General features: G+C 36.7%; 100 protein-coding genes and 1 pseudogene (1 of these 101 only partly in view). 38 read left to right on the plus strand and 63 right to left on the minus strand.

Going from position 1 to position 100,277, the window contains the following annotated elements:
* The 6 genes from AC6F34_RS12395 to AC6F34_RS12420 all read left to right on the plus strand — a co-directional run.
* Positions 1-109, plus strand: partial view of a spore germination protein gene (locus AC6F34_RS12395; RefSeq protein ID WP_500772557.1) — the 3' portion only. 113 nt of this gene lie to the left of the window's left edge; 109 of the gene's 222 nt are visible here — the last part of the coding sequence; the start codon falls outside the window, past its left edge; the stop codon is at positions 107-109.
* A 14-nt stretch (positions 110-123) separates the two neighbouring features.
* Positions 124-354 carry a spore germination protein GerPB gene (locus tag AC6F34_RS12400; RefSeq protein ID WP_500772559.1) on the plus strand — a complete coding sequence of 77 codons (231 nt, stop codon included), beginning with the start codon at positions 124-126 and terminating at the stop codon, positions 352-354.
* 29 nt (positions 355-383) lie between these two features.
* Positions 384-1,001: a spore germination protein GerPC gene (gene gerPC / locus AC6F34_RS12405; protein WP_500772561.1), complete on the plus strand. Its 618-nt coding sequence runs from the start codon at positions 384-386 to the stop codon at positions 999-1,001.
* Positions 998-1,174: a spore germination protein GerPD gene (locus AC6F34_RS12410; RefSeq protein ID WP_500772563.1), complete on the plus strand. Its 177-nt coding sequence runs from the start codon at positions 998-1,000 to the stop codon at positions 1,172-1,174. Before gerPC ends, AC6F34_RS12410 begins: the two co-directional genes overlap by 4 nt.
* Before the next feature lie 4 nt (positions 1,175-1,178).
* On the plus strand, positions 1,179-1,580 hold the full coding sequence (locus tag AC6F34_RS12415) for a spore germination protein GerPE (RefSeq protein WP_500772565.1): 402 nt from the start codon (positions 1,179-1,181) through the stop codon (positions 1,578-1,580).
* Between the two features lie 72 nt (positions 1,581-1,652).
* Positions 1,653-1,871, plus strand: a complete 219-nt coding sequence (locus tag AC6F34_RS12420) for a spore germination protein (RefSeq protein WP_500772567.1) — start codon at positions 1,653-1,655, stop codon at positions 1,869-1,871.
* A gap of 398 nt (positions 1,872-2,269) precedes the next feature.
* Here the strand turns inward: AC6F34_RS12420 and addA are convergent, their stop codons facing one another.
* The 5 genes from addA to AC6F34_RS12445 form a co-directional block, all read right to left on the minus strand.
* On the minus strand, positions 2,270-5,971 hold the full coding sequence (gene addA / locus AC6F34_RS12425; RefSeq protein WP_500772569.1) for a helicase-exonuclease AddAB subunit AddA: 3,702 nt from the start codon (positions 5,969-5,971) through the stop codon (positions 2,270-2,272).
* Positions 5,964-9,452 carry a helicase-exonuclease AddAB subunit AddB gene (gene addB / locus AC6F34_RS12430; protein ID WP_500772571.1) on the minus strand — a complete coding sequence of 1,163 codons (3,489 nt, stop codon included), beginning with the start codon at positions 9,450-9,452 and terminating at the stop codon, positions 5,964-5,966. The genes addA and addB overlap by 8 nt, the downstream gene beginning before the upstream one ends.
* A gap of 591 nt (positions 9,453-10,043) precedes the next feature.
* Positions 10,044-10,661: a TVP38/TMEM64 family protein gene (locus AC6F34_RS12435; protein ID WP_500772573.1), complete on the minus strand. Its 618-nt coding sequence runs from the start codon at positions 10,659-10,661 to the stop codon at positions 10,044-10,046.
* A 94-nt stretch (positions 10,662-10,755) separates the two neighbouring features.
* Positions 10,756-11,685: an LCP family protein gene (locus tag AC6F34_RS12440; protein ID WP_500772575.1), complete on the minus strand. Its 930-nt coding sequence runs from the start codon at positions 11,683-11,685 to the stop codon at positions 10,756-10,758.
* 418 nt (positions 11,686-12,103) lie between these two features.
* Complete coding sequence (locus tag AC6F34_RS12445) at positions 12,104-14,056, minus strand: S9 family peptidase (RefSeq protein ID WP_500772899.1); 1,953 nt, start codon at positions 14,054-14,056, stop codon at positions 12,104-12,106.
* Between the two features lie 173 nt (positions 14,057-14,229).
* Here AC6F34_RS12445 and AC6F34_RS12450 point away from each other — a divergent pair, with 173 nt between their 5' ends.
* Complete coding sequence (locus AC6F34_RS12450) at positions 14,230-14,619, plus strand: YhjD family protein (protein ID WP_500772577.1); 390 nt, start codon at positions 14,230-14,232, stop codon at positions 14,617-14,619.
* A 30-nt stretch (positions 14,620-14,649) separates the two neighbouring features.
* Here AC6F34_RS12450 and AC6F34_RS12455 read toward each other — a convergent pair whose 3' ends face one another.
* Positions 14,650-15,213, minus strand: a complete 564-nt coding sequence (locus AC6F34_RS12455; protein ID WP_500772579.1) for a competence protein ComK — start codon at positions 15,211-15,213, stop codon at positions 14,650-14,652.
* A gap of 253 nt (positions 15,214-15,466) precedes the next feature.
* On the opposite strand from AC6F34_RS12455, the gene AC6F34_RS12460 reads away from it, so the two are divergent.
* Positions 15,467-15,712 (plus strand): IDEAL domain-containing protein, encoded by a 246-nt coding sequence (locus tag AC6F34_RS12460; protein WP_500772581.1) that lies wholly within the window; start codon positions 15,467-15,469, stop codon positions 15,710-15,712.
* 480 nt (positions 15,713-16,192) lie between these two features.
* Here AC6F34_RS12460 and AC6F34_RS12465 read toward each other — a convergent pair whose 3' ends face one another.
* The 4 genes from AC6F34_RS12465 to AC6F34_RS12480 all read right to left on the minus strand — a co-directional run bounded on the left by AC6F34_RS12465 (position 16,193) and on the right by AC6F34_RS12480 (position 18,887).
* On the minus strand, positions 16,193-16,390 hold the full coding sequence (locus tag AC6F34_RS12465) for a hypothetical protein (RefSeq protein WP_500772583.1): 198 nt from the start codon (positions 16,388-16,390) through the stop codon (positions 16,193-16,195).
* Positions 16,391-16,502: 112 nt separating this feature from the next.
* Complete coding sequence (locus AC6F34_RS12470; RefSeq protein WP_500772585.1) at positions 16,503-17,795, minus strand: M48 family metallopeptidase; 1,293 nt, start codon at positions 17,793-17,795, stop codon at positions 16,503-16,505.
* A 71-nt stretch (positions 17,796-17,866) separates the two neighbouring features.
* Positions 17,867-18,166: an AzlD domain-containing protein gene (locus tag AC6F34_RS12475; RefSeq protein WP_500772587.1), complete on the minus strand. Its 300-nt coding sequence runs from the start codon at positions 18,164-18,166 to the stop codon at positions 17,867-17,869.
* Positions 18,159-18,887 carry an AzlC family ABC transporter permease gene (locus AC6F34_RS12480; RefSeq protein ID WP_500772589.1) on the minus strand — a complete coding sequence of 243 codons (729 nt, stop codon included), beginning with the start codon at positions 18,885-18,887 and terminating at the stop codon, positions 18,159-18,161. The genes AC6F34_RS12475 and AC6F34_RS12480 overlap by 8 nt, the downstream gene beginning before the upstream one ends.
* 104 nt (positions 18,888-18,991) lie before the next feature.
* Here AC6F34_RS12480 and AC6F34_RS12485 point away from each other — a divergent pair, with 104 nt between their 5' ends.
* Positions 18,992-19,549, plus strand: a complete 558-nt coding sequence (locus AC6F34_RS12485) for a helix-turn-helix domain-containing protein (protein ID WP_500772591.1) — start codon at positions 18,992-18,994, stop codon at positions 19,547-19,549.
* Between the two features lie 39 nt (positions 19,550-19,588).
* On the opposite strand, the gene AC6F34_RS12490 is transcribed toward AC6F34_RS12485, so the two are convergent.
* The 5 genes from AC6F34_RS12490 to AC6F34_RS12510 all read right to left on the minus strand — a co-directional run bounded on the left by AC6F34_RS12490 (position 19,589) and on the right by AC6F34_RS12510 (position 24,452).
* Positions 19,589-20,383 carry an ABC transporter ATP-binding protein gene (locus AC6F34_RS12490; RefSeq protein WP_500772593.1) on the minus strand — a complete coding sequence of 265 codons (795 nt, stop codon included), beginning with the start codon at positions 20,381-20,383 and terminating at the stop codon, positions 19,589-19,591.
* Positions 20,358-21,368, minus strand: coding sequence for an ABC transporter permease (locus tag AC6F34_RS12495; RefSeq protein ID WP_500772595.1), 1,011 nt, complete (start codon positions 21,366-21,368; stop codon positions 20,358-20,360). The genes AC6F34_RS12490 and AC6F34_RS12495 overlap by 26 nt, the downstream gene beginning before the upstream one ends.
* Before the next feature lie 24 nt (positions 21,369-21,392).
* Positions 21,393-22,391: an ABC transporter substrate-binding protein gene (locus AC6F34_RS12500; protein WP_500772597.1), complete on the minus strand. Its 999-nt coding sequence runs from the start codon at positions 22,389-22,391 to the stop codon at positions 21,393-21,395.
* Between the two features lie 359 nt (positions 22,392-22,750).
* Entirely contained in the window at positions 22,751-23,527 is a 777-nt protein-coding gene (locus AC6F34_RS12505; RefSeq protein ID WP_500772599.1) for an enoyl-CoA hydratase-related protein, read from the minus strand.
* Between the two features lie 112 nt (positions 23,528-23,639).
* On the minus strand, positions 23,640-24,452 hold the full coding sequence (locus tag AC6F34_RS12510; protein WP_500772601.1) for an alpha/beta fold hydrolase: 813 nt from the start codon (positions 24,450-24,452) through the stop codon (positions 23,640-23,642).
* A gap of 176 nt (positions 24,453-24,628) precedes the next feature.
* On the opposite strand from AC6F34_RS12510, the gene AC6F34_RS12515 reads away from it, so the two are divergent.
* Positions 24,629-25,063 carry a hypothetical protein gene (locus AC6F34_RS12515; protein WP_500772603.1) on the plus strand — a complete coding sequence of 145 codons (435 nt, stop codon included), beginning with the start codon at positions 24,629-24,631 and terminating at the stop codon, positions 25,061-25,063.
* Positions 25,064-25,084: 21 nt separating this feature from the next.
* Here AC6F34_RS12515 and AC6F34_RS12520 read toward each other — a convergent pair whose 3' ends face one another.
* Entirely contained in the window at positions 25,085-25,897 is an 813-nt protein-coding gene (locus tag AC6F34_RS12520) for an RDD family protein (RefSeq protein ID WP_500772605.1), read from the minus strand.
* A 134-nt stretch (positions 25,898-26,031) separates the two neighbouring features.
* Between AC6F34_RS12520 and AC6F34_RS12525 the strand changes: the two genes are divergently transcribed.
* Positions 26,032-26,988, plus strand: coding sequence for a stage II sporulation protein M (locus tag AC6F34_RS12525; protein WP_500772607.1), 957 nt, complete (start codon positions 26,032-26,034; stop codon positions 26,986-26,988).
* A 41-nt stretch (positions 26,989-27,029) separates the two neighbouring features.
* Here the strand turns inward: AC6F34_RS12525 and AC6F34_RS12530 are convergent, their stop codons facing one another.
* The 9 genes from AC6F34_RS12530 to sigV all read right to left on the minus strand — a co-directional run bounded on the left by AC6F34_RS12530 (position 27,030) and on the right by sigV (position 36,441).
* Positions 27,030-28,376 (minus strand): DUF58 domain-containing protein, encoded by a 1,347-nt coding sequence (locus AC6F34_RS12530; protein WP_500772609.1) that lies wholly within the window; start codon positions 28,374-28,376, stop codon positions 27,030-27,032.
* Positions 28,342-29,268, minus strand: a complete 927-nt coding sequence (locus AC6F34_RS12535; RefSeq protein ID WP_500772611.1) for an AAA family ATPase — start codon at positions 29,266-29,268, stop codon at positions 28,342-28,344. The genes AC6F34_RS12530 and AC6F34_RS12535 overlap by 35 nt, the downstream gene beginning before the upstream one ends.
* Positions 29,265-30,380, minus strand: a complete 1,116-nt coding sequence (locus tag AC6F34_RS12540) for a DUF4350 domain-containing protein (protein ID WP_500772613.1) — start codon at positions 30,378-30,380, stop codon at positions 29,265-29,267. The genes AC6F34_RS12535 and AC6F34_RS12540 overlap by 4 nt, the downstream gene beginning before the upstream one ends.
* Positions 30,377-31,027: a DUF4129 domain-containing protein gene (locus AC6F34_RS12545; RefSeq protein WP_500772615.1), complete on the minus strand. Its 651-nt coding sequence runs from the start codon at positions 31,025-31,027 to the stop codon at positions 30,377-30,379. The genes AC6F34_RS12540 and AC6F34_RS12545 overlap by 4 nt, the downstream gene beginning before the upstream one ends.
* An 8-nt stretch (positions 31,028-31,035) precedes the next feature.
* Positions 31,036-31,950, minus strand: a complete 915-nt coding sequence (locus AC6F34_RS12550; RefSeq protein WP_500772617.1) for a hypothetical protein — start codon at positions 31,948-31,950, stop codon at positions 31,036-31,038.
* 438 nt (positions 31,951-32,388) lie between these two features.
* On the minus strand, positions 32,389-33,945 hold the full coding sequence (locus AC6F34_RS12555) for a fatty acid--CoA ligase family protein (RefSeq protein ID WP_500772619.1): 1,557 nt from the start codon (positions 33,943-33,945) through the stop codon (positions 32,389-32,391).
* 221 nt (positions 33,946-34,166) lie between these two features.
* A complete protein-coding gene (locus AC6F34_RS12560; RefSeq protein WP_500772621.1) occupies positions 34,167-35,024 on the minus strand; it encodes a polysaccharide deacetylase family protein in 858 nt (285 codons plus the stop codon).
* A 45-nt stretch (positions 35,025-35,069) separates the two neighbouring features.
* Entirely contained in the window at positions 35,070-35,942 is an 873-nt protein-coding gene (gene rsiV / locus AC6F34_RS12565) for an anti-sigma-V factor RsiV (RefSeq protein WP_500772623.1), read from the minus strand.
* A complete protein-coding gene (gene sigV, locus AC6F34_RS12570) occupies positions 35,932-36,441 on the minus strand; it encodes an RNA polymerase sigma factor SigV (protein WP_500772625.1) in 510 nt (169 codons plus the stop codon). The genes rsiV and sigV overlap by 11 nt, the downstream gene beginning before the upstream one ends.
* Before the next feature lie 336 nt (positions 36,442-36,777).
* Between sigV and AC6F34_RS12575 the strand changes: the two are divergent.
* A pseudogene (locus AC6F34_RS12575) lies at positions 36,778-37,102 on the plus strand (transposase); the annotation flags it as partial.
* 148 nt (positions 37,103-37,250) lie between these two features.
* Here AC6F34_RS12575 and AC6F34_RS12580 read toward each other — a convergent pair.
* The 3 genes from AC6F34_RS12580 to AC6F34_RS12590 all read right to left on the minus strand — a co-directional run bounded on the left by AC6F34_RS12580 (position 37,251) and on the right by AC6F34_RS12590 (position 39,959).
* A complete protein-coding gene (locus AC6F34_RS12580; protein ID WP_500772627.1) occupies positions 37,251-37,511 on the minus strand; it encodes a CPCC family cysteine-rich protein in 261 nt (86 codons plus the stop codon).
* Positions 37,512-38,223: 712 nt separating this feature from the next.
* Positions 38,224-39,213, minus strand: a complete 990-nt coding sequence (lplA, locus tag AC6F34_RS12585) for a lipoate--protein ligase (RefSeq protein WP_500772629.1) — start codon at positions 39,211-39,213, stop codon at positions 38,224-38,226.
* Positions 39,214-39,224: 11 nt separating this feature from the next.
* On the minus strand, positions 39,225-39,959 hold the full coding sequence (locus AC6F34_RS12590) for an MBL fold metallo-hydrolase (protein WP_500772631.1): 735 nt from the start codon (positions 39,957-39,959) through the stop codon (positions 39,225-39,227).
* A gap of 186 nt (positions 39,960-40,145) precedes the next feature.
* On the opposite strand from AC6F34_RS12590, the gene yhfH reads away from it, so the two are divergent.
* A complete protein-coding gene (gene yhfH, locus AC6F34_RS12595) occupies positions 40,146-40,280 on the plus strand; it encodes a protein YhfH (protein WP_500772633.1) in 135 nt (44 codons plus the stop codon).
* 60 nt (positions 40,281-40,340) lie between these two features.
* Here the strand turns inward: yhfH and AC6F34_RS12600 are convergent, their stop codons facing one another.
* From AC6F34_RS12600 to hemE, 5 genes are all read right to left on the minus strand, one after another.
* Positions 40,341-42,467 carry a YhgE/Pip family protein gene (locus tag AC6F34_RS12600; RefSeq protein ID WP_500772635.1) on the minus strand — a complete coding sequence of 709 codons (2,127 nt, stop codon included), beginning with the start codon at positions 42,465-42,467 and terminating at the stop codon, positions 40,341-40,343.
* A 67-nt stretch (positions 42,468-42,534) separates the two neighbouring features.
* On the minus strand, positions 42,535-43,107 hold the full coding sequence (locus AC6F34_RS12605) for a TetR/AcrR family transcriptional regulator (protein ID WP_500772637.1): 573 nt from the start codon (positions 43,105-43,107) through the stop codon (positions 42,535-42,537).
* Positions 43,108-43,234: 127 nt separating this feature from the next.
* The gene (gene hemY, locus AC6F34_RS12610) at positions 43,235-44,656 is read right to left on the minus strand and encodes a protoporphyrinogen oxidase (protein ID WP_500772639.1); all 1,422 of its coding nucleotides are present in this window, start codon (positions 44,654-44,656) and stop codon (positions 43,235-43,237) included.
* An 18-nt stretch (positions 44,657-44,674) separates the two neighbouring features.
* Positions 44,675-45,616: a ferrochelatase gene (gene hemH / locus AC6F34_RS12615; protein WP_500772641.1), complete on the minus strand. Its 942-nt coding sequence runs from the start codon at positions 45,614-45,616 to the stop codon at positions 44,675-44,677.
* A gap of 21 nt (positions 45,617-45,637) precedes the next feature.
* A complete protein-coding gene (gene hemE / locus AC6F34_RS12620) occupies positions 45,638-46,690 on the minus strand; it encodes a uroporphyrinogen decarboxylase (RefSeq protein ID WP_500772643.1) in 1,053 nt (350 codons plus the stop codon).
* Positions 46,691-46,952: 262 nt separating this feature from the next.
* Between hemE and AC6F34_RS12625 the strand changes: the two genes are divergently transcribed.
* The gene (locus AC6F34_RS12625; RefSeq protein WP_500772645.1) at positions 46,953-47,480 is read left to right on the plus strand and encodes an antibiotic biosynthesis monooxygenase family protein; all 528 of its coding nucleotides are present in this window, start codon (positions 46,953-46,955) and stop codon (positions 47,478-47,480) included.
* 16 nt (positions 47,481-47,496) lie between these two features.
* Here the strand turns inward: AC6F34_RS12625 and AC6F34_RS12630 are convergent, their stop codons facing one another.
* The 3 genes from AC6F34_RS12630 to liaF are packed head-to-tail and all read right to left on the minus strand — an operon-like array spanning position 47,497 to position 49,934.
* Positions 47,497-48,135, minus strand: a complete 639-nt coding sequence (locus AC6F34_RS12630; protein ID WP_500772647.1) for a response regulator transcription factor — start codon at positions 48,133-48,135, stop codon at positions 47,497-47,499.
* The gene (locus AC6F34_RS12635; protein ID WP_500772649.1) at positions 48,132-49,175 is read right to left on the minus strand and encodes a sensor histidine kinase; all 1,044 of its coding nucleotides are present in this window, start codon (positions 49,173-49,175) and stop codon (positions 48,132-48,134) included. Before AC6F34_RS12635 ends, AC6F34_RS12630 begins: the two co-directional genes overlap by 4 nt.
* Positions 49,176-49,184: 9 nt before the next feature.
* A complete protein-coding gene (liaF, locus tag AC6F34_RS12640) occupies positions 49,185-49,934 on the minus strand; it encodes a cell wall-active antibiotics response protein LiaF (protein WP_500772651.1) in 750 nt (249 codons plus the stop codon).
* A gap of 356 nt (positions 49,935-50,290) precedes the next feature.
* On the opposite strand from liaF, the gene AC6F34_RS12645 reads away from it, so the two are divergent.
* Together AC6F34_RS12645 and AC6F34_RS12650 are read left to right on the plus strand one after the other, a co-directional pair.
* Positions 50,291-51,694 (plus strand): hypothetical protein, encoded by a 1,404-nt coding sequence (locus tag AC6F34_RS12645; protein WP_500772653.1) that lies wholly within the window; start codon positions 50,291-50,293, stop codon positions 51,692-51,694.
* 148 nt (positions 51,695-51,842) lie between these two features.
* A complete protein-coding gene (locus AC6F34_RS12650) occupies positions 51,843-53,045 on the plus strand; it encodes a M20 family metallopeptidase (protein ID WP_500772655.1) in 1,203 nt (400 codons plus the stop codon).
* 22 nt (positions 53,046-53,067) lie between these two features.
* On the opposite strand, the gene AC6F34_RS12655 is transcribed toward AC6F34_RS12650, so the two are convergent.
* The 3 genes from AC6F34_RS12655 to AC6F34_RS12665 form a co-directional block, all read right to left on the minus strand.
* Positions 53,068-53,799, minus strand: a complete 732-nt coding sequence (locus AC6F34_RS12655; RefSeq protein WP_500772657.1) for an EcsC family protein — start codon at positions 53,797-53,799, stop codon at positions 53,068-53,070.
* Between the two features lie 64 nt (positions 53,800-53,863).
* Complete coding sequence (locus AC6F34_RS12660; RefSeq protein ID WP_500772659.1) at positions 53,864-55,078, minus strand: ABC transporter permease; 1,215 nt, start codon at positions 55,076-55,078, stop codon at positions 53,864-53,866.
* On the minus strand, positions 55,071-55,811 hold the full coding sequence (locus tag AC6F34_RS12665; protein WP_500772662.1) for an ABC transporter ATP-binding protein: 741 nt from the start codon (positions 55,809-55,811) through the stop codon (positions 55,071-55,073). The genes AC6F34_RS12660 and AC6F34_RS12665 overlap by 8 nt, the downstream gene beginning before the upstream one ends.
* 612 nt (positions 55,812-56,423) lie before the next feature.
* Between AC6F34_RS12665 and AC6F34_RS12670 the strand changes: the two genes are divergently transcribed.
* The 6 genes from AC6F34_RS12670 to AC6F34_RS12695 all read left to right on the plus strand — a co-directional run bounded on the left by AC6F34_RS12670 (position 56,424) and on the right by AC6F34_RS12695 (position 61,100).
* Entirely contained in the window at positions 56,424-56,846 is a 423-nt protein-coding gene (locus AC6F34_RS12670; RefSeq protein ID WP_500772664.1) for an HIT family protein, read from the plus strand.
* A gap of 339 nt (positions 56,847-57,185) precedes the next feature.
* Positions 57,186-58,265, plus strand: a complete 1,080-nt coding sequence (gene serC, locus AC6F34_RS12675) for a 3-phosphoserine/phosphohydroxythreonine transaminase (RefSeq protein ID WP_500772666.1) — start codon at positions 57,186-57,188, stop codon at positions 58,263-58,265.
* A gap of 125 nt (positions 58,266-58,390) precedes the next feature.
* Entirely contained in the window at positions 58,391-58,921 is a 531-nt protein-coding gene (locus tag AC6F34_RS12680; protein ID WP_500772668.1) for a tryptophan transporter, read from the plus strand.
* 453 nt (positions 58,922-59,374) lie between these two features.
* Positions 59,375-59,755 carry a YtxH domain-containing protein gene (locus tag AC6F34_RS12685; RefSeq protein ID WP_500772670.1) on the plus strand — a complete coding sequence of 127 codons (381 nt, stop codon included), beginning with the start codon at positions 59,375-59,377 and terminating at the stop codon, positions 59,753-59,755.
* 335 nt (positions 59,756-60,090) lie between these two features.
* Positions 60,091-60,663 carry an HTH-type transcriptional regulator Hpr gene (locus AC6F34_RS12690; RefSeq protein ID WP_500772671.1) on the plus strand — a complete coding sequence of 191 codons (573 nt, stop codon included), beginning with the start codon at positions 60,091-60,093 and terminating at the stop codon, positions 60,661-60,663.
* Between the two features lie 251 nt (positions 60,664-60,914).
* Positions 60,915-61,100: a hypothetical protein gene (locus AC6F34_RS12695; RefSeq protein ID WP_500772673.1), complete on the plus strand. Its 186-nt coding sequence runs from the start codon at positions 60,915-60,917 to the stop codon at positions 61,098-61,100.
* A gap of 82 nt (positions 61,101-61,182) precedes the next feature.
* Here the strand turns inward: AC6F34_RS12695 and AC6F34_RS12700 are convergent, their stop codons facing one another.
* Both AC6F34_RS12700 and AC6F34_RS12705 read right to left on the minus strand, forming a co-directional pair.
* Positions 61,183-61,278 (minus strand): YjcZ family sporulation protein, encoded by a 96-nt coding sequence (locus tag AC6F34_RS12700; protein WP_500772675.1) that lies wholly within the window; start codon positions 61,276-61,278, stop codon positions 61,183-61,185.
* A gap of 62 nt (positions 61,279-61,340) precedes the next feature.
* Positions 61,341-61,424 carry a YjcZ family sporulation protein gene (locus AC6F34_RS12705; RefSeq protein WP_500772901.1) on the minus strand — a complete coding sequence of 28 codons (84 nt, stop codon included), beginning with the start codon at positions 61,422-61,424 and terminating at the stop codon, positions 61,341-61,343.
* A 339-nt stretch (positions 61,425-61,763) separates the two neighbouring features.
* Here AC6F34_RS12705 and AC6F34_RS12710 point away from each other — a divergent pair, with 339 nt between their 5' ends.
* Complete coding sequence (locus AC6F34_RS12710; RefSeq protein WP_500772677.1) at positions 61,764-62,618, plus strand: peptidylprolyl isomerase; 855 nt, start codon at positions 61,764-61,766, stop codon at positions 62,616-62,618.
* Between the two features lie 48 nt (positions 62,619-62,666).
* Here the strand turns inward: AC6F34_RS12710 and AC6F34_RS12715 are convergent, their stop codons facing one another.
* From AC6F34_RS12715 to AC6F34_RS12740, 6 genes are all read right to left on the minus strand, one after another.
* A complete protein-coding gene (locus AC6F34_RS12715; protein WP_500772679.1) occupies positions 62,667-62,843 on the minus strand; it encodes a sporulation YhaL family protein in 177 nt (58 codons plus the stop codon).
* Positions 62,844-63,008: 165 nt separating this feature from the next.
* Positions 63,009-63,953 (minus strand): 3'-5' exoribonuclease YhaM, encoded by a 945-nt coding sequence (yhaM, locus tag AC6F34_RS12720; protein ID WP_500772681.1) that lies wholly within the window; start codon positions 63,951-63,953, stop codon positions 63,009-63,011.
* A 70-nt stretch (positions 63,954-64,023) separates the two neighbouring features.
* Positions 64,024-67,020: an ATP-binding protein gene (locus AC6F34_RS12725; RefSeq protein WP_500772683.1), complete on the minus strand. Its 2,997-nt coding sequence runs from the start codon at positions 67,018-67,020 to the stop codon at positions 64,024-64,026.
* 6 nt (positions 67,021-67,026) lie between these two features.
* Positions 67,027-68,244, minus strand: coding sequence for a metallophosphoesterase family protein (locus AC6F34_RS12730; protein ID WP_500772685.1), 1,218 nt, complete (start codon positions 68,242-68,244; stop codon positions 67,027-67,029).
* A gap of 94 nt (positions 68,245-68,338) precedes the next feature.
* Positions 68,339-69,589 (minus strand): ABC transporter permease, encoded by a 1,251-nt coding sequence (locus AC6F34_RS12735; RefSeq protein WP_500772687.1) that lies wholly within the window; start codon positions 69,587-69,589, stop codon positions 68,339-68,341.
* Entirely contained in the window at positions 69,582-70,481 is a 900-nt protein-coding gene (locus tag AC6F34_RS12740; protein ID WP_500772689.1) for an ABC transporter ATP-binding protein, read from the minus strand. The genes AC6F34_RS12735 and AC6F34_RS12740 overlap by 8 nt, the downstream gene beginning before the upstream one ends.
* Positions 70,482-70,621: 140 nt before the next feature.
* Here AC6F34_RS12740 and AC6F34_RS12745 point away from each other — a divergent pair, with 140 nt between their 5' ends.
* On the plus strand, positions 70,622-70,807 hold the full coding sequence (locus AC6F34_RS12745) for a YhzD family protein (protein WP_500772692.1): 186 nt from the start codon (positions 70,622-70,624) through the stop codon (positions 70,805-70,807).
* Between the two features lie 91 nt (positions 70,808-70,898).
* Here AC6F34_RS12745 and AC6F34_RS12750 read toward each other — a convergent pair whose 3' ends face one another.
* From AC6F34_RS12750 to AC6F34_RS12780, 7 genes are all read right to left on the minus strand, one after another.
* Positions 70,899-71,690 (minus strand): enoyl-CoA hydratase, encoded by a 792-nt coding sequence (locus AC6F34_RS12750; protein WP_500772694.1) that lies wholly within the window; start codon positions 71,688-71,690, stop codon positions 70,899-70,901.
* A gap of 200 nt (positions 71,691-71,890) precedes the next feature.
* Complete coding sequence (locus AC6F34_RS12755; RefSeq protein ID WP_500772696.1) at positions 71,891-73,501, minus strand: long-chain fatty acid--CoA ligase; 1,611 nt, start codon at positions 73,499-73,501, stop codon at positions 71,891-71,893.
* A gap of 253 nt (positions 73,502-73,754) precedes the next feature.
* The gene (locus AC6F34_RS12760) at positions 73,755-75,269 is read right to left on the minus strand and encodes a coproporphyrinogen III oxidase (RefSeq protein WP_500772698.1); all 1,515 of its coding nucleotides are present in this window, start codon (positions 75,267-75,269) and stop codon (positions 73,755-73,757) included.
* A 139-nt stretch (positions 75,270-75,408) separates the two neighbouring features.
* A complete protein-coding gene (locus AC6F34_RS12765) occupies positions 75,409-76,275 on the minus strand; it encodes a Cof-type HAD-IIB family hydrolase (protein ID WP_500772700.1) in 867 nt (288 codons plus the stop codon).
* A gap of 86 nt (positions 76,276-76,361) precedes the next feature.
* A complete protein-coding gene (locus tag AC6F34_RS12770) occupies positions 76,362-76,898 on the minus strand; it encodes a D-glycero-alpha-D-manno-heptose-1,7-bisphosphate 7-phosphatase (protein ID WP_500772702.1) in 537 nt (178 codons plus the stop codon).
* 275 nt (positions 76,899-77,173) lie between these two features.
* Positions 77,174-77,527: a YlbF/YmcA family competence regulator gene (locus tag AC6F34_RS12775; RefSeq protein ID WP_500772704.1), complete on the minus strand. Its 354-nt coding sequence runs from the start codon at positions 77,525-77,527 to the stop codon at positions 77,174-77,176.
* Between the two features lie 69 nt (positions 77,528-77,596).
* Positions 77,597-78,736, minus strand: a complete 1,140-nt coding sequence (locus AC6F34_RS12780; RefSeq protein ID WP_500772706.1) for a DUF445 domain-containing protein — start codon at positions 78,734-78,736, stop codon at positions 77,597-77,599.
* A 116-nt stretch (positions 78,737-78,852) separates the two neighbouring features.
* On the opposite strand from AC6F34_RS12780, the gene AC6F34_RS12785 reads away from it, so the two are divergent.
* The 7 genes from AC6F34_RS12785 (at position 78,853) to AC6F34_RS12815 (ending at position 85,854) form a co-directional block, all read left to right on the plus strand.
* On the plus strand, positions 78,853-80,235 hold the full coding sequence (locus AC6F34_RS12785; RefSeq protein ID WP_500772708.1) for a YheC/YheD family endospore coat-associated protein: 1,383 nt from the start codon (positions 78,853-78,855) through the stop codon (positions 80,233-80,235).
* Positions 80,235-81,305, plus strand: coding sequence for a YheC/YheD family endospore coat-associated protein (locus tag AC6F34_RS12790; RefSeq protein ID WP_500772709.1), 1,071 nt, complete (start codon positions 80,235-80,237; stop codon positions 81,303-81,305). Before AC6F34_RS12785 ends, AC6F34_RS12790 begins: the two co-directional genes overlap by 1 nt.
* A gap of 18 nt (positions 81,306-81,323) precedes the next feature.
* Positions 81,324-82,694 (plus strand): YheC/YheD family endospore coat-associated protein, encoded by a 1,371-nt coding sequence (locus AC6F34_RS12795; protein ID WP_500772711.1) that lies wholly within the window; start codon positions 81,324-81,326, stop codon positions 82,692-82,694.
* Entirely contained in the window at positions 82,691-83,875 is a 1,185-nt protein-coding gene (locus tag AC6F34_RS12800) for a YheC/YheD family endospore coat-associated protein (RefSeq protein WP_500772713.1), read from the plus strand. Before AC6F34_RS12795 ends, AC6F34_RS12800 begins: the two co-directional genes overlap by 4 nt.
* A gap of 58 nt (positions 83,876-83,933) precedes the next feature.
* Positions 83,934-84,140: a YheE family protein gene (locus AC6F34_RS12805; protein WP_500772715.1), complete on the plus strand. Its 207-nt coding sequence runs from the start codon at positions 83,934-83,936 to the stop codon at positions 84,138-84,140.
* A gap of 89 nt (positions 84,141-84,229) precedes the next feature.
* Positions 84,230-84,409, plus strand: a complete 180-nt coding sequence (locus AC6F34_RS12810) for a hypothetical protein (RefSeq protein ID WP_500772717.1) — start codon at positions 84,230-84,232, stop codon at positions 84,407-84,409.
* A 368-nt stretch (positions 84,410-84,777) separates the two neighbouring features.
* Entirely contained in the window at positions 84,778-85,854 is a 1,077-nt protein-coding gene (locus AC6F34_RS12815) for an ABC transporter ATP-binding protein (RefSeq protein ID WP_500772719.1), read from the plus strand.
* A 443-nt stretch (positions 85,855-86,297) separates the two neighbouring features.
* Here AC6F34_RS12815 and AC6F34_RS12820 read toward each other — a convergent pair whose 3' ends face one another.
* A complete protein-coding gene (locus tag AC6F34_RS12820; RefSeq protein ID WP_500772721.1) occupies positions 86,298-86,519 on the minus strand; it encodes a hypothetical protein in 222 nt (73 codons plus the stop codon).
* A 216-nt stretch (positions 86,520-86,735) separates the two neighbouring features.
* Here AC6F34_RS12820 and AC6F34_RS12825 point away from each other — a divergent pair, with 216 nt between their 5' ends.
* The gene (locus tag AC6F34_RS12825; RefSeq protein WP_500772723.1) at positions 86,736-86,942 is read left to right on the plus strand and encodes an alpha/beta-type small acid-soluble spore protein; all 207 of its coding nucleotides are present in this window, start codon (positions 86,736-86,738) and stop codon (positions 86,940-86,942) included.
* 64 nt (positions 86,943-87,006) lie between these two features.
* Here the strand turns inward: AC6F34_RS12825 and fumC are convergent, their stop codons facing one another.
* The 5 genes from fumC to AC6F34_RS12850 form a co-directional block, all read right to left on the minus strand.
* Positions 87,007-88,383: a class II fumarate hydratase gene (gene fumC, locus AC6F34_RS12830; protein ID WP_500772725.1), complete on the minus strand. Its 1,377-nt coding sequence runs from the start codon at positions 88,381-88,383 to the stop codon at positions 87,007-87,009.
* 332 nt (positions 88,384-88,715) lie between these two features.
* Positions 88,716-88,907, minus strand: coding sequence for a sigma-Y antisigma factor component (locus tag AC6F34_RS12835; RefSeq protein ID WP_500772727.1), 192 nt, complete (start codon positions 88,905-88,907; stop codon positions 88,716-88,718).
* On the minus strand, positions 88,895-89,224 hold the full coding sequence (locus AC6F34_RS12840) for a YxlC family protein (protein WP_500772729.1): 330 nt from the start codon (positions 89,222-89,224) through the stop codon (positions 88,895-88,897). The genes AC6F34_RS12835 and AC6F34_RS12840 overlap by 13 nt, the downstream gene beginning before the upstream one ends.
* A complete protein-coding gene (gene sigY, locus AC6F34_RS12845) occupies positions 89,214-89,741 on the minus strand; it encodes an RNA polymerase sigma factor SigY (protein ID WP_500772731.1) in 528 nt (175 codons plus the stop codon). The genes AC6F34_RS12840 and sigY overlap by 11 nt, the downstream gene beginning before the upstream one ends.
* Before the next feature lie 87 nt (positions 89,742-89,828).
* Positions 89,829-91,097, minus strand: coding sequence for an MFS transporter (locus tag AC6F34_RS12850; RefSeq protein WP_500772733.1), 1,269 nt, complete (start codon positions 91,095-91,097; stop codon positions 89,829-89,831).
* 215 nt (positions 91,098-91,312) lie between these two features.
* Here AC6F34_RS12850 and AC6F34_RS12855 point away from each other — a divergent pair, with 215 nt between their 5' ends.
* Entirely contained in the window at positions 91,313-91,831 is a 519-nt protein-coding gene (locus AC6F34_RS12855) for a universal stress protein (RefSeq protein ID WP_500772735.1), read from the plus strand.
* Positions 91,832-91,868: 37 nt separating this feature from the next.
* On the opposite strand, the gene AC6F34_RS12860 is transcribed toward AC6F34_RS12855, so the two are convergent.
* A complete protein-coding gene (locus tag AC6F34_RS12860) occupies positions 91,869-92,327 on the minus strand; it encodes a helix-turn-helix transcriptional regulator (RefSeq protein ID WP_500772737.1) in 459 nt (152 codons plus the stop codon).
* A gap of 267 nt (positions 92,328-92,594) precedes the next feature.
* Between AC6F34_RS12860 and AC6F34_RS12865 the strand changes: the two genes are divergently transcribed.
* The 3 genes from AC6F34_RS12865 to AC6F34_RS12875 all read left to right on the plus strand — a co-directional run bounded on the left by AC6F34_RS12865 (position 92,595) and on the right by AC6F34_RS12875 (position 96,142).
* Positions 92,595-93,710 (plus strand): ATP-binding protein, encoded by a 1,116-nt coding sequence (locus tag AC6F34_RS12865; protein WP_500772739.1) that lies wholly within the window; start codon positions 92,595-92,597, stop codon positions 93,708-93,710.
* 37 nt (positions 93,711-93,747) lie between these two features.
* Positions 93,748-94,293 carry a GNAT family N-acetyltransferase gene (locus AC6F34_RS12870; protein WP_500772741.1) on the plus strand — a complete coding sequence of 182 codons (546 nt, stop codon included), beginning with the start codon at positions 93,748-93,750 and terminating at the stop codon, positions 94,291-94,293.
* A 493-nt stretch (positions 94,294-94,786) separates the two neighbouring features.
* Positions 94,787-96,142 carry a hemolysin family protein gene (locus AC6F34_RS12875; protein ID WP_500772743.1) on the plus strand — a complete coding sequence of 452 codons (1,356 nt, stop codon included), beginning with the start codon at positions 94,787-94,789 and terminating at the stop codon, positions 96,140-96,142.
* Positions 96,143-96,205: 63 nt separating this feature from the next.
* Here AC6F34_RS12875 and AC6F34_RS12880 read toward each other — a convergent pair whose 3' ends face one another.
* Together AC6F34_RS12880 and AC6F34_RS12885 are read right to left on the minus strand one after the other, a co-directional pair.
* Positions 96,206-97,618, minus strand: a complete 1,413-nt coding sequence (locus AC6F34_RS12880; protein WP_500772903.1) for an ATP-binding protein — start codon at positions 97,616-97,618, stop codon at positions 96,206-96,208.
* Complete coding sequence (locus AC6F34_RS12885) at positions 97,608-98,309, minus strand: winged helix-turn-helix domain-containing protein (protein WP_500772745.1); 702 nt, start codon at positions 98,307-98,309, stop codon at positions 97,608-97,610. Before AC6F34_RS12885 ends, AC6F34_RS12880 begins: the two co-directional genes overlap by 11 nt.
* 147 nt (positions 98,310-98,456) lie before the next feature.
* Here AC6F34_RS12885 and AC6F34_RS12890 point away from each other — a divergent pair, with 147 nt between their 5' ends.
* Positions 98,457-99,050: a hypothetical protein gene (locus AC6F34_RS12890; protein ID WP_500772747.1), complete on the plus strand. Its 594-nt coding sequence runs from the start codon at positions 98,457-98,459 to the stop codon at positions 99,048-99,050.
* 121 nt (positions 99,051-99,171) lie between these two features.
* Positions 99,172-100,038 carry a YitT family protein gene (locus AC6F34_RS12895; RefSeq protein WP_500772749.1) on the plus strand — a complete coding sequence of 289 codons (867 nt, stop codon included), beginning with the start codon at positions 99,172-99,174 and terminating at the stop codon, positions 100,036-100,038.
* Positions 100,039-100,277 lie beyond the last annotated feature (239 nt).

The following is a 100,277-nucleotide window of genomic DNA, read 5'->3' on the forward strand; positions in this document are numbered from 1 at the left end:
TGCAGGTTCATTTAATACCGGTGATAATTTAAATGTTTACAATCAATATAGCTCAACGAATACGAATGATCCTGATAATATCGACCAAGGCATTATTCTTAACGTATAGAGGATGAGAACATCATGAACTTTTATATTCAACAATCAATTCATATACACTCGATTAAAATTGGAGGAGTATCCAACTCCTCTGTTTTTCAAATCGGAAGTGCTGGAATCATTAAGCCTGCAGCCTTTTTATATAATACAGGTGGATTTACTGAAATTGCACCAGATTATGAGGCAGGAAATATTGTGAGCGACTTTTCTGCTCCAACCCCTTTTGTTCCATTAATTGCACCATCAAAAGCATAATCATATAACTTGGATGTGAGGTGATTCCTTTGAATCAAGAAATCTATCAATATTTGTATCAAATGCAATCGTATATTCAAGCTCAGGACGCACGCATTACTAGGTTAGAGCGAAAATTAATGAAGATGGAAGAAGAAATGAAAAATGTTCAAGGAAGAACACCAATCCATGTTGAACGAATTGAATACAAGTTTGATCAATTAAAGGTAGAAACATTAGAAGGTACACTGAATATCGGCCTAAATCCGTCAGACTTACAAAATGATATTGAGGAGTTTTCTGTCGATCAAAAGAATGTGAATGTCCCTCCGAACCCCAAAGCTTATATGCAGCAAACAATGGGAATCGAAGACTCTATGTATAAATACTTAGAATCTGATCTGCCTAAGTTAATCAATGAAGCCCAATTAAAAACTGGAAATGAACTTGATGAATCCTATTACACCTTTATAAAAGACGATATTACAAAACAAATGCCACAACGAATTGAGTTTTACATTAAACAGCAACAACAAGCAAATAAAGATCTTTCAAGCGAAGAAGTTCAACAAGAAATTGTTACACAGCTTCAAAGAGAAATTACTAACGGAGTGGATGCTTTCATTCGAAATATTCCAGATAATATGAAAGGAACGAAAAACACATGATTTATCAAGTCTATAATCGAGAGCTTTGTGTTGGTGAGATTCGCGTAGTAGGTGTATCGAGCTCATCAGTATTACTTGTCGGAGACACACAAACAATCCAGCTCGCTTCAACCTTTGATACTCCTCCCGATTCATTAATTATCGGTCCAGTCGTTCCGCTAACACCGGAGTGAGTTTATGTTCCGTCGAACATCCGTCGTTGACTATTTAACCGTTGATACCCTTTCTTTCTCAACAATTTTAGAAATTGGCGATTCCAGTCATATACATGGCTATTCTTATGCACTCGCTGTTCAAAGGAGATATGCTAACTTCTTAGCAAAAGAAGGAAACTTCATGGTTTATCCAACTTTTAGAGAAAGCATCCCCATTCCTATGATTGAAGAAAAACTCGATACAATTACAACGAACTTAAAGCCGATAATTAAAGTTAATAAGATTGATATAATTGGAGGCTCATCCTCCTCCGTTATCCAAGTAGGCAATAACCAAGACATTCTGTTGGAAACAAAGATTAAGCATATTCGTCAAATACACTCTGAAAAAGAAGATAATGGGCCGATAATTCCTTTAGGATAAAAGATTTTGTCACAATAAGCCTAAGAGTTACATTGAATAGAAGAAGACTGCCTAATCTTGAGGAGGGTTTACATGCCTGCAATAGTTGGTCCGGTTCAGATCTTTACTGTTACAGATGGCATTGTTCAATTCGGAGATTCTCTATTTATTTCTCCAAAGTCAAACGCAAAAAGCAATACAGGTTCTGGAGCAGCAAATACCGCTGGAATCGTCATCACAAACAATGCAATTAATGCAAGCAACGTACTGGATACAAGCTTAATTGACCAACCGACCGTTGGGAATAATTAAGAAAGCTAGAAGTCGTCAGCATATCAACGGGGGATATTAACGCCAAATCGCGTGGCATATTAGCCTGATCCACGTTTCTGCTGGCCCAATGTATATAACGAAATTTTATGCTTTTCTTCTTTTCAAAAAAGACCTCTAAAAGGTTTTTCCTTTAGAGGTCTGAGATTGTAGACAAAGTCGATTTCTGACATTGTCTACATTTTTTTAGGACTTATTAATAATAGATAAAACTCACAGACTGTCTTGAAAACGCTTGTCAGACTAGGCGTGCAGTCAAGTGAAGACCCGAATAGAACAGTTGGTTCATGAGGGGGCTTTGATGCCAAACAACGACGTATGCATGCGTTTGTCAACAGTCTGAGACCTCTAAAAGGTTTTTCCTTTAGAGGTCTTTTTGCTTAAAGTGGCACGATGATGCCACCGTCGAACAAATATAAGTACCGTTCCGTGATCTTTTTATTTAGGATGCCTTCAATTGCTTCTTGATATAAGTCCATTTGAACTTCATACCTCTTCGTGATCACAGTTTCCATTTGGTCTTTACTAGTAAAGCGACCGGTCACTTGATCTGTTTTGTAATCAAGTAGGACGAGGCCATCCTTGTCCTCAAACAAACAATCGACAATCCCTTGAATCAGTATGCTCTCTCCTTCTTGTGATTGAAGAGTATATGTGAACGGAACTTCTTTCTTAATCCAATCTGCACGCTTCATTCTTTCTGCCAAATCGCTCCCATAAAAATCAACAATCTGCTCTGCTGAAAGACTTGCTCTTAGCTCAGCTTCTATTAATTCTTTCTGTACAAGATCATCAAAAAATAGTTCCATCTCATTAATGGTTGGCACTGTAGAAAAGTCGAGATGCTGCATGACCATATGCATTGCTGTACCGCGCTCAGCAGGTGTAACTTGCTTCTCCTGCATGAATTTCGGACGATCAAACAATGGCTTTCTAATCGAAGTCACAAGCTCTTGTGCACTTGCTTCATCTGAATAAATTTCCCGTTGCCTTTTGATCTCTGAAACAGATTGCTTCGAGCGAATTTGCGTCGATGCTTTATTAGGATAGCTCCAAGAAAGTCTTTTTTTTATTTCATCCACATAATTTGAAAGAACTGGCACCTTCTTCTGTTCTTCTATATGTGAGAGGAGATTTATTTGATCATACAGCTTTTCTTCAATGAATTCATTCAGTTCAGTCCTATAAATTTTTTTTATTGCCCATGACGAACGATGATTAACAATTTCCGCTGAGAGCATCGAACTTCTATATACATCAAAAAATTCATTCTGATGATGACGAACTAAAGCTGGTCCAAGCCAGTCGATATACGCCTTTGCTGCTGAACGGTCATAATCATCAAGCAACCACTCTGAACGACTTCCAACATGAACCCATTCATCTAATTTCTTTTCAACATTTTTTAAAGATGCAAGTAAATACACCTTCTCTTTTGCCCTTGTTAAGGCAACATACAGTACACGCATTTCTTCAGCAAGTAATTCCATCTTCTTTTTTCGTTTAAATGCAAGCTGTGGCAACGTTTGATACGTTAATCTTTTTTCAATGTTTACGTATTTTGAGGCGAACCCAAATTCCTTATCAAGCATGAACGACTTTCTTAGATCCATCACATTGAACTGTCTTGATAATCCACCAATGAATACAAATGGAAACTCCAAGCCTTTACTGCTATGAATCGTCATGATTCGAACAACATCCTCTTGCTCTCCAAGCGCTCTTGCAGCTCCAAGGTCATCTCCTCGTTCACGCATTCTTTCAACAAATCGTAAAAATCGGAACAAACCACGAAACGATGTTGATTCATATTGTCTCGCTCGATCATATAATGCACGTAGATTCGCCTGCCTTTGCTTTCCTCCAGGCATTCCGCCAACAAAATCAAAAAATCTTGTCTCACGATAAAGCTGCCAAATAAGCTCTGCTAAAGCACCTTGTCTCGCCATTCTTCTCCATTCTGGCAAGCGCTCATTCAACATTGACAATTTTTCAATCGTTTCCTCAAATCGAGATGAGTGCAAATGCTTTGCATAGAAAGTTTTTAGTGCTTCATAAAATGAGCCTTTTTTTTGTTCGATGCGAATTGAAGCTAATTCGTCTGCAGATAACCCGACAATTGGAGAACGAAGTACGGAAGCAAGTGCAATATCTTGATATGGATTGTCAATTACCTTCAACAATGACATCATAATAGCCACCTCAGTTGCTTCAAAATAGCCGGAAGAAAGGTTCGCATAAACTGGAATTCCTTGTTTTTTGAACTCATCCATAATTGTAGGTGCCCATGTCATAGATCTTAAAAGAATGACAATGTCTCGATATTTAGCCGGCTTGGTAGCGCTTGTTTTCGTTTGGTACACTTCATGACGATTACCAATGATTTCTTTAATCTTACCAGCCATTAACCGCGCCTCTATTTGGGCTTGATTTAAGTCCTCTTCTTCAAATTCATCCTCTTCATTGCTCTCTGCTTCTTCAAGATCAACAAGCAATAATTCTATTGGAAATTGTTTATCAGTAGGGTACGGAGCACCAACCTTTAAAGCAGCTGCCTCATCGTATTCGATTTCGCCGACATTTGTCCCCATTATTTGCTTAAATAGATAGTTCGTCCCCTCCAACACTTCATACCGACTTCGGAAGTTCCTAGATAAATCGATTCTTAACCCTGCTTGATCACCATCTTGCTTAAAACGTAAATATTTCCCGAGAAAGAGGTTAGGTTCCGCTAATCGAAAACGATAAATGGACTGCTTTACATCCCCTACCATAAATAGATTACCTTCTGCCTCATTTTCTTTTGTCACGAGATTAAGAATCGATTCTTGAACCATGTTTGTATCTTGATATTCATCAACTAAGACTTCAATAAAGTGATTTTTAAAATGAAGTGCTGCTTCAGATGGATTACCCTCATCGTTTTGTAAAATCGAAAGACAATAATGTTCTAGGTCAGCAAAGTCAACTATGCCCTTTTCCTTTTTTACAGCTGAAAATAAACTCGAGAATTTCTCTACTAGCGCACATAGAGTTACAATACTTGGCTTCATTTCAATCATATCTTGAATGAATCGCTCTGGACTTCTTGAGAAGAATTCTTTTTGGACATCCTCCAAAATTTTCTTGGCACGATCTCTAAGTTTTTTTGCTCGATCTACTAGTTGCGGGTCATATTCGTCCCCTTTACAAACCTTTAATCGACCAAAACTCCAACTATTCATCGCCTCATATGAAGACTGCCAGCTTTCATCAAGAGCGTTGATCAGTATTTTTACTACTTCAAGGTCATTCACAAAATTCTCTGCTCTTGGAGCTGGTCCACCTGGTTCCTTAGACAAATGTAAAGCCTGCTCCAACAAGTTTTTTGCTCCACTTAATTGAATCTTCATATCCTCCATTAAGAATGAATAAAATGGAAGCTCACCAATCGGCTTGTCCAATTCAATATCGTACATATCTTGAATCATTTGCAAATACAATCTTGGCAAAGGATTCGATTGCGCAAAATCATATAATTCCCCAATAATCATCTGTAGTCCTAGGTCGTTACGATCATTCGTATACATATCGACCAAATTAAAAAAAGAATCATTTCCCTCTAGTCCATATTCAGCTTCAAATAATTCGTCCATTACTTCATCTCGAAGCAATTGAATCTCTGCATCGTTCGCTATACGAAAACTTGGGTCAATATCAATTAAATAATAATACTTTCTGATTGTTTCTAAGCAAAAGGAATGAAGAGTTGAAATAGATGCTTTATTTAATAAAGTGAGCTGCTTCTTCAAATGTAAAGAACTAGGATTCTTATCGATTTCCTTCTCCAATGCTTCACCAATTCGGTGACGCATTTCTGCTGCGGAGGCATTTGTAAACGTAACGACCAATAATTGATCAACATTGATTGGATCTACTTCATTGATCAATTTATGAATGATTCTTTCTACTAGTACAGCTGTTTTTCCTGAACCTGCAGCTGCCGCAACTAGAATATTTTTATCCTTAGCATGAATGGCTTTCCACTGATCCTCTGTCCAAGTAACCCCCTCTGGCTTAATTGGTATGTTTAAGTTACTCATTGTTTGCAACCTCCCCTCTAATCATTTCCATCATTTCCTGTTTGGACTTAGTGGGTATATTTCGGTATTGATTTGTTTCAAGACCTTCATCAAATTGACAGACAGACTTATAAGAACAAAAAGTGCATGGAATTTTTTCTTGCAGTTTATATGGTGAAATCGTCGTGTTACCCTTCACAATTTCATTTCCAGTATCCATAAACTTTCTTCGTACGAACGTTCTTAACGTTGAAAATTCGTCTTTCGTTGCAACTTTTGATCGTTTCGATAATGTACCATCTGTTTTAATTCCTGCAGAAATAATAGAGGAATCTCCTTTTTCCAACGTTTGATCCATTAAACGGACAACATGTTCATCCCCAAGTAGAAGTCCCTGCATTTTAAATCTCTTAATAATCTCTTCTTCCAATTCATCATCAGTCAGCAGTTTACTCGATTGAATCATTGGATTATGCACATGAAAATAGAGAACACCAGCGGGATCTGCATCTGTTCCAATAAGTTTATTAGCATGTGTGATGACAATATCCAAATAGGTTAGCATCTGCAACGATAACCCGTGATACACTTCATTCAAGTTTAAATCCTTCGCACTTGATTTATAATCGATTACACGTAAAAAAGAGCGCGAGCCATCGCTTCCAGAATCAACTCGATCAATTCGACCGACTAACTCCATCTTTCTGCCTTTTTGTAATGGCAATTGGACAGAAGGCATTTCTCCTTTTGGTCCGAACCCTAATTCTAGACCGATTGGTGCAAAACCACTCGCTCTCGCATGCTCACTTAATACAAAAGAAGCACGACTGATCACATTTTTAAGCTTTTTCTTTATATAATGATAACGATTTGAACTGAGTAAAATTTCATGCTGCAATCTTGGAGCTAAGCTCTCTACTGCCTCTTCTGCCAGCTTGTCACATTCACGCCTAGTCATTTCCTTCCAAGAACGTTGATTTGTCGTAATCGTGTCAGATATATACTTCAGCGCAGCATGGAATAGTTCACCAATATCCGGTGCTTCGAGACGATAAACTTTCCTCTCCGCGAGCTTCAGTCCGTGCTGTGCGAAGTGCGAAAACGGGCAACTATGGAATAACTCCATTCTTGAAACACTCGCTTGAATGTCTTCGCCGTAAAGCTCTTTTGTCACTTCATCATTTAATAGAGGAGATTTATTTTCATAGAACAGGCTTGATAACACTTTTTTTGTATTTGATTTCCAATTCTCATTCGATAAATACTCATTATAAACATCCCACCATAAATCATAAATCGGGTATTCTTTTTTATATTGCTGTAATTGTGAAGTCAAGTACGTTAAGGCAGTATTCATATGAGTGACATACTCCAACTGCTCGATTTCACTCAATTCAAACGGATCTGTCATGTAATACATGATTTGCGCATTTGGCAATAAATCATGCATCCTTTTAATAAATGGAGAAGGCATGAGTGCTTTTCCATCGTCATTTGCAATTGGATAAGATAAATACAACAAATGAGTTGGTGTTGTAAATGCTCTATATGCCAAAAATTCCTCATCGAGTAACTTTGTGCTGGAGCTAGGTGCAAGAACTAAGCCGTTTGTGCTTAATCGTTCGCGGTCAGCATCAGCGAGAACGCCATCTTCTGGAAACTTAGCTGGAAATACACCTTCATTCATTCCTAACACAAACACAGCCTTCACATCAGATAAGCGTGAACGTTCCACATCTGCGATGATGACTTGGTCAATCGCTGGTGGTAATAATGAGAAGTTTAAAGATTCTAGTCCACTGTCTATAATCGATGCGAACATCGATAAATCGATTTCATCCTCTCCAAGTATCTCTACATATTGATCGAATAATTCAATCACTGCATTCCATGCTTGTTCATGTTCCCTTGCCTTTGTTAATTGTCCGACTTCATCGTCTCTTATCATCCATTGCTCTATTTTTGAAGGAACTTCTAATTCTTCTAGCAATAAATAGATGGCTTCACAAAATTGTTTTCCTGAACTAGCCTTTTTTAACCTTCTTGCTAAACGTTGTAAAGGAGTGACAATCATGTCTCTTAAACTGTTGATCTCATTTTCAATTTCTCTTTCATCATCAGTCTGTGGGAAATCTTCAACCTCTAGCCCTCTAATACGGCGATACGTCCATCGATCTTTTTTTGTCCAACGGCTCCCTTTAACACCGTACGCGAGCACATAGTTTTCTAGGCGATCCATTTGCTCTCGCAATGAATTTTGGTCTTCGTTCATTGGGTATAATAGCTCGGTTTTAACAAGACGGAAGATCGGCTCATAACTCCAATGACCGTTAATCACCTCTAGGCTAGATCGGATCAATTCAATGATTGGATGATTCATCATCGTTTGCTTCTGATCGATGAAAAATGGAACTTCATAGTCTTCGAATATCGTTTGGATTAAATCTTGATAAACGGCGCTATTTCTTAATAGGATTGCTACATCCTTATATTGATATTGCTCTTCACGCATTAACTTTTGGATTTCCCTTGCGACTCCTTCAATTTCAGCACGGCGATTAACCGCTTGGATAAACTGGACCGCTTCGGCTTCATTTGTAGGAATTGCTGGTCTCTTATCAAAGTTTTTTTCAATATGGTGTAATGAAGGATGACTAAAACGATGCCCTTCGATCAGTTGCTCTACATGAATCTCTTTTCCTGCCCTTCTTGCTACCTCATGCAGTTGCAAACTTGTTTCTCCTGTCATGCGAAATAGATGGAGATCACGAGGCAGGTGATTCGTAAATGGTTGGTCTAGTGTAAGAGCAATTGTTACGCTTTTGCATCGTTTCATTAATTGATCAATGATCATGTATTCCTGTGGTGTAAAGCTGTGAAAACCGTCTATGTATATTTCTGATTGCTGTAAGTAAGACGACTTTTCTGCCATAGTTGCAAATAAGCGAAAGTAGTCTTCTGAATCCACATACTTACCTGCAAGTGACTGTTCAAACTTTGTATAAATCAGCTCGAGATCATGCATTTTGGCTACGAGCGATTCATTCCCCTCGGCTGCTGAAAGTTCTTCCATTTGTTGTGATAAATGATCTGCTTCAACACAATATCGCTTGAACTCAGTCATCATTTGTTCCATATGCTGAATAAAGCCGTGCTTGTCACTTGCTTTTGTAAAGAGCTTCAACTCGGATTTCTTCTCTTCAATGATTTTGCGGATGAGCATATTGATTCCAGTCGAATGTATATGTTTACGACTCAAACCACCTGTTTCTTGAAGCACTCTCCACGCTAATCTCGTAAATGAATAGACTTGTCCACGAATCATCCCTTTTAAATCTGAGGATGAGAATAATTTTTGTTCAGATAAAAACGTCATTTGCTCAGGAACTAAATAAATGAATGGGTGCCCATCAGGCTTTTCAATTAACTTCTCACGCATTTCAGCTAACATTTTGCTCGTCTTTCCCGTACCTGAGCGTCCTATTATTAGTCGAATCGACATGATATCACCTACCTATTTCTACAAAATCTCCTACATTCATAATAGCCATCTTTTCTTTTCCTAACAAATATATTAAGTTTTAGTATATCGATTAGATTTAACATCATCAAATTTTTCTCTTGTGACATATAAACGTTAACCACAGACAAAGGATGAGTTTTTATCTAATACTATATAAAAAAAATTCGAGAACATTTCGTCTCGAACGCAAAAGGTCAATGATATTGTTGGTTGGTATTCTACTTTTAATAATTGCTTTTTGAATTTGCCCACATGTGTATTTGGGAATCAGTTAGAACAATAAATTATCTTGGTAATTTATACGCTCCTAATGATTGTAAGCAATACTCATTTAACGCATATTCTGAACATGCTTTCTAAGATAGATAAGTTGCAATGCCTCACAGCCTATATTCGAATTCCAGCTTCAAGATGACGATCCGTTCCATTTATTTAGTTTGCTTTATCTCCTACTAATACAAATAATTATTCACAGCATCATCCCCGAATAGAACAATTCGTTAGGAAGCGGACGAAGGAGTTGTAAATAATTGTTCACATGCTGATATAACATTGATTCTTACATAAGTTCTACTTTTCATTCCATTCTTCTTCTATACTCATATTCATTTTTACTTCGATTCGCTTTCCGACATACCACAGCAACACGATAATGACAGCTACTATGACGGACCGAATCGGTTGAGTGATGAGGGACCTAAGGTCATATCCAATAAAACTCATTGTAAAAATCATCACCATTTTTCCTGCTATAACTGCAAGCATATATTGCGCTGAACTTACCTTTGATAGACCGGCTACGATGTTTACTAATGCTGACGGAGTAAATGGAAAACAAAGAATAATAAACAAAGGGCTGAAACCGTTTCGCTCTATCCAATTGACAAACTTTTGAATTTTCGGTTTTTGGTTTATAAATTTAAGCGCTCTTTTTTGACCGTACTTACGTACAATTAAAAATACAAAAAACGCACCAAGTACTGCACCAATCCATGAGTACAAAAATCCAAGCCACAAGCCGAATGCTGAAGCGTTCGCCATCACAAATAAAAACAATGGCAAAAACGGTAAAAATGCTTCAATCAACGGCAATAATATTCCTACAATTGGTCCAAGTGCGCGATATTGCTCCAGTAAACTCATAATATTTTCGAGTGCGAGTAATTCCTTGATTGTCTCTAAGTCCAAATTAAATCACCTTATCTCTTTATACAACACTTCTATTCTTATCCATTGAGAAATATGTATTCGATAGGCACAACTTTCGTGCCTATCAATCATGTCATTTTGACAAAAACTCGTGTATCGCTTGTTTGTTCTGCTCTTTATCAATCGTTAATACTTCTGCATTATTGATTCTCTCAGGTTTATAGGAGCCATCGACTGGCACTCTTAACGATTCAATTTGTGGTGTTCCAATCAATACATCTTTTCCCATATACATAATGTTTCCCGTTCCGATATTTGTATTAACAAACGGTGTTAAAACCCCTACAAGTTTTGGCAGCTTCGCAATCGTCTGAATGCTTGTGAACTGATTTGCAAGCTCCTTCATTACTTTTTGTTGCCTCTCTACTCTTCCAAAATCACCTTGTGCATCTTGGCGAAAGCGCACATAACCTAGTAAGTGCTCTCCATCTAACTTTTGAATACCCGGTGTTAAGGATACGCCGATATTCTCTGACATCGCTTTTTCCACTTCAATTTCTACACCATTTGGAAAGGCTTCATCCACCACTTGAACAAACCCTTCAAAATCTAAAATCGTATAGTATTGAATGTCGACATCAAAATTTTCTTTTATCGTCTTTCGCAACAACTCCGGTCCACCATATGCTAAAGCAGCATTTATTCTTCCTTGCCCATATTCAGGAATATCAACATACAGATCTCTCATAAATGAAATAAGCTTATAAGTGCCTTTGTCTGGATGATATTGCATAACCATAATCGTATCGGCTCGTGCGTTTTTCTCTCCACGAGAGTCACTACCTAGTAAAAGGATATTTGTGCCTCCATATTGATCTTTTTCGCCGTTAAATTCATATTCTTGTTCTGGTAAATCAGTTTGATCAGCAGACTGTGCTACTCCTTGCTTAAATTGATAGTAGAAATAACCTGTTACAGTTACCATTAGTAACAATATAACCAGAATGAACGATTTCCATTTTCGCTTCTTCTGTTTTTTATCATGATATCGTTCAGATCGCATAATCTAAATCCTTTCGTTTTAACTAATATGAATGCTCCACTATTTTATTTAGAAGCACTATAGTATAAGACCATTTTTTGCACAAAAAAGTTTCTTTTTCTCCAATGGTATTTGTTGTATATAACTCTATTGTGCCTTTTTCATCCAAAATTAGCAATTCCTCATTTTGATATTTTTATAGCATTATAGGAAAAGCTTATCCCTTTAAGCAGGAGCTTTTCGCAAAGTGCAAATGTCTTAATTAGCCGCATGAATGGCTCCGCTCCGTGTAAGTTTCATCTACCATTCTATTTCCATCAGTTTCACTGCCTTTCGCTCTAAATAGAGAAGTGTTGCGCCTCTATCCCCACTTTTAAACTTACACATTTTTAGCTATAAGAAAAAACGCTAAGAGGTTAACCCTTAGCGCCTGTCTCTTTTAGTTTAAATAGTCTTTAAACCAGTTACTAATATAATTTAAACGGTCAATTCGTAAGTTTGGTTTGCCACTTCTTGAAAGCTCATGATTTGATTCCGGGAAACGAACAAATTTTGTTTCTTTTTTGCGATGCTTCAATGCAATGAATAATTGCTCAGCCTGTTCGATTGGGCAACGGTAATCTTTTTCACTATGAAGTATCAAAAGAGGTGTTTCTACATTGTCAACATATGCCAATGGTGAATGTTTCCACAGTTTTTCAATATCACCAAGATCTGCTTTAAGTTGCCAATCTGTGAAGAAGTAACCAATATCACTTACACCGTAAAAGCTAACCCAATTTGAAATTGAACGTTGTGTGACAGCGGCTTTAAAGCGATTCGTATGACCAACAATCCAGTTCGTCATAAATCCACCATAGCTTCCTCCTGTTACACCCAATCGGCTTTCATCGATAAAATCATATGTGCGTAACGCATAATCAACGGCTTCCATGATGTCCTCATAATCCTTCCCACCATAATCACCGCGAACAGCATCAACAAATTGCTGTCCATACCCATGGCTTCCACGTGGGTTAATGAAGAGAACAGCAAACCCTTCAGCAGCTAAGCATTGAAATTCATGAAAATAGGAATTTGCATACATCGCATGCGGACCACCATGTATTTCTACAATAAGTGGATATTTCTTGCCCTCAACGTAATCAACCGGCTTCATGATCCATCCATGTAGATCCCATTCATCAGATGACTTGAACTGCAAAGGCTCTGCATCACTAACAGCTACATCCTTTAACACCTCATCATTCACAGCTGTCAACTTCTTCAACTCACCTGTTGATACATCAAGGACATGTAAATCTCCAGGCGTTGTTGGCTTGCTAATTGCAACAACCGCTTTATTCAACTGGCCTCCAGTTGATAAACCATACACATGCTGACGTTCATGCAGTGCAGGATACATTTCACCATCAACTGTTCCGTAATACACCGCTGTACTCCCATGATCAGTCGTTAAGAAATAAAAGCTTCGGCTATCTTCACTCCATAGCAACCCTGGTGTAACAGGTCCTTGCTGAAAGTCTCCAATCGCATAGTCTCCGGTTAATATATCCCAGTCAGGTGTTAAACAAACAAGCGCTTTTTCCTCAATATTATAAACCCATACTCTTGTAAGAGTAGCATTCTTGTACTCTCTTGATTGAGCAATTAACCCTAAATACCTTCCGTCTGGAGAAGCAGTTATGCTGCCATACATTCCACCACCATCGGTAATCTTCTCCAAATCCTTCGTTTCAATATGTAAAAAATAGGCTTCGTTTTCAAATGAAAAATCAGGCACTTCATTTAAATCGACTGTGACAACTAGCGACTTTCCGTCTGCTGTCCAACAATGGGGGTGATAATCATACTCTCCTGAAGTGATGACTTCCTTATCCCCAGTCTTTACATCAATAACAGCAACATGGCGGTAGCTACCATCCCAAAAGCCTTGTGCATCTGATTTATGCTTCATTTTATCAATCTCGAGTGGCTTCACCCAATCGTTCTTCTCTTCCACTTCTTCTTGATCCTTGATTGCAACTGAATAAGCAATTTTTGTTCCGCACGGAGACCAAATGAATTGACTTGCTCCTTTTTCTTCCTTCGTTAGTTGTTTAGCTTCTCCACCGTTTTTACTCATCACATAGATTTGTGGCTTCTCGTTTCGATCTGAAATAAAAGCAATTTGTTCACCACTCGGAGACCATCTTGGAGAATGATCGCGACTCGTTCCATATGTCCATTGTGTTGGCGTATCAGCTTTCTCAACGTTCGTATAGTAAAGGTTGGATGTATATTTATTTTCACCCTTTAACATAATAGTTTCTACAAATACACAATCCTCGCCGTTTTGAGCCAGCTGGGGATCAGTTACCGATTTTAACTTATATAAATAATCTGCTGTCATTTTCTCCACGTTTCTAAGTCCTCCTCTTCGTTATTCACATTACATATTTCGACACTAGAAATAAATCCCCTTCTTTTTATAAATTTTTTTTCAATACTTGCGAATGAAAGTGAAACCGAGTAATATAATAAAGAACATACGTTCTCATTTTATTAAAAGGGGTTATTTATAGTATGACAAGGATTCCTGAAACCGACCGTGATGTTATGGAAAAGGCGATTTACCTCCCTATGCTGATTACCGTATTAAACCGAGATCGCATTGTCATAGACAAGAAAAGTTTTTTAAAATTAAAACAGCCATATTTAAATCTAATTGAAGAAACGTTAAAAGCAATCCATGCTGACCTTACAGACGTTAAAAGATATATGAAAGACAATGCATTAAAAGTCCAAGAAATAAAGCGCGATGATGCCTTTACGATGTTTTTATTCTTGTATAAAGGATATGAAGAGCAACATAATTACTTTAATCCACGCCTTCGCAACAAAGTTCAAGAACTTCTGGAGTATTATCTTTTCAAACGAAACAAGATGCAGTCACAAACATTGTTCGGAGAGTAGAGCAAAATGAAGTTAGCTTTTTCTCTATTCTTACTGTTTACGATATAATGCGCGCTGGTTAGCTGCAATCCAATCGTTTCTCCTTTGACCTGCGTAATAGGCTTTCCGCTCGGCCTCTTCAATCTTATTCATTAATGTTGTTCGTAGTAATGCCGTGCGTAGCAACTGATTATGAAAAGAATGATACGATATTGGAAGTGTGATCTTCTGTTTATTCTGGAAAAGAACTTCTGTTGAGCCACCGTCTAGTTTCTTATGGAATAAAATATGTTGTGGAGAAATCCAAATGCACTCGGGGTTATGAGCTGAGGTTGTCGGAAAAAAATAAATATAACTTGTTGGATCAATTGTGATTGGGGCCTTATGAGTGATACCGGTAAGCTTTCTCGTCGCCTCCCTCCTGCCATCGAAGCTCGATCCAAACAGCAAACAACTTTTTTTCACCAAGTCAATGGGGCGAAAGGCTGATAAGATTTCATCATCCCACTCATAAATTTGTGAGAACATTTTTCCACCATAGCGTATTGGCTTAATCAACATGGTGTTAGGATTGATTTCATATTCTTCAATTAATCTTCCCTTCGAATCATTCATACACCTACCTCCTCCTATACAAAACATTATCGCTCTTCCAGTATAATGTTCTTTTTTCAAGTTATTAACAAACTAAAGGATAAGTTGCTAAAATGTTCACAAATTAAAGGATAAAGGTCCCGATTCTAATATTTTATGAATGCAATAAGTATTGGAAAACAGAAAAATAATGGCCAAACTAATTTTTCTAAATATTTAAATAATATATTGATTATCTGTTGCTTCTCACATATACTAATAAAAAGCATCAGAGGTGATTTTCTTGAAAGAAAAGTCTTACACCGAACTGACAAAGCTTGCAGCCATGAAACGTATGAAGAAAAAAGAAACCTACGTCCTTGATCTCTACATCGATATGGTATTGACCGAAGGCATCCTTAAAAGAAAGAAGGAAAGACTCGTCAAAAAAATTGATGAAGCGCTCGAGACTCGAAACCAAACGGACTTTACTCAACTATCGAAAGAATACATTCAATTGACAAAACAATTCGGAAATTAGCATCCACCCTCTTGTGACCAAGAGGGCTTATTTTTATTTACCTTGAGTAAAGTGAGGGAAATTTAAATTATTTGCAGAGCTTGGTTTGATTCTAACCTTTAAATTATGCAATCAACATACAATAGAAGTCACCAATAAGAAATTAACTAAACCCTATAATACCTATCCCTTTTAAAAACACTGCTGCCCATAAATTGAAATTGATATGATATGACTTACATATTGATTAGAGTACTCTTTGTCAGATAGATTTTCTTGATTTGACACAAACTCTAATCACTCGTCCTATCTCCTGTAGTTTCACCTCATAAGTTTCTTCTATCTCATTTTCTAAATTACATTGATTATATGTTAATTGAAATTTCTCAATTCCATATGTATCTACCAGACTAGATGAATAAAAGCCATATTAAAAAAGACTGTTCCGCTTAATTGCCATTTTAGGCCTATGCAAATAAAATGCAAACCCAACATACACCATTAATTTGTTAATTTACTTTTCTTCCTCTGATTAAGCGTCACGATAAAGCCAACAATCCCTGCAACGATAGACGGGGGGAAACTCCATAAGAAATACTCCCAATCTCCAGTAAACATCGATACAAAGAAAAAAACGAACGGAAATCCTACTAACACTATTAAAGACATTATCAATGTCATTCTCGCTTTGTTTTTCATTATAGTCCTCCAAATAGTTCTCCTAATATCGTATCAAAAAGGAAGTGGCTTGCCTATTGAAATCCAAAAGGAAAGGATTGAGCGAAATCTACACTCAATCCCATTTAATAAATTATTCTTTCTGCTTCTTTTCTTCTTCTAGCCTTTGCTTTAAACTAAAATCTTCAATCATTGAGATTCGATCTAACATAGTTGGATGCCCGTATCGGAAAATCTTCACAAGAAGTGGTGGGTTTACTTGACTTAGTCCCGCTCTCGTTAATTCTTGAAATGTTCCAATCGCATCATCAGGATTTTCTGTGAGCTCAATTGCATATTTGTCTGCTCTTGTTTCTTGATTACGTGAAACAAAGTTTGCAATTGGACTTGTCGCAAACAAAAACATCGACATAAGTACTAAGAATAACGGAAACGAGCGAAGATCATGGACAGCAGGAATTTTTAAAACATCCCCGTACCTTGAAATGATGCCATTCATGAATCGATAAATAAAGTAGAGAGCAAAGAAAGACATTACAATATACCCAGCAATGCCAATATAAATATGTTTCTCAACATAGTGGGCCATTTCATGTGCCATGATAAACAGAATTTGATCCTCTGTTAGACGCTTCAATGTAGTATCCCATAACACAATACGCGAGTTCGAGCCTACACCTGTTACATAGGCATTGAGTGCATTCGTCTTCTCAGACATATTGACTTCAAACACATGTTCAGCCGGTATTTCTGCTTCCTCTGCAAGCTTTAATATTTTCTTTTCTAATTCTTCATTTTGAAGTGTTGTAAAGTCATTGTATAGTGGGTCAATGACAACAGGCTGGATAAACATAAGGAAAAACGCCATTGGAATAGTGAGCATCCATGCATAGAGCCACCAGCGCTTCTCACTTTTTCGCATCAACCAGTAGAGCACAAATACAATGACAAGCATGAATCCATAGTTCACCCAAAAATCAATCAGCTCGTCCTTTATCCAACTTGGAAATGATTGCGTTGAAATATGATACATCTTAGACAATTTATACCCGATATAGCTGACTGGTAATGTCACAACAAACGCAAACAAAGACAACCATGCGATATACATTATTGTTTTAACAAACTGAAATTTTGTCGATTCTTCCGCCCATTTATGAAATGCGTTTGATAAGCCTATTAACATCACAAACAAATACACAAGCCACTCAAATGGAGTAGATAAGAAGAATAACAAGTTTCGGATTTTTGAATACTCTTCACTTAACATGAGCTCTCGCCCATTTAAAAATGTGGCAGGGTCTGCGCTCGTCCCTTGAAACTCAAAAGGCAAACCGCTATTTGAGAAATAAAACAAATACCAGTAGAAAAAGAGCCCGTACAAACAATAGGCAATGATTCCATAAAGACCAATCTTCCTAGCCATCTAACTCCCCCTTGTACACCCTGTCCATACTATTTTAGTGAATTTGCAGAGATTTTAGAACAAGAATAAACTTACAATAGGGAGTAAATGGATAAGACTGCGATTGAACTAAGCACGACAAGCATTACATTCCAACCTAAAAATGCCGTAAGAAAGGCAATTCCTGCACCTAATAGTCCGTACCATACGCTCTCACCAATGAGGAGAATACCTGGGAAAATAAGTGCCCCAAGGGTAGCATATGGCACATTCTTTAATAGGCGTTGTACAAATGGCGGCAATTCTTTCCCTTTAAATAATATAAATGGAAGAACACGAGGGATATATGTGACAACCCCCATTCCGATAATCATCCAAAACATTTCATTCATGCAAACGGTCTCTCCCTTCTCTTAGCGAACTAACCACCTCAATGATGACGGAAGACAATAATGTCGCGACAACAATTGACCAGCCTGTAGATAACGTATTCGACAATACTAAAATGCTGTTTAACGCTGCGGCAACAGCCGCTAATGCAACAACCTTTATTGATTTTTTCATGGAAGGAACCAATAAACCAATAAACATCGCATAAAGAGCGACAGCCATACTTTCTTGAATGACTTGCGGCAAAGCTGATCCAAGAATAAAGCCCATCGCTGTGAAAACGGACCAGCTTGTATATCCTATTCCATTTAGCGCAAGCATAAAAGATGGAGTAAGCTTCTCTTCGCGAATTGCAGCGACCGAAAATGATTCATCTGTAACTCCAAATGAATAAGCAATTTTCCAACCTAAATGACCTCTTTCCACTCTCTCATTTAAAGCAGTAGACATCAGAAAATGCCGAATATTAACGATGAACGTTGTTAATATGATTTCAAACGAGCTCGTTCCTAGTGCGATCAAGCTTAAGGAAATGTATTGGGCAGCTCCTGCAAATACGATTAAACTCATCATTAGTGTTTCAAAAAATGCCAAGCCAGTCGATTTTGCCAACAATCCAAAAGTTAAGGCAACAGGAATATAGCCTAGCGCCAATGGAAGTCCTGCTAATAGTCCGTCTTTCCATTGTTGTTTTTCTACTGTTTGTGTAGCTAAACTATCCATCGTTCTCTCCCTTTCAAAAAACAAGCAATTAATATATAATATTAATATTACAATATATTATACAAATGTATGTTATAACTTACAATAGAAAAGAGGTACTTTATTTGGAAACCGTCCAAAAATCGGTCAGTAAGCATTTAAAAACCCTTAGGAAGTCTAGAGGATTAAGCCTAGACCAATGTGCCAAGCTAACCGGAATTAGCAAGGCGATGCTTGGTCAAATTGAACGAGGTGATTCTAATCCGACCGTGTCGACTCTGTGGAAAATTGCGAGTGGACTAAAGGTGTCTTTTTCATATTTTTTACAAGAGGAAAAAGCTGAAATAGACGTAATTCATCTAGAAAACATACAGCCTCTTGAAGAAAAAACGGAAAATTACCGAGTGTATTCGATATTCCCGTTTAGTCCTAATCGACCGTTCGAAATCTATGTAATGGAATTAGAAAAAAATTCACAACACTCTTCTGAACCTCATAATGAAGGAGTCGAAGAATTTATAACAGTCATTGATGGTGCATTGGAATTAGAAATTCATAATACTGTGTATTCATTAAAGCAAGGCGATTCAATCCGATTCCACGCCAATGATTATCACACGTACCGTAATGGTGCGGATAAGAGAAGTAGATGTCATGTTACAATGTGTTATCAAGATGTATAGAAAAAAACTGACGAAGGTAAAACATCCTCCGTCAGTTTTTTAGATAAGTACAGCTTTATCATCATTCATTTGCTGACCACGAATCTTTTGAAATTCAGCCAAAAGCGTTTCAACGGATAAACCGCCCTTCTCTTCTTCCGTTGCATTAAATATGATTTGTCCCTTATCCATCATAATTAGTTTATTTCCTAAATCAATTGCTTGTTGCATATTATGGGTAACCATAAGAGTAGTCAAATGCAAATCTTTCACAATTTTCTTCGTCAAATCTGTGATAAGTTCAGCACGAGCCGGATCAAGGGCCGCCGTATGTTCATCGAGCAACAACACTTTTGGCTCAGTGAAAGTCGCCATCAATAATGATAATGCCTGCCGCTCTCCACCAGATAATAAACCAACCTTTGCATGTAGACGATTTTCTAATCCTAGATGGAGAATTTCTAATTGCTCTTGAAAAAACTTGCGGCGATTTTTCGTTACCCCAATCCTCAAACCACGCTTCTTTGTTCTCGCATAAGCAATTGCTAAATTTTCTTCAATAGTCATTGCAGGTGCGGTCCCCGCCATTGGGTCCTGAAAAACACGGCCGATGAGTCGAGACCGAACATGCTCCTGATCAAGGGTGACCTTCTTTGAGTCAATAAAGACTTCACCGACATCAGGAAGTAACTTTCCAGAAATTAAATTCATAAGCGTCGATTTCCCCGCACCATTGCTTCCAATAACCGTCATGAAATCTCCTTCGTCCAAATGCAAATTCAAGTCAGAAACGGCCATCTTTTCATCAGGAGTTCCTTCATTAAAGACCTTATGAATCCGATTTAGCGTAAGCATATCGTTCACTCCCTTCCTTTGAATGACCGTGAGCAAATGCTTGCGCTCTTTTCTTTCGTCTTTGTTTTTCTTTTTGCTGATCCATCACCTTCGGGAAGACGAGGGCACAGATGACAATAATAGCTGTAATTAATTTCATATCCCCTGACTCAAGGAACTCAACACGCATAGCGAGTGAAATGATTAAACGATAAAGGATCGCGCCCCCAATGATTGCTAAGGTTGCTCTAAAGATCGTTTTTGCACCAAACAATGCTTCACCGATGATTACAGATGCTAAACCAATGACAATCATTCCAATACCCATACCGATATCACTAAAGCCGTTGTATTGAGCGATAATGCCACCAGATAAAGCGACAAGACTATTTGAAATCCCAAGTCCAACTATTTTCAGTGTATCTGTATTTGCTGAAAAACTGCGAATCATCGTTTCATTATTACCAGTTGCTCGAATCGCTAAGCCAAGATCCGTTTTAAGGAACCAATCAATTAAAAACTTAATCGACAATGTTAGCACGAGCATCAAAAGTAAAATCCCCCATGTCTTCGGGATGAATCCTGGTAAAACACTTTGCATCCAGGTATCGAAAGGGAGCTTCTTCCAAAACTCAGTCAAACTTGATATCATCGTCCCTTCATTAAGCAATGATACATTGGCTTTCCCATCCATAATCCTTAAATTGATCGAATACAATGCAATCATCATAATAATTCCAGATAAGAGTGGATTTATTTTCCCTTTTGTATGAAGAACACCAGTGATACAACCAGCTAAAAATCCTGCAACCATCGCAAAGATCGTCGCAACGAACGGATCGATTCCATTCGTTATAAGAATAGCGGCTACTGCTGCACCAGTTACAAAGCTTCCATCGACTGTCAAATCGGGAAAATTCAAGATTCGAAACGATAAATAAACTCCTAACGCCATAATGGCATAAATCATCCCTGCCTCTATGGACGTAAAAATGGCTGTAGGCATACATCTCTTCCTTTCACAATGCTGTTACTGGATAAATTCTGCTATGTCATCCCATTCCGCTTTCAACTCTACACCCATGTCAGCTGCTGCTTTTTTATTGATAAGTAGTTTTAAATTTTGAGGATATTGTACAGGTAGATCTGATGTTTCTTTTTCTCCCTTTAAAATTTGTGCAGCCATTAGCCCAGCTTCATAACCTATGTCAGCATAGTCGAATCCGTAAGCTGCAAAGCCACCACGGACTACCGAATCCAACTCTCCTACAAATAATGGAAGTGATTGGTCGTTTGCAACTTGAATGACTGACTCTAATGCTGAAACAACTGTATTATCAGTAATGACATACAAGAAGTCTACTTTTCCTATTAAAGATTCAGCCGCTTGCTTAACTTCTGAAGATGTAGATACTGTTGCTTCCACCAGCTCTAAATCAGTCCCTTTCACCGCATCCTTCACAAGATCAACCTGAACCAATGAATTCGGTTCTCCTGCGTTATAAACCATTCCAATGCGGCTTCCTTCCAGTTCATTTGCCATAAACTGTACCGTATTTGGAATTGCATCTGGGTGATTATCAATTGTCCCAGTAACATTTTCTCCTGGCTGATCCATCGCTTCAACGATCCCTGCGTCCACAGGGTCCGTCACTGAAGTAAAGATGATCGGAATATCCTTCGTTGCATTCAATGCACCAAGTGCACTTGGTGTAGAATTGGCAAAGATCAAATCGACTTGATCTCCTGCAAATTTACTTGAGATGGTTTGTACATTGTTTTGATCCCCTTGCGCAGACTGGAAGTCATATTCGACTTTTAAACCTGCATCTTCTAAAGCCTTTTTAAACCCTTCAAATGCTGCATCTAATGAAGGATGCTCAACAATTTGTGTCGCTCCGATTTTAAATATTTTTTCTCCATCACCTGTGTCTGCACCACTTTTATCACTTGATCCACAGGCACTTAGGATCAAACCGCTAACGATTCCGGCCACTAGTAATGGAAAATACTTCTTTATTGTCTTCATGTTACTCCCTCACTTTATCACTTTTATGCTTTTATTCACTAAATTATATAGTGTGATAAAGCGAATAACAAGACTATTTATTAAATTTTCATAAAATTAGAATAAATATTTTCACAACACAAAAAAGACTCGAATGTAAAATTCGAATCTTATAAAGTAGCAAAGTCGGAAATCCACTCTGCATACATGTTTTTTTAGAGGAGTCTTTAGTAAAAGAAGAAAATCAGACTGTCTTAGAACGTTTATCAGGCAAGTATGCGGACTTAGTGTATTCCCGCGTTCATAAGGAAAGATCAAGACAAACAACGATATACGAGCATTTGCCAACAGTCTGAGATTCGAATCTATTTTTACGCGTATTATTCCCCTTTGAATTCTGGTTTTCGTTTTTCGATGAATGCTGCTAATGCTTCTAATCGGTCCTTTGTGGGAATGATCACTTCATATGCTTTTCTTTCAATATGTAATCCTGTATGAAGATCTGCGTTCATTCCTTGTTTAATTGCAAATTTTGCTTGTTGAAGTGCAAGTGGCCCATTTTTCAAAATCTCATCGCAAAATGCATAACAGCTGGAAAGCAGTTGTTCCTTTTCAACAACTTTTGTCAATAGATCATACTGATACGCTTCATCAGCAGTTAAGCGCTTCGCAGTTAAAATCAGCTCCATCGCTTTTGCTTGTCCAATTAACCTTGGCAAACGCTGTGTCCCTCCAGCACCTGGGATGATCGCAAGACTTGTTTCTGTTAAGCCCATCTTTGCTTCTTTTACAGCAATTCTAAAATCACATGCTAACGCAAGCTCCATTCCGCCACCAAATGCGAAGCCATTAATAGCCGCTATTGTTGGCTGTGGCAGCTCGTCAATCGCCGTAAATACTTCACCGATCTTATATAAGTTTCTTCGAACTTCTTCGTCTGTTAATGTTCGTCGTTCTTTCAAATCGGCTCCTACACTAAACGCTTTGTCTCCTGCTCCAATAAAAATAACTGCGCGAATATCTTTACGAGAACGAATTTCCTCAACAGCCGCTTGCAGCTCAATAAGAGTATCAAAGCTAAACGCATTTAATGCATCCGGTCGATTTAATGTCACAACTCCAAGATGCTCTCTTACATCAAATGTAATATAGCTCATTCTTTCATCCCCTTTCTTTATTTTGTATTCGCTTTCATTAATGGAAACTCCTCCATAAAAGCTAAAGAGTGTAAACAAGGTCAGTAATCGACGTTGTCTACACTCTCGAGTTTTATTTTTGTTCAAGGCTAATTAAGAATTTATCTATACTTTCGTTAAATAAGTCTGTTTCTTCTAAAAATGGACAGTGACAGCTATTTTCAAAAAGGTCTAGTTTGGCATTCGGTAATTGTTGCAATAGATGTTCTCCTGCTGCGACTGGAATGAGCTTCTCCACTTTTCCAAAACAAAGTAGTGTTGGTACATCAAAGCTCTGTAGCTGCTCTCTGTAATCAACAACTGATTGATCAAACAGAATCGCACTTGCAATTCCCTCTGGCAATCGAGTAGTTTCTTCGAGCATCCAGTTCATATCCTCATTGCTCAATTCCTCTTTGAACATAAGCGGAATAAATCCTTCTAGAAATCCTTTTTGATTCAGCTGAATTTCCCTCATAAACGCAGTTAATGTTGCAAGGTCAAAAGCACCTATTTCAAAATCTGGCCATTTAAAATCTGATGCAAGCTCATCGACAATAATTGTCGCATGAATATTGTCGTAACCGAATTGCTGTAAGTAATCCCAAATAACAAATGCACCCATAGACCAGCCAAGTAAGGTGACGTTCTTTAACTGCAGATGCTCAATCAAAGCGTATACGTCCTTAGCATAAGTAGCAATCGTATGACCAGACTGAATAGGAGCAGACTGCCCATGCCCTCTAAAATCCAGAGTGAGCACACGGTAGTTCTCTTTAAAGTATGGCAGCTGCTTTTGAAAAAACTTACTGCTCATCCATACTCCGTGAAGAAAAAGAATAGGTTGTCCTTCACCAACATCCTCATAAAAAAGTTTAGCACCATCTGATAAAGTTAAAGTTGCCATTGACTTCTCCCCCTCTGAATCTAGAATCCTTTATTACATCTTATACATTAAATGATAGCAATATATCAAAAACCTAAAACCATTCAGCCTAAAGTCGTATTTTTTTCAAGGCTATAGCCGTATTGGATAATTTGGTATTTAATAGTAAATTTAAAGAAGAAGAGGTGGTGATTTACTTGAGATATGTATCCCTTTGTATCTTGGCTGTTCTCAGCCTAATAGGTTGTAGCAAAGATGATAAAAATGTATTCAACATTATACAACCTGAGCAAATGAGCAAGATCGAAATCGTTGCACAGGATGGTTACATTGAAGAAATTATCGATGCAAGAGAAGTAGAAAATTTCATCGAGAGATTAAAAATTGAAACTTGGGAATTAGTGTCTGATTCTCCCAATTATAATGATGCCATCATGATCAATCTTTACCAAGAACCTACGAAAACACTGCTTTCGCTCGGTAAAGATGCCAATGACCTTCAACATGTAGCTTCCATCTCCATTAACGAGCAGGCGCCTTACGCAACGTTTTCCACAAAAAACCTAACAATGACGTTTTCCGTTGAAGAGGAGATTATACAATCCATATATAATGAACTTTCTACCATGTAGCAGGCTACTTTTGTGAGCTTGCTATTTCTTTTCAGTAAACGCAGTGAAATCCCATTGTTCCTTCAAGGCTAAATAGAGAAGCAGCAATCGATCTAGTAAGTAATCTGAGGACATTGAATCCACAGCTATACCGCTTTTCGGCAATAAGAGCTTTCCGATTTTCGATGCTAAAGCCGTCCGTTCATATTCACTTAGCATTGGGAGCCGTTCACAAAAAGTGCTTACTAATGCCCAATCTTCCTTTGTATAACTCTTCAGATTATTGGAGGAGAAAGAACTCTCAATAAGCTCTAGCTCTCTTGATTGAATGAACTTTTCTAGTCGTTTAAATTTTCTCTTGCCTGAGTCATAATCATAAACAACAATTGTTCCAGAAGTTAAATCTCCTAATCGCTTGTGAGTTGGGTGAAAAAAGACCATGAGGAAGCCGATTAAATAGCCTGCAGGAAGACTATCAATAATACGCATTAAATTACGGATAAAACTAGCTAAAAAAGTGATCCGGTGTCCATTATCATGAATGACACGGATACCGATTATTTGCTTTCCTACGGTTCTTCCCGAACGAAGAAATTCAAAGATAATAAAGTAACCCCAATTGATTACGAAAATAACGATAACTACAAATGCAATCAGATAAGCAGATGCATCCTCAAAAAAGAAATCCAGTGGACTCCAGCTCGTGAAGAAGAGCATCGGGAGTAAGAGAATGAACTGTATAAGAATCAATAATAGCGAATCAATAATAAAAGCAGCCGCTCTACTTCCAAGACCAGCGAGTGGAAATTGAATGTGAACGTTCTCCGGTGTATGTACTTTTAATTGTTCTCGCAAAAGCTGTCCCTCATTTCAAAAAAAATAAAGATACCTAAAGTTCCAAATAATAACTATAATAGAAGAATACTAGAAAAAAATTGCATTGTCACCTAAAGAGTAAGTATGACATTGTGAGATAAAGAGGTGGGAAAATGACACTCCAACAATTTATTCAATTTCATAGAGAAGATTGGAAAAGCCTAGAAGAAGCCATTCAAACATTAAGTTCAAGGAAACATTCACTAAAGAAAGATGAGCTCGATGCTTTTCATAAATTGTATGTTAAAACAACCCATCATCTTTCCTTTAGTCAAACGCATTTTCAAAATGAACAAATCACACTATACTTAAATGAACTTGTCGCAAAAGGGCACCATTTATTGTATCAACAGAAAATTTCAAGTTGGAAGCAAGCACACGCTTTCTTTACAGAAAAGTTTGTCGGTCTACTAATTGAGCAACAAAAATTCATTATCATTAGCTTTCTACTGTTTTTCTTCGGGTTTATCGCAGGATTCATTGCCGTAAAGCAAGATATTCTTGCAAGCTATGCAATATTGCCTGCAAACATGATTCCGAACATAAATGGACTAAGTGAAGAAGGCATCCCTGCAATCTCTTCTATCATGTCAGCACAGATCATGACGAACAATATTCAGGTAGCCATCCTTGCTTTTGCAGGTGGAATTCTCTTTGGATCAATTACCATTTTTGTGCTCATTTATAACGGCCTGTTAGTTGGGGCGTTCGCGGCAATTTTTTGGCATGAAGGAAAAAGTTATGAATTTTGGGCATACATTCTACCACATGGTGTCATTGAGCTTATTGCTATCTTCATTGCAGGTGGAGCGGGTCTTCTTATGGGATACAATCTGCTCGTTCCAGGACAATACAGTCGTACATATCAGCTTAAAAAAACAGCTATGCGTTCTGTCCAGTTGCTATTAGGGACAATTCCTCTTTTCGTAATTGCTGGGATCATTGAAGGCTTCATCACACCAGCAGCTGCACCGCTCTCTTTAAAATATGGATTTGCATTTGCAACCTTGCTCCTGTTTATCCTCTACATCGTTAACGGCAACAAAAAGCGCTTAAAACAAATAAGATGATCTATACATAAAACTGGATGTCATACGACAAACATCCAGTTTTATACTGATTGGCGATTCATTACTATAATGTATTGTGAAAGAGCCGCAGTCGTTAATGCCTCTTCACGCGCCTCTACGATATGCAATCCTCCCTTTTCCCACATTCGTTTTTCTTGTTTTTTTTGAAATAATTGCTGTTGTGCCACCGTTTTAACAAATGCTGATTCAGTGTTCACTGTTTTCATCTTAGAAAAGTTGACGAGTTCTTCATCCTCAATTCCAAGTAATAAGAATTTATGCTTCCGAGCCATTCTTCTCATAAAATAAAAGGTTGATTCCTCTTGTAATAACGTTGTAACATCGCTAAATAATACAATTAAGCTTCTCTTTCGCTGAACTTTCTCAAAGTAGGCAAAGATCGTATCATAATTTGCTTCGACACGTTTAGGTTGAATGGAATAAATAGATTGTAATATCGTTTGTAAATGGGCGATTCCTTTTGCAGGCGGTACATAAACATCTACTCCATTAGAAAAGACAAGAACAGACACGTAATCGCCATTTTTCAATGCAGCAGTAGCTAATGTAATTGCTCCTTCAATGACACTTTCTAATTTAGGGCCATTTCTTCCTTCAATGCCCATCATCCTACTAGAATCAAGAAGGATTGAAATATATTTCCCATGCTCAGGTTCATACGTATTTGTCATCAGCTCTTGCCACTTCGCAGATTGTCTCCAGTTCATTTTACGGAGATCATCTCCAATCGCGTACTTGCGAATATGAGAAAACTCGCCGACTCCTTCACGGCGCTTACGAACTTTTTCACCGTCAACAAGCAAATACTTATGGGCATGTTCTAAATAATGATGAGCAGCAGTTAAGTCTGGAATTACTTTGCAGTTGATGTCAAAATCATCATACGTTTGCTTCTTCCAAAGCCCCAATTTAGACGTATATGTAGCATACAGTTTTGTTACCTGAAAATCCCCACGTTTTTTTGGCGTAAACGAGAGTGCGATTGTTCGATTAGCCCCTTTTGGAAGGACAGTACGAACTACAGCCTCCCGATCGATCGAATCATGTAAATCATTCATCAGCTCAATATGAAGGTCTCTATCTGACTGATTGAAGATTTTATATTGGATAATGCCCATCTTATTTCTTTCAATCTCATTAGGCATTTGTATGTGTAGACTTACCTTTTTTTTGCTCGGCAAAGCGAATAGCTCAAAGGTTGAAAGCATGACTACAGCAAGTTGTATGAAAAGAAAGGATAGAAAGGATGCATTGGTTATATATGACAGGATAAACAAAAGCAGGGCACAAATCACATTTACCCATATGAGCCTTTTGGTAGGCAACACGCCTCTATCTCGGAACTTGAATAGATCCAACAATTTCATTGATAATGTCATCCTCTGTCAAACCCTCCAATTCAATATGAGGAGCTACTTGTATGCGATGCCTTAAAGCTGGGGCAGATACGACCTTTATGTCATCAGGTGTTACATAATCTCTATCTGATAAAAACGCCCATGCTCTTGCTGCACGACCGATTGAAATCGCCGCTCGTGTACTCGCGCCATACGTAACATCTTCTCTTTCTCTCGTCGCTCTAACGATCTTCATGATGTAATCAATCACCTCATCGCTAATGATAACCGCTTTTACAGCCTCTTGAAGACTTTTAAAATCTGCAAGCGACAATACAGAATTCCCCTCTATATTCTTCAATTCTTCAAATACATTTTTCAGAACCGTTTTTTCATCTTCAAAAGAAGGAAAATGTACGTTTAGCTTTAATAGAAAGCGGTCTTGCTGAGCTTCTGGGAGTGGGTACGTTCCTTCAAATTCAATTGGGTTTTGTGTAGCCACTACAAAGAACACATCGTCTAATTTGTACGTGCTTCCTTGTATCGTTACTTGATGCTCTTCCATAGCCTCTAGAAGAGCAGCTTGCGTTTTTGCAGGCGTACGATTAATTTCATCAGCCAGTAAAATGTTTGTGAAAATCGGTCCTTTGATCGTTTCAAACGAATGATTGCTCATGTTAAAGATTGTACTGCCTGTAATATCACTTGGCAGAAGATCTGGTGTAAACTGAATGCGACTAAATTGCCCATCCATTAATGAAGCAAGCGTTCGAACCATTTTCGTTTTTCCTGTGCCAGGAACTCCTTCAACTAATACATGTCCGCCAGCTAATACAGCCGTAAGTAAGAGCCTGCTATTCTTTGTTTGACCAATGATTGTCTCTTCAAATGCTTGCATGAATTGATTTAATTTTGTTCTCATTCACCTATAACCTCTTCTCGTAATCGATCTAACTGCTGTGTCGTAGTAACAAAAGATTTTTTATCCCAATCGACCATGTCTATTTGGGATTCAATCTTTGAAAATAATCGATTCGTCTTTTGATCAATTTTTTTCCGTTGAAATAAGAGATCGCCTGCATCCTTCCATGACAAACCAGTGGGGACGGCGTGTTTCTCATAAAGTAGCTGCCTTAGAAAGTTTGACTGGACTACGATTGATTGCTTATAAAATTTCTTTTTCTCATACCAGCCTGCCAGTGCATATAATCGCTCATTATTAAAGCGTACCACTTCTTCATGCGGAACTTTGATTGGCCCAAAGCGCTTCCCCTTCATCCAAACAAATAAAAGATAGATAACGAGCCCATTTGCTAGTAATACGATCATCCACTGCGGGAAAAGCTCCGTAAGGAAGGGTTCATCTTGGAGAAGCTGATTAGCGAGGAATATTTCCTCTCCACTTCCCTCTTCTAGTAACTTAAGGAAATGTGCAATATGCCCGCCTTCAACAATTGCCTCGTTTGTTAGCAATCGGCTCGTAGAAGCAACAATCAGTTTTCCACTTCCATATGACTTCGATACAGCAACAACCGCACCATAGGGATCAAGATGAAATACTGGAATAAAACCGTCTGCTTCATCAAAGATAAAGCTAGGTTGCGTAAAGACCTCATATAGACTGCCATCCTCATCTTTCATATGAATAGACTCATAAGGTAAGAGTGATGCTGGAATGCTCTTTACATCAAAGGCTGTTGGTCGCTCTTGGAATAATACAACTGTGTTACCTTTCCGCATAAAGGATTCTAGAAGCTCGGTCTGATGCTTCAATTGCTCGATCGCTGGTTCAATCAACAAAAGAGTAGCCTTATTCTCTAATTCTAAAAAACTAGTTAGCTCGCCGTTCCATATAGTTGTATTTGGTTGCTCTTGCATATACGTATGAATCGCCTTTGTTCCGTCTGGTGCAGGAGAAGCTGCATACAATGGTGGGTAGCTTTGACGTTCATTCGGGATAAAAAACGAAAGGCATGCTAAGGCAATTAACGGGAGAATGATGAATAAAATAACTTTTCCATTGTTTATATTCATTGATTATTCTCCTCATTTTCCTCCGATTGTGCGTCCTTCCTAAGCACATTCTGAACCTTCTCCTTCAATTCACGATAACTTGTGGCATGAATCGGTTTCTTCCCATACATCGCCTCATCATACATTAGTGCAGCTGTATAGAATAAACCTGCATCTTCACGACTATGCACCGTTATTTCTTCGTAATAATCCCAATTTGTTTTCCACTTTCGAGCTTCTAACCACTGTTTCTCAGTATAGTGCAGTAAGATGGCAAGGAATAAATGCCTAACGGCTAAGGAGAACTGCATTTGTTCCTCATATTTTAACCCCTCTTCTAAATGCCTTCTGCTCGACCATTCATGAGTGAATGAATGACGATCTAAAAGCTGTCTCTGCAATTGACGACGTCTATATGTCTTTTGTCCAAAATGAACAACGAGAAAAATAAGAAATGCTAAAACAATTAGGACCATCATTACGAAGATCAACATCGTAAATCCTGATTGAACAAAGGGGGCAGGGGCGATGCTATTTAGTAGATCGACAAACCATTCCTTTAAACGCTCCCACCATTGTTGTAAGATGTTCGGTTCCTTACGATATTGTTCATATTCGTTAGAGCGTAAAATTTCTGTAAGTCGCTCTGACATATCTTTTTCTTTCATAAGATCACCTAGCTTTTCTTGTCATGCTGCTCAACCATCTCAAACAAGTCATTAGCTTCAAATCGACTTTTCAAATCAAAATAAAGAACAGCTGTTCCAACGATGATGACCATTGCGGTAAACTGGATCGTAAAATTGACGATAAATTCCCAAAACACGCTCGTTCCTAAAATGAGACCGAACACAGCTTCCACGGAAAAATTAATAAGCGATGTCACGATATAAAGAACAGCTAATATACCGAGGCATTTCCAACCTTGCCCTTTTGTCATCTCCCAGCTCTTACCGATTCCAATAGAGTCTTCATTGATCGCTACACTTACTATGTAGAAGGCAAAACGTGTTAACAAATAAAAGGCAGCAATAAGCAGGGCAAAAAACATGAGTATAATAAATAAAAAGAAGCCGATTCCATCGCTAAAAATGAGCATTATAATCATCGATCCTGGGATCAAGAAAATAAAAAACGTCATAATACCATACAAAATCGTGCTAAAAAAAGCAGGAATAAATCTCCCAATACTCTCTTTGTATAGTTGTTTAATTGTATAATCTTCACCTTGGCGGATACGATTGATCATTTGAATAATAGCAACTTGGACGATAAGAGCAGCGATGAACATAAGAAAGCCAATGAACATGCTGATAAGACTATCTCCTAGCGACAGCAATGGATTTGGTTGTTCTATAGGTACTTCTCCTGAAAAAGCAGCTGTAATTTGATTGATCCAACTGTCTCCCTTACTTTCAGTATTAAAAAATGATTGTCCATTTAAGATACTAATGAGTGCAGAAAATAAAAAAATGGGCATCATCATAAAAAGAAACAATAAAAAGAAGTCTTTAAATCTTTGTTTTAATAGTGAAAAAGTAACATCGAGAATTTCCCCAAAAGTTTTGGGTCTATTTAATAACTCTTTCATTCAATAACCCCTATCTATTTTTAAGAATATTTTAACATTTATTAGTAACAATATGGGAAGTTTTTGTATTTTTATCTATATGAATCCATTTCCTAACCCAATTGTTCTTCATATTATTCAAATGTAATCATGAAAGGATTGTTTCTGACGAATGCTTTTCCGCAGGCGTGGCCTGAGCCACCTCCTCCGTGCGGGCTCTAAGCTATCACGCTTTTCCCGCAAGAGTCACCGACTTCCACTGTAATCTAAAAACCATTCTTCTTTCTTAGTGGCTAATCTATTTATGTACTTCAATCATATGAATCCATTTCCTAACCCAATTGTTCTTCATATTATTCAAATGTAATCGTGAAAGGGTTGTTTCTGACGAATGATTTATTCTCAAAAAAACAAAAGAAACATCTCACCGAAAAAGCAGAGATGTTTCTTTTTTAGCAATTAAGCTTTCTGTAATAATTTCTCTTTTAATGCACGGCGAACTATTTTCCCAGTTGAATTCTTTGGAAGCTCTTCTACGAATTCGATGACAGCTGGAAGCTTATATTTAGCTAAATATTCTCTGCAGTAATCTAAAAGCTCTTCTTTCGAAAACTCTTCTGATTTTCTTACAGCAAAGCAATATACTTGCTCTCCATGTTCATCGTTTGGAATGCCAACGACTGCACATTCAACAATTTTCGGGTGTTTATAAACGACTTCTTCTACTTCTCTAGGATATACGTTATATCCACCAACTAGAATCATATCTTTTTTACGATCAACAATGTAAAAATAATCTTCTTCGTCTTTTTTTGCTAGATCACCAGTATATAGCCAGCCACCTTTTAATACTTTTGCTGAATCTTCAGGGGCATTATAATACCCTTTCATTACATTCGGACCGCGAACGATTAATTCGCCCACTTCACCTGTTGGAACTTCAACACCGAACTCATCAACAACTTTGTTTTCAACATTGACGATAGACTGTCCAATAGAACCGGCTTTACGAGGACGATTCAAAGGATTAAAGCATGTGACTGGTGAAGCTTCTGACAATCCGTATCCTTCTGAAATCTGCACATTGAATTTCTGTTCGAACGCTTCAAGTAAAGCAACTGGCATGGAAGCGCCTCCAGAAATACAAAGACGTAAACTGCTTAAATCCTCTGGCTTCCCTTCAGGAAATTGTAATAAGAAGTTGTACATAGTTGGTACGCCTGCAAATACAGTCGGCTTGTATTCGTTTGTTAATCTAAAAATTTCTTTTGGGCTAAATTTTGGGTCGATTAAGATGGTCGCTCCATTCATAAGCGGTGCATTTAAAGCAACTGTTAAACAAAATACATGGAACATAGGAAGGGTTGTAATCACACGATCATTCTCATCCATATGCAAATAATCACTCACATCTTTTGCGTTGCTATATAAGTTTTTATGTGTGAGCATTGCACCTTTCGGCTTACCAGTTGTTCCAGAAGTATACAGAATAACAGCGGTTTCATCATCATTTAATTCAGGGCCTTTAAACTGAAGATCCCCTGAATCAACCACTTGTGAAAACGATTTCAATTTTGATGCTACTGAGAGAGTTGATAAATCTGTATTCGCTTGTTGACCTTGAGGAGTTTCGCATAAGATGAATTGTTCTACATTAGGTAACAGTAGATGCATTTTTTCTGCTAATGGCAATAATAGGTCCAACATGACAAGGGCTTTGGCGTTCCCATTATTTACGATATACGCAATTTCTTCAGGAGTATAAATTGGATTGATTGGAATGACCGTTGCTCCTAAGCGAAGCGCGCCATGCAAAGCAATGACAAAGTGGGGTGAGTTCCCTAGCAACAGCCCAATATGGTCTCCCTTTTTAATCCCTAACTGCTCTAATCCGGAGGCAAACTTTGATACTGCACCATCTAGCTCTGCATATGTACTTGCTTTGTCCATAAAATAATAAGCAGGCTTATCCCCTTTTAGTAAAGCGGTTTCATGAAGCTGTTTTGTTAAATTCATCTCCTCATTCCCTTCTAATAATATCAAAATCATCTTGAAAATTTAAATTTTCTAAATATATTATATTAGAAGAAAAATACCTTATCAATTAAAAAGTCAAAAAATTTTAAAATATCCACATTTAATATAGATTGTATTCAAGTTTACTCTAACTTCTCAAGACTAGAATTATGAAGTTTTCATATTTTCATATAAAGAATTATGCGCAAATAAAAGCCCACTCATTGTGCAGTGGGCTTTATCACCTCATAATCAGCATTTCTAAAAACTTCCTTACTTTCACCCTCATGTAATGATATGAGTTCTGTTACAGTTACAAAATGATAATCTTGCTCAATTAGTCGGTCCAATATAGCTGGAAGGGCTAACGCGGTTTCTTCATGAATATCATGCAATAACACAATTGATCCTGGGAAAACTTTATTCAAAACTTCCTCTTCAATCTTTTCTCGATTTCTAGTGAACCAATCCATAGAATCAACAGACCATAAGATAAGAGGTTGGTTTAAAATCGAAGCTGATTCGATTATATGCTTATTATATAATCCGTATGGTGGACGGAAAGTTTTAGGGTAGATACCCGTCACTTCTTTTATTACTTCCAACCCTTCTTTTACTTCTTGCGTCGCATCTTTTAAATCAATGTTATTGAGTTGTAGATGGTGAACAGTGTGATTTCCAATTTCATGCCCAGCATCAGCAACCTGCTTAGCTAGCTCTGGATAATTCTTTACTTGTACACCTAGCATATAAAATGTTGCTTTTACATTGTAACGTTCCAATGTGTTTAGCACCTCTGTTGTTACATTTGGCTTAGGACCATCATCAAAGGTTAATGCAACATACTTACGTGTTTTATCCAATTCTGTTATTTTAGGAGTCTCAGTTTCTTCTACCCAATTAGGAACATTTTTCTCAGCTACTCTCATCTCTTTCTCTTTTAGATTGTTAGATTGCTCTAACAATTCAGGTGCTACCGCTAATGGCTCATCGTCCGTCACCGCAAGCGTTAAAAAAACGGTTAGACCAAAAGCAGTAGCTCCAATCCCCATTAACAACATGCTAATGCCTTTCTTCACTGTATCCCTCTCCAAGTTGCGATTTCTTGTAAATATTGTTCTTTTTCACAGAACGCTTTTTATATATCGATTACTACTTAATTCCTCTTGAATCAGTTGTGTTGGAATCACAAACTCCTGTTTTCCCATGTATCCAGGCGCTACCTCGTATTTTTGAAAAACAATGACGAGCTCTTGTGCTTCGTTAATATAGAATGTTTGCTTCTTATTTATTTTTGAAAATTGATTAACATCTTCATCGCTTACCCAGTATATCGTTCCTTCATTCTCCTCCATCTCCATAAGCATAGCCTCTCTAATATATTCACTTATAATATTTACATATTCATCATTTTCAAAAAGCATCGGCAAGGATAGTACAATTTCATTCTCTTTATCAATATTGTCATAATAGTAAATTTGTTCGGTTGAACCAATAATATGTTCCACAACTCTCTCAATGATAAATAGCTGTTCAGTCTCTTGTACAATTCGATAATCACTGAAAACCGCATACTTCCCTAATTTATCCCTTTCAAAAATCTTCTCTTCATACTCTCTAAATAGTGTTTTTCCTTCTTCTAAATACTTATCATTTAATTCTGCAATGAATTCATCCTCGTTTTCATTTGCCAGTTGAGGTACATTAATTCTTGCTTCATGATTTTCACTTTTATGTTCAAATGAAACAAACGTAAAGACCTCTACCATATTACTTAATATAGGAACTTTCTCTAATGCCTTTGCCATAGGTGGATGTATATTTAACCCTGCAATAAAGAGCAAAAAAGCTGCTGCAGTGGCTAAAATATAGAACGGGATCGTTTTTCGCTTTCGCTTCTTTTGCAAAGCTTTTTGAACGACTTCATTCAATTCATCAGGAATTGGAATGTTTTCATAATCTTTTTTCCAATTTTCAAGTTTCCTATTACTCTTCATCTTCAATCCCTCCACGCATCTCTACATTTAAGCGTTTCAATGCTTTGTAAATCCGTGTTTTAATCGTATTGACGTTTTCATCCAAAATTTCAGCAACTTCTTCAATTTTCAAATCCTCAAAGTAGCGAAGAACGATCACGATTCGATATTTTTCAGGTAAATCATCTACTGCATTATGTAGATCTACATCCAAATAGCGATCAGCAGAGGACTCATCATAAAAATCGAGTACTTCCTCATCTACGACGATCCATTTTTTTCTTTTTCTAAGAAAATCTAATGAAGTATGGACGACGATTTTATAAAACCAACTTTTTAATTGCTGTTCCTGCTGCAATGTATCAAGTTTACGTAGTCCTTTATGAATCGACTCTTGCACAATATCAAGAGCATCGTTTTCATTTTTCACATAGCTGTAGGCCAACCGATAAAACCTTTCTTTATGCTCCATAACAAAGGATGCAAATTGTTCGTTCTTTGATTTCTTTAATAAACCCATGAAAAAGGCCCCTTTTCTACCATATAAGCTTATATATACTAGACGTTTTTAACTCCTTTTAAAGTTTTAATTCGCTTCAACTTTTTTACTGGAAAATTATACATAAGAAAATCATAAGTCTACTGGTTCATAAATGGTTAAACATTCTTAAAGTGTTAAGAAAAGATCATCTTCGATTATCGGAGACAGTAGGCAAAATTAGAAATCGACCTTGTCTACATATTTCTTAAGAAATTTATTATTATTATTGGCTACGTTACAGTTCTTGGTTGATTTTAATAAATCGTAATCATTTGTGGTTCCTGATTGTAATTTATGAAAAAAGGGGTATTACAAATGACTGTGGCGACCATATTAGCTGATATTTATGCTTTGAGCGAAAGGGATAAAGAATATATTTTAGGGTTTCTTACCCGTCATTTTACTCCTACTGCTTCTCAATAAGGGGCTTTAATAGGTGAATTAAGGGAGAAAATATTTTCTCACGGCTTTCATTGTCGTCATTGTGGAGGTATGGCAGTTGTTCGCTATGGAAAGCGAACTGGTCGCCAACTTTATAAGTGCAAAGATTTTCTTAAATTGAGCTGTGATTTAACAAATTCACCTATGTATCGTTAAAAAAAAGGCAGACAAATGGATTGCATTTATTGAATGTAGGTTGAAGGAATATCTCTAATAGGAAATAACAAATATTCATCAATGGTTCACGCAAAAAATGAACTTGGAAATGTATCTCCAAGCTCATTTATTTTATTGTCCATTTTTTTCTAAAGCACCTTTTAGTTGAAGATTATACATTCAATTTCAACTTATAACGGTTTCCAATAAGCGTCCTTTATTTCGGACTTATTTGGAGGTCTAACAAATTTCAAACTTCTTTCACCTTTAGCCCCAAATTTTATAAAATTTTGTTGTGCTTCTCTAAAGGAAACATAATTGGCACCAGTTTCATCTGGGTATTTATATTGGTAGCCATCATCTTCCCAAAAACAGATTTCACAAATGTCAAAGGTATCTGGTGGTTCTTCATCTAAAGTTTTATAACCACAACAAGGACAAGTATATTTCAAGCTATCACCTCAGTACTGTTTTATTCAATGTACTATGTTTTCTTCTTCAACTAAACTGCTTCGTTAGTTTGTATGGAAATTTTTACAATATCATATTTATTTTAACATAAATAACCAATCTCGAGTTTTTATATTATCTATTTTATTAATCAACATTTACCTTTAACACAGACTTATTATTATTATTAGAGAAGCCCTCAGCCTGTCTTGAAAACGCTTGTCAGAGTAGACACGCAGTGAAATGAAGACCCGAATAGAACACAAGGTTCTTGAGAGGACTTTGATGCCAAACAATGACGTTTCAACAGTCTGAGATCATCTTCAATTACCCCTCCTGTCGGGTCCTTTTTAGCGAAGAACTCTTCAACTTCCTAGGAAGAAATGACAAATTTAATACTGAATTTCTAAGAAAATAACACTTCATCCATGACGAAATTTTATACTTTATTATCTTTCAAAAAAAGAACTGCCTAAAGGCAGTTCGAAAATGTAGACAAAGTCGATTTCCGACTTTGTCTACATTTTTTTTCGTAGTACTTTTTGATAATAAGAGAAACCATCTGACTGTCTTGATAACGCTTGTCAGACAATGCGTGCAGTTGAACGAAGCCCCGAATAGAACACAAGGTTCGTGAGGGGACTTTGAGCCAAACAACGACGTATGCGAGCGTTTGTCGGTCAGTCTGGGCTGCCTAAAGGCAGTTCAATCATATTAGTAAACTAACTGTATAAAGTCATCCATCGTGATGTTACCAAAATAGTGTTTAATGTTAATACCGTCTAGCGCTTTTTCAATTTGATCGCGCTCGTACTTAGTGCCAACAAGTTTTTCTTCAATTTCTGTTACATCGCCTACTCCAAAGAAGTCTCCGTAAATTTTACAGCCTTCAATCATTCCTTTATTCACATTAAGGCGAATATCGATTTGACCTACTGGGAAGCGGTGCGAATGCTGCAAATCGAACTTCGGTGATTTTCCATAATTCCATTCCCAATTTTGATAACGTTCTTTAGAAAGTTCGTGGATTTTCACCCAATCTTCTTCTGTTAATACATATTCCTTTACTTCATCTTGCTCGGCAAAAATGTATTCCAATAAAAGAGAACGGAATTGTTCAATCTCCATATCTTCCTTTAAGAATTCAGTAATGTTAGCCACACGGCTTCGAATCGACTTAATCCCTTTAGATTCAATTTTATCCTTACGTACTTTTAGCGATGAAACTACATGATCAATCTCCGAATTAAACATCAATGTTCCGTGGCTAAACATTCTCCCTTTTGTTGAAAATTGTGCATTCCCTGAGATTTTTCTTCCTCCTGCTGTTAGGTCATTTCGACCGCTTAACTCAGCTTCTACGCCTAATTTTTTTAATGCTTGTACAACAGGCTCAGTGAATTTTCTAAAGTTATGGAAGCTCTCACCATCGTCCTTTGTGATAAAGCTAAAGTTTAAGTTACCTAAGTCATGATAAACTGCTCCACCACCAGAAAGACGACGAACAACTTTAATTCCGTTTTTCTCTACGTAGTCTGTATTAATTTCTTCTACTGTATTCTGATTTTTTCCAATAATAATAGAAGGCTCGTTTATGTAGAACAGCAAGTATGTTTCATTAATGTCTAAGTTTTTTAAAGCATATTCTTCAATCGCTAAATTAATTTGTGGATCTGTAATTCCTTTGTTATCAATAAATAACATGTAATTCACTCCTATATTTCAAATGATAATCCGTAAGAAGCAAGCGTAATTTGTCCCTTGTAGAAAGTCGCTGCTTCTACCTTCAACTGCTCTATTTTACCATAGTGCGGCAGATGAGTTAAAACGAGATGTTGTACGTTTGCATCATGAGCAAATTTCCCTGCTTCTAAGCTATTCATATGCCCAGCGTCCGCCCCATCTTGATGCCCATAAAAATTACATTCACAAAATAAAACGTCAGCATTCCTTGAGAACGAAACAAACTCTTCCTTAAATGCAGTATCGGCTGTATATACAAATGAGCATCCATCTACTTCAAACCTCATTGCATAACAAGGTGCGGGATGAAGTGTTTTCATGAACGAAATGGAAAACGGTCCGACTGTTAACTGTTTACTCGGGTCATAAACAACCCCTTCTGTAATATCACGATAATGCAACTTTTTGAATTCATACTTGTTTTCATTATGAGCATAGATCTTCAAAGTAGGTGGTTTTTCTTGAAGAAACCCCTGGATTAGCCGAGCGTGTTGTAGTACACCAATATCTGCTACATGGTCTGGATGATAATGAGAAATTATCACTGCATCTAGATTTTCTGGCTGTACAATTTTTTGCATTTTTGATAAAACACCACTCCCACAATCCACTAGTAACTTAAATCCATCATGTTCTAATAAATAGCCTGAACTAGCTTCATCTCCTTTAGGATAGCCACCCCATTGTCCGATTACAGTTACTTTCATCCTTCTCCCCCTCTTCTTTTTCATACTACAAATATAAGGTATTTCAAAATTCATTTCATTAGTTTTAGTTGATTCAGACAAAAGATTCATTTTGAAAGTTGTTCCTAAACAGTTATTGACTTTCAAATACTGTTATAATACAATAATAGCATCAAATATTCAGAAATTAACCAGGAGGGATTCACTTTGATTCAGAATATTGTCGAATTTTTCAGAAACCTACCTGCTAAACAATGTATGGAATGCGGAAAAACAATTGAAGAACAACATGAATGCTATGGAAACAAATGCAATAAATGCATGGATGTTACAAACTTATAAAACAATCATACTTTCAAAACGAATGGCTAAACCGAAATTCGGTTTAGCCATTCCCTATCCTTAAGCATATTTCTTTTTGAATTGCATTCTAAAATAGATGAATGTTCCAATCATAAACAGCAATGAAAAACTAGATAAATAGATTGTGTTTTGCCATAAATATGAGTAATCGCCACTTGAAACAACTGATTTAAACCCAGCTACTGAATACGTCATTGGTAGCAATGGATTGAACACTTGAAGTGCGTTTGGAATCAATTCTAACGGGAAGGTTCCAGCGCTTGTTGTTAATTGCAGAATTAAGATAATAATTGCAATGAATCTACCTGTATCACCAAATGCAGTGACGAAGAATTGAATCAATGCCATAAAGCAAATACTTGTGAGAATCGCAAATAATATAAACAGTGGAACATTTTGCACTTCAATCTTTAAAACGGTTAAAAGAATTGTTGTAGCTATGATCGCTTGTATTCCACCTACAGCAAGTAAAACCATGATTTTACTAGAAAACCACTGTAAAGCGCTCTTCGGCTTATCTGCAGGTTCTTTAAGAGGAAATACAATCGATAATAGCAATGCACCTACGAACAATCCTAAAGACAAGAAATAAGGAGCAAATCCAGTCCCATAATTCGGAACATCATGGATTTTTTCATTTTTTACTTCCGCTGGATTTGCCATCATTTCATAGGTCTCTTCATTTGCCTCAAAGCTTTTAGCTTGATCAGCACCTTCTGCTAATCCATCATGAAGCTCGCTTGTACCATCCGCTAAAGCTGCACTTCCTTCAGCAAGAGTACGCGATCCATCTGCTAATTGTTCTGAGCCCGCCTGAAATGCATCGGTTCCACCTTGTAATTGACTAAGGCCATCTTGAAATGCATCTGTTGCCTGATACAATGTCGAGACACCTGTTGAAGCCTCCGCTAATTTTCCACCGAATTGCCCCATACCTGAATGCACCTGTTGTTGGCCTAAATGCAGCTGATCAGATGCATTCTTTAATTGACTCATTCCGTCCTTTGTTTGAAGTAGCGCTTGGTTTGCGATCTTTTGACCATTTACAAGTTCATTCATTTCTGAGGCTAATGAACTTGAGCCATCACTCATCTGTTGTGCACCAGCTGTAATTGTTTGCGAAGTCTTATTTATTTGATCAATTAACTCTACTAATTCTTCCTTCCCTTCACCATCCGGTAACAACTCTATTGATGACGATAGATTTGACGTGAGCGATGTTAATTGAGCAACACTTGTTTGCCATGTTTTTAACGATGAAGATAGTGAAATCGTTGCAGCTTTTGCCGCCTCTGTTCCTTCAACTAATTTCGGAAACTCATTACTAGTCTGTGCGATACCAGAATGAATCAACTCTATATTTGCCGCTACTTCTTCTTGCCCCTTCGCTAATTGCCCAACAGATAATTGAAGCTGATTCTGTGCTTCAATTAATTGATTTAATCCTTGATCCGCTTTCGCTAGACCATCATTTAATTGAACTGATCCAGTCGCTAACGTATCTACTCCGTTTTTTAAAGAAACCGATTTCTTCGCTAATACTGTTAAATGGTGATAAAGTTCTTCAGAACCCCCTTTTAAATCTGTAGCACCAAGCTTTATCTTCTCTGCTCCTTCTGCTGCATCGCCTATTCCATCTGCTACTTCTGTTACTTTAGTGAAAATTGTCTCAGCATACGTTTCTGTGAGCTTTTCTGAAATTGTCCCCTTCATTTGCTCAACAGCAGTTTCCCCTATTTGCGAAGAAAGAAAATTAAAAGATTCATTTGGTACATAAATAAGCGAAAGTTTTTTCGGATTATCATCTAAAATAGTCGTTGCGTTCTCTGAGAAATCCTCGGGTATTTCTACAACGATATAATACTTTTCCTTTTGTAGATCTTTGTATGCTTCCTCTTTATTGACAAATTGATAATTAAAATCACCGCTCTCTTTCATTTTGTCTACAAATTCATCCCCTAGCTGTAAATACTCTCCTTGAAACTCTGCTCCTTTATCGCCATTCACAATTGCGACAGGTAAATCATCTAGCTGATGATATGGATCCCAAAAAGCCCATAAGAATAAGCCGCTATATAGAATTGGGATAAATAGAATAGCAGACAATGCAATGAATAACTTTTTATCTTTGATTATATTTTTTAATTCTTGCATCCCTAGATTCACTTATAAAACCTCCTAAAAATTAATGACTAAATTATTCAAATGGTCAATTTGTTGAAAAAGAAGAGGATTATCTAGTTGACAATCCATTAAATAAATATAGCTTGAATAAATTTGCCACTTCTTCTTTATCAAGTGGTTTATTGTTCTTCTCCCAATCAAATACAAGTGCAACATAGAGCTTTAGAAAGATAAATGCTGTTAATTTAGGATCACAAGGTTTGATTTCATGTTGTTCAATTCCAATTTTTATTATATCTTGAAGAAACACTTGGATCGTCTCCTCCAAACGATTCACAACTTCTAACACCGCTGGAGTTCCCATTTCTTTTGCTTCTTGATAAAGCTTGATCATTAATTGATGAGTAATGCGAAACTCTAATACATTGTATAGGCCAACATGTACTTTTTCAAAGAAGCTTAACGACTCGTCACTTATTACAGACTGAACAGCAACTTCAATTTCAAGAAAAAGCTTCGAAACAATTTCTTCAAACAGCTCTTCTTTATTTGCAAAGAAGGTGTAGATTGTACCTTTTCCAACATTCGCAAGCCTTGATACTTGATCCATTGTCGTTGCCTTATACCCAAAAATCGCAAAAGAATTACTTGCTGCATCAACGATTAACTGTCTTCTATCCATCTTATTCACCCTCTTATTGACCAAATGAATTTAATAGTCATTTATTCAATTACATTATCATGACTTTTCTTTTTTAGCAAGTATAAATCTTATATAAGGATTTTTCTCAAAAAAAAGAGCATTGAAATTAATCAATGCCGACATTTTTTTCGATATCATCCATCACTTGGCGCGCTGCATTTTCACCTTGCTGTATGCAATCGGGAACGCCTAACCCATGGTAAGAGCATCCTGTTAAGATCACTCCAGGGAGTAATCCCTTTATCTCACTTTGAATGTTTTCGATACGCTCCTTATGGCCAATGGTATATTGAGGCATTGCTTGTTTCCATCTCGAAACAATGGAAAAGTCTGGATTCGATGTAATTTTCATCGTTTTTCGTAAATCTTCTAAAACGATGTTTACAATTTGATGATCGGCTAAATCAACAATTGTTTCTTCCCCAGCACGACCGACATAACATCTAAGTAATACCTTACCTTTTGGCGTTGTATGTGGCCATTTCTTATGTGTCCACGTACATGCTGTAATCGTGTAGTCACTGTTTCGTGATACTACAAAACCAGTACCATCAATGTCCTTTTCAATCGCTTCAGCTGGAAAAGCAAGTGCCACAGTTGCTACAGATGTTGCTTGCATCTGTTTTAAAGCTTGACTTGACATGTTGTGGTCAAGAATCATGTGAACTGCATGATGAGGAATTGCCAACACGACTATATCTGCTTCGTATTCCTTCTGATTAAACAGCCTAACTACTTTTTTATTATTTCTTAGAAAAAGCTTCTCTACTTTACATCCTTTTAAAACTGTACCTTTTGGCAATGTATTTTCTAGTGCATCTACTAAAGATTGAAGCCCCGTTTTTAAGGTTAGAAATTGGCCTTTGCTTTCTTTTTGATTCGATTGCTGTTTAGGCGCTGCTTTCTTCATTCCTAAAATTAAACTACGGTGCTTCTGTTCCACCTGATAAAATTGAGGAAATGTTGACATCAAGCTCATTTGATCGATATCTCCTGCATAAATGCCTGAAAGTAGTGGTTCAATTAGATGATCCACGACCTCATTCCCTAACCTTCTCCGAAAGAAAAATCCTAATGATTGATCAGTAATTGCTTCTGACCTTGGCAAGACAAAATCAAATGCGGCTCTTATCTTTCCAGCAGGTGAAAAGAGGTGTGAAGCAATGAATGGTTTGATATTTGTAGGAATACCCATGATTGCTCCACCTGGCATTGGATGAAGCTTTTCTCTTGCAAGTACATAGGACTGTCCTGTTGCATTTCGCACCAATTCCTGCTCCAAGCCAACTTCTTTTGCCAATATAGAAGCACTCTCTTTTCTTGCTAAAAATGAATCTGGCCCTTTTTCAATGATAAATCCATCTCGTTTAACTGTTTGAACTTTTCCCCCAAGCTGATGACTTGCTTCAATTAGCTTTATATCCAATGATTCCCCTTCATTGTTCGCTTGCTTGTGTAAATAATAGGCAGTAGCTAACCCCGTAATCCCACCGCCTACTACAATCACTTTACGCTTGGTCTTCAGCATGGTTCCTCGCCTACTTTATTAGATTTTTTTCAAATTAAGTTTTTGGAAGATGACATTTCCCATTGCTTCAATGAACAACTGATGTGCATTTGGCATTTCAGGGCGATAATAGTTAGCACCAATTTCGTCTGTTACAACTTTACATTCATAATCATTGTCGTATAGGACTTCTAAGTGATCGGACACAAACCCGACTGGTGTGTACATAAATGCTTTATATCCATGCTTTTCATGAAGTTCTTTTGTTAAATCCTGTACGTCTGGCCCTAACCAAGGTTCAGGGGTATTTCCTGCTGATTGCCAACCAACTTCAACATTTTTAACGCCTGCAGCTTCTGCAATGAGTTTTGCTGTTTCTTTCAGTTGATCAGGATAAGGATCACCTAATTGCAAGATTTTTTCTGGTAAGCTATGAGCAGAAACGATTAATACATAATCATCTTTTTCCTCATCTGTCATTGTTTGAATTGTCTCTTTAACTTTAGTAGACCAATATTCAATGAACTTAGGCTCAGTATACCAGCTTTCAACAGAGTGAATTGTTAGACCACCAAGCTTTTCAGCCTCTTCCTGTGCTCTTCCATTGTAAGACTTAATGCTGAATGTAGAAAAATGTGGTGCGAGCACAATGCTAACAGCTTCAGTAATACCATCATCATGCATTTGCTTAACTGCATCTTCAACAAATGGCTCAATATGCTTTAAACCTAAGTACATCGTAAATTCAATTTCATCCTGAACTTGGTTTAAGTGAGACTCCAATGCTTTTGCTTGTTCCATCGTAATTTTTGCCAATGGAGATATTCCGCCAATTGCTTCGTATCTACTTCTTAAATCCTCGAGCATTTCATCCGTTGGCTTTCTACCATGGCGAATATGTGTATAATATCTTTCTAAATCTTCTTCTTTATAAGGGGTACCGTATGCCATGACTAACAGACCCATCTTTTTCTTCGTCATGTATGTTCACCTCTATTTTGCTTATTTAATTTGACTGATTTTTTCAGCAGAGTATTCATGTACCAACGCTGTTAACTTCTTCAACGTTTCAGGGTTCACTTCTGGGAACACTCCATGCCCCAAGTTGAAGATGTATCCATTATGAAGGATGCCTTGATCAATAATCGCTTTTGCACGCTCTTCAATTACATTCCAAGGTGCAAGTAGAATCGCTGGATCAAGATTTCCTTGTACCGCTTTCGTAATGCCTCTTTCACGGGCTTCAGTGATTGGCAATCTCCAATCTAAACCGACTACGTCTAATGGAAGGTCATGCCATTCCATTGCTAAATGACTTGCGCCTACTCCAAACATAATTAATGGCACATTTTCCTCTTTTAATTCAGAGAAAATTCGATTCATCACTGGTTTGATAAAGTAACGGTAATCTGCCACATTTAATGCTCCGACCCACGAATCAAAAATTTGAATAGCTTTTGCCCCTGCTTTTATTTGTGCTTTCACATATGTAATAGTCATTTCAGCAAGCTTATCCATTAAAGCAAACCATGCTTTTGGTTCCGCATACATAAATGCTTTCGTCTTGTTGTAATTTTTTGATGGTCCACCTTCGATCATATAACTTGCTAGTGTGAATGGTGCACCTGCAAATCCAATTAGTGGGACATTTAATTGCTCTTCTGTAAGCAATTTAATCGTTTCTAAAACGTAAGGTACATCTTCCTCAGGGTTGATTTCACCTAATTTTTCGACATCATTCATAGAGCGAATTGGTTGATCAATTACTGGACCAATCCCTGCTTTGATTTCAACTTCTACACCAATTGCAGGTAATGGAGACATAATATCTTTATATAAAATTGCTGCATCATTGTTGTATTGCTCGACTGGAAGTCTAGTAACGTAAGCACAAAGTTCTGGTTGATGTGTAATCTCAAACAGTGAATACTTCTCCTTGATTGCACGATATTCTGGTTGCGATCTACCAGCTTGACGCATATACCATACTGGGGTATATTCAGTCTTTTCACCTCTAGCAGCTCTTAAAAAATGATCATTCGTCATTTTACTCATTTACAATATTTCCACCTTTCAAAGCTTGTCTGCATACTATTGTAATATAAACGTAACGAAAATAGAAACATGAACAACTTGAAGCTTCTATATTAGTTACTTACAATATAGCTTTTAATTAAACCGCTGTACAGTAACAGAGGAAAATGTAAAAAAATTGACGAATTTTTATGAAATTCTCTTCATATAGTATGTTCTTTACTTTTCTTTCTATAATAAAATGGGTATACATATAGTAATTGATATAAATGGAGGGATAGGCATGTATATATACTTAACATCGGGAACGCTAGAATTCCTAAAAACACTTGAGAAGAAGTATGAAGCTGAAAACATATTTTTAATGGAAAATGAAAGCAATGCGACACTAATTCATGAAACAGATGGAAAGTCTGTTTTTCAAGAGCCAAGACCGTATGAAGTAATTGATCAAGTTGGTCAGCTTGAAAAGGAAGGCTTTATTGTCATGAATAATATTCCTGTTACAGATGAAGGGCGTCCTTTATTTGAATATCGATTTAAGAATCGCCAAGGGGATATTGAGAATCAACCCGGCTTCATTGCTATTCGTATATTAAGACCATTAAAATCAAATACATACATCATATTAACGATGTGGAAAAACGAAAATACCTTCAATGATTGGAAAGAATCAACTGCTTTTAAGAAAGCACATGGCAAACCTAAAGTTGAAGATGCTTCAGATAAAAGCGTTCCCCAAATTTTCGCAGGTGAGTCATATGTAACTAAGTATTACTTAGAAGGTGAGGAAGGTGAAAAAGAAGCATAAGATGGACTTTCCCATCTTATGCTTCTTTTTTTACAATTCCATTTCGGTTTGCATACACAGCTGCTTGAGTTCGATCAGAAACTCCTAATTTACTTAAAATATTACTCACATGTGTTTTTACTGTTTTTATGCCAATAAACAATTCTTCTCCGATTTCTTGGTTCGTCATTCCTTCTCCTACGCACTTCAATACGTCCATTTCACGGTCTGTTAAGTCATCATGAGGCTTTTTTTCTTTAGTACGAAATCGATTTAACATTTTGTGAGCGACCTTTGGCTCTATGACCGATTCATTATTTGTTGCCTTTAAGATAGCATTCATAATTTCATCCGCACTTGCTGTTTTAAGGAGATAACTAAACGCACCTGCCTCAATTGCTGGAAAAACCTGCTCATCATCGTAAAAGCTCGTTAAGATGATTATTTTACAGGAGGGATAGTCTTTTAAAATCTCTTTCGTTGCATCAATTCCAGTGCCATCTTCCATAAGTAAATCCATCAATACGACATCTGGTTTTAATTCAAGGACAACTTTCACTCCTTCTTTGCCACTTGAAGCTTCTCCAAGAATTTCAATTTCATCTTCTGTAGCTAAGTATGAAATAATCCCCTTTCGAACCATTTCATGATCATCCACAACTACAACTTTAATCATTCTTTATCGCTCCCCTCTTTATATGGCATTCTTATTTCAATATATGTACCTTCGTTTTGCTTTGAACGTATCTTAAATACGCCACCTACTTCTTCACACCGTTCCCTCATTGTCTTTAATCCATAGGAGGACATTCGTTCAATATGGGGATCAAACCCTTTTCCATTGTCTCCAATGAACAAGAATAGCAGCCTATCCTTCTCTGTGAATTGCAGTGTGATTTTTGTAGCATCTGAGTGTCTAAGTATATTAGATAATGCTTCTTGTAAAATACGGAATAAATGCTCTTCAACCGCTTTCGACAACCCTGACACTTCATCAATACTTGCTTTAAACTCAATGTTTGTACGCTGTTTTAATTCTTGGACTAATTTAATCATACTCTCGCTTAGACCATCATCACTTAATTGAATTGGGCGTAAATGAAGCAGCAATGCTCTCATTTCCCCTTGAGCCTTTAACGCGATAGTAGAAATATCTTGAAGCTGAACCTTCGCTTTTGATGGGTTTTTGTCATACACCTTTAGTGCAGCTGAAGTCATCATGCTTAGTGCAAATAATTGTTGACTTACAACATCATGCAAATCTCTAGCCAATCTCTGCCTTTCTTCCATCACAGCGGCACTTCTAGCTGATTGAGCGAGTGTCGCCTTTTCGTCAGCTAGCCTTTGTATTGAAGCAACATTTTCTTGCATGGAAGCTGCTAATGAATTGAGTTCTTCAATTAGCAGCTTGAATTCCCCATATGAATGATGCTCCATCCTTTCTTGGTATCTTCCACTCTTCAAAGCTTTCAAAAAAACACGGATACTCGTAATCTTTTTATTCAATTGACGCTGGCTTTTAAAAGAGAAATAACCTCCTAGAATGAGTAAGATCATGAATAAAAAGAAAGTTAATGCAAAAGAATCGCTTACAGTTAAAGACGTCTCTCGATTGATCATCATAAATAGTTGCAACCCAATAAAAAACAGTAAAATTGTCATAACAACGAGCATCGCGTAGTCTTGAATTAAACTTGATCTTTTAAAGTATCTCACCTTCCGCACCTACACTTTACTTAAGTGAATTGAGCCAACTTTCACTCTCACATAGATATTTAATTTCCTTACAGCTTCATCATACCCCTCACTCTTGTATACAAGCTCTTTATTCATACTGCTCTTTTTTTTATCAAATAAGTTGATTTCTCCTACTTGAACGGCAGAATAGATATATACAGGGATATGCTCCGGAAGGATCATCGTTACATCTCCAACCCAACCCTTAATCCTTATATCTGTTTGTTTTTCTGGAATAAAGGCCTTGCTAAAGTCTAAATAAAAACTTCCAATGCCTGAATACAAATCGAGTGGTTCTAAAGACCAATCTGCATCGCTATATTCAACATCACCGATTGTAAAGCTTTTTTTCTTAAAACCTTTTTTATCTTTCATGTCCTTATTTGCTTCGTCTTCCCAATCGAAAAAGTCATCGTCATCATCGTCGTCAAATCCATCTCCAGCATAGAGAAAATGAATTTTGTTCTTTTTGAATAACATCGAGAATGCTATATACACAATGGCTAATGGCCACAGCTTCCAAAAATCCATTATTTTAAATTCAATGAATTCATGGAAGTTTAAGATTCTAAGAAAAAAGAAAATCATAAAAAACGAAGACCAAAAAAGATTGCCACTACGTTTAATAAACAAGGTTTTCAAAAAGAACCATGTGCTAACAATAAAAAAGAAGTACGGAATTAATGCAGATAAAAAATTACTCAAGTCTACATCAAGCACCCCTATATTTAATAGCAAAAGAAATACTCCTATTAACAACAAACTAATAGATACAAAAATATTATTGAAGGACTTCATTAACATCACTTCCTCATTCCAAGCTACAACTAGTAATATTATCCTTATCATACATGAAACTGCTTTTTATGAAAACAAGCGAACGGATGGTTCCACCTCCGTCTGTAGGTGGAGAACGATCGTAAAGATTGCTCATCACGAACGTCTCAACTCGAGAATCTTAGCTTAATGAGAAACGACGGATAACTCCTTATTTATTTTTCTTACGTAAACACACCTTCTTTTCTCCTACATATTCTGTAGTAATCACTGAAACGGGCTTTTGCCTATTCAGTTTCTGAAAGGAGAAGAAGATCGTGGGGATTGAACTAACTGCCCTCCATTGGCTGTATGTTATTTTTATTTTTCTCATAATAGGCTTTATGGTGAAAAGGCGTGATACAACAATTGTTTGTATCGCGGGGATATTCTTAATTGCCATTACTGCTACACATTCTTTAAGTGCTTCTGTATCAAGCATTTTCTCAAGCTTTATCTTTGCTATAACGGAACTTCTGCCAACGATTCTTGTTATATCTATTATTGTGGCAATGAGTCGGACATTAACTATTACAGGAATTAATGATGTGATGATCTCTCCGTTCGCAAAATTGATTAAAACGCCTGCTCTTGCCTATTGGACGATCGGAATTGTGATGATGGCTATTTCCTGGTTTTTCTGGCCATCTCCTGCGGTCGCGTTAATTGGTGCAGTCTTGCTTCCTGTAGCAATTCGGGTTGGATTGCCGGCACTCGGCGTCGCAATGGCAATGAATTTATTTGGGCATGGAATTGCTTTATCAGGAGATTTTGTCATTCAAGCTGCACCTAAACTGACAGCTGATGCTGCTGGTCTTCCCGTTGATGAAGTTGTTGCTGCAAGTATCCCGTTAGTGATTGTAATGGGGGCTGTTACGACATTAACAGCATTTTATTTAATCAAACGTGATATGAAGAATGGAAAGCTTACTGCAACAACAGGGGTAACTGTTTCAAAAGGACCTGTAGCAGATCCTGAAGTTCAAAATGACCTATTAACGCTCAATCAAAAAAAATTATTTGCTGTTCTCATTCCATTATTATTCGCTGCTAATGTCGCGGCAATGTTTATTCTTAACCTACAAGGCGGAGATGCCACAGCCCTTGTTGGTGGCACATCGATCTTTATTCTATTATTCATTTCGTTAATGAGTCATAAAGGCAAAGGACTTGAAAAAACAACAAGTTATTTAATTGATGGTTTTCAATTTGGTTTTAAGGTATTTGGGCCAGTCATTCCAATCGCTGCTTTCTTTTACTTAGGAGACTCAGGCTTTGATACGATTATCGGTAATTATTTGCCAAGTGTATCTCATGGTATTGTTAATGATCTCGGTGTCGCTTTAGCCTCTGTTGTTCCATTGTCAGCTTCGGTAGGTGCAATCACCTTAACGGTCGTTGGAGCGATTACTGGTTTAGATGGATCCGGCTTTTCTGGAATTTCTTTAGCTGGCTCTATAGCAAACCTCTTTGCAACTGCTATAGGATCTGGGGCGGCAACATTAACGGCATTAGGGCAAATTGCAGCGATTTGGGTCGGTGGAGGTACACTCATTCCTTGGGCCTTAATACCAGCAGCAGCAATCTGTAATGTCGATCCATTCGAGCTAGCACGACGTAACTTAGTACCTGTTGTAATCGGTCTAACCGTTACAACGATTGTGGCAATGTTTTTAATCTAACTCTTATTATTCCTAAGGTCGATCATAAGCTCACCGTTTATGATCGGCTTTTTAAATATGACATTCGCTTTAGGTAAATAACTAATATCTTACTTATTATTTAAAATGTTATAATTTATAGAAACAACAACAGAGGTGGGTGTTTATTATGCTTGAGACAGTTTATGCAAAATTAGAGGATTACTATGATGAAATGGTAACAATTAGAAGGCATTTACATCAATACCCTGAAGTTTCTTTTCAAGAAAAGCAAACTGCTTACTATATTCAATCATATTATGATCAACTAGGAATTCCCGTTAGAACGCAAATTGGTGGAAATGGCGTAGTAGCAACACTCAATGGAAATAAGCCAGGAAAAACGATTGCCTTACGAGCTGATTTTGATGCTTTGCCAATTCAAGACCAAAAAGATGTACCGTATAAGTCAAAGGTACCTGGTGTCATGCATGCTTGTGGGCATGATGGGCATACTGCTACACTTCTAGTTCTCGCGAAAGTATTGCATGAACTAAGAGATGAACTGGAAGGCACTTATGTTTTCATCCATCAGCATGCAGAGGAATACGCTCCTGGTGGTGCGATTTCCATGATTGAAGATGGCTGTTTAGATAATGTTGACGTCATTTTTGGTACACATTTATGGGCAACTACCCCAACAGGTGTCATTCAAACTCGGGTTGGCCCGTTAATGGCAGCAGCTGATCGTTTCGAAATAACCCTTCAAGGACAAGGTGGACATGGTGCACAGCCACACCGGACAAAGGACGCCATTGTTGTTGGTTCTCAGCTTGTATTAAACCTACAACAAATCGTGAGCAGACGCGTCAATCCGATAGATTCCGCTGTTCTTACTGTCGGGTCATTCATAGCAGATAACGCATTTAATGTCATTGCCGATAAGGTAACTCTTGCTGGAACCGTTCGAACCTTTAATGAAGATGTGCGTGATTTTATTGAAGCCGAAATTGAAAAAGTGATTAAGGGAACGTGCATAGCCGCAGATCATACATATGATTATCATTACCATCGTGGCTATCCAGCTGTTGTGAACCATGTACAAGAAACAGAGTATTTAGTCAACTGTGCAAAAGAACTTGCTGTTGTAGAAGAAACAGACCCACAAATGACTGGAGAAGATTTTTCTTACTATTTACATCATGTAAAAGGAAACTTCTTTTTTACTGGTGCAATGCCAAAAACAGAGGACGTATATCCACACCATCACCCGAAATTTGATATTGATGAAAAAGCAATGCTTATTGCTGCAAAAACACTAGCATCTGCAGCATTAAACTATCATCAATATGCAAACAAAGTCGCTATCGAAGAATTAACAAATTCGAAGTAAAAAATAGACTGAACCCCCCTTTTTATTGGGAGGTTTCAGTCTCATTCTTTTTAAAATATCTCATTCTGTAGGCGTTTTTTGCAGTTTCACCAAGATGATCTAGTAGATTATAGTTGGCATATGCTCCAACAGCTGCTCCAATTCCCGGGAGCAATTGAAACATTTTGACTAAATCAATATGATCACGATATTCTTGCTGAAATTCTCGCCAGTTCATATCCTCAATCTCACCTTTTACTTCTTCCCAATTCTCAACAGTACGCATTGCTTCTTTTCTTTTATCATCGCTCGAAAACGCCAGATGAAAGACATGCAATAGAAAAAGCCTTTCGCTATAGTCCTTCGTATCATAGCCATAATTAGCAGCTGCATCAAAGAGAAACTTCATCTTAATTGTGAGCAATAGTGGAAAGTCAGCTAATCCGAGGAAAATCCCTCCTGCACCTGTTCCAGCTCCTTCGATTACAGCTGTTTTCCGATGCGTATTCAGGATTTCTTGCAAATTTTCATCTCTGCCTTTTAACGTGTTTGTTGAATTCTCCACCTTCTTTGCAATGTAGCCTGTTCCAGAAAGAGTCGCTTTCACCATATTTTTTATGCTTTCAGTAATGATCGTATGTGCTTTTTCAGGAATGTAGCTGTTCATTTTCGTTTGCGCACGCTTAGATAAGCGATTGAACAAAGTTGAACGTTTCATTGTTTTCCTTCGCCACTCTTCTACTTCTTCAATTGCCTGTAACTCATATTTATCCATGCACCGCACCCCTATGCTTTTCTCATTTATTCACATAGTATACGTGTGAACAGTTTAATTAGATTCAATCAGCTTTTATTTTCTTCTTCATATAAAGTTGAACAAATCCAAAAGCAAAAACAATACATAATGCAAATCCGATGAATGCTTGGATTGACCTCGTTGCTAAGAATAAAACGACACCATATATCACTGATTGTGAAAGCAAGATGATAGTTATTAGTCTTAAATATGCCTTTGTTTTATACTCTATAGGAACGGGATACAAGTTCATCCATAGCTTCGTTTCATGCTGCTTCCAGAGCGGTAACAGTTGAATCGCTGTTAAATAAATAAACAGAATCGCAATTAGCCACTGAAAAACCTCATTCTGTATGAAAAAAATCATGATGGAGCCTATAATACTTAATCTAATAAAGATTCCAAAATAATCTCCCGATCGCAGAAAGGTTCTAGTGTAAAGGTGGCTATATGTTTTTTCATGTGAGAACGGTAGGAAGCCCAATAACCAATCCAGCCATCTCCGCCTTTTCACTCTATCCTTTAATGAGGGCACATCGGTAAACATATTAGCTAACCGGTAAAAGGAAGTCATTCTCCTCTGTTCCGATTCAATAAGGAATTCCCACTTCAGCCCTTTCTCCTTCGTCTGAACGTAATAAAAAATGAAGAGAAGGATAAGAATGGCCGCTAAGACAAATAGATAGATACTATTCGCTGACGAAAACAATAAATATAAAAAAACTCCATTGATCGCATAGCGCACGATTGAATCAATGTGATGAACATATGTCTCAATATAAAATTGGACTTGCCATCGAATAAAGACATTTGCGTATTTAAAAATCGTAATGAACAAAAGCAATTGAAAATACCCTTTTGCTTCGTCACCGGCCACATGCATGTACATCGGCATAAACGCAGCTAGACCAATTACTACGAGATAGATCTGGATAAAAAAGCTTGAAATGATTGACTTCGTATAATATGGTGGCAACTTCGATTCAAGCGGCAATAAAAACACACGATCTGGTTCCTTAAAATATGTGTACACCGGACTATACGTAACAATTAGCGCGAGTACAGCTGCCATTAATAATGCGACTGGAAAGTCAGTTGATAATGTTTTTACCCAGTTTTGATAATAATATCCACCAGTTCCTATTAAGAACAGCATGACGATGACAAGATGTCCATTAAATATGTATTTTAAATAACGACTAAGCTCTTTGAACGTTTCTCCTAAGCGCTTCTTCCACAAATCATGTACATCAAACATAATCTTCTTCCTTTGTTAACTGAATGTACAGATCATCCAATGTCGCGTTCGGCATTCCAAATTGATCTCTTAGCTCTAACAATGTCCCCTTCGCACGAACTTGCCCTTCATGCAAAATGACAAAGCGGTCGCAATACCGTTCTGCTGTTGCTAAAATATGTGTGGACATCAAAATCCCTGCTCCGCTTTCCTTCACTGAATTCATCAAATCCAATAGCGACTGAATGCCTAACGGATCCAATCCAACAAACGGTTCGTCCACAATGTATAATGACGGTTGCACAAGAAAGGCACACATAATCATGACCTTTTGTTTCATCCCTTTTGAAAAATGAGCGGGGAACCATTTTAACCTTTTCTCCATCCTAAATTCCTTTAGAAGCGTCGCCATACGTTTTTCATACTCGGATTCCTTTAATCCATAGGCCATTGCAGTTAGTTTTAGATGCTCTTCTAATGTTAATTCATCATAAAGAATTGGTGTTTCTGGTACATAAGTAAATTGACGGCGATACGCATCGCGGTCTTCTGTTATTGTTTTTCCTTCTATTTTGATTTCACCACTATGAGGCTCCATTAATCCTATTACATGCTTAATGGTTGTACTTTTACCAGCACCATTTAATCCTATTAATCCAACAATTTCATTTGCTTTTAAATCAAAGTGAACATCCTTAAGAACCGGGTTTCTTGTATATCCACCTGTTATATGATTGATTTCTAATAACGACATTGATAACGTCCTTCCTCTTGTTAATACTTCCATTGTAAAAAAACGTTGTTCTTATTGTCCAGTTTCTTAGGAGGAACCGAATAATAAATCTTTTTGTGGGGATTCTAATTTATGAAGGGGAAATCAATCAACTTTGAATATCCTCTATTCAAATTTTGAGATGAGGTGTCTGTTAAAGACCATTCATGATTTCACTCATATGTTTCAATTCGTTACATCTGTAAGGAGATGGTTGCGTTGCACAATAGTAATGATAGCCATGATCTAATTGAACACCAGGCGCTTCACTCGTAAGCAGCCTTTATCATCATGCAAATGAGGTGTCTCAAAAAGACAGACCAGCTTAAGATTCCTTTATCTGTTGAGAAACGCATAAAGATATTCCTAAGGGGATGGTTTGCTTGTACAAAGATCGCATGTTCTCGTTGGAAAAACATTCATTTACACAATGAGGTGTTTCCGCAAGAAATATTCCTGTAAGATTACGACATTGATTCATTACCCTTCACTTTCGGCAGGATTCTTTAAGAATCCTGCCTTTTCTTTTATCCATGTAGGAAATTATGTTAAAATGACTCAAAAATAACATTCACTATTAGGAGCTGAATAACAATGAGCGATTGTATTTTCTGTAGCATTATTGATGGCAATATCCCAGCAGCAAAAGTATACGAAGACGAACATGTCCTTGCTTTTCTAGATATTAGCCAAGTGACAAAGGGACATACATTAGTTATCCCTAAAGTACATAAAAAAGACTTATATGAAATGGATGAGTATACAGCAAGCGAATACTTCAAGGCTATCCCTAGAATTGCAAACGCAATTAAACAAGCGTACTCTCCAATTGGAGTCAACCTCATTAATAACAATGAAGAGCCAGCAGGACAAACAGTTTTCCACTTCCACACCCATATAATACCTCGTTATGGACAAGGAGACGGACTAGGTGTTGTCTGGAAATCAAACCAATCTGATTATACAACCGAAGAACTACAAGAAATCGCAGCAACTATTCAAACTTCCGTTAAATAAAAAATGTAGACAAAGTTGATCTTGACTTTGTCTACATTTTTTTATAGGCATTTTGTATGTCAGATAAAGTCAAAGCGTTCCATCCTATAGATGCATTCGAGTGAGGGCGTGAATAGAACACGTAGTTCTAGAGAATAAGTCAAACATCAAAGTGTGTAAGTGATTGTTAACAGTTTGGCTTAGATTGTCTCCGACTAAAGTTTTTTCAGCAAAATTGTATTCAAAATCTTCGAAAATAATCGATGTACTTTCCTTCTTTTTTTGATACGATAAGATATATCTTTCATTCAGTACCGTATTACAGAATAACACCAACTTGATTATGGAGGGCGTTGAACGATGAAACGAGCTTTAAACTTTAACGCAGGGCCTGCTTCCCTACCAAAGGAAGTACTAGAGAAAGCACATGGAGAATGGCTTAACATTTCCAGAACTGGTATGGGAGTCATGGAGCTTAGCCATCGAAGTAAGGAGTATGAGCAAATTCACTACAATGCGATTCGCTTATTAAAGGAACATTTAAACATTCCGGAAGATTATGAAGTGTTATTTTTACAAGGTGGAGCTAGTTTACAATTTTCTATGATACCAATGAATTTCCTTTCAGAGGATAAAACAGCCAACTATGTTTTAACAGGATCTTGGGCTGAAAAAGCATTAAAGGAAGCTCAAAAACTCGGACAAACTACGGTAATTGCTTCGTCGAAGGAAGAAAACTATAAATTCATTCCGACTGATCGATTAATACCAACAAGTGATGCCGCATATGTTCATATAACGAGCAATAACACCATTTACGGTACAGAATGGTATGAGTACCCTACTCAACTAACTGTTCCACTTATTGCAGATATGTCCAGTGACATCTTGAGCAAACCACTTCCAATAAAGGATTTTGGACTCATTTATGCTGGAGCTCAAAAAAATCTTGGTCCTTCCGGTGTCACAGTTGTCATCGTGAAAAAGGAATTATTGTCTGCAAAGGACCATTTACCAACAATGCTCAACTATCGAACGTACGCAGACAATGATTCAATGTATAATACTCCTCCTACTCTAGCAGTCTATTTATTATCGTTAGTATTAGAATGGGTCAGTGAACAAGGTGGGCTTGTAACGATTGAAAAGCGAAACAAAGACAAAGCAAATATTTTGTACGATGCAATAGATACAAGCAATGGCTTCTATATTGGTCATGCAGAAAAAATGAGCCGTTCAAGAATGAATGTAACGTTTAACTTACAATCGCAAGAGCTTGAAAGTAACTTCCTGCAAGAAGCAAAGGAATATGGATTCATTGGTCTTTATGGACATCGCTCTGTTGGCGGCTGTCGTGCGTCCATTTATAATGCAGTTCCACTTTCTCATATAGAAGAGCTAGTCCAATTTATGAACGAGTTCAAAAATAAGAAAATGTAAAGAATTTTCATTTACCCAAGCATGATCTATGCTATAATGGGTTCAAGTTTCTCGCTGTTGGCAACGAGTGCACAACAGGGGAAACAAAAGTTTGAGACGAGAATGAGCCTGAGGAGAGATGAGAAATGAATAGCAAGCATTTAGTAACCCTCGCCATATTAATTGGTATGGGGGCGGTACTTCATACTGTTGTACCACCAATCTTTTTTTCTGTAAAACCAGATCTGATGTTAACGATGATGTTTTTAGCCATTATCCTTTTCCCAGATCATAAAAGTGTCCTACTCGTTGGGATCACAACAGGAATTATATCCGCATTAACAACAGGATTTCCAGGCGGACAAATTCCTAATATCATTGATAAGTTTTTGTCAGCTTATCTATTTTTTGGTATGTTGCAGATAACGAAAGCATTTGCAAGCACCCATATCAAATATTGCGTAATTACGGCAATTGGTACCGTAATATCAGGATCAATTTTCCTATTTTCTGCTTACATGATTGTCGGTTTACCAGGACCCTTCCTGGCATTGTTCGGTGCAGCAGTTATACCTACTGCCGTGATTAACACAATCATTATGCTGCTACTCTATCCAATTGCATACTCAATTGGAAAACGTACAAAACTAACCGAACAAACAATTAACACTAATTAAGAATGTCTAAAGTACGCTTCTCAGAACTAAGTACAGCTTAATTGAAACCCGAATTTAACATGTTCATGAAATAAAGAATGTAGCTAATGACATATTCAGATGTTTCTCAACAGACTGAATACTAATAAACGATACCTTCAAGAGTTAGATGGAAGAATCCCATCTAACTCTATTTATGTTATTCGATCTCTTCGATTTAATGCCATGTCTATCTCAAGTAGCATTCGATTCATTGTTCTAGACAGAGCACATAGGATCTCTTTCTTGCTTCGTCTGTAAATTTGAGGCTAATGAATATGGATATGTTGGTGGCGCGCGGAAAGGAAGGTCTATTGCTTTTTTATGTTTACTATAGTTACTTTAGGAAAAACATAAAGAAACACACATTATTAAAGAGAAATGAGGGAATATGTAGTAAGATAAAACTATGAACTTAATTGAGGTGAATGAAGGATGAATGTAAAAACATTGTTTTTAGGATTTATTATTGGCGGCCTTGCAGCTGGTGTTTCCACATTATTCGTTGCTCCTGCATCTGGGAAAGATACAAGAAAATATATGAATAAGCAAAAGGACAATCTTGTATCACAACTTAACTTATTAAAGAAGCAAATAGTTGAGATTAAACAAGCTGCAGCATCTGCTACAGAGGAAGGAAAGCATGCCCTTACTACTCTCTCTTCAGAAATCAAAACGTCAATAACAGAATGGCAAAAAGAGGTGCGCCCACACCAATTAAAAATACGAGAAGAATTAAACGAAATTGAAGCTGCAATCAAAAACCTAGAGAACTCATTAGCTAAACCTGAAGCAAATTCAAGCAAATCGGTTTAATTAATTCCAAGTATTTCAAATGATCGTGCACGAATCGTTATTATTATTCATGTAAAAGTGAAAATTTAAAAAAATCCTTCTTTTTTTGTGATATTTCTCATTGAAAAAGAAGGATTTTTTATTTTTTGAACGAAAAAGTAATATATTATAAAAGTTTATCCATCTTTTGTTTATAATGATCTGTTGTTTCATGCCAACATAAAAACAAGAAATAAGATATCAATCTATATCCTCGGAAAATAATTTCTAAAAATTTCGGAAATTTATATCTTTAATAATTTTTGTTTTATTGGCATAATGATAGTAGAGAATATAAAAGTAGGTGAAATAGGAAAATGTCAGAAAAGAGTTATACGTTAAAAGAGGCGATGCTCTTTAGTCAAAGAGTAGCCCAACTTAGCAAAGCACTATGGAAGGCAATCGAAAAAGATTGGCAGCAATGGATTAAACCTTATGACCTAAATATAAATGAGCATCATATACTGTGGATTGCTTATCATTTAAATGGTGCATCCATTTCTGATGTTTCAAAATTTGGCGTCATGCATGTTTCTACAGCCTTTAACTTTTCAAAAAAACTCGAAGAACGTGGATTGCTTCAATTTTCAAAAAAAGAAAGCGACAAGCGAAATACGTATATTCAAATCACTCAAGCTGGTGAAGACATTCTTCTAAAGCTCATGGAAACATATAGCCCGGATCATAACTCTGTTTTTTCTGGTGCAATGCCACTGCGTGAACTTTATGGAAAATTCCCAGAGTTCATCGAAGTGATGGCGATTCTCCGGAATATTTATGGAGATGACTTCATGGAAATTTTCGAGAGATCATTTGAAAACATTGAAAATGAATTTGTTGAAGGTGAAAGAACATTATTAAAGAAAGAAAAAGCACAAATAATGAACTAATGAAAGATTGGATGAATTCATAGATAGAAAGCGGAACTCAACATCTTTTCGCTTTCTATTTTTATGTATAACTTTAGTTACATCCGTTCTTTCCATTGTACCTATTGATTTTTTTTTCAATTCGTCGTACAGTTACATAGGAAGTAAAGTGCTTCCGTTTAATATGAAGCTATGAAACATTCATATTACTATCTTTTTGATCACACTTCTGCTATCTTTAAAATATCTTACAATCAGGGAGGGAATCATTGATGATCTCCATTTTTTTCATCCTACTAGCTGTCTTTATTCTATTTTATATTAATAAAATGACTTATTCCCTTTGTATCCAAAAGGAAATTCCAGAGGAACGACAATCAAAAGTATACCGTACAATTAACATACTCATCACGATTTTATTGGTTTCTTCCTTTGTAGAAATATCATTAATTTCGTAAAGTAAGTAAAGCAGCGAATAATCGCTGCTTTTATCTTTTCTAAGGTTTTATCTCGTCTCTATATAGATTTTCTATCGTTTGATTATAACCAAGAAGCTCCTATGATAATTAATAGGATGAACAACACCACTACTAATGCAAACCCATTACCAAAACCGCCACTATGTCCACCAGACATATTTATATCCTCCCTTCACATTGTCACAATAGAGTTTTTATACTCTATGTCGAATTAAAGTATTAGAGCCAAGAAGCACCAACGATGACTAATAAAATGAACAATACAACGATTAATGCGAATCCTCCGCCGTATCCACCGCCCATGATAACACCTCCCTTGTTAGGTTGCTACCATATACTATTCAACCACTTTATCGTTCGAATAGGCTTCTATACCGGAAGACCTTGTTTTTTCTACCGGCCATATGAAACTTTCCTCAAGCTTCTTTGTATCATATGTAGAAAACTCAAAAGCGGGATAGGCGATAACCCATCTTTTTTTATTTGGAGTGAATTACTACGAAAGAACCCAATCTGTTATCCAATGAAACACAATGATGTATAAATTTTCAATTTTAAAGGTTATTGTTTTTGTTATAAATGCCATTTGTGATATAGTTATGGAGATGAATTTTGAATTTACTTTAGGAGTGGATATTCAACATGAAGAAATGGATCCTGCCAATTTCTCTAGCTGGCGTTATAGCTTTGAGTGCATGCAGCAATGACAGCTCTGAGATTGTCGCTGAAACAGAACAAGGTAATATTACAAAGGACGAATTATATGAAGCATTAAAAGAGCGCTATGGAGCAGCTGTGCTTCAAGAGCTTGTATACGAAAAAGTTCTTTCTGCTAACTATGATGTTACAGAAGAAGAGTTAGACGAAGAGTTAAATGCAATTAAAGAACAACTTGGTGCACAGTTCGAGATGGCATTAATGCAATATGGCTATGCAAATGAAGAAGAATTTAAAAACACAATGAAAACTGGCTTAATGCAAGAAAAAGCTGCACTTCGCGATGTTGAAGTGACAGATGAAGAAGTACAAGAGTACTATGAAAATTACAAGCCTCAAATCAATGCTCGTCACATCCTTGTTGAAGATGAAGCAACTGCAAATGAAGTGAAAGAAAAGCTTGATGCAGGAAGTGATTTTGCTGAGCTAGCAAAAGAATATTCATCAGATCCTGGTTCAGCTGAAGATGGTGGAAACCTAGGATGGTTTGGTCCAGGAATGATGGTTGAGGAATTTGAAACAGCAGCTTATGAATTAGATGTTAATGAAATCAGTGAGCCTGTTCAATCTACGCATGGTTTCCATATCATTCAAGTAATTGAAAAAGAAGAGAAAGAGCCGCTAGAAGATATTCGAGAGCAAATGGAGTACGAGGTGAAACGCTCTAAACTGTCTAATGACGCGATTCAACAAGCTATGGAACGTGAACTTGATGAAAATGGTGTGACGATTAAAGATAAAAACTTACGTGAACAAATGGATTCTACAACTGAACAATAATTGATTATCCAAGAGAAAAGCGGCCGCTTCATTAGCGACCGCTTCTTCTTATACACCTAAAGAGTGCTTTTTCTCTTCTTTTTTCTTCTCTAATCTTTCCATATACACTTCACCCTCTTGTTCGATTAAAGCTTGCTCCTCTGCCCTTTCTGCTCGTCCAGTTTTAATAACCATAATCGCGCAAAATAGAATTCCAGCTGCAATAAAATAGATCCAAATTGGCAAAAGTATTCCCTCCTAGCAATCGGTTTGTCCACCTTTTACTAAAGGGTATGCGGCTCAATAGAAAATATGACACTTAGAGAAGATGTGCTTTCATTTTATTCGAAGGAGCCAAGTGAACTTGACTACCTGTTAAATGTATAAAGATTTGATCAGCCAAAGTTAGAATTATTCATGAAAAGTCGGCTTGTAAAATTGGCGATTATCTAATGCGAATACACGTTCAGTGTATTCTCCAGGCTTGACTCGATCTAATGCCCGATCAAGCATATTCATTTTTGCATCCAAATTGTCAATGTAATGAAGAATTTCAGCTTCTTTAATCATTGGTGGTTTCGGACTTCCCCATTCTGCTTTTCCGTGATGAGAGAGAACTAAATGCTGAAGAATCGTAACTTCTTCCGCTTGAATAGATAGCTCTTCTGCCGCTAGACCAATTTCATTAATCATTAACGTAATATGCCCAAGAAGATTTCCTTCAACTGTATATGTAGTAGAAATAGGACCTGATAGTTCAGTCACCTTTCCCAGGTCATGTAAAATAACGCCTGCATACAACAAATCTTTATCAAGACTCGGGTACAAGCTGGAAATCGCTTTTGCTAAATCAAGCATAGAAACGACATGATAGGCTAACCCTGAGACAAATTCGTGATGATTCTTGGTAGCCGCGGGATATTGAAGAAATTCCTCTTGATGTTTCTTCAATAAATGGCGCGTTAATCTTTGGATATTCGGGTTTTTCATTTCAAATATATATTGAGTGATTTTACTCATCATTTCTTCTGTTGATACCGGAGCTGTTTCCAAGAAGTCTGACACACGAACAGAATCCTGAGGACCCGTTAATCGTATTTGGCGAATTCTTAGCTGAGTTCTTCCACGATAATTTAATAGATCACCAGCTACCTTAACAATCGTTTCTGGGCTATAATTTTTCTCATCACCATCCGAAACATCCCAAAGCTTTGCTTCAATTTCTCCACTTTTATCTTGAAAAATCAATGTCAAGAATGGTTTTCCATTGCTGGCAATCCCTTTTGTTGAGCTTTTAATAAGTAAATACAACTCAATTTGATCGCCAATCTCATGATGGATAATCCCCTTTGTCATTATTCATACACCTACTCTCTTCTATGGAATTAGTATACCACAGACATATTTTGCAACCAATGCAAGCCTTCTAAATCTCAAATACTACTTGCTGTGTAGCATAATCATTTAAACTTTTTGTCTCCTCTTTATCGAATTGTTGCAGCATGTGCTGATGACAAGTAAAGAAAAGAATTTGACGATTTGTTTTGTTCCTCAAGACACCAATGACTTTTTCTACTCGTTTACTATCAAAATTTACAAAGCTATCATCAATAATTAACGGGAATGGGTAGTTTGCATAGACGGTATCTGCTAAAGCAAGTCTTAGGGCAACATAAACCTGCTCCATCGTCGCTTGACTAACTTCCTTTGTTTCAAAAACAATTCCGTCTCTCCTTTCAATTAAAAAGCTCGACTCATCACTCGCCAAAAGCAAACGGATATATTGTCCATTTGTAAATTCGTTTAAAAACAGCTCTGCTTTTCTTAATATAGCCGGCAATCGTTCTCTCTTAAAAGAATCAATTGTTATATTTAATAGCTTTTTTGCAATAGCAAACTTGCCCCATTCTTTTGCTTCCTTGTTGAAGTCAGCTGTTTTTGTCTTGTATGTTTGTAGCAACGATGTAAAGCTTCCTCCTTCTTCAATTGATTGGATTTCAGCTTCAATTTGACCGATTCTTCTCTGGATATGGAATAGTTTCTCCTTTCTTTGCTCCAGTTTATTTTTCAGGTCATCTGGCATTATTTCATTTTGCATATAAAGCCTGCTCTCTTCTTCCGTAATCGAAAATAATCCAAGCTTTAATTTTGCATTCTTCCATTTTTCTTCCCAATGCTTCCAATCCTCATGTTCTTGTCCAACAAGACGAAACTCACTAGCATCGCCCACTTTTGCCAACGCAAATAAATGATTCATTTTGTTTGTATAGTAGGCTTTCTCGTTTTCTAAATCCTGTCGCTCTTCTTCAAGCTCGTCAAGACGTCGCCTTTTTTCTTCCTTTAATAAGTCTTTTTCGCCTTCCATTTTCAATTTCTCACGCAAATGCTTTATCATTGTCTCGACATCCTTTAAGGGCCCAGGAATGTATTGTTGAATGAAATTAGAAATAGTAGCAAGAATTTGATCTTTTGCATGTCTTTTCTTCTCTAGATCTTCACATAGTTCCATTTTTTCTTGAATTTCTTCTTTCAATTTTTGGATCATTTCAAACGCTTCATGCAAATTGGTTAAATAAATCTCTTCTGTCAGTCCTAATTCAATGCCAATCTTACGCAATTTCTCCTCGGTTTCTTTATATAAATATTCCCATTCTTCAATTGCTTGTATTTGCTTTTCATATTGTAGCTGCTTGTCTTGTAGCTGTTGCTGAATCAACTGCAATTCTGCTCTTAATCGTTCATCCTCACGAAGTTTATACTGAATGTCTGTTGCATTCATTCCTTTCATTTGTAGAGTACTTTCATTGTACGCCTCTTCTTGCTTCTTTAATTGAAGAAGCTCCTTAGACAGCCAATCAGAATCATTCTTTCTTTGACGGAAAAGTCGTAATAGCATAAAACCAGTAACGATAAATCCACCTACGATCGTAATCAACCATTGGTCGAATAACATGCTAACATAAAGCAGTCCTCCGAGAAGTAACATCGCAAGAAGAATTTGCATCGTCAGTACCGCCCTTTGACTTTTCTCTTCTGCTTGACGCTGCTTTAGCAATAAACCTTTTCGTTCATGAATGCTAGTCTGATTAAAGTGATTCATTGAATTATGAACAGAAACAATGGATTCAGCTTTTTTTCTTTCTTCAGTTGGTAACAACTGCTCTGCGATCTGTTTTTCTATTTGTTCAAATTCTTCTAGTTCATGTTTAGAATCTTGAAAAGCCTTCTCCAAATCCAACTGTTGTTGCTGCAAATATTTATAACGTCTATCCGTCTGTACGACAGACTCCTTTATAAAAACACTTGTATGTAAAGAGAAGATTTCTTCATCTGACTGAACGTATGCTAGTTCATTTTTCTTTAGCTTAATTTTAGCTTCTAATGATTCTAATTTTGCCGCAAGCTCTGCCTCTTCCAATTGTAATTTCTCGACTAAAGGGAACTGCCCGATTGCTTGCATAATAACCTCTTGTTCTTGAAGTAATTCAGAATGAATTTGTAACTCGTTTATTTCTTTCAATAGTTCACTCTGCTTCTTAACCAATACTTCATGCCTTGCTTCAATTGGCTTAACTCTTTCCTCAAGTTTGTCTAATTGCTGAATACCATCTACTGGAAAATTGTTGTCACTTTTATTAGCTACATTTAGTGACGCGATGAGGTACTCTTCATAAATCGGCTTTACTTGCTCCCATTCATTCAATTTATGTAAATCTATTTGTAGCTTGGAGATTTCACTTTGATATTCCTTTTGCTTCATTTCTAACTCATTTTTTTCTTCTATAAGTGGCCAATATGCTTCTTCATGCTTTTTCGCTTTTGCGACCTCTTCATGAAGTGATTTAAGCTCGCTCATTTTTTGATTAATGATCGGCTTTCTTCCACTTGGCTTAAAGCGAGCATAAAGCTCCTTATCCAACCATTTATCAGCAGTAACAAGCTTTTGAGTTCCTAATAACCCAGCTGAAAACAATAGCTTATTCAAATCACTTCCCTTGACTTCGTGTATCTTTTGTATACCAGATAAATTAAAAGAAAAGATTGATTCAAAAATCCGTCGGTCAATATTCTGTAGCAATTCAGCTAAGTCATCTTCAGATCCAAGCCTGCCATCTTCATACCTTATCGTCACATCTCCGACTGCTTTCCCTTTTATTCTTTCAATTTCAACTAATCCATGTCTACTATCTTTGACTACTACTTTTCCCCCGTATTTCGTCCCTGCCTTCGGCTCATACCGGAGGAAAGTGGATTGCTTTGTAGGAAAACCAAATAATATCGCATGGATAAAAGCCATAATTGTCGACTTTCCAGCTTCATTTTCTCCAAAAAAAACCTGAATCGGACCAACTTCATCGATATAGACATTTTGTAGCTTACCAAATCCATATATATGTAACTTCTTAATTTGCATTGTTTTCATCTCTTTTTAATCCCCCTCTAATAGCAGGTGAATCAATAACTCTTCAGCTTCTTCTTTCAACAGCTTAAATTCTTCATCTGATAGCTCTTCTACATATTTCCTTGCTAAGCTTTGTTCATATATAGGGGCAAGAGCCTCCTTAAATAAAGGATCATCAATTGAAACGGAAAGAAGCGCATCCATAAACTCCGATGATGCTACAACTTTCTTCTTATCCCAAGTTTGCTTCCTTTTAAGTTGCACTTCGTAAATCCAAACGACATCATCATGTTCATCTTCTTGCAGTAACTCAAGTAGTGATGATTGATTATATTGCTCCCATTCAGCTTCGACTAGCTCTAACCCTTCAATATGTAGACGAACAAAAAATGATCGTCCTTCCTGACGAATCTGATCCTTCCACTTTCTACACCTCTCTATCAATTCATAAATGGTTGTTACTCCTTCCCACTTCACTTCTTCATTGATCCATATGAGCCGTGAAGTGCTGTAAAATTGATACGACGATGTTGCATCTGAAATCGTTACAATATAACAGCCTTTTTCTCCGTGCTCTTTATGATTTCTTCCTTGAATATTTCCACTATATAGGATTGGGGGGTCAGTTGAAATTTCTTGGCGTTTATGAATATGTCCTAACGCCCAATAATCGAAGCCTTTTTGCTTTAATTCCGTAATGGTAAAAGGGGCGTAAGAAGCATGCTCCTCATTTCCTTCAAGCTGCCCATGTAAAATCCCAATATGAAAATCACTTCCCTCAACTTTCTGATACTGACCTATCATTCTGTCATAAACATGCCGTTTAGGATAACTAAATCCATATAGTGAAACGGATGTACCATCTTTTCCAACCCATTGAATGGCTTCAACCTGATGCTTAAAAACATGTACATTTTCTGGAAGAGGCACATGTGCCCATCTACCATCTAAATGATCATGGTTTCCATGTACGATAAATGCCTGTATTCCCTTTGCGTTTAGACGCTTCATTTCTTGTTGAAAGCAAAGTTGAGCACGAATATTTCGTTCATCCTGATCATATACATCTCCAGCTATAACAAGAAAGTCCACATTCTGATTGATTGCTACTTGTATAAGGTTTCGGAACGATGTATATTGTTCCTCTTCTAGTATTTGTTTAACCTGTTTAGGCATTTCTCTAAGTCCATTTATCACACTGCCTAGATGTAGATCAGCAGCGTGCATAAATCGAATCGATTTCATCTAATCTCCCTCATTACAACTTTTTTTTTATTTTATCGTAATTTCCATTGAAATGAAAAGAAAATCCAAACAAATGTTTGGATTTTCTTTTTTATTACTTATCTTTCGCTAATTTAATCGCTTTTACGATATCTTTAAAGGAGGTGCTTTTTCCATACATTAACACTCCACCTTTATATACTCTTGCACCGAAGATTGCAAGGATGATGATTGAAATTAATAAGATAGCAATTCCTAAAACAGGCTCCCAAATTGGCAATGATAGCATACCTACCCTCATAAACATCAACATTGGAGTAAAGAATGGGATATAAGACGTAATCGTTACAAACGATGCATCAGGCTGCCCGAGTCCTAGCATTGCAATTAAAAATCCAGCTACTACAAGCATAGTCATTGGCATAACCATTTGTTGTACGTCTTCAATTTTACTAACTAGTGACCCTAAAAAGGCAGCCAAAGTTGCATAGAGGAAATATCCTAAAATGAAAAATACTAGCGCATATACAATGGTTGCTACAGGTACATCAGCAAATCCAAATACGTCAAAGAATCCACCTTGCATAGAGTCTAAGTTTTGCTTAATAGAAACATACCCTACCGCAAGTATAACGGTCATTTGCGTTAAGCTTAATAAAGCTATTCCTAGTATTTTCGCAAACATTTGCTTAATTGGCGAAACACTTGATATTAAGATTTCCATTACTCTCGATGATTTTTCTGTTGCGACTTCCATCGCAATCATATTTGCATACAGTATCACCGCAAAGTAAATAACAAACAATAAAACATAGACTAGACCACGAGCTTGGTTTAATTCTTCTTCTGATTTCGCATTCTCTTCAAGTGCGATACGATCAAAGGATACTGGCTCATAAAGAATCGCCAAATCCTCTTGGGATACATTGATTAACTGTGCGGCAAATTGTGTTTTGAGTTGTTGCAATACGCCATGAACTTCACTGTAGAGAGATGTCCCAGCAATGCTCAATTCTTTAAACACCGCTTCGGGCAGTTGTTGCTCATTATAAGCTAACAAAAGGAACGCATCCGCTTCTCCAGAAATGACTACCTCTTCAGCTTCTTGTTCCGTTCCTTCAAACAAATCAATCGTTAACGTTTCATCAATTGCTAGCATATTTTGCTGAAGTTGCGAGAAAATTTCTCCTGTTTCATCCATTACAATGATTCTCTGCTCAGTATCACTACTAAAGTAGTTTATGATATTTGATAAGTTCGATAGACCAACAACGAGTAAAGCTGTTATGAGCGTTGTGATAATAAAAGACTTTGTTTTTAATTTACTCCAGTATGTATGCCAAAAAATAATTGAAAACTTATTCATACGAAGCACCTGCCTTTTCAATAAATATATCGTTTAGGGTAGGCTCCTCTAACATGAATCTACGTATAAATCCCCTGCCGACACTTTCCTTTAAAATCACTTCGGCATCCTCTTCCTTGCCAATTTGCATGTTCGCACCCTCTGCAGTTATTCTTACACGGTTAACGAGCGGGTGTGACTTTAAGAAGCTCATGTCAAAATCACCATGAAGAATTAAGTTCTTTCTTCCATAGGAACGTTTTATTTCCTTTAATGAACCATGAACAATCGGACTTCCTTTTTGCATAATACATAAATGTTCACAAAGCTCTTCAACATGCTCCATTCGATGGGAGGAGAATACAATTGTCGTTCCATTTTTCTTTAAATCAACAACAGCTTCTTTCAACATCTCTACATTTACAGGATCAAGCCCACTAAATGGCTCGTCTAAAATAAGTAATTGAGGCTTATGAATAACTGCTGTTATAAACTGAATTTTCTGTTGATTTCCCTTTGATAGTTCTTCAACCTTTTTGTTTTTGTATTCAGGTACTTTAAATTTTTCTAACCAATATTCTAGCTCTTTATGGACAGAGTTTTTATCCATTCCTCTAAGTCTAGCTAGATAAGTGATTTGATCTATTACCTTTAGCTTAGGATATAAGCCTCTCTCTTCTGGTAAATACCCGATCAAATGACTTGTTGCATAGTCAATAGAACGATCATTCCATGTGACTGTTCCTTCCGTTGGCGTAAGCAATCCAAGGATCATTCGAAAAGTTGTCGTTTTTCCTGCACCATTTGCCCCTAAAAACCCAAACATTTCTTGCTCTGGTATTGATAAGGATAAGTTGTCAACTGCTGTAAAATCACCGAATTTTTTTGTGACTCTATCAATCTTTAATGCCATAATTATCACCTCATTTGTGTAATACGTATACCTATGTAAAAAGTTCCACTTTCCCATTGAAATATTCTTTGCAGATTGCTATAAATTATGCAAGAATAATAGTAACAATCAGAATATTTTTAAAAGGGAGAGGTCAAGACATGAAGCTATATAAATTAACCGCTTTCGAAAAAAATGGAGAAAAGATACTAGACGAAGGCTTTCAAGCACGTGATGACAACGAAGCAAAAACAATTGGTGAAAAAATGTTACAAGAAAAAGGATACAGTGAAAAAACACATCGCTGCACATCACCTACTGGGAAGCTCGTTCTCTTTCATAAATAAAGTGTAGAAGGAAGTAGATAAACACCAGCTTAGTGCGAATCATATATTAACATTCTAAAAGCAGCAATCTATTTGATCGCTGCTTCTTTTATTATTTCCCAACAAAGATTGGTTTTCTTTTTTCTATAAATGCTTGAATGCCTTCATTATGATCTTCTGTTTTTCTCATTTGTGATTGGCCAATTTTCTCAAGCTCTAGCACTTTCAATAGTTTAGGTCGATTTTTGTCCGTTAAAATTTTCTTTGTTTTGATCATCGCTTGAACTGGACTATGTAACAAAATCTGTACTTTTCTCTCCACAATCTCTTGTAAATTCCCATCACATACCTCATGAATCAGCCCTAAGCTTAATGCCTCCTCAGCTAACATTGGCTTTCCTTCCCAAATAAGATGCTTAGCTCGATCTGCTCCTAATTTGCTCTCAAGGAAGAAATGCCCACCCCCATCTGGAATCAAGCCAATGCCGATAAAGTTCATTGCAAGTTTACTAGACTTGTCTGCAATCAGGAAATCTGTAGCCAATGCCAGACTGAAGCCTAGACCTGCAGCAGCACCAGAAATCGCACTAATCGTTAACTTTGGCATGCTATAGAGTGTCACAATTAAATCATTTATACAATCCATTACAACAGGGAAATCGCTTTCATTTGCATTTAAAAGCATGTTTTTAATATCACCACCTGATGAAAAGGCTCTACCCTTACCTGTTAAAATGACGACATCAATCTCATCACGATTGCTCAAGTCTTTTACAGCTGCTTGCAGTCCTCTCAATACATCTACATCAAGTGCATTTAATGTTTCAGGTCGATTCAGCTCGATTGTTGCAATTCGGCCCTTTATGTCCACATTCACTTTTTCAGTAACAAACTCTATTGTCAATTCCATCTCCTCCTTCTTGATTCTCTTCTTATTATAAAGGATACATTATACTTAAAAACCTTTTTTATTAAAAATTTTGATAATTTATTTTTTTCGAGCAAAATATTTTTTGATCACGTATAGTTATATAAAATAGAATCGCATTATGTTTACATATAAAAAAGAAAGGCAGTCCACTTGGACCACCTTTGTTATTAATCTTAAGTTAATTTTATTTCTATTTGGTCTCGTAATGCACGTTTTAAAAACTTCCCAACTGATGTTTTTGGAATTTCATCCATGAAAATGACTTCATCTGGCAACCACCATTTTGCAAATTGAGGCTGAAGGAAAGTTGTTAATTCTTCTTTTGATACCTTCCCCTTATAAGCGTCCTTCAGAACGACACATGCTACTGGACGCTCTTGCCATTGTTCATGAGGAACTGCAATGACAGCAGCCTCAAATACACCTTCATGAGCCATTAGTGCGTTTTCTAAATCGACGGAAGAAATCCACTCCCCACCGCTCTTAATTAAATCCTTTGTGCGGTCGACAATCTTCATATAACCGTCTTCATCAACTGTCACAACGTCGCCTGTGTATAACCATCCATCTTTAAAAGCTTCATCCGATCTCTCATCCTTATAATACTCTGAAGCAATCCAAGGTCCACGAACTGCAAACTCACCCATTTCTTTGCCATTCCATGCCACCTCCCCGTCTTTGCCGACCACTTTCATTTCAAGGCCAGGCACGAGGATTCCTTGTTTTGCCTTTACATTTAATCGATCTTCATACTCCCATTCTTCTTGATAACTTTTCAAATTCGAGATGACGACTAATGGACTTGTCTCCGTCATTCCATAAGCATGCATAAATGGAACACCATGCTTCTGCTCAAATGCTCGAATCATGCTTTTAGGTGCAGCAGATCCACCACATAAAATACTTCTTAATGAGGTGATATTATATGTGTTCGTTTCCAACTCTTGCAATAATCCCATCCAAATTGTTGGAACGCCTGCAGTGATCGTTACTTTTTCTTCTTCAATAAGTTCAGCAATTAATTTCGGATTGAAATAAGGTCCTGGTAGGACGAGCTTTGTACCGAACCATACACCTGCAAAAGGCAGGCCCCAAGCATTTACATGAAACATTGGAACGACTGGAAGGGCAACATCTCTTTCTGAAACCCCGGCACCGTCGACCATTCCAAGTGCCATACTATGAAGAACAATGCCGCGATGAGTATATACCACCCCTTTTGGATTTCCAGTTGTCGCGGATGTGTAACACATTCCCGCAGGTGCATTTTCATCTATGTTATCAGGGTACTCATATTCCCCAGATGCATCTGCAATTAATTGTTCATAACTATACACATTGGTAAGGGATGTTTCTGGTAAATCCTTTCCATCACCCATAATGATATACGCTTTTACAGTCAATAGCTGATCCTGCACTTTTTCGATTAATGGGACAATATCAGGATCAATGAGTAAAACTTTGTCTTCGGCATGATTGATAATAAAAATAATATGCTGTGGTGACAATCGGATATTAATCGTGTGTAACACAGCACCACTACAAGGAATCGCAAAGTATGCCTCTAAATGTCGATGGTGATTCCAAGCTAAAGTTCCTACTTTATCACCTATTTCTACACCAAGCCTTTGTAAGGATTCAGCTAACTTCCTTGTTCTTTCACTGATTTCCTTATACGTAAATCTCTGAATCCCAGCAGCTGTTCTTGAAATAACTTCTTTCTTCGGAAAAAACTTCTCTGCTCTTTTAATCATCTGCGTCATTGTCAAAGGTGTTTGCATCATTTGTACATTCCTCCTTTAGTAAACGCTTTCATTTGCAGGATGAAGCTACCTGATTTTAAAGCTTTTGAATAGTAATATTCTCCCTATTTTCTAAATTCCCTTTATTTATTTGAAAAATCAGTCTCTTCCCTGATCAATTTTTAAGGACAAAAAAAGCCTGAAATACATTCAGACTTTGAAAATGCAGACAAAGTAGATTTCAGCCCCTGTCTACATATTTTTTCAGGGGAATATTTTCTATCAAGAAAGACCATCAGACTGTTGATTTTTCATTTTTAAACAGTTGATCAAGAATTTTTATTTTTTCTTCTGTGTAATGTTTGAAGTTATCATTATAAGATTTAGGATCTTTAGGGTTAGCAAAATGTTGAATCTTCCCTGTTTGCGAGTCGATGAATTTACTTGCAGCACCACAGCCAATACCGATGATGGTTTGTACTTCTTCCATGATGATTATATTGTATAAGCTTTCTTGTCCCACTTTTGCATAGCCAACATTTTCTAAGTTTCCGAGTATGTTTTTCTGACGATATAGATAGTAGGGCTCATATTCATTTGCTTTTGTCCATTCTTCCGCCATATTCATCATTTTCTCGATTTCGGCTCTGTCCGCTACTTTATAACGACTTTTATTTTTCGTCATTTCTGAAGCTCGTTTAAACGATAGTGTGTGAACAGTAACAGATTCAGGCATCAGCTTTTCAGTTTCTCCTAATGTGTAAGCGAACTCTTTAGTCCCTTCTCCTGGCAAGCCAATAATCAAATCCATATTAATATTGTTCATATTCATTTTTCGAGCAAGTTCATATTTCTCGATTGTTTCATCAACGGTATGATGTCGTCCAATCGCTTTTAGCGTTTCTTGTATATAGGATTGAGGGTTAATGCTGATTCGATCGATGTTCCATTTATTCAGCACTTCAAGTTTCTCTACCGTAATAGTGTCAGGTCTTCCAGCTTCGACTGTTATTTCACGAATATGTTCGACATCAGGAAATGATTCAACCATTTCTTGATACAACATATCCATCTCTTCAGCAGTAATACTAGTTGGAGTTCCTCCACCATAATATACAGTAGTAATGCTTATGCCTTTTTTCTTTAAAAATGCTCCAATCTCTCTCATTTCATAATGCAATCCACCTAAAAATGAGTCTACAGATCCTTGTCTGCCATTAATCGCATAAGCTGGGAATGTGCAATAGGCACATTTTGTTGGACAAAACGGAATTCCGATATAAATACTGACTTCATTTTGTAATTCATAGAGATCTGGGATCACCGCTAATTGACGATCGACGATTCGCTGCATCAATTGTATTTTTTCATCCGAGATCATGTAATTCTTTTTTAACTCAGCATGCGCTTGTTCCATTGGCGTGTTTTGCTGAACATGTCTATGCAAAAGTTTAGTCGGTCGAATTCCTGTGAGAATCCCCCACTTCTGCTTTAACCCTGTCCATTCTTGTAGCACTGAAAGATATGCATGCAATATAGCATTCTTTACTTGTCTAAATTGTTCTTTCTCTATATCTGTTTTATCTAATTCTTTTTCAAAGACATCGCTGTATTTCAAGCCATCCGCTGTAACCAATTCAGCTTTGACATATATATGATGCTTTACAGTGAAGAAAACTGTAGCGTCTACTTCACTTCCATGTGTTAAATATATCGTTGTGTCTTCAAAAAACAAATTTGCAATTAACTGCAAGGGACGTTCTAAACGCTCATCATGTATTCCTTTAATTAAGATTTTCAAAAAAATCACCTTCAACTTATATTGTAAAAAAACTTCTTTTAGTTTACATAACCGTCATCACATGGTCAACCGCCGTTGCAAGAAAAGAGAATCATCCACCTATGTAAAAAACCATAGATTGACATTCTAATCAATCTATGGCTTCTTCTTATTTTAGTATATTCATCTTTCTTAAAAATTCAATTGGATGCTGCTTCCGAAAATGTTCCTTTACCATAAAGGTAACTCCATGTTGATCGTTCGTACGCGTTAACCAATCGGCTGCTTGTTTTACTTCTGTTGGAGCATTGCCCATGGCAACCCCTAATCCAGCTGCTTCGATCATTGGCTGATCATCGAGTTCATCTCCTATGACGACCATTTCACTACTGCGAATGTTCAAGTACTCTCCCAAAAGCATGAGACTATTTAGCTTCGACACACCTCTAGGAACAATATCTAAGCGAAATTCAGACAATGCTACAGTTTCCACTTCATTAAATGTGTTTCGAACAACTTCAACAACATCTTTTAAGTCTTCTTGGTCTTCGAAATACACTTCAATTTTTGGTGGGGTAATCGGCTGATCTAAAATCGTCTCACTAAGCGATTCAACAAATTGTTGTGAATAAAAAATTGGATCCCCAGTAGTAAAAACTGTTTTTGCTAGTAGGTTATGATTTAACTTTGATTTGTTAGCAAGGGAGAATTTTTCGTGAACAAGGCGAATTTGACATGAAAACCCTTCTAATAATCGGACTAAATCATAGGCAACCGTTCCTGCTATTCTTCTTACATAGATGTTTTTATTGCTTGCATTGCCAATAAAGGCACCTCTATGAGTAACAAGCATATTGTCAATTTTTAATGCTTTAGCCACTTTTTTTGCAGAGGGGAAGCTTCGAGATGTAACTAAAGTGACATAAATCCCTTTTTGCTGGACAAAGTCAATCGCTTCCTTCGTTGATTTGTGCAATCTTCCATTTGATTGTAGCAATGTACCGTCAATATTTAGTGCAAGTAGGCGGTAAATCATTCTTTTGCCCCCTATTCCTGTTGTAATCATCCTTTATACACTTTTATGTGTAGATGACCAAGATTAGAACAAGTGAGCATTACTAGCTACCTTCCTTCATGCAGTAAAAGACTTTTGATTCGTTCTACAGCATCGAGTAAAGTGATTGCACGATAAGGGGAGCTCGTCTCTCCCTCTCCAATAAACACAGTATGACAACCCGCTTTCAAACCAGCCTCAATATCTCGTTCATGGTCCCCAACCATAACGCTTCGAGATAAATCAATTTCGTGTTGCTTAGCTAATTCAATCAACATCCCAGCATTTGGTTTTCTACAAGAGCAGCCTTCTTTTGGCTTATGCGGACAATGAGCTACAGCAGTTATCTTGCCTCCTGAAACTTCCACTTCGTTCATCATGAATTCATGCACGGAATGAAGTCTCTCCTCAGTCATAAACCCTAGTCCAACACCACCTTGATTTGTCACTACAAAGATCGGTACGTCAAGTTTTGAAAGATCCACAATCGCCTCCTTTGCCCCAGGGAGAAAATAAAAATCGTCTGGATGATTTACAAACTTCACCCTATTCGTAAGAACTTCGTTTATTACACCATCACGATCAAGAAAAATTGCCTGCTTCACGTTGGCACACTCCATTCATTTTTCACAAAATCATAACAAAGCATCTTTTAAAAAGCAAAGAAGGAGAAGCATACGCCTCCCCTGAAGACTATTGTCAAACGCTAGCATATGTCGTTAGTTGTCTTTTATGTACGAAAGGTTCTATTCGGCTATTCATCCAACTTCCTGACAAGCGTTCGGTTATTCCTGTTAGTAAACATTCCCTTAAAAAACATGTAGACAAAGTCGGAAAACGACTTTGTCTACATTCTAAAGGAAAAGTATATGACTATCTTTTATTGTTCTGGTGCATTATATAAATCTTCTAATGGCTTCATAATCACTTGATTTAATTCAGTAATCACGACACTCATCTGTTGCTCAGCTTCCATCAATTTTGAAATGCCTTCATGCTGTTGAACAAGGGCAACGACCTTTTGTGCTTGCTCAACCTCTTCTTGAGACAATTCTTCTCCAGCCATTTGCTTTTGCTGTAAAGTTAATTGGATATTACGAAAATTATCAAACATTGATTTTGCAGACGGATCTGCATTTACTGCGTCATATGCTTCTTTCAAGGTTGTATATTCTTTACTTTCGCGAATCGCCTGTTCAAGTTGGTTTGCTGATTCCATTAAATTTAATCCCATGTAAAACACTCCCTTTTTATAACTTCCTCAACTATAACAAACAATCTTTACAATTGAAAGAAACACCCCTTACATCATAATAACAAAGACAACACCTTGGATAATTCCAATAATTCCTCCAATTAACGCCCCAAGTAATGTAATCATCTTTAATTCTTTATTAATGATTGAAAAGACCATTTCTTCGAGCCTTTTAACTGGAAAGTGGCTTACTTGATCTCGAACCATTTCAGATAATTTTAATTGATCCATCACTGCTTCAACTCTTAAAGCTGCGTGGTCACATAGCTTATGCACCAAGGTAGAGACCCATTCTTTTTGCAAGTTTGGAAGATAGCTTTTAGTAAGATCCTTTATAGGCGTCGATGAAAGCTTATTCAGATTCAATGCTTTTTGTGAGGCTGTTTTCATTACATTTACAATTTTTTCTTTCTCAACCATCGTTTCATAATTAGAAGTGTGCTGGTCGAGCATTTTATTCCACTCTTTAACAAGCAATGAATGAACAAGTTTAGCTGCTCCTTCACTTCTTAAAAACTTTACGATCTCTGGTTGAAGCTTATCTGCAATATTCCTATTTCCAATGACCATCTTCAACATATTCCGAACCATGCCATCGCGTTCATTCACAAATTCGTTTGCCATGCCTTGAATTCTTAATTTTCCTTCTTCACTAGAAAAATAATCTCTTCCTTTTTCCAATAACATCAAAGTAACAATCGGAATTTTCCCATTTATACTTTGAATGAATGATTCGGGAAGTACCTTTCTCAATGGTTCTGATCTTTTTTCCACCATAAATTGCTCATACTTACTTTCAATCGCTTTTTCGATTCCATTGCTAATATTTAATTGTACACCTTCAACTCCAATCGAACTGAACAGTTCTTGGATTGTTTTTTCAGAGTGAATGAATTGATTTAATTCTTTTTCGACTACTTTTGTAACCTCGTCCTTAAAAGAATCACTGGTTATTTTCTTTTTAATGCTCTCAGCAGTTAACAAATGGTTAACGACTAGCTTCCCCATTTGCTCTGCAACCTCATCCCGACGTTTTGGTATTAGTCCTGGGGTAAATGGTACACGCCATTTTCCAATATAGATTGGATTGTAAGGTTTAAAAAGCATTTTGATCGCTAAATAATTTGTAGACCCTGCAACAACCGCTCCAATGATTGTCATTAGGGATATTGTGAGTAAAGCGTTCATACAATCAACCTTTCTAATTGAAAACGAAATTGGTTATCCATCCTCACATTCTTTCTTACTATACATATGATGCAGTATCAGCTCCTGCCCATAATGCTAATAATGAGGGGATTCATATGTTTTCACATTCTAAAACTATTACGATTAGCAAGCATAAATTGTTTCAGCATGAAAACAGTGTTGCTTTAAATGAATCATTGATTGATGAATTAGGTTTAGAAAAAGACAAGGGAATTGCCTTACAAATTGGGCAATCACGGGTAAATTGCTACCTATCAAGTAGACCAATTCCATCTAATGAGATCCAACTTCCTTTAAACATCATCAACAACTATCCTTCAATTCAGGAAAAAGAACTTCATCTTAGCTTTTCAAGGGAATTAAATTGTATATTTCTTGGTCCTGTAATTGCCATCCTAACCGATTTTTCGGAAGAAGAGAATGGTCCAAACTTTAAAAGTGTTCACTTCTTTTGTGAAGAACTTGATGAAATCTCAAAGCAAGTTGGAGGACTCTTTTATGTCTTTCACTATAAAGATTTTAGAAACAATGAAATTCATGGATATACTTTTGAAAAGGATCATCAATGGATAAAACACAACGTTCCATTGCCTACAGTTATTTATAATAGAATTCACTCTAGAAAGCTAGAACAAACCCACTCTTTTGCGATATTCAAGGAAAAATTATTCTCACAAAACATAACTTTTTTCAATGAAGGCTTCTTATCAAAGCATACCGTTCATTCTTTACTAGAAGGTGAAGAGCATTTAAAGCCTTATATCCCGCAAACTGCTCTTGCTTCCAAAACCACACTATTAGATTTTTTGAAGAAGTATAGTGCCATCTATTTAAAACCGGTGAATGGAAGTCTGGGAAAAGGAATTTATAAAATTACTAAAAAGGATACACAATGGATCGTTGAGCAATCCAACCTTAGGCAATCAGAAAAGATGAGATTGTTTCTAAATACAGATGATATCCTATCCTGGTTTCACTCACTGTTTCAAAAGAAATCCTACATTATTCAACAAGGTATTTCATTCATTCAGGATGAACAGCGACTTCTCGATTTTCGTGTACTCTGTCACCGCAATATTACCTATGATTGGAAGGTTACTTCAATCGTAGCCCGTATCTCAAGTGCTGATCAGATCGTTGCAAACCTTTCACAAGGAGGAAGCTTAACAAAACCAATGCAAGTCCTCCAAAAAAGCTTTTCGCAGAAGGAGTCATTCGAAAAGGTTACTTTGATGAAAATAGTCGCTACTGAGATTTCAGAGCTCATCGCCAATAAAGCCGAAGGGTATTATGCTGAGTTCGGGATTGATTTAGGGATCGATTTATACGGAGACATTTGGTTTATCGAAGCGAATGTTAAACCTTCTAAATCGACTGAAGCACCCTCGATAAAAATTCGACCATCTGCAAAAGCCATTTATGCACTAAGTTTTTCATTAGTAAAAGAAAAAATGAACACACAAAGGAGGGAACTGTGATGCTTTCATTTGGCATTATGACATTAGATGAAAGGAAGGAAACGAGCTATTTTACGGAAATAGCAAAAAGAGCTTTTCATCACAATATAGAATGTTACAAGTTTGTACCTTCAAAGATTAACCCGACGACTGAATCTGTCGATGGAATGAAATACAATTCAGCTGCAAATAATTGGGAGGAGGCAACATTTCCAATCCCCCAAGTTCTTTACGACAGATGCTTTTATCAGCAAGATTATCATTCAAAACAGTGTATAGCAATTGTGAATTGGTTAAAGGCAAATGAACAGCATCTTTTTCTCGGCCATGGTCTTCCACATAAAATCACTTTATATGAAGCGCTTATTCATACGAAGCTATCGCCCTATTTATTGCAAACAAATCGAGTAGAAAACGTACTATCATTGGTTGAAGAGGCACCGTTGTATTCAAGCATTGTCCTCAAGCCAATCGATGGTTCTGGCGGCAGAGGTATTTATAAATGCACAAATAATGGCAACAGTTGGATAGTTGATACAGATAAAGAAGAAAGACATATCTCTTATACTTTGACAGAAGAAAAGTTTGAAAGATGGCTCGCCCAATTGATCCAGCAATACGAGTACTTATCTCAACCTTACGTTCACCTTCAAAACGATCAGTTTCAACCATTTGATGTAAGAATTCTGCTGCAAAAGAACTTCCATGGAAAGTGGAAAGAAGTAGGTAGGGGCGTTCGTAACGGTCTCCCAAATCATCTAACATCTAACATCCATTCAGGAAGTTCAATCGGTACGTTTGAAGAATGGATTGAAACATATCCAAAACATAAACAACAATTTATCACTCATGAAATTGATGACATTACACGTTCACTTCCACTCATTCTTGAAGAACAATTCCCATCACTCTTTGAAATCGGATTAGACATTGGCATTGATAAACAAAATGCGATTTGGGTTTTAGACATTAATTCTAAACCAGGAAGAACTGTTCCACTATCAACAAACCCAACGGTTGCAGATGAGCTTTACGAAGCACCACTTGCCTATGCACGGTTTTTATTCGAAAAAACAGTAAAGCATTACTAACAAAGGAGTTCTTCTATTATGAGACAAAAATTTATAATCGAAATAGATAAAGAGAATACGGATACTCTCCAATTACCAAAAGAGTTTCTTCTAAAATACAAGATCAATAAAGTCGCTTTTGGAACACATTCAGTTGAAGTGAAGAAAATTATAGAACAAAAAAAGCGCAACATTCTTAAAATCGGGAAGCAATTAGCAGAGTCAATTTACTTTCATTCTTTTAAAGAAACTCCATTACATGTTTTTATTATCCATGACTGCTTAATCATCGGTCCGCTTGTAGGCATATTTACTTCTAGTTTTCATACGTACTCTGTTCGTCCTTTAGGGGAGAGAACAATGTTTTTCTCTAAACTTTTATCAGTTAAAAAAACGGCAGGTGTAATTCCATTTATCTTTGGTGACCATTTAATTAATTGGGAAAAAGGAACAATTAATGGGTTATTCTATATTGATCAAGATTGGAAGACAATGGAGGTTCCCTTCCCAAACGTTATCTATGATCGACTTCCAAATCGAAAAAGTGAAAAGCTTAAAAGCTTTAAAGAAATAAAACAACGGCTTCAAAAGGAATATTTAATTCCTTGGTATAATCCAGGCTTTTTCAATAAGATGGACGTCTTTGAACGACTTCAACAAACATCAGTCGCTAAATATTTACCTGACACCCATGCATTTACATCCTTTTCATCCATCGAAAAGCTACTAGGAAAGTACGGGCATGTATACATCAAGCCGCAGAATGGAAGCTCTGGACTCGGCATTCATCAAGTTATTTACAACAAAAATGATGGTCTCTACTATTGCCGCTACCGAGACTCGATTCATGGTAATAAACTAAAAAGGTTCACGACATTAGAAGCATTAATGAAAAATATATTTAAGGAGAGGAGCTTGCACACACTCCTTGTTCAACAAGGCATCCGATTAATTAGGCTAGATAACCGTTCTGTAGACTTTAGGGTTCATACAAATAAAGGTATAAACGGAGAATGGGAACTTACAGCTATTGCCGCAAAGGTGGCTGGCCCTGGTAGTGTGACAACACATATTAACAGCGGTGGAAAAATAAAAACCGTATCAGAATTGATTGAACAGCAAGTGATAACAGATGCTGATTTTGATAAACTAAAGGAAGCTGTTTTGGCAATTAGCATTGAAATCGAAAACAATATGGAGGGCATTATTGGAGAAATTGGCTTCGATATGGGCATAGATCAAGATGGAAACATTTGGCTTTTCGAAGCGAATAGTAAGCCTGGGCGATCTATTTTTAAACATCCACAAATGAGAGAGTATGACTATTTAACAAGAATCCGCTCGCTTGAATATGCAATCTATTTAACAGAACAATCCTATCGTAAACCTGAAGAACTGTTTTTCCCATGATTTATTATCACCCATTGTCTAAGGAATGGTCTTCCGATTTTCCAGTGACGTTTGGTAAAAATAAACGAACGTTAAAAAAATTAAAAAAGTTCGAGGAGATCACACATTCCTTTTCACCATTAGTTGTCAACAACAATGCTGGCCCATTGATAGCCATCTTAGTTGGAGATCAAAAGCATGGTCGTTTAATTGGCAATCGCTCGCTTCTATACGCTTTGCAGGAGGAGTGTCAGAAACGGGGCGGTCTTTGCATCATTACAAGCCCTAATCAAATGACGAATGATAAAATGAGTGGCATCCTTTATATACAGGAAAAACTGAAGTGGGTTCAAATTGAAAGCCCTCTTCCTCACCTAGTATACAACCGAGTCCCATTTCGTCATATGGAAGACGCTCATTCGTTCAAAAAAGTAGTCTCACTCTGCAAATCACATGATATACCTATCTTTAACCCCGCCTTTCTTGATAAAGAATCTCTATATAAAATATTACTAAACGATGAGGAACTAGCTAATTTCATCCCACTAACTATATCCATTAAAGAAGAACAATCATTTAAACAATTCCTACTTGATCATGAGAGCATATATTTAAAGCCTTCACATGGCACACAAGGTCGGGGAATATACCAATTAAAAATGAAGAGCACACAACAGTATATGATAACTGGACATCATCTGGAAAAAACATTTAATGACTTCACAGAGTGTTGGGCTTATGTGAAGTCAATCCAAAATGACCTTTCCTATTTAGCTCAAAAAGCAATTAATCCAGCTCTTTACAATGGCAGTCGCTATGATTTTAGAGTGCTTGTTCATAAAATCAATCAGACCTATCACATCACAGGGGTAGGCATTCGCCAATCCAAAAAACAGCAAATAACAACGCATATACCAAATGGGGGAATCCTCATTCCTTATCCACTGTTACAGAATGAGCATCATGATCAATTTTTCAAAAACATTGCAGCGAGAATTGGGGATTTATTAACAGAAAAAATTGGATCATTCCATGAATTTTCAATTGATGTTGGTCTTTCAGTAGATGGGGAGTATGTTGTATATGAAGTCAATGCAAAGCCTATGAGCTTTGATGAAACTGAAATAGAAGCGAAAAGAATCCGTACACTTTGCGATGTCTTTTTTGAACTTACTCGCTTCAATGACACAAACGGTTCCTGAAATAAAAATCTTCGCAATTTTCCTCTTTCACGTTACAATAATGTAAGGAGGGATTAGCATGTTACAGCATTTTCAGTACAAACCACTCTACGAGAACAAACAGCTTCCAGGCTGGAAAATCTCTTTTTATTATCAAAAAGAAAAATTCAATGCGATCTATCATCCAGATGGGAAGATTGAATGGATTACTGCAGAACCGAAGGAACTTGAATCTGAAATTAAAAGTCAAATACATGAGCTCATGCTTTTCCATGTATACGAATAATGATTAATTTTTGCCAGTCTTATTCATGATTAACAATCGTATCTTTTGAAATCCTAATAATGAATGAGGATTAAAAGGAGGTACTAAATATGAAAAAGAGAAAGACGAATACCGAAACAGATATAAATTACGAAGGCAGAGATGAAGCATATTTTGATGTTGATAGAATGATTAACGAAGGTATGGCCGGTGGTCATGTAAACCAATATGGAGACTACACTAACATCGAGGAATCACAAGACATCCAAAAAGAAGAACCGCCTTTATAATATGTATAATCAGTAGAATTTGTTTCCTTCTACTGTTAGTTGTAGACAAAGTCGATTTCTGACTTTGTCTACATCTTTTTTTAGAAGATTTTTTAATTATAAGAGAAACCCTCAGACTGTATTGAAAACGCTTGTCTAAACTAAGCGTACAGTCGAGTGAATACCCGAATTCAAGAGGGGACTTTGATGCCAAATAACGACGTATGCTTGCGTTTGTCGGGCAATCTGAAACTGTAGAAGTTGTTTCCTTCTACAGTTTTTCTTTTGCACGTTTATGAAATACTTTAAAAAATATGTGCTTTTTATCATTTGTTAAATCATTGAACTTCGATAAAATAGATTCAATGATGAGAAAATGGAGGAACATGATGGCAGAATTAAAAATTGAACATATGTATAAAACATATGATGGCAAATCAAATACTGTACAAGACTTCAATTTACATATTCATGACTCAGAGTTTATTGCACTAATAGGTCCCTCTGGCTGTGGGAAATCAACGACATTAAAAATGATAGCCGGTTTAGATGAAATAACACATGGAAATCTATACATTAATGGTATACACTCTAATGATATTCCAGCTCAAAAACGTAATATTGCGATGGTCTTTCAAAACTATGCTCTCTATCCACATATGACAGTTTATGAAAATATGGCGTTTTCATTAAAGCTGCAAAAGATTTCAAAGAAAGAAATAAACGAAAGAGTTGAAAAAACTGCTGAGGTACTCGGCTTAATGAAATTCTTAAAGCAAAAACCAAATTCACTTTCAGGTGGACAACGGCAGCGAGTAGCATTAGGAAGAGCCATTGTAAGAGATGCAAAAATCTTTTTAATGGATGAGCCACTGTCTAACTTAGATGCAAAATTAAGGGTGCAAATGCGTGCTGAAATTATTAAGTTACATAAGAAATTAAAAACAACAACAATTTATGTCACGCATGATCAAACAGAGGCCATGACAATGGCAAACAGACTTGTCGTGATGAATGATGGAGTGATTCAACAAATTGGTACGCCAAAAGAAGTGTATGAGTATCCTAACAACGTTTTCGTTGGAGGTTTCATCGGCTCACCTGCAATGAATTTCTTAAATGGAAAGCTTGAAGGAGATTTCTTTATTGTTGGACAACAAAGAATTAAAATTCCTGATAAAAAGCGAGCAGCTCTCCAAGCCTATATTGGAAAAGAAGTAATCCTTGGTATAAGACCAGAAGATTTATATGAGCAGCATAACAAGGAATTAGTTTCTTATCTGACTGTTCAAGCTGGTTTGACCGAAATGACTGGTGCTGAAACGATTCTATACTGTCATATTGCTTCTCAACAAATAGTGGCGAGACTACCTTCTCATTTTACTGCTAAGAAAGCATTAATACACTTAAAAATTGATATGAACAAAGCCCATTTTTTCGATAATGAAACAGAGCAACGAATATAAAATTAATACTTTTTTGCTTAATTAATTCATGATTCACATAACTTCGACGCAGAAAATCAATTATATTTCTTTTTACTCTGTAGCTTTGCTTCCCACAGAAAGTAACATACTTACAATACTACATTATGTTGTATGCATCTTAGCGATAGGTTTTATAAGGTGTTATTTTTTTATGGAAGTTAGCGTTACACTAAATAGCCCTCAAAAGTACACTCGTAGTAAAACTTAGAATGCAGGCAAAGTCGATTTTCGACTTTGCCTGCATGTTTTTCACTAGTTTTAACAAGTAGAGACTTCTTCATAACTGTTTTCGTAACTCTCGTTAGACTATGCATATAGCCTAGGAAAGTCCCGAATCCAAGAGAAATTTCACGATGAAAAGCTAGGTGCAACAATGTATGTGAACTATTTTCAAAAGTCTCGGAATGATCATAGTTTATCTTCTAAATTTCGATTGTTATTTGCCTCATACATTGCTCGCAGTAAAGTAAATGAACACATGATTGTCCATGATTTACTTCTTCTAAAGATTCAATTGGCATATATGCACTATATGCATCGTAATAATCTGAAACTCTTCCTAAATCCTCCATTAACTGTTTACCACAAGCTTCACAACTTTTTGTAATAACACTCATTCCATTGCATACTGAACAATTTTTCATATTCACTCTCACCTTTACACTATCTTTGTCTATAGTGTATGTGACTCTTCCACATTCAAATGTGGAATTAATTCCCGAAAGAAGTTAGGCATATTAAATTGAAAATCAACCATAATACTTTTTACAAGGTGCAAAACCTTAAATAACATCGATGGGTCGCTTGGCGAATAGCCAACTGACTCAACCAAAAAATATGTTATGAGGAGATGGAACATCATGGCTCAATCAAACAACAGTTCATCTAATCAATTATTAGTTCCAGGAGTTCAACAAGCACTTGACCAAATGAAGTATGAAATTGCAAGTGAATTTGGTGTAAACTTAGGTGCTGAAACAACTGCAAGAGCAAATGGATCAGTAGGTGGAGAAATCACAAAACGTTTAGTTCAAATGGCTGAACAACAATTTGGTGGATCTAAGTAATAAAACTGAATAAGAAATGGCTTGCCCCCTATATAAAATAGGGGGCGTTTAATTTTTTGATTGACTAAATCATTTTTTCTGGGTCAACCCATTGTATATATTCTTCCTCAGTCACATGACCAGATTTTAATGCTGCTTCTTTTAAAGTAATACCGCTTGAAAAAGCATGCTTAGCAATCGCTGCGGCCTTTTCATAACCAATATGAGGATTTAAAGCCGTTACGAGCATTAATGAAGAATTAACATGCTCTACAATTACCGCTTCATTAGCTTCTATTCCAATCACACAGTTTTTTGTAAAGGAATGAATTCCATCAGAGAGTAATCGAACAGTTTGCAAGAAATTGTAGACAATAACGGGTTTATAAACATTTAGCTCAAAATTCCCTTGGCTTGCTCCAACGCTAATCGTCACATCATTTCCAAAAACTTGCGTGCAAATCATCGTTAACGCTTCAGCCTGAGTAGGGTTTACCTTTCCTGGCATAATTGAGCTTCCAGGTTCGTTTGCTGGAATTTTCAACTCTCCAATTCCACTTCGAGGGCCACTTGCTAACCACCTAATATCATTTGCAATCTTCATTAAATCTGCCGCTAGCCCTTTTAATGCACCGTGTACATAGACGATTTCATCATGACTTGTTAATGCATGAAATTTATTCGGGGATGCTTGAAAGGAAAATCCTGTCTGCTTCGAAACTTCATTTGCAACTTTCTCTCCAAATGTTGGATCGGCATTTATTCCTGTTCCAACAGCCGTTCCTCCGATTGCTAGGAATAGGAGTTGCTTAGAAGCTTCTGTGATCATTTGCTGGCTTTTCTCAAGCATAAACCTCCATCCACTCACTTCTTGTCCAAGAGTCAATGGTGTCGCATCCTGAAGATGAGTTCTGCCGATCTTAACAATATGCGCAAACCTTTCTTCCTTAACCTTTAATGCTTTACTCATTTCTGACAGAACAGGAAGCAACATTTCATGAACTTCAATATATGAGGCAATATGCATAGCCGTTGGAAAGGTGTCATTCGAGCTTTGAGACATATTCACGTCATCGTTTGGGTGAACGACTTCGTCACTTCCCTTTTCCTTTAACCATTCATTTGCGAGATAAGCAATCACTTCGTTTACATTCATATTGGATTGTGTCCCACTTCCCGTTTGCCAAACGGATAAAGGGAAATGTTCATCTACTTTTTTAGCAATAATTTCATCAGCAGCTTGTACAATCGCATCCTTTTTACCTATAGACAATTTACCAAGCTGGTAATTCACAATCGCTGCGCTGCGTTTTATGATTGCAAACGCATAAATAAGCTCAATTGGCATCTTCTCTTGCCCAATACTAAAGTTATTTCTGCTCCTCTCCGTTTGTGCCCCCCAGTACTTATTCTCCTGAACTTTTACTTCTCCTAACGTATCCCGCTCTATTCGATCAGCCATTATAATTAATCCCTCCTCTATTTGATAATATATTCATTTCCCCAAAGTATTCATTTTAAAAAGTTTCCTTTAAAATACATATAGACAAAGCCAATTTACGACTTTGTCTACACTAAGAAAGTTCTTATTAAAGTTTAAATAGGGCATTTCCAATGAAGTAACCGAGAATCATAATGCTAGCAATAGCGAGTGTTACTGACAATTCTTCCATTTCCCATTCTCCCTTCGCACTCTATCTCTTTTAAAAATAGCACGAAGACAGCTTCACCTTATAAAATAAAAAGGAATATTCCGTGTCTGAAATTCAACGAATTTATGACAATCTAGATAGGTTACTTTTTATGAAAGATTTTGCGAGCAAAAATTAAATAAAATAAGAGCGGCATAGGTGATTGGATCAAACCGACGATTCCCCAAAACCAATGATTATGGCCATGTTTTCTTGCGTTTGTAAACAAAAACCAACTTTGTGTGATTAGTATCATTGCAATGATTAAGAGTTGCCACAATTTTATTTCTGCCATAAATGTGTGCCTCGCTTCTTATACAACGATATGCAATAGCCGATCAGTAATAATGAAACCACTGCTTGCAGAATGACAAATGCAATCGGACTTTGACTCAAAAGGATGAGTACGGTACAAACAATTAGAATAGATGCAATTAGAAATGCTATACTTTCCTTCCATTGCTTCTTTCTAAGTTCTGCCTTCTTGTCTAAAACGAACTGTTCATACCATTGTAAAGATAAATGAGAATCGTTGACCGTTTTTTCAACCTTGTCCAAATTTTCTTGTATTACTTCTATAATTTTTTCATTCGATTTTTCATTACCCTTCATGTTTAAACAGCTCCTCTCGAATTACTTGAATGCCTTTATGAACTCGTGACTTTACTGTACCTTCCGCAATAGAAAGCATTTGTCCAACCTCACGATAGGAATACCCATAATAATGCCGCAGCACTACAGGCAGCCTTAAGGAATCCGGTAAGTGACTCAAGGCTTCAAGCACCTCATTCCACTCCTCATTTACTAGTGCCATTTCCCATGATAACTTTCGGTGAATTGCTTCTTTCTCCAAATACCTTTGTTCTGTTTTCTTTTTTCTATTTAAATCGATATATAAATTTGATGCAATTGCAATCATCCATGTTGAAAACTTTGATTTTCCATTATACAAATGAATCTTTTCTACACATTTTGCCATTGTTTCTTGGGCAAGCTCCTCAGAAAGATCTGGATTCAATGTGATTTTAATTAAATATTTTTTTAAAAAAGAATGGTTTGTCTGAAGTAAAGATGCTAATGATTGATGATCTCCATTCTTTGCTCTAACTACCAACTGCTCTTCAGTCATATCCATCCCCTTTTTGCACATCATTTAAATTAAAATGAGCATGGTCACCTTATCAGACGTTTCTATTTATGAATTCGTTCACTTCAATTATACAGCTGCTTCTACTTTTTGTATTTTTTTTTGAGCAATAAATCGTGGCAGCACTATTGCATAATATACCGAAACTAACATAAAGCAGCTGCCCACGATCCAGAAAATCGCATCAATCGTAATAAACTTTGGAAATACTACTGCTATTAGACCTAATGTGATCGACTGTGACAGCATCATTAAGGGGCTGATCCAGCCTTGTACTCTTCCCATCATCTTTGGATCAATGATACTCGGTAGCCAACCTCCAATTGCAACATTAATAAATGGCAAGCCTAGACCAATAATTGCTAAACACGCAAAATACAAGAACAGATGATTAAAGAAAGAGGAAAGGACAATGAATGTACCAGTGAAAACAAGCCCTAATATAATCATTTTATGAAGTGCAATCTTTTGGGCAACGATTGATGCAATCATACTTCCAATAAGAATCCCTGCCCCAAAGCAGATGCTCGTAATGACTGCCATTTGCTCATACGCTTCTGGTGCTAGCTTATACTTCAACATAAAAATCGGCATGACAGAAAAACCACCATTGACGATTCCAAATACAAAGAAACCAATAATTAAAGAGAAGATCAATCGGTCTTTCATGATATACATAAACCCTGCTTTAAAATCTGAATATACAATAGATAAATTCAAGTCTTTTAGTTTATGCTGTCCATTGGGCAAGCGAACTTCCTCCGGAATAACGGTCGAACGAATGAAGAACGCACTGATGATGAGTGCAATGGCATCTACTATAATTGCTCCATAAACGCCTACTGTCCAATATACGACAGCCCCTATTCCACTTCCAAATAACATAAACAAACTCATAACTGCCTGATTTAACCCCGCTGCTGTGGCGTAATCATCTTCTTTTAATATTCCTTGAATCATCGCATGTTCAGCTGGGAAAAAGAACTTTTGAACTGCACTTCTCACAAATAAGACAAAGAAAATAAAAGGCATCCACCCTATAAAAATTGCTAATAAAAGTACAATTGAAAGACTTGCTGATATCCAATCACAATAATAAGCAATCTTTTGTCGGTCCATGCGATCAGCAAAGACTCCCACTAAAAAGAAAACGGCCAAGGTTGGCAATGAATACATTAATTCTGTTATCGTTGCATAAGCAGGTTGAGTGGAAAATCGATTAAGCATATAAAACATGAATGCGGTCAAACCGATGGTGCTCCCCATTTGCATCGTCACATTTGCTATAAATAATTTCACATACGTTTTATTTTGAAAAATTTCCCTCATTTTCTCCATTTTACATTCTCCCATTCATATTCAATATAACCCTATCTTACTAATCAATACATGCTAACAAAAACTGGCTCACGCCTGTTTCTGTCTCAGTCTCTAGGCTGATAACGGAACACTAGTGGTTTAGATTGGAATTATCCGGGTATTTAATTAAATAAGAACATAAGTTCAAAATGGAAATTTAATCTATGGAAGATAAATTCGAAAGGGTGTAAAAAATGCTCGTTAATAAAATTGTAGTTGCATATGATGATTCAGAAAGTAGTCAAACTGCGCTTAAGCTTGCATTGGAAAAAATAGATACACAACATAAAACCCAGCTATTTATAGCACAGGTATTTGATTTAACAACCGAACCGACTCCATTTACAACAGAACAAAACATGACGCCAATGAGAGCAGGGAGTTATGCCATTGAAGGCATTCAAATGCCAGCAGTAAACAATAGACCGACTAAAGAGGAACTGTATGGGAATGAAAATGGAAGTATTACAACAAGTGTAAATCAAGCCTTCCATACGGCAAAGGCTATTGTGAGTCGCTATGGAGTAAATGCTGAATTTGAGGTGTTAGAAGGAGAACCAGCTGAACGAATTTGTCATTTCGCAGAAACGATTGATGCAGACTTAATTATCACCGGAAGTTCACAAAAGAAAGGCTTAAAAAAACTCTTCATCGGAAGTACCAGTGAGAAAATATTAAAAAATGCCCCTTGCTCTGTACTTGTAGCTAAATAAGAAAAAGCTTCGAATAAAATTCGAAGCTTTTTCTTATTTAAATTTCTTCTCTTGTCATTTCATAAAATCGTTCTTTTGAAGCTTGTTCATCAAAACTTGAAAAGATTCGAAAATGATCTTGATCTATAATTCGAAAATGTTGGCTAATAATGTTTTGCTGAAGAATGTATCCATTTTTTTGCGAACACTCTCTCCACCAAATTTTACCACCCATTGTTTTCTCTTTGCGATAATCAATGCCTTCTCGTGCAATCGTTTCAAGTACTTCCAATGGTTCATCACCAAATAAAAATCGTACCGTTTCTGTTTCTCTAAAAAGTGCACATAAAGAAACAACGGTCGCCCAACTTGCATCTAATCTACCCTTCTCAATTTGGACAAGTGTCTTTTTTGAAACGCCAATGATTTCAGCCATTTTATCCTGTGTATAGCCTGCTTCGGTACGAATCAATCTCATTTTCTCTGAAACTTTTGCAATTACTTCATCACGTGTCATCTCTACTCATCCTTTTTACCAGTGTAAAATTACACGTTAACTCTCTTCATATAAGAATACATCTAACTAGATGCGATAATCAAGCATTCTCACACTTTTTATAAAAAACACTCAGATTTCACCAGAATAATAGAAAAAACAGGAATATTTTCCCGAAAAATCACCATCCATAGTTAGAGGAATTATGAAAATCCCATCGAATTTTATTTATATGAGATGAATACGGCCATTTTATGTATTACGTCAAACCAATCATTGGGGGGTCCTATGCAAACTGTCACGAATGAAATATTTAGTACTTTATTAACTGAATATAAGGAAGACATTATAAGCGATTGGTATACAAACATTCAATCAACTGAATCAGATCCGTTTTCAAACAACCTCATCGAAATCATGAACGAGCTATGTGTTGTTTTATTTGAATATCCTATCAATGATCCGAAGGGATTTGATAAACGCATTAGTGAACTTGCACACTTTCACCACAATGACAGTCGTCAGCCGCCATTTAATATTGGCAACTATGTGTATAATGTACATGCTGGCAAAAGAATTATATGTGAGTATATCTATCGCCTTACATTTGATGATTGTACGATAAAATCAGCTATTAGCCACATTCATTTTCGCCTTGATCAATTTTTATATTTCGCTGTCTCCTATTATAGTGAAGCACAAAATAATATCATAGAAGAGAAAACACAGCTTCTCGATTCCACACATAAAGATCGCCTGACGATTTTAGGTCAAATGACTTCTAGCTTTATACATGAATTTCGAAATCCATTAACTTCAATCCAAGGATTCATTCAACTCCTTAAAGCTGAATACCCTAAGATGGAATATCTCAACATCATTTCAAATGAATTAGAACAGTTAAACTTTCGAATTTCTCAGTTTTTATTGCTTTCAAAGAAAGAGCTAATTGGTAAAGAAAAAACACTCTTTTCTTTAAACGCATTAATTGAAGAAGTGTTAAATTTCTTATATCCAAGTATTGTAGATGGTAAAGTAAAAATCATAAAAACCCTTTGTGAAGATGTAGAATTAGAAGGCTATTCAGATGAAATCCGCCAAGTGCTTATTAATATTATCTTTAACGCAATAGATGTGTTAAGCCCTGACCGAACAAACCCTGTCATTGAGCTTGAATCGAGAAAAGAAGACTCATTCATTACTCTACATATTGCCAACAACGGACCCAAAATACCTGATCACCTAGTAAATACAATTTTTGAACCTTTTTTTACAACAAAGAAGTTAGGGACTGGCTTAGGTTTATTTGTCTGTAGTGAAATCATTGAGAAGCATCGTGGTAAATTAACATGCCAGTCTGAAGAAAGTCGAACAGTGTTTTCGATCACATTACCAATTAAGTAATGTTTCTCATTCAAAAACAATAGTAGAGGAGATTGAAATGTTTACATTAAAAGTTGATCATGAGATCGAATTGCAATTATTTGAATTGCAGCATGCTAATGAGCTTTTTCAGCTAGTTGATGAGAATAGACATCATCTAAGACAATGGCTGCCGTGGGTAGACTCCACAATTTCCCCTACACAATATCATGAAATTATCCCAAATTGGCTAACTCAATTCGCGAACAATAATGGCTGTAATCTTGGAATTCGTTATTATGGAGAATTAGTCGGTTGTGTAGGGTTTCATAATATTGATTGGGCAAATAAGCAAAGTTCAATTGGCTACTATCTTGCAAAGCATGTTGAAGGAAGTGGGATCATGACAAGAAGTGTCCAAGCATTAATCAATTATGCCTTCTTAGATCTTGGTTTAAATAGACTTGAAATCCGTTGTGGAGCATTAAATGTTCGAAGTCAGGCGATCCCTAAACGATTAGGTTTTATCGAAGAAGGAGTTATTCGTCAAGGTGAATACTTATACGACCATTATCACGATTTGTTCATTTACGGATTATTATCAAGTGAATGGTTGCAACCGTAATTTTTTCCGAAAAGTCTGTTAAATATTATAGAAACTTTGCATAAATTATAGAAAACAAGTTTTTTTATGAAGCAAATAGCCGTTTATACTGTACCACTAAGTTTGACTGTATTGATTTTCCTGCCGTATAATGGTGGTAATTTAGATAAACTGAGGTGATAAGATGGGGCATTGTATCGCATCGGTGAGCTAGCGTATTTTCCATTGGACAAAATAAATAGAAAACTAGAAAGAAAAGATCATAAGGATATTCGTATAAAGGTACTGGAGCGACAAATTGATGCAGGATCTAGCAAATGAAACTGCATAAATCATTGATCTAATACATGCTATTAATCGTATAGAAAAAGTTAGAAAAGACGTCTACTGTAGTCGTCTTAGCAAGGATAAGACTGCATTTATAAAGTCGCTTCTCAGCCTGTCGAATTAGTCCTATTTTCAAATTCCAGGAGGTGACACCCAACCCGATTCTAGCGGGATATGGGGAAATTATTTGGACATATTAAACTTGGTTCTTTTTGCTACTTTGATTGCTTTGACAGCGTTTTTCGTAGTATCTGAGTTTGCAATCGTGAAAATCAGAAGCTCCAAAGTGGACCAATTAGTAGAAGAAGGTAGTGCCAGAGCAAAAGTAGTGAAGAAGATTACGAGTAATCTTGATGAATATCTATCTGCTTGTCAGCTCGGTATTACAGTAACGGCATTAGGGTTAGGTTGGATTGGTGAGCCAACATTTGAGGTTCTATTAAGCCCAATTATTCAGTTTATTGGTTTACCTGAATCTACACATCATATTGTCATTATCATTGCAGCATTCATGATCGTTACCTTCTTACATGTCGTTGTGGGTGAACTCGCACCTAAAACCATTGCGATCCAGAAGGCGGAACAAGTGACAATGCTCATTGCCTATCCATTAATTGGATTCTACAAGCTTATGTACCCTTTTATTTGGTTTTTAAACGGGTCTGCACGGCTATTAACAGGTCTATTTGGCTTAAAGCCAGCTTCAGAGCACGAACTTGCTCACTCTGAAGAAGAGCTACGAATTATTTTGTCAGAGAGCTATGAAAGTGGAGAAATTAACCAATCAGAGTTTAAGTATGTAACGAACATCTTTAATTTTGATGATCGAATTGCTAAAGAAATCATGGTTCCTAGAACTCAAATTTTATCTTTAGCAAAAGAGGACCAAATTGAAACACTTTTACAAATTGCTAAGTCTGAAAACTTCACAAGATATCCCATAACAGATGGCGACAAGGACCATATTATTGGAATGGTTAACATCAAAGAAATCATGACTGATTTAATAATGAATAAAGATGGTAAACAAAGTGAAATTGATCATTATTTACGGCCAATCATTAAAGTAATTGATACAATTCCAATCCATGACTTGTTATTAAAAATGCAAAAAGAACGAATTCATATGGCCATTCTTATGGATGAATATGGTGGTACATCTGGACTCGTAACAGTAGAAGATATTCTTGAAGAGATTGTTGGAGAAATTCGCGATGAATTCGATATGGATGAAGTTCCACTTATAAGAAAAGTCAAAGAGCAGCATTATATTCTTGACTCAAAAGTATTAGTTAGCGAACTAAACGAGCTCCTTCAATTGCAAATAAATGATGAAGATATTGATACACTTGGTGGTTGGATCTTAACTGAAAACTATGAGGTACAACAGGGAGATTTCATTTATCACGGATCGTATAGATTTGAAGTGATTGACATGGAAGATCACCATATTAAATATGTAGAAGTGATGTTTATTCCTGAAGTTGAAGAAACGACTCCAAAGGAAGTACCGCTTACAGAATCACAGGCGATTTCGTCATAGGATGTACTGATATAACAATAAAAGGTAGACCTTAAGTACTTAAAGGTCTACCTTTATGTTTTCTTATGCCTTTTTAGGCAATTCAATTTTAAAGGTTGTCCCTTCATCCTTTTGGCTGCTAACGCTAATTTTCCCGTCATGTAGTTGCACGAGCTGTTTCACAATGGAAAGCCCAATCCCAAACTCACCTATAGAATGGTTTGTCCGTGAAAGGTCCGCTTTATAAAATCGCTCCCAAATATGTTCTATGTCCTCAGGATCAATTCCTTCACCATCATCAGTTACCTCTAATACTACAACATTTCCTTGGACATATGTTTTTAACTGTATGATCCCATTGTTCGTAAATTGAATACTATTTTTAACTATATTCACGAGAATTTGAATGAGGCGGTCATAATCTGCATAAACCTCTACACCTTCTCGGGCATGAATCTCTAGCTTGTTTCCCTTCCTCTCAGCTTGAAGCATTAGTTGATCGACAACTACTTCATAAACGTCATGAACATTCAATTTCACTTTATCTAAATGTAATTGATTCGATCTTATTTTTTCATAATCTAAGTTTTCATTAACTAAACGAATTAGCCTCTTCGCCTCACGATCAATTAAATCCATTCCTTTTGGTATCTCTCTTTCTGGGATGAGCTCGTTTTTGATACCTTCTGCAAGTCCGCTTATGGTTGTTAATGGTGTCCTCATTTCATGTGAGACATCGGCAAGAAACTTTTGCCTCCTTTTTTCCAACCGATCAATTTCTTCATTCGACTCTTTAAGCTTAATAACCATTTTATTAAAATCCTTTGCCAAATGACCAATTTCATCTAAGTACATATCACGCACTTGTACATTGTAATCTCCACTCGAAATAACAGATGTTGCATTTCGAATTTCTCTTATTCTTCGTATCAAGTTCTTCGATAGAATCCAGCTTAAAAGAATCGTTGCCGTTAAAGAAATCATAATTGTATACAAAAGAAATTTATTTAGTTGTGAGATCATTTTGACAGCACCGCTAACCGGCGATAGCAGTAACACACCACCGATCATTTGATCTCCATACATAGAAGGCATTACGACGAATGAGACTTCCTGATCAAATCTTTTCATATCATGATTTACTGAAACTGTTTCTCCGTTATTTAATCGTGCCCATTCCGCTTCTGATAGCTTAAGAACAGGAATTAACGAGCGCGCATAAATCATTGTGCCCTGTTCATTGAAAAGAGCAAATTGAATATTTCTCGCATCTAGAATTTGTGAATACTCATTTAAATACCGTTCTGTACCATCAAAAGTCGACCTCGATGTTAAATCTTCTAATATTCGTTCTCCATATGCCTCCAACTCTTCTACTTTGTTCTCAAAAATATACGTTTTTACAAAATGAGAAAACAAAAGACTGAGTAAGAGGAATGCAAGAAGTAAGATAATTATATGACTGATAAGTAACTGATAAAAATACTTAACCTTCATTTCCGATAATCGTTTCATCAAATTTATACCCAATCCCCCAAACTGTATGGATAAATGGCTGATCATCTTTGCCAATTTTTTTTCTTAATCGTTTAATATGAACATCAACGGTTCTTTCATCGCCATAAAACTGATAGCCCCATACGCGATCAAGTAACTGTTCTCGCGAAAAGACTTGCTTAGGATTCTTCACAAAGTAATACAGTAAATCAAATTCCTTAGGAGTCAAATTTTTCAAGGATACACCTTCAAATAGTACTTCACGTGTTTCCTTGCTTATCTTAAAGTGATTAGAATGAATATATTGACTGTCAGCCGTCGGTGCGTCTTCTGATTGGAATCGTCTAGTGACAGCTTTAATTCTAGCCATTAATGTTAATGGGCTAAATGGCTTTGTCACATAATCATCCGCGCCCATTTCTAATCCAAGTACTTGATCAGATTCACTATCCTTGGCAGTTAACATGATGATCGGTACTTTACTAAGCTCACGAATTTTCATGCATAACGTAACACCATCCATTACTGGCAGCATCCAATCTAGAATAATTAAATCCCAATGCTCTTTATTAAATGCTTCAAAACCAAGTTGCCCGTCATGAACAAATTTCCCTTCGTATCCTTCTTTTAAAAAGAACATTTCAAGCATGGAACATACACTATCATTATCTTCAACAACTAATATCTTCATAGATACCACCCTCGTTCAACAATAAACTCTTACTTTCATTAAACCGAATTCGGTTAACTTTTTCAATCAGTTCAAATATTTGTCATCATGAAATGACTAAAAATGGTTATGATAATCTTGAAATGACTAAAAAGGAGAATGAGTTTCATGAAGAAAAAGCTTGGTCATATACTACTTATTGTATGTGCCACAATGGTTCTTTCAGTGCCAATGACAACTGCCGTTGCAAGTGAGGATCATCATCCACATAGAAAGATTTCAGAGGAGCAAATGGAAAAATGGACAAGTAAAGGGTTAACGAAACGTGAGGTGTACAAATCGAATCACATTGCCCATTTTTCAGGACATTCTCTAGAAGAAGTGATTACATACTATCTAGATCATGACCGTTCTTTTGAATTAACAAAAAAGGAATTTGGGCTAGACGATGAAAAGTATAAAAAAATGAAAGAGAAGTTTTTGAAAGAACACAAGAAAGAAATTATAAAAGCTTTAGCTACATACTTAGCTCTACCAGAAGAGAAGATTAAGAGTACGATTGACGACAAGGTTTCCCTTCAATTTCTAGTTAAGGTTGCCCCTCTCATTAAGGCTTCTACTAGTTCCTATGATAAGGTAATCCAATCAAAACGTAATGGCTCAAGCTATAAGGAACTGAAAGAGCAGTTAAAGGTTGATGATGAGCAGTTATCCAAAGAACATAAAGCACTCAAAAAAGAAATTAGAAAATTAATAGGATAATGTGTATCTACATATTTTAAAATCTTTTCTTTTAAAAATTAATTTTATTGGCAACACTAGTAACCAGTTAAGGCGAGGAATATCCTCGCTTTTTATATTTGTTTAGGAAGGGCTTAATTTCATGTCTGTAATACATAAAAAAGAAAGTACGATACACTTTATTTATCGACTTGTTATGTTAATATTCGGAGCAACTCTAGCTGCAATGGCGATTGAGCTGTTTTTAATCCCCAATTCAATTATCGATGGTGGAATCATTGGGATTTCGTTAATCGTAAACAATTTGACGAATATAAACTTTGGAATTTTAATTATCATCTTTAACCTACCATTCCTATATGCTGGTTATTTAATGATTGGGAAAAACTTTTTCTTCTCCTCTGTCATTGGGATCATTGTATTAGCCGTTGTTGAATCTCAATTGCATCATATGACACCTGTAACGACGGAACCATTACTCGGCACAGTATTTGGTGGCTTAATGCTCGGGGCAGGTGTAGGCATCGTGATTCGATACGGTGGGGCGTTAGATGGAACCGAGATTATGGGAATTCTCTTAACGAGAAAAATTCCTTTTTCAATTGGTGAGTTCGTCATGTTCTTCAATGTCTTCGTATTCACATGGGCAGCATTTGTCCTTGGAATGGAACAAGCATTATACTCCATCATTACCTATTACATTGCATCGAAAATGATTGATACGATCGTTCAGGGCTTTGAAGGCGACACAAAAGCCGTTATTATCGTGTCAGATGAGTATGACGAAATTGCCGAGGCAATTATTGAACGACTTGGACGGAGTGTCACAAAGCTAAAAGGCAAAGGCGGCTATAAAAACAACGATAAAGAGATCATCTATGTCGTCATTACAAGATTAGAAATATCAAAGCTTAAAACAACCATTAACGATATTGACCCGAAAGCATTCATCACCATCATGGACACACAAGAAGCCTCAGGAAGCAAATTCAAATCAGTGATTCATTAAGACTGATCTATAATGGGGGCTGTTGATCTCAAATCGAGTTTCGTGATCTCAAACTTGGCGATTGTGATCTCGAATCGGGTTTCGTGATCTTAAACTAGGCGGTTGTGATCTCAAATTGGGTTTCGTGATCTTATACTAGGCGATTGTGATCTCAAATCCGAGTTCGTGATCTTAAACTTGGCGATTGTGATCTCAAATTGGGTTTCGTGATCTTAAACTTGACGATTGTGATCTCAAAT

The sequence above is a fragment of the Niallia sp. CD-39 genome, assembly GCF_059874745.1.

Bases quoted from the DNA above. Each gene is read 5' to 3' on its own strand.
- AC6F34_RS12790 (WP_500772709.1), top strand. From the start codon at position 80,235: ATGCTTTCATTTGGCATTATGACATTAGATGAAAGGAAGGAAACGAGC.
- AC6F34_RS12465 (WP_500772583.1), bottom strand. From the start codon at position 16,390: ATGAAAAACAAAGCGAGAATGACATTGATAATGTCTTTAATAGTGTTA.
- AC6F34_RS12795 (WP_500772711.1), top strand. From the start codon at position 81,324: ATGAGACAAAAATTTATAATCGAAATAGATAAAGAGAATACGGATACT.
- AC6F34_RS12880 (WP_500772903.1), bottom strand. From the start codon at position 97,618: ATGAAGGTTAAGTATTTTTATCAGTTACTTATCAGTCATATAATTATC.
- AC6F34_RS12740 (WP_500772689.1), bottom strand. From the start codon at position 70,481: ATGGCATTAAAGATTGATAGAGTCACAAAAAAATTCGGTGATTTTACA.
- AC6F34_RS12700 (WP_500772675.1), bottom strand. From the start codon at position 61,278: ATGTCTGGTGGACATAGTGGCGGTTTTGGTAATGGGTTTGCATTAGTA.
- AC6F34_RS12735 (WP_500772687.1), bottom strand. From the start codon at position 69,589: ATGAATAAGTTTTCAATTATTTTTTGGCATACATACTGGAGTAAATTA.
- sigY (WP_500772731.1), bottom strand. From the start codon at position 89,741: ATGACTGAAGAGCAGTTGGTAGTTAGAGCAAAGAATGGAGATCATCAA.
- AC6F34_RS12870 (WP_500772741.1), top strand. From the start codon at position 93,748: ATGTTTACATTAAAAGTTGATCATGAGATCGAATTGCAATTATTTGAA.
- AC6F34_RS12890 (WP_500772747.1), top strand. From the start codon at position 98,457: ATGAAGAAAAAGCTTGGTCATATACTACTTATTGTATGTGCCACAATG.
- AC6F34_RS12670 (WP_500772664.1), top strand. From the start codon at position 56,424: ATGAGCGATTGTATTTTCTGTAGCATTATTGATGGCAATATCCCAGCA.
- AC6F34_RS12590 (WP_500772631.1), bottom strand. From the start codon at position 39,959: ATGAAAGTAACTGTAATCGGACAATGGGGTGGCTATCCTAAAGGAGAT.
- AC6F34_RS12815 (WP_500772719.1), top strand. From the start codon at position 84,778: ATGGCAGAATTAAAAATTGAACATATGTATAAAACATATGATGGCAAA.
- AC6F34_RS12755 (WP_500772696.1), bottom strand. From the start codon at position 73,501: ATGATGCAAACACCTTTGACAATGACGCAGATGATTAAAAGAGCAGAG.
- AC6F34_RS12695 (WP_500772673.1), top strand. From the start codon at position 60,915: ATGATCTCCATTTTTTTCATCCTACTAGCTGTCTTTATTCTATTTTAT.
- AC6F34_RS12400 (WP_500772559.1), top strand. From the start codon at position 124: ATGAACTTTTATATTCAACAATCAATTCATATACACTCGATTAAAATT.
- yhaM (WP_500772681.1), bottom strand. From the start codon at position 63,953: ATGACAAAGGGGATTATCCATCATGAGATTGGCGATCAAATTGAGTTG.
- AC6F34_RS12650 (WP_500772655.1), top strand. From the start codon at position 51,843: ATGCTTGAGACAGTTTATGCAAAATTAGAGGATTACTATGATGAAATG.
- AC6F34_RS12885 (WP_500772745.1), bottom strand. From the start codon at position 98,309: ATGAAGATATTAGTTGTTGAAGATAATGATAGTGTATGTTCCATGCTT.
- AC6F34_RS12800 (WP_500772713.1), top strand. From the start codon at position 82,691: ATGATTTATTATCACCCATTGTCTAAGGAATGGTCTTCCGATTTTCCA.
- addA (WP_500772569.1), bottom strand. From the start codon at position 5,971: ATGAGTAACTTAAACATACCAATTAAGCCAGAGGGGGTTACTTGGACA.
- rsiV (WP_500772623.1), bottom strand. From the start codon at position 35,942: ATGAAGAGTAATAGGAAACTTGAAAATTGGAAAAAAGATTATGAAAAC.
- AC6F34_RS12850 (WP_500772733.1), bottom strand. From the start codon at position 91,097: ATGGAGAAAATGAGGGAAATTTTTCAAAATAAAACGTATGTGAAATTA.
- AC6F34_RS12690 (WP_500772671.1), top strand. From the start codon at position 60,091: ATGTCAGAAAAGAGTTATACGTTAAAAGAGGCGATGCTCTTTAGTCAA.
- AC6F34_RS12455 (WP_500772579.1), bottom strand. From the start codon at position 15,213: ATGAATGATTCGAAGGGAAGATTAATTGAAGAATATGAAATCAATCCT.
- AC6F34_RS12860 (WP_500772737.1), bottom strand. From the start codon at position 92,327: ATGACACGTGATGAAGTAATTGCAAAAGTTTCAGAGAAAATGAGATTG.
- hemH (WP_500772641.1), bottom strand. From the start codon at position 45,616: ATGACGAAGAAAAAGATGGGTCTGTTAGTCATGGCATACGGTACCCCT.
- AC6F34_RS12505 (WP_500772599.1), bottom strand. From the start codon at position 23,527: ATGAGCTATATTACATTTGATGTAAGAGAGCATCTTGGAGTTGTGACA.
- AC6F34_RS12525 (WP_500772607.1), top strand. From the start codon at position 26,032: ATGACACTCCAACAATTTATTCAATTTCATAGAGAAGATTGGAAAAGC.
- AC6F34_RS12540 (WP_500772613.1), bottom strand. From the start codon at position 30,380: ATGAATATAAACAATGGAAAAGTTATTTTATTCATCATTCTCCCGTTA.
- AC6F34_RS12440 (WP_500772575.1), bottom strand. From the start codon at position 11,685: ATGCGATCTGAACGATATCATGATAAAAAACAGAAGAAGCGAAAATGG.
- AC6F34_RS12725 (WP_500772683.1), bottom strand. From the start codon at position 67,020: ATGAAAACAATGCAAATTAAGAAGTTACATATATATGGATTTGGTAAG.
- AC6F34_RS12490 (WP_500772593.1), bottom strand. From the start codon at position 20,383: ATGCTTACGCTAAATCGGATTCATAAGGTCTTTAATGAAGGAACTCCT.
- AC6F34_RS12865 (WP_500772739.1), top strand. From the start codon at position 92,595: ATGCAAACTGTCACGAATGAAATATTTAGTACTTTATTAACTGAATAT.
- hemY (WP_500772639.1), bottom strand. From the start codon at position 44,656: ATGCTGAAGACCAAGCGTAAAGTGATTGTAGTAGGCGGTGGGATTACG.
- AC6F34_RS12665 (WP_500772662.1), bottom strand. From the start codon at position 55,811: ATGTCGTTATTAGAAATCAATCATATAACAGGTGGATATACAAGAAAC.
- AC6F34_RS12780 (WP_500772706.1), bottom strand. From the start codon at position 78,736: ATGAACGCTTTACTCACAATATCCCTAATGACAATCATTGGAGCGGTT.
- AC6F34_RS12475 (WP_500772587.1), bottom strand. From the start codon at position 18,166: ATGAATGAAATGTTTTGGATGATTATCGGAATGGGGGTTGTCACATAT.
- hemE (WP_500772643.1), bottom strand. From the start codon at position 46,690: ATGAGTAAAATGACGAATGATCATTTTTTAAGAGCTGCTAGAGGTGAA.
- AC6F34_RS12530 (WP_500772609.1), bottom strand. From the start codon at position 28,376: ATGAAATTGTTGGATCTATTCAAGTTCCGAGATAGAGGCGTGTTGCCT.
- AC6F34_RS12480 (WP_500772589.1), bottom strand. From the start codon at position 18,887: ATGGATAGTTTAGCTACACAAACAGTAGAAAAACAACAATGGAAAGAC.
- AC6F34_RS12895 (WP_500772749.1), top strand. From the start codon at position 99,172: ATGTCTGTAATACATAAAAAAGAAAGTACGATACACTTTATTTATCGA.
- AC6F34_RS12605 (WP_500772637.1), bottom strand. From the start codon at position 43,107: ATGGATAGAAGACAGTTAATCGTTGATGCAGCAAGTAATTCTTTTGCG.
- AC6F34_RS12820 (WP_500772721.1), bottom strand. From the start codon at position 86,519: ATGAAAAATTGTTCAGTATGCAATGGAATGAGTGTTATTACAAAAAGT.
- AC6F34_RS12785 (WP_500772708.1), top strand. From the start codon at position 78,853: ATGTTTTCACATTCTAAAACTATTACGATTAGCAAGCATAAATTGTTT.
- AC6F34_RS12710 (WP_500772677.1), top strand. From the start codon at position 61,764: ATGAAGAAATGGATCCTGCCAATTTCTCTAGCTGGCGTTATAGCTTTG.
- serC (WP_500772666.1), top strand. From the start codon at position 57,186: ATGAAACGAGCTTTAAACTTTAACGCAGGGCCTGCTTCCCTACCAAAG.
- AC6F34_RS12630 (WP_500772647.1), bottom strand. From the start codon at position 48,135: ATGATTAAAGTTGTAGTTGTGGATGATCATGAAATGGTTCGAAAGGGG.
- AC6F34_RS12705 (WP_500772901.1), bottom strand. From the start codon at position 61,424: ATGGGCGGTGGATACGGCGGAGGATTCGCATTAATCGTTGTATTGTTC.
- AC6F34_RS12775 (WP_500772704.1), bottom strand. From the start codon at position 77,527: ATGGGATTAAATTTAATGGAATCAGCAAACCAACTTGAACAGGCGATT.
- AC6F34_RS12550 (WP_500772617.1), bottom strand. From the start codon at position 31,950: ATGAAAGAGTTATTAAATAGACCCAAAACTTTTGGGGAAATTCTCGAT.
- AC6F34_RS12535 (WP_500772611.1), bottom strand. From the start codon at position 29,268: ATGAGAACAAAATTAAATCAATTCATGCAAGCATTTGAAGAGACAATC.
- AC6F34_RS12680 (WP_500772668.1), top strand. From the start codon at position 58,391: ATGAATAGCAAGCATTTAGTAACCCTCGCCATATTAATTGGTATGGGG.
- AC6F34_RS12655 (WP_500772657.1), bottom strand. From the start codon at position 53,799: ATGGATAAATATGAGTTACAGGCAATTGAAGAAGTAGAAGAGTGGCGA.
- AC6F34_RS12470 (WP_500772585.1), bottom strand. From the start codon at position 17,795: ATGGCTAGGAAGATTGGTCTTTATGGAATCATTGCCTATTGTTTGTAC.
- AC6F34_RS12545 (WP_500772615.1), bottom strand. From the start codon at position 31,027: ATGAAAGAAAAAGATATGTCAGAGCGACTTACAGAAATTTTACGCTCT.
- AC6F34_RS12745 (WP_500772692.1), top strand. From the start codon at position 70,622: ATGAAGCTATATAAATTAACCGCTTTCGAAAAAAATGGAGAAAAGATA.
- addB (WP_500772571.1), bottom strand. From the start codon at position 9,452: ATGTCGATTCGACTAATAATAGGACGCTCAGGTACGGGAAAGACGAGC.
- fumC (WP_500772725.1), bottom strand. From the start codon at position 88,383: ATGGCTGATCGAATAGAGCGGGATACGTTAGGAGAAGTAAAAGTTCAG.
- sigV (WP_500772625.1), bottom strand. From the start codon at position 36,441: ATGGGTTTATTAAAGAAATCAAAGAACGAACAATTTGCATCCTTTGTT.
- AC6F34_RS12685 (WP_500772670.1), top strand. From the start codon at position 59,375: ATGAATGTAAAAACATTGTTTTTAGGATTTATTATTGGCGGCCTTGCA.
- AC6F34_RS12805 (WP_500772715.1), top strand. From the start codon at position 83,934: ATGTTACAGCATTTTCAGTACAAACCACTCTACGAGAACAAACAGCTT.
- AC6F34_RS12410 (WP_500772563.1), top strand. From the start codon at position 998: ATGATTTATCAAGTCTATAATCGAGAGCTTTGTGTTGGTGAGATTCGC.
- AC6F34_RS12765 (WP_500772700.1), bottom strand. From the start codon at position 76,275: ATGATTTACCGCCTACTTGCACTAAATATTGACGGTACATTGCTACAA.
- AC6F34_RS12810 (WP_500772717.1), top strand. From the start codon at position 84,230: ATGAAAAAGAGAAAGACGAATACCGAAACAGATATAAATTACGAAGGC.
- AC6F34_RS12415 (WP_500772565.1), top strand. From the start codon at position 1,179: ATGTTCCGTCGAACATCCGTCGTTGACTATTTAACCGTTGATACCCTT.
- AC6F34_RS12660 (WP_500772659.1), bottom strand. From the start codon at position 55,078: ATGTTTGATGTACATGATTTGTGGAAGAAGCGCTTAGGAGAAACGTTC.
- AC6F34_RS12855 (WP_500772735.1), top strand. From the start codon at position 91,313: ATGCTCGTTAATAAAATTGTAGTTGCATATGATGATTCAGAAAGTAGT.
- AC6F34_RS12825 (WP_500772723.1), top strand. From the start codon at position 86,736: ATGGCTCAATCAAACAACAGTTCATCTAATCAATTATTAGTTCCAGGA.
- AC6F34_RS12445 (WP_500772899.1), bottom strand. From the start codon at position 14,056: ATGACAGCAGATTATTTATATAAGTTAAAATCGGTAACTGATCCCCAG.
- AC6F34_RS12420 (WP_500772567.1), top strand. From the start codon at position 1,653: ATGCCTGCAATAGTTGGTCCGGTTCAGATCTTTACTGTTACAGATGGC.
- AC6F34_RS12495 (WP_500772595.1), bottom strand. From the start codon at position 21,368: ATGCCTACAGCCATTTTTACGTCCATAGAGGCAGGGATGATTTATGCC.
- AC6F34_RS12450 (WP_500772577.1), top strand. From the start codon at position 14,230: ATGACAAGGATTCCTGAAACCGACCGTGATGTTATGGAAAAGGCGATT.
- AC6F34_RS12500 (WP_500772597.1), bottom strand. From the start codon at position 22,391: ATGAAGACAATAAAGAAGTATTTTCCATTACTAGTGGCCGGAATCGTT.
- AC6F34_RS12625 (WP_500772645.1), top strand. From the start codon at position 46,953: ATGTATATATACTTAACATCGGGAACGCTAGAATTCCTAAAAACACTT.
- AC6F34_RS12730 (WP_500772685.1), bottom strand. From the start codon at position 68,244: ATGAAATCGATTCGATTTATGCACGCTGCTGATCTACATCTAGGCAGT.
- AC6F34_RS12835 (WP_500772727.1), bottom strand. From the start codon at position 88,907: ATGGCAGAAATAAAATTGTGGCAACTCTTAATCATTGCAATGATACTA.
- AC6F34_RS12840 (WP_500772729.1), bottom strand. From the start codon at position 89,224: ATGAAGGGTAATGAAAAATCGAATGAAAAAATTATAGAAGTAATACAA.
- lplA (WP_500772629.1), bottom strand. From the start codon at position 39,213: ATGTTATTTATTGATAACAAAGGAATTACAGATCCACAAATTAATTTA.
- AC6F34_RS12510 (WP_500772601.1), bottom strand. From the start codon at position 24,452: ATGGCAACTTTAACTTTATCAGATGGTGCTAAACTTTTTTATGAGGAT.
- AC6F34_RS12555 (WP_500772619.1), bottom strand. From the start codon at position 33,945: ATGAATTTAACAAAACAGCTTCATGAAACCGCTTTACTAAAAGGGGAT.